General features: G+C 71.8%; 113 protein-coding genes, 1 tRNA gene and 4 pseudogenes (2 of these 118 only partly in view). 42 read left to right on the top strand and 76 right to left on the bottom strand.

Annotated features, from left to right (window positions below; genetic code table 11):
• From MTR79_RS00845 to MTR79_RS00825, 5 genes are all read right to left on the bottom strand, one after another.
• Positions 1-96, bottom strand: partial view of a helix-turn-helix domain-containing protein gene (locus MTR79_RS00845; RefSeq protein ID WP_006134641.1) — the 5' portion only. Its footprint begins 357 nt before the window's first position; 96 of the gene's 453 nt are visible here — the first part of the coding sequence; the start codon lies at positions 94-96; its stop codon lies beyond the left edge, outside the window.
• A 4-nt stretch (positions 97-100) separates the two neighbouring features.
• On the bottom strand, positions 101-1273 hold the full coding sequence (gene dnaJ, locus MTR79_RS00840; RefSeq protein ID WP_086701252.1) for a molecular chaperone DnaJ: 1173 nt from the start codon (positions 1271-1273) through the stop codon (positions 101-103).
• A gap of 36 nt (positions 1274-1309) precedes the next feature.
• Positions 1310-1981, bottom strand: coding sequence for a nucleotide exchange factor GrpE (grpE, locus tag MTR79_RS00835; RefSeq protein WP_048457066.1), 672 nt, complete (start codon positions 1979-1981; stop codon positions 1310-1312).
• Positions 1978-3822: a molecular chaperone DnaK gene (gene dnaK / locus MTR79_RS00830; protein WP_048457067.1), complete on the bottom strand. Its 1845-nt coding sequence runs from the start codon at positions 3820-3822 to the stop codon at positions 1978-1980. The genes grpE and dnaK overlap by 4 nt, the downstream gene beginning before the upstream one ends.
• 93 nt (positions 3823-3915) lie before the next feature.
• Positions 3916-4953, bottom strand: a complete 1038-nt coding sequence (locus MTR79_RS00825; protein ID WP_189363827.1) for an undecaprenyl/decaprenyl-phosphate alpha-N-acetylglucosaminyl 1-phosphate transferase — start codon at positions 4951-4953, stop codon at positions 3916-3918.
• Positions 4954-5218: 265 nt separating this feature from the next.
• Here MTR79_RS00825 and MTR79_RS00820 point away from each other — a divergent pair, with 265 nt between their 5' ends.
• Positions 5219-7501 carry a (Fe-S)-binding protein gene (locus MTR79_RS00820; protein WP_086702912.1) on the top strand — a complete coding sequence of 761 codons (2283 nt, stop codon included), beginning with the start codon at positions 5219-5221 and terminating at the stop codon, positions 7499-7501.
• A gap of 230 nt (positions 7502-7731) precedes the next feature.
• A complete protein-coding gene (locus tag MTR79_RS00815) occupies positions 7732-8748 on the top strand; it encodes a Yip1 family protein (RefSeq protein WP_244788747.1) in 1017 nt (338 codons plus the stop codon).
• Between the two features lie 70 nt (positions 8749-8818).
• Here MTR79_RS00815 and MTR79_RS00810 read toward each other — a convergent pair whose 3' ends face one another.
• On the bottom strand, positions 8819-9316 hold the full coding sequence (locus MTR79_RS00810) for a phosphoribosyltransferase (protein WP_086702909.1): 498 nt from the start codon (positions 9314-9316) through the stop codon (positions 8819-8821).
• Positions 9313-9888, bottom strand: coding sequence for a dCTP deaminase (gene dcd, locus MTR79_RS00805; protein WP_086702907.1), 576 nt, complete (start codon positions 9886-9888; stop codon positions 9313-9315). Before dcd ends, MTR79_RS00810 begins: the two co-directional genes overlap by 4 nt.
• A 523-nt stretch (positions 9889-10411) precedes the next feature.
• Here dcd and MTR79_RS00800 point away from each other — a divergent pair.
• A tRNA-Gly gene (locus tag MTR79_RS00800) sits at positions 10412-10485 on the top strand.
• Positions 10486-10534: 49 nt separating this feature from the next.
• On the opposite strand, the gene MTR79_RS00795 is transcribed toward MTR79_RS00800, so the two are convergent.
• From MTR79_RS00795 to MTR79_RS00735, 13 genes and pseudogenes are all read right to left on the bottom strand, one after another.
• Positions 10535-11704, bottom strand: a complete 1170-nt coding sequence (locus MTR79_RS00795; protein ID WP_244788745.1) for a tyrosine-type recombinase/integrase — start codon at positions 11702-11704, stop codon at positions 10535-10537.
• The gene (locus tag MTR79_RS00790; protein WP_058916388.1) at positions 11704-11916 is read right to left on the bottom strand and encodes an excisionase family DNA-binding protein; all 213 of its coding nucleotides are present in this window, start codon (positions 11914-11916) and stop codon (positions 11704-11706) included. Before MTR79_RS00790 ends, MTR79_RS00795 begins: the two co-directional genes overlap by 1 nt.
• Complete coding sequence (locus tag MTR79_RS00785) at positions 11913-13214, bottom strand: replication initiator (protein ID WP_244788743.1); 1302 nt, start codon at positions 13212-13214, stop codon at positions 11913-11915. The genes MTR79_RS00790 and MTR79_RS00785 overlap by 4 nt, the downstream gene beginning before the upstream one ends.
• A 132-nt stretch (positions 13215-13346) precedes the next feature.
• The gene (locus MTR79_RS00780; protein ID WP_244788741.1) at positions 13347-13604 is read right to left on the bottom strand and encodes a SpdD protein; all 258 of its coding nucleotides are present in this window, start codon (positions 13602-13604) and stop codon (positions 13347-13349) included.
• A 14-nt stretch (positions 13605-13618) separates the two neighbouring features.
• Positions 13619-13813: a hypothetical protein gene (locus MTR79_RS00775; RefSeq protein WP_023588145.1), complete on the bottom strand. Its 195-nt coding sequence runs from the start codon at positions 13811-13813 to the stop codon at positions 13619-13621.
• A 10-nt stretch (positions 13814-13823) separates the two neighbouring features.
• Positions 13824-14015 carry a mobile element transfer protein gene (locus tag MTR79_RS00770; protein WP_024884496.1) on the bottom strand — a complete coding sequence of 64 codons (192 nt, stop codon included), beginning with the start codon at positions 14013-14015 and terminating at the stop codon, positions 13824-13826.
• Positions 14015-14206: a hypothetical protein gene (locus MTR79_RS00765; RefSeq protein ID WP_121715499.1), complete on the bottom strand. Its 192-nt coding sequence runs from the start codon at positions 14204-14206 to the stop codon at positions 14015-14017. Before MTR79_RS00765 ends, MTR79_RS00770 begins: the two co-directional genes overlap by 1 nt.
• A gap of 19 nt (positions 14207-14225) precedes the next feature.
• A complete protein-coding gene (locus tag MTR79_RS00760; RefSeq protein WP_244788739.1) occupies positions 14226-14855 on the bottom strand; it encodes a DUF2637 domain-containing protein in 630 nt (209 codons plus the stop codon).
• Positions 14856-14936: 81 nt separating this feature from the next.
• Positions 14937-16310 (bottom strand): annotated as a pseudogene (locus MTR79_RS00755) (FtsK/SpoIIIE domain-containing protein).
• Between the two features lie 5 nt (positions 16311-16315).
• A complete protein-coding gene (locus MTR79_RS00750; RefSeq protein WP_024884492.1) occupies positions 16316-16666 on the bottom strand; it encodes a hypothetical protein in 351 nt (116 codons plus the stop codon).
• A gap of 126 nt (positions 16667-16792) precedes the next feature.
• Entirely contained in the window at positions 16793-17521 is a 729-nt protein-coding gene (locus MTR79_RS00745) for a GntR family transcriptional regulator (RefSeq protein ID WP_244788737.1), read from the bottom strand.
• Between the two features lie 89 nt (positions 17522-17610).
• Positions 17611-18048 (bottom strand): ATP-binding protein, encoded by a 438-nt coding sequence (locus MTR79_RS00740; protein WP_019527048.1) that lies wholly within the window; start codon positions 18046-18048, stop codon positions 17611-17613.
• Positions 18049-18328: 280 nt separating this feature from the next.
• Entirely contained in the window at positions 18329-19069 is a 741-nt protein-coding gene (locus MTR79_RS00735) for a GntR family transcriptional regulator (protein WP_244788735.1), read from the bottom strand.
• A gap of 85 nt (positions 19070-19154) precedes the next feature.
• Here MTR79_RS00735 and MTR79_RS00730 point away from each other — a divergent pair, with 85 nt between their 5' ends.
• Positions 19155-20249 carry a DUF1152 domain-containing protein gene (locus MTR79_RS00730; RefSeq protein WP_244788733.1) on the top strand — a complete coding sequence of 365 codons (1095 nt, stop codon included), beginning with the start codon at positions 19155-19157 and terminating at the stop codon, positions 20247-20249.
• A 359-nt stretch (positions 20250-20608) separates the two neighbouring features.
• Here the strand turns inward: MTR79_RS00730 and MTR79_RS00725 are convergent, their stop codons facing one another.
• Both MTR79_RS00725 and MTR79_RS00720 read right to left on the bottom strand, forming a co-directional pair.
• Positions 20609-21409, bottom strand: coding sequence for a hypothetical protein (locus MTR79_RS00725; protein ID WP_244788731.1), 801 nt, complete (start codon positions 21407-21409; stop codon positions 20609-20611).
• A 157-nt stretch (positions 21410-21566) separates the two neighbouring features.
• Positions 21567-22673, bottom strand: coding sequence for a DUF262 domain-containing protein (locus MTR79_RS00720; RefSeq protein ID WP_244788729.1), 1107 nt, complete (start codon positions 22671-22673; stop codon positions 21567-21569).
• A 143-nt stretch (positions 22674-22816) separates the two neighbouring features.
• Between MTR79_RS00720 and MTR79_RS00715 the strand changes: the two genes are divergently transcribed.
• Both MTR79_RS00715 and MTR79_RS00710 read left to right on the top strand, forming a co-directional pair.
• Complete coding sequence (locus MTR79_RS00715) at positions 22817-23956, top strand: IS701 family transposase (protein ID WP_244788727.1); 1140 nt, start codon at positions 22817-22819, stop codon at positions 23954-23956.
• A 211-nt stretch (positions 23957-24167) separates the two neighbouring features.
• Positions 24168-24602 carry a DUF5959 family protein gene (locus tag MTR79_RS00710; protein ID WP_137211221.1) on the top strand — a complete coding sequence of 145 codons (435 nt, stop codon included), beginning with the start codon at positions 24168-24170 and terminating at the stop codon, positions 24600-24602.
• 588 nt (positions 24603-25190) lie between these two features.
• Here the strand turns inward: MTR79_RS00710 and MTR79_RS00705 are convergent.
• A complete protein-coding gene (locus MTR79_RS00705) occupies positions 25191-25505 on the bottom strand; it encodes a hypothetical protein (protein ID WP_244788725.1) in 315 nt (104 codons plus the stop codon).
• Between the two features lie 189 nt (positions 25506-25694).
• Positions 25695-26828 (bottom strand): TIGR02391 family protein, encoded by a 1134-nt coding sequence (locus MTR79_RS00700; protein WP_244788723.1) that lies wholly within the window; start codon positions 26826-26828, stop codon positions 25695-25697.
• Positions 26829-27421: 593 nt separating this feature from the next.
• On the opposite strand from MTR79_RS00700, the gene MTR79_RS00695 reads away from it, so the two are divergent.
• A complete protein-coding gene (locus tag MTR79_RS00695) occupies positions 27422-27802 on the top strand; it encodes a hypothetical protein (RefSeq protein ID WP_244788721.1) in 381 nt (126 codons plus the stop codon).
• Between the two features lie 619 nt (positions 27803-28421).
• Here the strand turns inward: MTR79_RS00695 and MTR79_RS00685 are convergent.
• From MTR79_RS00685 to MTR79_RS00675, 3 genes are read right to left on the bottom strand one after another with little or no spacing between them, the layout of a single operon-like run.
• Positions 28422-28730: a hypothetical protein gene (locus MTR79_RS00685; RefSeq protein ID WP_244788717.1), complete on the bottom strand. Its 309-nt coding sequence runs from the start codon at positions 28728-28730 to the stop codon at positions 28422-28424.
• Entirely contained in the window at positions 28727-29458 is a 732-nt protein-coding gene (locus MTR79_RS00680; protein WP_244793017.1) for a GntR family transcriptional regulator, read from the bottom strand. The genes MTR79_RS00685 and MTR79_RS00680 overlap by 4 nt, the downstream gene beginning before the upstream one ends.
• Positions 29459-29480: 22 nt before the next feature.
• Complete coding sequence (locus tag MTR79_RS00675; RefSeq protein ID WP_244788715.1) at positions 29481-29675, bottom strand: hypothetical protein; 195 nt, start codon at positions 29673-29675, stop codon at positions 29481-29483.
• Here MTR79_RS00675 and MTR79_RS00670 point away from each other — a divergent pair.
• Positions 29659-29730 (top strand): annotated as a pseudogene (locus MTR79_RS00670) (GntR family transcriptional regulator); the annotation flags it as partial. The gene MTR79_RS00675 and the pseudogene MTR79_RS00670 sit on opposite strands and share 17 nt — an antisense overlap.
• 47 nt (positions 29731-29777) lie before the next feature.
• Here MTR79_RS00670 and MTR79_RS00665 read toward each other — a convergent pair.
• Complete coding sequence (locus MTR79_RS00665; RefSeq protein ID WP_244788713.1) at positions 29778-30263, bottom strand: DUF4262 domain-containing protein; 486 nt, start codon at positions 30261-30263, stop codon at positions 29778-29780.
• Positions 30264-30562: 299 nt separating this feature from the next.
• Between MTR79_RS00665 and MTR79_RS00660 the strand changes: the two genes are divergently transcribed.
• The 5 genes and pseudogenes from MTR79_RS00660 to MTR79_RS00640 all read left to right on the top strand — a co-directional run bounded on the left by MTR79_RS00660 (position 30563) and on the right by MTR79_RS00640 (position 36144).
• Positions 30563-30853: a hypothetical protein gene (locus MTR79_RS00660; RefSeq protein ID WP_244788711.1), complete on the top strand. Its 291-nt coding sequence runs from the start codon at positions 30563-30565 to the stop codon at positions 30851-30853.
• Positions 30854-31952: 1099 nt separating this feature from the next.
• Positions 31953-32171: pseudogene (locus MTR79_RS00655) on the top strand (hypothetical protein); the annotation flags it as partial.
• Between the two features lie 224 nt (positions 32172-32395).
• The gene (locus MTR79_RS00650) at positions 32396-34099 is read left to right on the top strand and encodes a SpoIIE family protein phosphatase (RefSeq protein ID WP_244788709.1); all 1704 of its coding nucleotides are present in this window, start codon (positions 32396-32398) and stop codon (positions 34097-34099) included.
• A gap of 395 nt (positions 34100-34494) precedes the next feature.
• Positions 34495-35004 (top strand): DUF5994 family protein, encoded by a 510-nt coding sequence (locus MTR79_RS00645; protein WP_244788707.1) that lies wholly within the window; start codon positions 34495-34497, stop codon positions 35002-35004.
• A 99-nt stretch (positions 35005-35103) separates the two neighbouring features.
• Positions 35104-36144 carry an acyl-CoA desaturase gene (locus MTR79_RS00640; RefSeq protein WP_244788705.1) on the top strand — a complete coding sequence of 347 codons (1041 nt, stop codon included), beginning with the start codon at positions 35104-35106 and terminating at the stop codon, positions 36142-36144.
• Here MTR79_RS00640 and MTR79_RS00635 read toward each other — a convergent pair.
• Entirely contained in the window at positions 36089-36409 is a 321-nt protein-coding gene (locus MTR79_RS00635) for a hypothetical protein (protein ID WP_244793015.1), read from the bottom strand. The two genes, MTR79_RS00640 and MTR79_RS00635, sit on opposite strands and share 56 nt — an antisense overlap.
• A gap of 5 nt (positions 36410-36414) precedes the next feature.
• Positions 36415-37005, bottom strand: a complete 591-nt coding sequence (locus MTR79_RS00630) for a DUF5994 family protein (RefSeq protein ID WP_244788703.1) — start codon at positions 37003-37005, stop codon at positions 36415-36417.
• Positions 37006-37319: 314 nt separating this feature from the next.
• Between MTR79_RS00630 and MTR79_RS00625 the strand changes: the two genes are divergently transcribed.
• On the top strand, positions 37320-37715 hold the full coding sequence (locus MTR79_RS00625; protein ID WP_244788701.1) for a DUF5994 family protein: 396 nt from the start codon (positions 37320-37322) through the stop codon (positions 37713-37715).
• On the opposite strand, the pseudogene MTR79_RS00620 reads toward MTR79_RS00625, so the two are convergent.
• The 3 genes and pseudogenes from MTR79_RS00620 to MTR79_RS00610 form a co-directional block, all read right to left on the bottom strand.
• Positions 37683-38108 (bottom strand): annotated as a pseudogene (locus tag MTR79_RS00620) (DUF5994 family protein); the annotation flags it as partial. The gene MTR79_RS00625 and the pseudogene MTR79_RS00620 overlap by 33 nt on opposite strands.
• A gap of 670 nt (positions 38109-38778) precedes the next feature.
• On the bottom strand, positions 38779-39177 hold the full coding sequence (locus MTR79_RS00615; protein ID WP_244788699.1) for a PIN domain-containing protein: 399 nt from the start codon (positions 39175-39177) through the stop codon (positions 38779-38781).
• On the bottom strand, positions 39174-39455 hold the full coding sequence (locus tag MTR79_RS00610) for a hypothetical protein (RefSeq protein WP_164251275.1): 282 nt from the start codon (positions 39453-39455) through the stop codon (positions 39174-39176). The genes MTR79_RS00615 and MTR79_RS00610 overlap by 4 nt, the downstream gene beginning before the upstream one ends.
• A gap of 398 nt (positions 39456-39853) precedes the next feature.
• On the opposite strand from MTR79_RS00610, the gene MTR79_RS00605 reads away from it, so the two are divergent.
• Positions 39854-40231 carry a DUF1330 domain-containing protein gene (locus tag MTR79_RS00605; protein ID WP_048457259.1) on the top strand — a complete coding sequence of 126 codons (378 nt, stop codon included), beginning with the start codon at positions 39854-39856 and terminating at the stop codon, positions 40229-40231.
• Between the two features lie 195 nt (positions 40232-40426).
• Here MTR79_RS00605 and MTR79_RS00600 read toward each other — a convergent pair whose 3' ends face one another.
• The 3 genes from MTR79_RS00600 to MTR79_RS00590 all read right to left on the bottom strand — a co-directional run bounded on the left by MTR79_RS00600 (position 40427) and on the right by MTR79_RS00590 (position 44175).
• The gene (locus tag MTR79_RS00600) at positions 40427-41458 is read right to left on the bottom strand and encodes a cation transporter (protein ID WP_086704410.1); all 1032 of its coding nucleotides are present in this window, start codon (positions 41456-41458) and stop codon (positions 40427-40429) included.
• 363 nt (positions 41459-41821) lie between these two features.
• Positions 41822-42841 (bottom strand): hemolysin family protein, encoded by a 1020-nt coding sequence (locus tag MTR79_RS00595; protein ID WP_086704408.1) that lies wholly within the window; start codon positions 42839-42841, stop codon positions 41822-41824.
• Positions 42838-44175, bottom strand: coding sequence for a hemolysin family protein (locus MTR79_RS00590; RefSeq protein ID WP_086704407.1), 1338 nt, complete (start codon positions 44173-44175; stop codon positions 42838-42840). The genes MTR79_RS00595 and MTR79_RS00590 overlap by 4 nt, the downstream gene beginning before the upstream one ends.
• A gap of 369 nt (positions 44176-44544) precedes the next feature.
• On the opposite strand from MTR79_RS00590, the gene MTR79_RS00585 reads away from it, so the two are divergent.
• Positions 44545-44763, top strand: a complete 219-nt coding sequence (locus MTR79_RS00585) for a hypothetical protein (RefSeq protein ID WP_086704405.1) — start codon at positions 44545-44547, stop codon at positions 44761-44763.
• Between the two features lie 234 nt (positions 44764-44997).
• On the opposite strand, the gene MTR79_RS00580 is transcribed toward MTR79_RS00585, so the two are convergent.
• The 5 genes from MTR79_RS00580 to MTR79_RS00560 all read right to left on the bottom strand — a co-directional run bounded on the left by MTR79_RS00580 (position 44998) and on the right by MTR79_RS00560 (position 48686).
• Positions 44998-45921 carry an NADP-dependent oxidoreductase gene (locus tag MTR79_RS00580; protein ID WP_244788697.1) on the bottom strand — a complete coding sequence of 308 codons (924 nt, stop codon included), beginning with the start codon at positions 45919-45921 and terminating at the stop codon, positions 44998-45000.
• A gap of 106 nt (positions 45922-46027) precedes the next feature.
• Positions 46028-46423, bottom strand: a complete 396-nt coding sequence (locus MTR79_RS00575) for a MerR family transcriptional regulator (protein ID WP_244788695.1) — start codon at positions 46421-46423, stop codon at positions 46028-46030.
• Positions 46424-46632: 209 nt separating this feature from the next.
• Positions 46633-47085, bottom strand: coding sequence for an ArsI/CadI family heavy metal resistance metalloenzyme (locus MTR79_RS00570; RefSeq protein WP_086704400.1), 453 nt, complete (start codon positions 47083-47085; stop codon positions 46633-46635).
• 27 nt (positions 47086-47112) lie between these two features.
• Entirely contained in the window at positions 47113-48468 is a 1356-nt protein-coding gene (locus MTR79_RS00565; RefSeq protein ID WP_086704399.1) for an NAD(P)-binding domain-containing protein, read from the bottom strand.
• Positions 48469-48518: 50 nt separating this feature from the next.
• Positions 48519-48686: a hypothetical protein gene (locus tag MTR79_RS00560; RefSeq protein WP_244788693.1), complete on the bottom strand. Its 168-nt coding sequence runs from the start codon at positions 48684-48686 to the stop codon at positions 48519-48521.
• Positions 48687-48913: 227 nt separating this feature from the next.
• Between MTR79_RS00560 and MTR79_RS00555 the strand changes: the two genes are divergently transcribed.
• Positions 48914-49279, top strand: a complete 366-nt coding sequence (locus tag MTR79_RS00555) for a metalloregulator ArsR/SmtB family transcription factor (protein WP_048457262.1) — start codon at positions 48914-48916, stop codon at positions 49277-49279.
• A gap of 244 nt (positions 49280-49523) precedes the next feature.
• On the opposite strand, the gene arsB is transcribed toward MTR79_RS00555, so the two are convergent.
• Together arsB and MTR79_RS00545 are read right to left on the bottom strand one after the other, a co-directional pair.
• Positions 49524-50633, bottom strand: coding sequence for an ACR3 family arsenite efflux transporter (gene arsB / locus MTR79_RS00550; protein ID WP_280518286.1), 1110 nt, complete (start codon positions 50631-50633; stop codon positions 49524-49526).
• Positions 50630-50938 (bottom strand): metalloregulator ArsR/SmtB family transcription factor, encoded by a 309-nt coding sequence (locus tag MTR79_RS00545; RefSeq protein ID WP_086704396.1) that lies wholly within the window; start codon positions 50936-50938, stop codon positions 50630-50632. The genes arsB and MTR79_RS00545 overlap by 4 nt, the downstream gene beginning before the upstream one ends.
• A gap of 101 nt (positions 50939-51039) precedes the next feature.
• On the opposite strand from MTR79_RS00545, the gene MTR79_RS00540 reads away from it, so the two are divergent.
• Positions 51040-51453, top strand: coding sequence for an arsenate reductase ArsC (locus MTR79_RS00540; protein ID WP_086704394.1), 414 nt, complete (start codon positions 51040-51042; stop codon positions 51451-51453).
• 552 nt (positions 51454-52005) lie between these two features.
• Here MTR79_RS00540 and MTR79_RS00535 read toward each other — a convergent pair.
• From MTR79_RS00535 to MTR79_RS00515, 5 genes are all read right to left on the bottom strand, one after another.
• Complete coding sequence (locus MTR79_RS00535) at positions 52006-52509, bottom strand: lamin tail domain-containing protein (protein WP_122214404.1); 504 nt, start codon at positions 52507-52509, stop codon at positions 52006-52008.
• A gap of 198 nt (positions 52510-52707) precedes the next feature.
• On the bottom strand, positions 52708-53475 hold the full coding sequence (locus tag MTR79_RS00530; RefSeq protein WP_244788691.1) for an SUMF1/EgtB/PvdO family nonheme iron enzyme: 768 nt from the start codon (positions 53473-53475) through the stop codon (positions 52708-52710).
• Positions 53476-53524: 49 nt separating this feature from the next.
• On the bottom strand, positions 53525-54097 hold the full coding sequence (locus tag MTR79_RS00525; RefSeq protein ID WP_244788689.1) for a hypothetical protein: 573 nt from the start codon (positions 54095-54097) through the stop codon (positions 53525-53527).
• Between the two features lie 53 nt (positions 54098-54150).
• Positions 54151-55554, bottom strand: a complete 1404-nt coding sequence (locus MTR79_RS00520; RefSeq protein WP_244793011.1) for a HAMP domain-containing sensor histidine kinase — start codon at positions 55552-55554, stop codon at positions 54151-54153.
• A 227-nt stretch (positions 55555-55781) separates the two neighbouring features.
• Positions 55782-56474, bottom strand: coding sequence for a response regulator transcription factor (locus MTR79_RS00515; protein ID WP_102639107.1), 693 nt, complete (start codon positions 56472-56474; stop codon positions 55782-55784).
• Positions 56475-56737: 263 nt separating this feature from the next.
• On the opposite strand from MTR79_RS00515, the gene MTR79_RS00510 reads away from it, so the two are divergent.
• Both MTR79_RS00510 and MTR79_RS00505 read left to right on the top strand, forming a co-directional pair.
• Entirely contained in the window at positions 56738-57511 is a 774-nt protein-coding gene (locus MTR79_RS00510) for a DUF3152 domain-containing protein (protein ID WP_244788687.1), read from the top strand.
• Between the two features lie 103 nt (positions 57512-57614).
• On the top strand, positions 57615-58349 hold the full coding sequence (locus MTR79_RS00505; RefSeq protein ID WP_244788685.1) for a translation initiation factor IF-2: 735 nt from the start codon (positions 57615-57617) through the stop codon (positions 58347-58349).
• Between the two features lie 262 nt (positions 58350-58611).
• Here MTR79_RS00505 and MTR79_RS00500 read toward each other — a convergent pair whose 3' ends face one another.
• Positions 58612-58785 carry a CsbD family protein gene (locus MTR79_RS00500; protein WP_086705152.1) on the bottom strand — a complete coding sequence of 58 codons (174 nt, stop codon included), beginning with the start codon at positions 58783-58785 and terminating at the stop codon, positions 58612-58614.
• A 137-nt stretch (positions 58786-58922) separates the two neighbouring features.
• Between MTR79_RS00500 and MTR79_RS00495 the strand changes: the two genes are divergently transcribed.
• From MTR79_RS00495 to MTR79_RS00485, 3 genes are all read left to right on the top strand, one after another.
• Positions 58923-59093 (top strand): hypothetical protein, encoded by a 171-nt coding sequence (locus MTR79_RS00495; protein ID WP_033276627.1) that lies wholly within the window; start codon positions 58923-58925, stop codon positions 59091-59093.
• A 222-nt stretch (positions 59094-59315) separates the two neighbouring features.
• Positions 59316-60083 carry a polysaccharide deacetylase family protein gene (locus MTR79_RS00490; protein ID WP_086705149.1) on the top strand — a complete coding sequence of 256 codons (768 nt, stop codon included), beginning with the start codon at positions 59316-59318 and terminating at the stop codon, positions 60081-60083.
• 103 nt (positions 60084-60186) lie between these two features.
• Positions 60187-60771 carry a TerD family protein gene (locus MTR79_RS00485; protein WP_048457094.1) on the top strand — a complete coding sequence of 195 codons (585 nt, stop codon included), beginning with the start codon at positions 60187-60189 and terminating at the stop codon, positions 60769-60771.
• A 133-nt stretch (positions 60772-60904) separates the two neighbouring features.
• On the opposite strand, the gene MTR79_RS00480 is transcribed toward MTR79_RS00485, so the two are convergent.
• From MTR79_RS00480 to MTR79_RS00470, 3 genes are all read right to left on the bottom strand, one after another.
• Positions 60905-61615 (bottom strand): hypothetical protein, encoded by a 711-nt coding sequence (locus MTR79_RS00480; RefSeq protein WP_189363809.1) that lies wholly within the window; start codon positions 61613-61615, stop codon positions 60905-60907.
• Complete coding sequence (locus MTR79_RS00475) at positions 61612-62163, bottom strand: SigE family RNA polymerase sigma factor (protein WP_244788683.1); 552 nt, start codon at positions 62161-62163, stop codon at positions 61612-61614. Before MTR79_RS00475 ends, MTR79_RS00480 begins: the two co-directional genes overlap by 4 nt.
• A 73-nt stretch (positions 62164-62236) precedes the next feature.
• On the bottom strand, positions 62237-62833 hold the full coding sequence (locus tag MTR79_RS00470) for a hypothetical protein (protein ID WP_244788681.1): 597 nt from the start codon (positions 62831-62833) through the stop codon (positions 62237-62239).
• Positions 62834-63032: 199 nt separating this feature from the next.
• On the opposite strand from MTR79_RS00470, the gene MTR79_RS00465 reads away from it, so the two are divergent.
• Together MTR79_RS00465 and MTR79_RS00460 are read left to right on the top strand one after the other, a co-directional pair.
• A complete protein-coding gene (locus MTR79_RS00465; protein WP_346089396.1) occupies positions 63033-63227 on the top strand; it encodes a hypothetical protein in 195 nt (64 codons plus the stop codon).
• A gap of 83 nt (positions 63228-63310) precedes the next feature.
• Positions 63311-65392 carry a SpoIIE family protein phosphatase gene (locus tag MTR79_RS00460; protein WP_244788677.1) on the top strand — a complete coding sequence of 694 codons (2082 nt, stop codon included), beginning with the start codon at positions 63311-63313 and terminating at the stop codon, positions 65390-65392.
• Positions 65393-66345: 953 nt separating this feature from the next.
• Here the strand turns inward: MTR79_RS00460 and MTR79_RS00455 are convergent.
• From MTR79_RS00455 to MTR79_RS00435, 5 genes are all read right to left on the bottom strand, one after another.
• The gene (locus tag MTR79_RS00455; protein WP_086705518.1) at positions 66346-66645 is read right to left on the bottom strand and encodes a hypothetical protein; all 300 of its coding nucleotides are present in this window, start codon (positions 66643-66645) and stop codon (positions 66346-66348) included.
• Positions 66646-66764: 119 nt separating this feature from the next.
• The gene (locus MTR79_RS00450) at positions 66765-67979 is read right to left on the bottom strand and encodes an FAD-dependent oxidoreductase (protein WP_244788675.1); all 1215 of its coding nucleotides are present in this window, start codon (positions 67977-67979) and stop codon (positions 66765-66767) included.
• A 97-nt stretch (positions 67980-68076) separates the two neighbouring features.
• Complete coding sequence (locus MTR79_RS00445; protein WP_244788673.1) at positions 68077-69024, bottom strand: RNA polymerase sigma-70 factor; 948 nt, start codon at positions 69022-69024, stop codon at positions 68077-68079.
• Between the two features lie 252 nt (positions 69025-69276).
• Entirely contained in the window at positions 69277-69483 is a 207-nt protein-coding gene (locus tag MTR79_RS00440; protein ID WP_086705264.1) for a DUF4287 domain-containing protein, read from the bottom strand.
• 97 nt (positions 69484-69580) lie between these two features.
• Positions 69581-70714, bottom strand: coding sequence for a substrate-binding domain-containing protein (locus MTR79_RS00435; protein ID WP_086705265.1), 1134 nt, complete (start codon positions 70712-70714; stop codon positions 69581-69583).
• A 247-nt stretch (positions 70715-70961) separates the two neighbouring features.
• On the opposite strand from MTR79_RS00435, the gene MTR79_RS00430 reads away from it, so the two are divergent.
• Together MTR79_RS00430 and MTR79_RS00425 are read left to right on the top strand one after the other, a co-directional pair.
• Positions 70962-72242: a hypothetical protein gene (locus MTR79_RS00430; RefSeq protein ID WP_244788671.1), complete on the top strand. Its 1281-nt coding sequence runs from the start codon at positions 70962-70964 to the stop codon at positions 72240-72242.
• 51 nt (positions 72243-72293) lie between these two features.
• The gene (locus tag MTR79_RS00425) at positions 72294-72614 is read left to right on the top strand and encodes an antibiotic biosynthesis monooxygenase (protein WP_048457106.1); all 321 of its coding nucleotides are present in this window, start codon (positions 72294-72296) and stop codon (positions 72612-72614) included.
• 10 nt (positions 72615-72624) lie between these two features.
• On the opposite strand, the gene bla is transcribed toward MTR79_RS00425, so the two are convergent.
• Complete coding sequence (gene bla / locus MTR79_RS00420; RefSeq protein WP_086703839.1) at positions 72625-73545, bottom strand: class A beta-lactamase; 921 nt, start codon at positions 73543-73545, stop codon at positions 72625-72627.
• A 32-nt stretch (positions 73546-73577) separates the two neighbouring features.
• The gene (locus MTR79_RS00415) at positions 73578-75206 is read right to left on the bottom strand and encodes a penicillin-binding transpeptidase domain-containing protein (RefSeq protein ID WP_086703841.1); all 1629 of its coding nucleotides are present in this window, start codon (positions 75204-75206) and stop codon (positions 73578-73580) included.
• 85 nt (positions 75207-75291) lie between these two features.
• Here MTR79_RS00415 and MTR79_RS00410 point away from each other — a divergent pair, with 85 nt between their 5' ends.
• Together MTR79_RS00410 and MTR79_RS00405 are read left to right on the top strand one after the other, a co-directional pair.
• A complete protein-coding gene (locus MTR79_RS00410) occupies positions 75292-76260 on the top strand; it encodes a LysR substrate-binding domain-containing protein (RefSeq protein WP_086703842.1) in 969 nt (322 codons plus the stop codon).
• Complete coding sequence (locus tag MTR79_RS00405) at positions 76257-77147, top strand: serine hydrolase (protein WP_086703843.1); 891 nt, start codon at positions 76257-76259, stop codon at positions 77145-77147. Before MTR79_RS00410 ends, MTR79_RS00405 begins: the two co-directional genes overlap by 4 nt.
• Before the next feature lie 121 nt (positions 77148-77268).
• On the opposite strand, the gene MTR79_RS00400 is transcribed toward MTR79_RS00405, so the two are convergent.
• The 3 genes from MTR79_RS00400 to MTR79_RS00390 all read right to left on the bottom strand — a co-directional run bounded on the left by MTR79_RS00400 (position 77269) and on the right by MTR79_RS00390 (position 78933).
• Entirely contained in the window at positions 77269-77472 is a 204-nt protein-coding gene (locus MTR79_RS00400) for a cold-shock protein (RefSeq protein WP_006134583.1), read from the bottom strand.
• Between the two features lie 237 nt (positions 77473-77709).
• Positions 77710-78090, bottom strand: a complete 381-nt coding sequence (locus MTR79_RS00395) for a MerR family transcriptional regulator (RefSeq protein ID WP_086703844.1) — start codon at positions 78088-78090, stop codon at positions 77710-77712.
• A gap of 114 nt (positions 78091-78204) precedes the next feature.
• Complete coding sequence (locus MTR79_RS00390; protein ID WP_244788669.1) at positions 78205-78933, bottom strand: TetR/AcrR family transcriptional regulator; 729 nt, start codon at positions 78931-78933, stop codon at positions 78205-78207.
• A 111-nt stretch (positions 78934-79044) separates the two neighbouring features.
• Between MTR79_RS00390 and MTR79_RS00385 the strand changes: the two genes are divergently transcribed.
• From MTR79_RS00385 to MTR79_RS00365, 5 genes are all read left to right on the top strand, one after another.
• The gene (locus tag MTR79_RS00385; protein WP_244788667.1) at positions 79045-80220 is read left to right on the top strand and encodes a cytochrome P450; all 1176 of its coding nucleotides are present in this window, start codon (positions 79045-79047) and stop codon (positions 80218-80220) included.
• 136 nt (positions 80221-80356) lie between these two features.
• Positions 80357-80743: a winged helix-turn-helix domain-containing protein gene (locus MTR79_RS00380; RefSeq protein ID WP_086703845.1), complete on the top strand. Its 387-nt coding sequence runs from the start codon at positions 80357-80359 to the stop codon at positions 80741-80743.
• Positions 80740-81054 (top strand): hypothetical protein, encoded by a 315-nt coding sequence (locus MTR79_RS00375; RefSeq protein WP_048457113.1) that lies wholly within the window; start codon positions 80740-80742, stop codon positions 81052-81054. The genes MTR79_RS00380 and MTR79_RS00375 overlap by 4 nt, the downstream gene beginning before the upstream one ends.
• A 197-nt stretch (positions 81055-81251) precedes the next feature.
• Entirely contained in the window at positions 81252-83375 is a 2124-nt protein-coding gene (locus tag MTR79_RS00370; RefSeq protein ID WP_244788665.1) for an MMPL family transporter, read from the top strand.
• Between the two features lie 200 nt (positions 83376-83575).
• Positions 83576-83947, top strand: a complete 372-nt coding sequence (locus MTR79_RS00365) for a DUF6479 family protein (RefSeq protein ID WP_048457115.1) — start codon at positions 83576-83578, stop codon at positions 83945-83947.
• A 99-nt stretch (positions 83948-84046) separates the two neighbouring features.
• Here MTR79_RS00365 and MTR79_RS00360 read toward each other — a convergent pair whose 3' ends face one another.
• The 4 genes from MTR79_RS00360 to thrS all read right to left on the bottom strand — a co-directional run bounded on the left by MTR79_RS00360 (position 84047) and on the right by thrS (position 89196).
• Positions 84047-84832, bottom strand: a complete 786-nt coding sequence (locus tag MTR79_RS00360; protein ID WP_189363799.1) for a carboxypeptidase regulatory-like domain-containing protein — start codon at positions 84830-84832, stop codon at positions 84047-84049.
• 262 nt (positions 84833-85094) lie between these two features.
• Complete coding sequence (locus MTR79_RS00355; RefSeq protein WP_189363798.1) at positions 85095-86798, bottom strand: glycoside hydrolase family 13 protein; 1704 nt, start codon at positions 86796-86798, stop codon at positions 85095-85097.
• 146 nt (positions 86799-86944) lie between these two features.
• Positions 86945-87931, bottom strand: a complete 987-nt coding sequence (locus MTR79_RS00350) for a nucleoside hydrolase (protein ID WP_244788663.1) — start codon at positions 87929-87931, stop codon at positions 86945-86947.
• Positions 87932-87969: 38 nt separating this feature from the next.
• Entirely contained in the window at positions 87970-89196 is a 1227-nt protein-coding gene (gene thrS / locus MTR79_RS00345) for a threonine--tRNA ligase (protein ID WP_122214376.1), read from the bottom strand.
• A gap of 333 nt (positions 89197-89529) precedes the next feature.
• Here thrS and MTR79_RS00340 point away from each other — a divergent pair, with 333 nt between their 5' ends.
• Positions 89530-90348, top strand: coding sequence for a hypothetical protein (locus MTR79_RS00340; protein ID WP_244788661.1), 819 nt, complete (start codon positions 89530-89532; stop codon positions 90346-90348).
• 328 nt (positions 90349-90676) lie between these two features.
• Here MTR79_RS00340 and MTR79_RS00335 read toward each other — a convergent pair whose 3' ends face one another.
• From MTR79_RS00335 to MTR79_RS00325, 3 genes are all read right to left on the bottom strand, one after another.
• Positions 90677-90952, bottom strand: coding sequence for a ribosomal protein L7/L12 (locus MTR79_RS00335; protein WP_086705456.1), 276 nt, complete (start codon positions 90950-90952; stop codon positions 90677-90679).
• Positions 90953-91002: 50 nt separating this feature from the next.
• A complete protein-coding gene (locus MTR79_RS00330; protein WP_189363794.1) occupies positions 91003-91749 on the bottom strand; it encodes a GAF and ANTAR domain-containing protein in 747 nt (248 codons plus the stop codon).
• A gap of 860 nt (positions 91750-92609) precedes the next feature.
• The gene (locus tag MTR79_RS00325) at positions 92610-93953 is read right to left on the bottom strand and encodes a helix-turn-helix transcriptional regulator (RefSeq protein ID WP_086704794.1); all 1344 of its coding nucleotides are present in this window, start codon (positions 93951-93953) and stop codon (positions 92610-92612) included.
• Positions 93954-94050: 97 nt separating this feature from the next.
• On the opposite strand from MTR79_RS00325, the gene MTR79_RS00320 reads away from it, so the two are divergent.
• Positions 94051-94218 (top strand): hypothetical protein, encoded by a 168-nt coding sequence (locus tag MTR79_RS00320; RefSeq protein ID WP_244788659.1) that lies wholly within the window; start codon positions 94051-94053, stop codon positions 94216-94218.
• Positions 94219-94237: 19 nt separating this feature from the next.
• Here the strand turns inward: MTR79_RS00320 and MTR79_RS00315 are convergent, their stop codons facing one another.
• The 5 genes from MTR79_RS00315 to MTR79_RS00295 all read right to left on the bottom strand — a co-directional run bounded on the left by MTR79_RS00315 (position 94238) and on the right by MTR79_RS00295 (position 101039).
• Positions 94238-95605, bottom strand: a complete 1368-nt coding sequence (locus MTR79_RS00315) for an extracellular solute-binding protein (protein WP_086704793.1) — start codon at positions 95603-95605, stop codon at positions 94238-94240.
• Complete coding sequence (locus MTR79_RS00310; protein ID WP_348538669.1) at positions 95605-98247, bottom strand: substrate-binding domain-containing protein; 2643 nt, start codon at positions 98245-98247, stop codon at positions 95605-95607. Before MTR79_RS00310 ends, MTR79_RS00315 begins: the two co-directional genes overlap by 1 nt.
• Before the next feature lie 4 nt (positions 98248-98251).
• Complete coding sequence (locus MTR79_RS00305; RefSeq protein ID WP_156700722.1) at positions 98252-98614, bottom strand: hypothetical protein; 363 nt, start codon at positions 98612-98614, stop codon at positions 98252-98254.
• Between the two features lie 9 nt (positions 98615-98623).
• Positions 98624-99763, bottom strand: a complete 1140-nt coding sequence (locus tag MTR79_RS00300; RefSeq protein ID WP_086704791.1) for a hypothetical protein — start codon at positions 99761-99763, stop codon at positions 98624-98626.
• A 64-nt stretch (positions 99764-99827) separates the two neighbouring features.
• Positions 99828-101039 (bottom strand): PP2C family protein-serine/threonine phosphatase, encoded by a 1212-nt coding sequence (locus MTR79_RS00295; protein WP_086704790.1) that lies wholly within the window; start codon positions 101037-101039, stop codon positions 99828-99830.
• Positions 101040-101158: 119 nt separating this feature from the next.
• Between MTR79_RS00295 and MTR79_RS00290 the strand changes: the two genes are divergently transcribed.
• The 3 genes from MTR79_RS00290 to MTR79_RS00280 all read left to right on the top strand — a co-directional run bounded on the left by MTR79_RS00290 (position 101159) and on the right by MTR79_RS00280 (position 104739).
• Complete coding sequence (locus MTR79_RS00290; protein ID WP_175447509.1) at positions 101159-101599, top strand: hypothetical protein; 441 nt, start codon at positions 101159-101161, stop codon at positions 101597-101599.
• A gap of 776 nt (positions 101600-102375) precedes the next feature.
• Positions 102376-103308 carry a hypothetical protein gene (locus tag MTR79_RS00285; RefSeq protein ID WP_189363790.1) on the top strand — a complete coding sequence of 311 codons (933 nt, stop codon included), beginning with the start codon at positions 102376-102378 and terminating at the stop codon, positions 103306-103308.
• A gap of 459 nt (positions 103309-103767) precedes the next feature.
• Positions 103768-104739, top strand: a complete 972-nt coding sequence (locus MTR79_RS00280; protein WP_244788657.1) for an endonuclease/exonuclease/phosphatase family protein — start codon at positions 103768-103770, stop codon at positions 104737-104739.
• A 62-nt stretch (positions 104740-104801) separates the two neighbouring features.
• Here MTR79_RS00280 and snpA read toward each other — a convergent pair whose 3' ends face one another.
• Positions 104802-105488 carry a snapalysin gene (gene snpA / locus MTR79_RS00275; protein WP_048457131.1) on the bottom strand — a complete coding sequence of 229 codons (687 nt, stop codon included), beginning with the start codon at positions 105486-105488 and terminating at the stop codon, positions 104802-104804.
• Positions 105489-105690: 202 nt separating this feature from the next.
• Here snpA and MTR79_RS00270 point away from each other — a divergent pair, with 202 nt between their 5' ends.
• Complete coding sequence (locus tag MTR79_RS00270) at positions 105691-106614, top strand: LysR family transcriptional regulator (RefSeq protein WP_244788655.1); 924 nt, start codon at positions 105691-105693, stop codon at positions 106612-106614.
• A 26-nt stretch (positions 106615-106640) separates the two neighbouring features.
• Here the strand turns inward: MTR79_RS00270 and MTR79_RS00265 are convergent, their stop codons facing one another.
• Positions 106641-108710: a PhoX family protein gene (locus MTR79_RS00265; RefSeq protein ID WP_244788652.1), complete on the bottom strand. Its 2070-nt coding sequence runs from the start codon at positions 108708-108710 to the stop codon at positions 106641-106643.
• A gap of 276 nt (positions 108711-108986) precedes the next feature.
• Between MTR79_RS00265 and MTR79_RS00260 the strand changes: the two genes are divergently transcribed.
• Together MTR79_RS00260 and metG are read left to right on the top strand one after the other, a co-directional pair.
• On the top strand, positions 108987-110738 hold the full coding sequence (locus tag MTR79_RS00260) for a VWA domain-containing protein (RefSeq protein ID WP_244788650.1): 1752 nt from the start codon (positions 108987-108989) through the stop codon (positions 110736-110738).
• A gap of 124 nt (positions 110739-110862) precedes the next feature.
• A protein-coding gene (gene metG / locus MTR79_RS00255; RefSeq protein WP_244788648.1) for a methionine--tRNA ligase crosses the window boundary here: on the top strand, positions 110863-111822 show its 5' portion. It continues 657 nt past the right edge of the window; 960 of the gene's 1617 nt are visible here — the first part of the coding sequence; it begins with the start codon at positions 110863-110865; its stop codon lies beyond the right edge, outside the window.

The raw sequence follows: 111822 nt of genomic DNA, 5'->3' as shown, positions 1-111822 counted from the left end.
CTGCGGGTGCAGACCGGAGAGCTGGGCCGCCACCGAAATGACGTAGACCGGGGTGTCCTGGGTCAGTTCGTACGGGTTGCGTCGACGGCCGTCCATCGCATCAAGCTCCCTTCGCGGCCTGGAACAGCTCCGCCCGCGGATCCTGGTCCGCGGTCGCCTCGCGATACGCCTCCAGGGCGTCACGAGCCTTCCCCGACAGGTCCTTGGGAACACTCACCTCTACGGTGACCAGCAGATCACCGCGGGTGCCGTCCTTGCGGACCGCTCCCTTGCCGCGGGCGCGCATGGTGCGCCCGTTGGGTGTGCCCGGCGGCAGCTTCAGCGTGACCGGTGGACCGCCCAGCGTCGGGACCCGGATCTCGCCCCCGAGGGCCGCCTCGGGGTACGTCACCGGCACCGTGACCGTCAGGTTGTCGCCCTTGCGGCCGAACACCGGGTGGGCGCCGACGTGCACGACGACGTACAGGTCGCCCGCGGGACCGCCGCGCTCGCCCGGCGCGCCCTTGCCGCGCAACCGGATCCGCTGGCCGTCGCTGACCCCCGCGGGGATGCGCACCTGCATCGTCCGCGAGGACTTGGCCCGCCCGCTGCCCTTGCAGACCTCGCAGGGCTCCTCCGCGATCAGGCCGCGGCCCTTGCAGTCCGGGCAGGGGTCGGTCAGCGAGAAGCCGCCGCCGGAGCCCCGCGCCACCTGTCCGGTGCCGACACAGGTCGGGCACACGCGCGGCGTGCCGTTCTTGTCGCCGGTGCCCGAACAGGCCTTGCAGGGCGACTGCGACGACATCCGCAGCGGGACGGTCGCGCCCTCGATGGCCTCGGTGAAGCTGAGCGTCACCTCGGACTCGATGTCCTGGCCCCGGCGCGGCTGGGTCCGGGTGGTCCCCGGGCCGCCCCGGTTGAACAGGCCCCCGAAGACGTCACCGAGGCCGCCGCCGAAGCCGCCCGCCTGGCCGCCGGCCTGACCCCCGAAGAGGTCGCCCAGGTCGAAGTTGAAGGAGCCGCCGCCCGCGCCCGGCCCCGGTCGGAACCCGCCGTTGCCGAAGAGGGCGCGCGCCTCGTCGTACTCCTTGCGCTTCTTGGGGTCGCCGAGGACGTCGTTCGCCTCGGAGATCTCCTTGAACCGCTCCTCCGCCTTGGTGTTCCCCTTGTTGGCGTCCGGGTGGTACTCGCGGGCGAGCTTCCGGTACGCCTTCTTGATCTCGGCCTCGGTGGCGTCCTTGGGGACGCCGAGGACCTTGTAGTAGTCCTTCTCGATGAAGTCCTTGGTGCTCATCCCCGACGTCCCTCCTTCCCTGCGTCAGCTATAACGTCAGCCCTCCTCCGGGCCACCGCTCTCCTTGTTCTCCCCGTCGGCCTGCGCCTCGGAGCCCTCCTCGGCCGGCAGGGCCGTCTGCGCGCCGGGCTGCGGCTCGGCGACGGCCACCCGCGCGGGGCGGATGGTGCGCTCGCCGATGCGGTACCCCGGCTGCAGAATCGCCACGCACGTCGTCTCGGTGACGTCCGGCGCGTAGGAGTGCATCAGGGCCTCGTGGATCGTCGGGTCGAAGGGCTCGCCCTCCTTGCCGAACTGCTGGAGGCCCAGCTTGGCCACCGTGGTCTCCAGCGACTCGGCGACCGACTTGAAGCCGCCCACCAGCTCGCCGTGCTCACGGGCCCGGCCGATGTCGTCGAGTACCGGGAGCACTTCGGTCAGGAGATTCGCCACGGCGGTCTCCTTCACGGCCGCCCGGTCCCGCTCGACACGGCGGCGGTAGTTCTGGAACTCGGCCTGGAGGCGCTGGAGGTCCGCGGTGCGCTCGTTCAGCGCGCTGCGGGTCTGGTCCAGCTGGGCCACCAGAGCGGCGTTCTGCTCGGTGTCCCCGGCCGGGGCCGCCTCTTCCTCGGGAGAGGGAGCGGCGGCCTGCGGCTCGGCGTCGTCGGACGGTGCGCCGGAAGGGACATCGGGCTGCTGCTCGTCGAAGCCCGGGGTCTCTTCCGTCACGCCGCACCGTCCTTCCGGTCCTCGTCGACGATCTCGGCGTCGACGACGTCGTCGTCGGCCTTGGCCTCACCGGCACCGGCGGAGGCGCCGCCCGCGGCCTGCGCGCCCTGGGCGTCGGCGTACATCGCCTGGCCCAGCTTCTGCGAGACGGCGGCGACCTTCTCGGTGGCCGTGCGGATCTCGGCGGTGTCCTCGCCCTTGAGCTTCTCCTTCAGCTCGGCGACGGCGGCCTCGACCTCGGTCTTGATCTCGCCGGGCACCTTGTCCGCGTTGTCCGTGAGGAACTTCTCGGTCTGGTAGACGAGCTGCTCGCCCTGGTTGCGGGACTCGGCGGCCTCGCGGCGGGCGTGGTCCTCCTCCGCGTACTTCTCGGCCTCCTGGCGCATGCGCTCGACCTCGTCCTTCGGGAGCGACGAACCGCCGGTGACGGTCATCTTCTGCTCCTTGCCGGTGCCGAGGTCCTTCGCCGTGACGTGCATGATGCCGTTGGCGTCGATGTCGAAGGAGACCTCGATCTGCGGGACGCCACGCGGCGCCGGCGGCAGACCGGTCAGCTCGAACATGCCGAGCTTCTTGTTGTACGCCGCGATCTCGCGCTCGCCCTGGTAGACCTGGATCTGCACCGACGGCTGGTTGTCCTCGGCCGTCGTGAAGATCTCGGAGCGCTTGGTCGGGATCGTGGTGTTGCGCTCGATCAGCTTGGTCATGATGCCGCCCTTGGTCTCGATGCCGAGGGACAGCGGGGTGACGTCCAGCAGGAGGACGTCCTTGACCTCGCCCTTGAGGACACCGGCCTGGAGCGCGGCGCCGATGGAGACGACCTCGTCCGGGTTGACGCCCTTGTTGGCCTCCTTGCCGCCGGTCAGGTCCCTGACCAGTTCGGCGACGGCGGGCATACGGGTCGAGCCGCCGACCAGGACGACGTGGTCGATCTCGCTGACGGAGATGCCGGCGTCCTTGATCACGTTGTTGAACGGGGTCTTGCAGCGCTCGAGCAGGTCCGCGGTCAGCTGCTGGAACTGGGCGCGGGTCAGCTTCTCGTCGAGGTGCAGGGGGCCCTCGGCGGAGGCGGTGATGTAGGGGAGGTTGATCGACGTCTCGGTGGACGAGGACAGCTCGATCTTCGCCTTCTCGGCGGCCTCACGCAGACGCTGCAGCGCCATCTTGTCCTTGGCCAGGTCCACGCCGTGACCGGCCTGGAACTGCTTGACCAGGTAGTCGACGACGCGCTGGTCCCAGTCGTCACCACCGAGGTTGTTGTCACCGTTGGTGGCCTTCACCTCGACGACACCGTCGCCGATCTCCAGGAGGGAGACGTCGAAGGTACCGCCACCGAGGTCGAAGACGAGGATCGTCTGGTCGTCCTTGTCGAGGCCGTACGCCAGGGCGGCGGCCGTCGGCTCGTTGACGATGCGCAGCACGTTCAGACCGGCGATCTCGCCGGCCTCCTTGGTCGCCTGGCGCTCGGCGTCGTTGAAGTACGCCGGGACGGTGATGACCGCGTCGGTCACCTTCTCGCCCAGGTACGCCTCGGCGTCCCGCTTCAGCTTCTGCAGCACGAACGCGCTGATCTGCTGCGGGTTGAAGTCCTTGCCGTCCAGGTTGATCTTCCAGTCGGTGCCCATGTGGCGCTTGACCGACCGGATGGTCCTGTCGACGTTGGTCACGGCCTGACGCTTGGCCACCTCACCGACCAGCACCTCACCGTTCTTGGCGAAGGCGACGACGGAAGGCGTGGTCCTGGCGCCCTCGGCGTTGGTGATGACGGTGGGCTCGCCGCCCTCCAGAACGCTGACGACGGAGTTAGTCGTGCCCAGGTCGATGCCGACCGCACGTGCCATTTCGATTCCTCCAGCTGACTTGAGTGGAACAGACTCAAGCATGCATGACGGCCGCCATCGGGTCAACAGAGCTGAGTCGAGCGGACTCAACTCTTATCCGCTCCTTACACGCAACCGCTCGCTGACCTGCGGCGACGCGCTGGCGACACGTTGACGCGGACGGAAAACAGGGGTGACGGGACGCCTCACGAGCACCAGGACGGGCACCGCGGCGGCCGCCGCGACCCACCACGCCGCCCCGGGGGACAGCCTGCCGGTGTGCACGCACACCGCGACGAGCACCCCGCCCGCCGACCCGGCGCCCAGCAGCACCGGCACCGCTCGGGGCGCGAGGCCCAGCCGTCGCATCCGGTGCCCGAGATGGTCGGGGCGTCCACGGGTGACCGCCCGGCGGTCGAGCCGCCGCCCGAGTACCACCAGGGCCGCGTCCGCACACGCGATCGCCGTCAGCGCGTACAGCACGGCCGTCCCGGCTCCGATGCCCTGCCCGGCCCGCACGAAAACCGCCGACGAGGCCAGCAGGAATCCGGTGAACAGCGCGCCGGCCGACCCCAGGCCCGCCCGCGCGGGGAACCAGTTGTGCAGCAGGAACCCGGCGAGCGCGGCCGCCAGCACGCCCATCAGCGCGGCGAGACCGTCCATCAGCTCGGCCGTGGCGCACGCGGCGACCCCGAACGCGCCCACCGCGCCGACCGCTCCGGCCAGCCCGTCGGCGTGGTCCAGCCCCCGGAAGACGGTGGTCGCGACCGCGATCCACGCCACGGCCGCCGCTCCGGCGGCCGCACCGGTCTCCTCGTACGGCACGACGAAGCCCGCAGCGACCGCCGTCCCGGCCGGGGTGACCCACCAGCGCAGCCGCCGGAGGTCGGCGGCCAGTCCGAGCAGAGCGACGCAGCCGGCGGCCGCGACCACCCGGCCCACCCCGGCGCCGAGGGGCAGCAGACCGGCGGCGTCGGCGCCGGCCGCGACCAGGACGGTGGCCAGTGCGACGGCCGTTCCCCCGGACAGCGGCAGGGGCCGGCGCCGCCTGCGGTCGGTGATCCCGAGACGCAGGGCGGGGGTCCGCAGCACCCCGGCGAGGAGGGCGGAGAGCAGCAGGGCGGTGGCGGCGGCGGTGATCCCGTAGAGCACGGATATAAGTTAGGGGCGTATGGACTGATTTAGCGTGAATAACACGATCGACTCCGGGACGCCATCACGGGCCGCCCGCATAGGTGACCCTCAGCGACTCAGATCACCCTGTGCCCGGCTACAGTGCGGCCGGAGATGGGGGTAGTCTCAGACGGACTGCATAAGTTACCGCTTAGTAATCTCGGGGAAGCCGAACGGCACCCCTGGCGAAGCCCCCGACAACCCACTCCACACCCTGAACCCCTCGCAGGCCCGAGGAGCCCCCATGCAACTCGCCGCGATCATCGTGTCGCTGGTCCTGACCGTGGTCGGCGTTGCGCTGCTCGCACGCGCGATCGGCCAGTTCGTCCGGTACTTCAAGCTGGGCCAGCCGGTCCCGGCCGGCACCCGGACCGACAATCCCTACCAGCGCAGTGTGACCCTGGTGCGGGAGTTCCTCGGCCACACCCGCATGAACAGGTGGGGCATCGTCGGCATCGCCCACTGGTTCGTCGCCGTCGGCTTCCTGACCCTGCCGCCGACCCTCGCCCAGGCCTTCGGCCAGCTCTTCCAGGCCGACTGGGTGCTGCCGGTCATCGGCGACTTCCTGCCGTTCGAGATGTACATCGAGTTCATCGGTGTCATGACGGTCCTGGGCATCGCGGTGCTCATCGTGATCCGTCTGCTCAGCCTGCCGTCCCGTCCCGGCCGCAAGTCCCGCTTCACCGGCTCCAAGGCCGGCCAGGCGTACTTCGTCGAGTACGTGATCCTCACCATCGGCCTCGCCATCTACGTGCTGCGCGGCCTCGAGGGCGCCCTGCACCACGTCGACGGCTACTCGGCGTCGTACTTCGCGTCGTACCCGCTGGTGCAGGCCTTCGACGGGCTGTCCACCGGGACGCTGCAGAACCTCGTCTACCTGACCGCGATGATCAAGATCGGGACGTCGTTCGTCTGGATGATCGTCGTCTCGCTCAACACCAACATGGGTGTGGCCTGGCACCGCTTCCTCGCCTTCCCCAACATCTGGTTCAAGCGCGAGGCCACCGGCGGCACCGCGCTGGGCGGCCTGCAGCCGATGACCTCCGGCGGCAAGCCGATCGACTTCACCGACCCCGGTGACGACGACGTCTTCGGCGTCTCCCAGGTCGAGCAGTTCTCCTGGAAGGGCCTGCTGGACTTCTCCACCTGCACCGAGTGCGGCCGCTGCCAGTCGCAGTGCCCCGCGTGGAACACCGGCAAGCCGCTCTCCCCGAAGCTGCTGATCATGTCGCTGCGCGACCACGCGCACGCCAAGGCGCCGTACCTGCTGGCCGGCGGCGGCAAGACCATGGAGGGCGAGGAGAAGGCGTCCGAGGAGCAGCTGGCGGGCGTGCCCGCCGCCGCCCTCGCCGAGGCCGAGCGCCCGCTGGTCGGCACCGCCGAGGAGAACGGCGTCATCGACCCGGACGTCCTGTGGTCCTGCACGACCTGCGGCGCCTGCGTCGAGCAGTGCCCCGTGGACATCGAGCACGTCGACCACATCGTCGACATGCGCCGCTACCAGGTGATGATCGAGAGCGCCTTCCCGTCCGAGGCGGGCACGATGCTCAAGAACCTGGAGAAGAAGGGCAACCCCTGGGGCCTGGCGAAGAAGCAGCGCCTGGAGTGGCTCAAGGAGGTCGACTTCGAGGTCCCGGTCGTCGGCAAGGACATCGAGGACCTGTCCGAGGTCGAGTACCTCTACTGGGTCGGCTGCGCCGGCGCCCTGGAGGACCGTGCCAAGAAGACCACCAAGGCCTTCGCGGAGCTGCTCCACATCGCCGGCGTCAAGTTCGCGATCATGGGCGGCGACGAGAAGTGCACCGGCGACTCCGCCCGCCGCCTCGGCAACGAGCCCCTGTTCCAGGAGCTCGGCATGGAGAACGTCATGTCCCTCAACGCCGCCTTCGGCGAGGAGATGGACGACGACGGCAAGGTGACCGAGGAGTCGCGCAAGCCCAGGTCGGCGAAGAAGATCGTCGCCACCTGCCCGCACTGCCTCAACACCCTCGGCAACGAGTACCCGCAGCTCGGCGGCGACTACGAGGTCATCCACCACACGCAGCTGCTCCAGCACCTGGTGGACGAGGGCAAGCTGATCCCGGTCACCCCGGTCGAGGGCCTCATCACCTACCACGACCCGTGCTACCTGGGCCGCCACAACAAGATCTACACGCCTCCGCGCGAGATCATCGGCAAGGTCCCGGGCCTGCGCAACGAGGAGATGCACCGCCACAAGGAGCGGGGCTTCTGCTGCGGCGCCGGCGGCGCGCGGATGTGGATGGAAGAGCGGATCGGCAAGCGCATCAACAACGAGCGCGTCGACGAGGCCCTGTCCCTGAACCCGGACATCATCTCCACCGCCTGCCCGTTCTGCCTGGTCATGCTGACCGACTCGGTCAACGGCAAGAAGAACGAAGGCAAGGCCAAGGAGTCGACCCAGGTCGTCGACGTGGCCCAGCTCCTGCTGGAGTCGGTCAAGACCCCGATCGACCCCGCCGGCGAGGAGGAGTCGGAGCCGGCTCCTGAGCCGGAGCCGGTGAAGTGACACACGCCGCGCAGTGAAGGGGCCGCCCGCGAGGGCGGCCCCTTCACCGTTTCCGTACTCCGTCGGCCGGCGCGGACCGCGGGGCCGTACGGGTCCGGGGGAGGGCCGCCGGAGTTCCGTGCGGCGGGTGACGCGATCGCCGAGACCGAGTTCTCCGGTCCGTCCCGCGACAACCCCTGACCACCCGCCCGGACCTGCCCCGGGGCGGGTCCGGGTACTCCCCTTAGGGGATGTCACAGCTCGGCAGCAAAGCCCGTCCGCGTGGCCGGGGCCCGGCACACGGCCGCCCGGGAACAGGTACGTTCGAGGACGTGGCTGGATTCAGGATCGGACGCGGACGGAACAACGACGGTGCGCCTCAGGGGCGCCCGCCTCACCCCCCGCACGGGCGGCAGACACCGCAGGCGCCGTCGTACGGCTACCCGCAGGCACCGCAGCCGCCCGCCTACGGGCAGGGTACGGGCGGCGGAAGCCCCTGGCCGCAGCCGCACGCCGGTCACGGCGGCCCGGGCGGCTACGGCGCGCGCGGGGGACACGGCGGTCACGGCGAGCCCGAGTACTTCGGTGACGGCGGCTACCCCGCCGGACCGCAGGGCGCCCCCCACGACCCCTACGCGGCCAACAACCCCGGTCACACGCAGGCGTTCTCCATCGACGACCCGTACCACCAGGACGACGCCTACCAGCCGCCCGCCGGCCCCGTCGGCCCGCGGCTGCACTGGAAGGCCCTGCTGAAGGGCATCGTCCTCGCGCCGCCGCAGACGTTCCTGCAGATGCGCGACTACACGATGTGGGGCCCCGCCCTCGTCGTGACGTTCCTCTACGGCCTGCTCGCCGTCTTCGGCTTCGACGGCGCCCGCGAGGACGCCATCAACGCGACGCTGTCCAACGCGATCCCCATCGTGCTGACGACGGCCGTGGCGATGGTGATCAGCGCGTTCGTCCTCGGTGTGGTCACCCACACGCTGGCCCGCCAGCTCGGCGGCAACGGCGCCTGGCAGCCCACGGTCGGCCTGTCCATGCTGATCATGTCCATCAGTGACGCCCCGCGTCTGGTGTTCGCCACGTTCGCGGGCGGCGACGCCACGTTCGTGCAGCTCCTCGGCTGGGCCACCTGGGTGGCGGGCGGCGTGCTGCTCACCCTGATGGTGAGCCGCTCGCACGACCTGCCCTGGCCGAAGGCCCTGGGCGCGTCGTCCATCCAGCTGATCGCGCTGCTGTCGATCGTGAAGCTCGGCACGTTCTAGAACCTGCCTGGTCGGGCCCCCGGTGTGCGTGTCACGCCGGGGGCCGTCCCGGTTCCTGCCGCCTCACACCTCAGGCGTCGAGCACCTGCCCGTCCCGGCGTACGACCGGAGGCAGGACACTCCACGGGAAGTTGATCCACTCGTCGGTGCGCTTCCACACGTACTCGCACTTCACGAGCGACTGCGGCTTCTCGTAGATGACGGCGCTGCGCACCTCGGCGACGGCGTCGAGGCAGAAGTCGCGGACCAGCTTGAGGGTCTTGCCGGTGTCGGCGACGTCGTCGGCGATCAGCACCTTCTTGTCGGTGAAGTCGATCGCGTTGGGGACGGGCGCGAGCATGACGGGCATCTCGAGGGTCGTCCCGACGCCGGTGTAGAACTCGACGTTGACCAGGTGGATGTTCTTGCAGTCGAGCGCGTAGGCGAGACCGCCGGCGACGAAGACGCCGCCGCGGGCGATGCTGAGCACCACGTCCGGCTGGTAGCCGTCGTCGGCGATGGTCTGGGCGAGGTCGCGGACGGCGACGCCGAACTGTTCGTAGCTGAGGTTCTCGCGCATGCCGCTCACACCTGCGTCCGGTGGAAGTTGAGGTAGGACCGCGAGGCCGTGGGCCCGCGCTGCCCCTGGTAGCGGGAGCCGTACCGCTCACTGCCGTACGGGTGCTCGGCCGGCGAGCTGAGCCGGAACATGCAGAGCTGCCCGATCTTCATTCCGGGCCACAGCTTGATGGGCAGCGTGGCGAGGTTGCTCAGCTCCAGGGTCACGTGCCCGGAGAACCCGGGGTCGATGAACCCGGCGGTGGAGTGGGTCACCAGCCCGAGGCGGCCCAGCGAGCTCTTGCCCTCGAGGCGCGAGGCGAGGTCGTCGGGCAGGGTGATGACCTCGTACGTGCTGGCCAGCACGAACTCGCCCGGGTGCAGGATGAACGGCTCGTCGCCCTCCGGCTCCACGAGCCGGGTGAGGTCCGCCTGCTCGACCGAGGGGTCGATGTGGGGGTAGCGGTGGTTCTCGAACACCCGGAAGTAGCGGTCGAGACGTACGTCGATGCTGGACGGCTGCACCATGGATGCGTCGTAGGGATCGATACGCACCCGCCCGGCGTCGATCTCGGCCCGGATGTCCTTGTCTGAGAGAAGCACGCCCCGAGAATACGCAAGGCGCGCGTGGCGACCGAACCCGGCCGCCCCGCGCGCCTGCGCCCTCTGTCTGCGGGTTTCCCTGCCGACCTTGCCCGGCTACCTCTTCTGCAAGGACACCGGCACGACGCTGCGGAGCCGCGCACAGCGCGGACACCGCAGCAGCCGGCCGGGGCCGAGGCGCTCGGCCTGCTGCATCGGGAACGAGGCGGCGGTGAACACGTGCCCATCGGCACAGCGGACGACGGTGCGCTCCATCAAGTCCAAGAGTCCCTTCCCCAAGAGCCGCGTCTGGCTTGCTGCCCTGACGACAAAAGCCACGTTACGGGATGAAAGGAACGGTCCTCCAGGCGGCACCCCGGACGCACGCCACGGCCTCACGGTACGCCCCGCCGTGTGCCCGCCGCAGCCGCTTCCACACCCTGAAACACCGTCAGGCCCCCGGGTCTTGGACACCGGGGGCCTGCGATGAGGTACAGTGAGCGAGCGTCCGGACCACTCCCGGTGGAGCGGTTCTGGATCTTACGCGGGTGTAGTTTAATGGTAGAACATCAGCTTCCCAAGCTGAGAGCGCGAGTTCGATTCTCGTCACCCGCTCCACGGAGAAGGCCCAGGTCGGAGACCCGGGCCTTTTTGCTGTCTGCGGTGATCACTCGCCGCGTGCCAGATCCGTGCCAGAACGCTCCTCGGCAGCCTTCCGGGCAGCGGCGGCCCGAGCCCTCCGGACGGTCGCGTCAAGGCCGGCGGCAACCTCTTCCTGACGCTCGTCATCGGAGTGCTGGTAGATCAGCGCGGCCTTCTCGGAGGACTGCCCGGCACGGACCATCGTGTCCTTGAGGGTGGCGCCCGACCGGGTGGAGAGCGTGTGCCCGGTGTGCCGGAGGTCGTAGAACCGGAAGCCCTCGGGCATGCCGACGACCTCCCGCGCTCGCCGCCCCTTCCGCCCGAAGGTGCTGCGCCGGAAGGGTGCCCCCTTCTCCCCCACGAAGACCAACCCGTCCGGCCCCGGCTCGGCGTACGACTCCAGGTGCCACCGGAGCTCCCGGCGGAGGAACGCGGGAAGAATCACAGTCCGGGTCCCGGCCTCCGACTTGGTCCTGCCTTGGACGCGCCGCCCGTTCATCCGCTCCGGCTCGGCGAGGCGGATCCGGACGCGGAGGGTGTCGACGTCGACGTCCCGGCGACGGAGGCCGGCCAGCTCTTCCGGTCGCATCGGCCCGTAGGCGCCGAGGTACACCATGAGTCGCCACCGCATCCCCACGGCATTGGCGAGGGCGTCGACCTGGGCGACGGTGGCGATGCGCCGCTCGGCCGCCTTCTCCTTGCCGGCGCCCTTGATCCGGCACGGGTTGCGCTGGATCAACTCGTCGTCGACGGCCGTCTCCATGATGGCTTTCAGGAGCCGGTACGCCTTCGCGGTGATCGTCTTGGCACCCGTGATCCGCAACCGCTCGGCCCGCCACTCACGGACACGGGGCGCGGTGATCTCGTCCAGGTCCGAGTCCGCGAAGGCAGTCAGGTGCTTGTCGAGGAGGTAGCGGTAGAGATCCCGAGTCAGTGGAGCCAACTCGCGCTCCTCCACCCACTTGTCGGCGTAGGCCCGGAAGCCCACCGCGCCGGCCTCCGGGTCCCTCCACTCACCCCGGCGGATCTCCGTCTGCTTCTCGGCGAGCCAGTCATCCGCATCAGCTGTCGTCTCGAAGGTGAAGGGAGCCGGGCGCATCACGCCATCCGGGCCGGGATAGCGCGCCTGGTACCGACCGGAAGGCAGCCGTCTGATCGCACCGAAACGGCGGCGCCTGCCCCTGCTGTTGGCCATCAGGCAGCCCTCCCGTACCTAGCACGTGGCCGCCGACGCGGCTCCACCGTGTGGGACGTGATGAACTCCTCCACCGCACTCGCCGGGATACGGACGTGCCGGCCGACCTTCACGTACCGGATGCGTCGTTCCTCAATGAGCCGCCGCGGAAAGCGGGCGGTCGTCCCCAGCAGCTCGGCGACCTGGTCCACAGACAGGTAGCGGTCGTTCATGCGGTCGGCTCTCCCTCCGTTCCGGGAGCGGGTTCGAGGGTGGCGGCGAGCCAGCTTTCGGCACTGGAGAGGACGGTTCCGGCGAAGACCCAGTGCGCGAGGACGAGAGTCGTTTCCTGGCCGGTGTCGACGGCCGGAGCGGCTTGGGCGCGGCGCCATTCGGCGCGGGCGTCGCGAAGGGCGCCGAGGGTGGTGGAGTAGCGACGGGACTTGGTGGAGAAGTGGCCGCGGAAGCCGAGCATGTGGGCCCAAGCCCGCAGGCGGAGGTCTGCCAGCTCGGGGCGTGCGCCCAGGCTCCAGGCGGTTCGGATCATGCGTCGGGCGTGGTCGGTGATCCTCGCTTGGGCCAGTTCGGCGAGGAAGCGGATCGGCCGGTCGAGGGTGCCGGTCGCCGTCTCGGCGCCTTTGGTGGCGTACTTGGCGACGTACGCCGCTACGGCCCGCTCGGTCAGGTCCTGGTCGTCGTCGAAGTCGGCAGAGCGAATCGGGCGGACGTCGAGCTGTCGGCCGAAGACGAAGGTGTGCGGCCGGCCGTCGACCTCCAGGCCGTCGACGCGGACGGCAGTGGCGGCGGCGCGGATGGCGTCGGTCAGCAGCTCGGCCGTTGCCCAGGCCGGGGGCGCGGTCTCGCCGCCGTCGGGGCCATCGAGGCGGACGACCGCGTGGAAGTGGACGGCGCCCCGCTTCTGGTACTCGGCCACCTTGGCGAAGGAGACGCGCGCATGGTCGCGAAAGGCGCGTTGGGTGAGGCCGGCTCGCTTGGCGACCTCCCGGCGGAGGTAGATCGAGAAGCGTTGCAAGAGGGCCCCGGCATGCGCGTTCCACAGCACGGCCGCTTCGTAGTCGTACGTGTCCGGGTCGAGGGGCGTGCCCAGGGCCTGGTCCTGGTCGTCGTGGCGGAGGCCGCAACGGCAGGGGCGCCCAACCGAGGGGCGGTTGTGGACCGGGCCGAAGCCGGGGGCGGTGAAGGTGGCGAAGACGCGCGGGTGGGTGGCGACCCGTTCGGGGGTGCCCTTGCCGCCGCGGAGTCCGGCGGTGATCAGGTGGTAGGTGTCGCGGCGGTAGGTCTCGGCGCAGGCCGCGCACCGGGTGGCGCGGCGGTTGTTGCAGCGGACGAGGAGCTGGCCGGCCGGGAGGGCGGAGGAGTCCAGGTGGTGCAGGACGCGGCCGATCTCCCCGGTCGTCCGGTCCACCGCGTATTCGGTGCGGTGGCCGTCGAGGCGTACCGGGCGGGTGCAGCCGCCCAGGCCGGACAGTTGGCGGCCCAGCTCGGGCAGGGTGCCGAGGGAGGCCAGCATGGAGAGTTCCGCCAGCGGAGGCGGAGTCTGCCGGGTGATGATGGGAGTTCCTTTCGGCTGTCGTGACGGTTCGGAAGGGACGGCCCCGGGGCGGCGGGATGCTTGGCGGCTTGTTGCCGCCCCGGCGGCCGGTCAGCGCTTGTGTGCTCCGTTGACGAGCGAGCGCAGGACCACGGCGGCGATGGCCACGGAAACGGCCGAGACGGCGACCGCCGCCAGGAGCGCGGTGAGCACGATCCCGACGACGACCACGGCGGCGACCGCGCCGGCACCGATGCCCACGTACGGGGCGATCGGACGACCGGCCGAGGCAACCGGAGCTTGCGTCTGCTGATGCGTAACGGTCGGCGTCAGCAGAGTCGGGACGTCGGGCAGCTTGGGACGGAACACGACGGATCTCCTTGTCACTCGTGGGTGCCGTTGACGACGTCGACCCCGGAGCGGGTGCCGGACTCGATGGCGGGGGCGAGGAAGGTGTGCGAGAGCCAGAAGCCGAAGAGCGCGATCACGACGGCGACCCAGAGCCGGACGCCGAGGAACTTGATCGCGGCCCAGGCGATGACGCCCAGGACGAAGACGAGCGGCAGCGAGACGGTCACGGGAGCTCCCTCAGCGGATGGCGCAGCGGTGGGTACGGGCAGCCAACTCGGCGGCGGCGCGGCTGTCGTAGTCCGTGGCGAAGCCACAGCGCGGAGCCGTGCAGGCGGCGGTGTGCTTCTCACGGCCGCGGCCGTCGTAGTAGGTGGCAACCTGCACGGGGCCGATGCGGACGACGCGGCGGAAGCGCCGGTTGGTGGTCATCAGAGGGTCTCCTTCGGGTCTTCGCCGGTGAAGTCGGTGACGTGTTCGGCCAGCCAGCGCAAGATCTCGTCGCCCTCGTACTCGTCGGCGGCGAGGATCACGGGCTCGGCGATGAGCACGGCTTCGGTGAGGCGGTTCTGTCGGGTCAGCTCGGCGGCGCGTTTCAGCGCGCGGAGCGTGGACGGGCGCACGGTGGAAAGTCCTCCGGGGTCAGGTGAGTTGGGCGGCGATGGCTTCGGCCAGCGGCAGCGGGACGCCGAGCCGGGCGCGAAGGGTCGAGGTGTCGATGGGCGTTCCGGTGCGGGCGCGGTGTTCGTCGGCGACCTTGCGTGCGAGCGTGACGAGCGCCGGCGGGACCGGGGGCGTGGAGGGCGGAGCCGGTTCCGGCTTCGCAGCGGGCAACTCAGGTGCAGAGGCGGGCGCTTCGGGCGCGCTGGGCTCCGGGGCCGACTCGCGTTCCCCCGTCGAGGCGTCCGCGGTTGCTCCCTGGGCGAGCAGCGTTCCGCCTAGGAAGGCGATTGCGGGCCATCCGGCAACGAGGATGCGCAGCCAGTCCGGCACGTCGTCGAGGTCGAGGAGTCCAGCCGTGGCAACGTTGGCGCCGAGCGAGGCGGTCAGGGCGACGAGGAACCAGCACCACCCGGCCGTTTTCGCCTCACCGGAGCGCAGCCGCCGCCAGGCTGCGACCAACAGCAGGTCGACGGAGACCGGGTAGGCCCAGGCCTTCCAACCGTCCTGTCCGGCGGCCAGCGCCAGGTCGTGCAGGTGGGCGAAGGACAGCGCGGCAGCGATCAGCGCTTGGACGAGTACGGCGTCGATGCGGACGGACAGGGCACGCACAGCGCAGCTCCTTCCGATTCCAGGCATGGAGGGGGTAGGGACGTGGCACGGAACGGCCGTGCCAGCCATGGGTGGGTGCGCTTACTCGGTGACCGGGCGGGCCGTGGCTACGGGCCCGGACGCCTCCACCGGCATCGGCGGGACGTACGGCCGGAAGGGGTGGAGTGCCGGTACGTCGGGGGCGAGGTTCGCCGTGGCGCGGCAGGTGGCCGCGGCGTCGGCGAGGGAGAGGTAGGGGGTGCGGATGCGGGACCAGCCGCCGGAGGTGTCGCCGACGACGGCCAGGCCGGGCAGCTCGGCGGCGATGGCGCAGGCCGCGAGGACCGCCTCAGGGGCGATGTCGCCGAGCGCCATTTTGGCCGAGGCTTCATCGTTCACACGGTGGCAGACGCGGCCGGTGAGCTGAGCGCGGAGCATGGTCGCGCCCTTGCCCAGTTCGGAGCCGAAGCGCTGTCCGCAGACTTCGAGGTAGATGCCGGCGGCCCGGCCGAGTTGGGCGAGCCGGATGAGCTGGGTGACCATCTCGTCCCGCCGCTCCTCCTCCTTCCGCGTGGCGACGAGGAAGAGTTCAGCCACCTCGTCGATGAACAGCACGATCGGGGCCGGGCGTTCGTCCTCCGGCAGTCCCCAGACGTCCGAGGTGATCAACTCTTCCGGAGTGCCGGGCGCGATGCCCTGCCGGGCCTTGATCAGGTCGTACCGGTCCTTCATTTCCTTCACGAGCGCGGGAAGCAGCTCGGCCGCCTGGTCCGGGTCGGTCGCCAGGGCGGAGAGCCGAGGTGCGAAAGGCGCCAGCTCGACCCCGCGCTTGCAGTCGATCCCGACCAGGGCCACCGGCTAAACAGCGAGCCCGGTCAGCAGGTTCCGCAGGTACATGGACTTGCCCGAGAGCGTCGCGCCGAGCACCAGTTCATGCGGCACGGCCTGGTAGTCCCGTACGAACGCGGTCGCGTCCTCTCGTAACGCCACCGGGATCCGAAGCGGGCCGCCGTCGAGACGACGGGGCATCCGCACCTTCCGCAGCACGTCGAAGCCGACGAGCCGCAGTTCGACGACGCCCGGCTTGACGTCCCGCACGTGGACGGCGTGGACGCCCCAGGCGTGCCGGAGGCGTTCGGCGGAGGCCGCCACGTCCGCTGGCTCCTGTCCCGGAGCCAGCCGCAGCCGCATGCGCAGGCCGGTCGTGGTGGGACGAATGACACCCCGGCGAGGAGGCACCGGCCGGACCTCACGGCGGGTGGCCGCCCGGACAGCCAGCGCCCGCCACCGGGACGGCTCGACGGTCAGGCCGCAGGCGTCCATGGTCGAGGAGTAGGAGGCCAGCAGCCGGACCACCGAGAGCGGCAACCCGACCGTGGACCAGTACGCCGCCGGGTGGGCGTGCCGGGCGTAGGCGGCGCCGCCTATCGCAGCGAGCGAACCGCCCAGCTCGGCCCACGTCACCAGATCCGTCACGGCGGTCAGCCCGCCTGAGCCATCGAGAAGGCCCCCGGAGCGACGGCGGTCGCCCGGTAGGCGATGCCGTGCCGCTCCCGGCCGTTGAAGACGCTCTGCCAAGGCCGTGCCACCAGTCCCGGGAGCGAGACCGGAGCACCGACCGTCAGGCCCTCGGTCACTCCGCTCTCCGGGACGGTGACCTGGATCAGCGACGACTCGCCCTCGTCGATGTAGACGACGCCGACGGTCATCAGCGCCTCACCGGTCATCGCGTCCTTGGCGATCTCACCGGTCTGCCGGTCGCGCACCTTCGGCGCCGGAGCTTCGGTGAGCAGGATCGTGGCGGCCGAGGCGTCAACGCGGATCACACGCACAGGGATTGCTCCTTCTGAGAGTTGATCAACTCGGCGACCTGACAAGTTGACTTGCCAAGTTCGAAGCTAAGGATGCCAGGTTGACTTGTCAAGCTGCTATCGCGGGGTTTCACTCCCGGACGGGGCTCAGCTCAGGCGGTAGGTGTCTTCGAGTTCCTGCCGGTCAGCGGGCAGGAGCACGTCAGCGACCTGCAAGGACCGGCCGGAGGCGTCACAGGCGACGACCAGGACACTCAGCACGGGCATGCCGTCCGGCAGATTCAGCAGTTCGGCTTCACTCGCTTCGGGCAGCCGGGCCGACACACGCTCGACCACGTGGTCGAAGCGGACCTTCTTCCGCGTTTCGAGGTGTTCGCGAACACTCCCGCTCAGAGGCTCGTCGGCACCCAGCTCTGTGCCCTCGACCATGCCGGCGGGGAAGTACGACGAGACCAGCTCGACAGCTTCACCGTCCTCCTCGACCAGGAAGCGACGCATGAGGACTTCGGCCTTCTTCGGCAGGCCGAGCGCCGAGGCGACCCGAGCCGGGACAGGTACACGTCCGACTTCGATCAGCCGCCCCGCACCCTGCGTCTCATCGCGCTCCAGCGCCTCACGCCCACGCCGGTCCTTCTGTTCGACGACTTCCGGCCGACCGCGGACGATCGTGCCGTACCCCTGCCGGGACTCGAGCCAGCCGTCCCGCTTCAGCAGCTCCAGCGCCCGGACGACGGTCGGGCGGGACATCCCGAAGGCCTGCACCAGCTGGTTCTCACTCGGTACGCGGGTGCCAGGCGCGTACGTGCCGTCCTCGATGCGCTGCTGAAGCGTCTGCGCGAGGCGCACGTACTTCGGTGGCTCCACTTCATACGCCATGAACGCCGCCTGTCGGGATTGGCCAAGTCAACTGGTCAACCAGCCTAGCGACACTTTCACAGTGACAGTAGGAGAGGTGAGCTATCCCGTCACACCGGCCAGGCATCAGCGACCACGAAGGAGACGACCGTTCCGCCGAGGTGGCTGGGCCCGGAGCGCCAGGAATCCGCGATGGAGTCGACCAGGAGCAGCCCCCGTCCGTGAGCGTCGTTCGCCTCCGGATGCCTCAGCCGCACGTTCGCCGGGAAGCCCGGGTTGTGCACGTCGACGCGGAGCGAGGTTCCCTCGCGGTACCACTCGACCCGCACCAACCACGGGTCATCCGACTTCCCATAGCAGATGGCGTTGGTCACCAGTTCCGAGATCATCAGCGTGCAGTCGTCGATCGAGCAGGCCGGGTTGTACGGGGCGATGAACTTCCGGAACCAGCGCCGCGCACGAGACACGGACTCAGGCTCCGGATGCAAGGTCATCGCGCCGAGCCGCGGCGAGTCCTCACAGGGGTGGCGGTCGATCGTGTAGGCCATGCGTGCTCACTCCTTGCCGCTGCCGTCGCAGTCGAGGCAGCGCCGCTTCGACGTGGCACGGTCGCGGTCGTTGGCCGTGGAGAGCGCCAGCGCCGTTCGGGAGCCGACGCGCTTCCATCCACGCCTCCGACACCCCCGGCAAGCTAACCGCGCGCCCTGTACCGGCCGCCGACTCGTCACGTCGTGCCCCCTTCTCCTCAAGTGGCCTTAGCCACTTTCTGGACAGTGGCATTGGCCACTTGAGAGCTGCAAGCGGTTCGCCGGAATTGGCGAGTCGTCGTCAGGTGAGCGGGTAGCCCTGCTCGAACGCCCAGCGGTGCGGCGGGGAGGTGGCTTCGGCGAACTCCAGGGGACGGTCCTGGAGGTCAAAGACGACGTGATGGACGATGAGGACCGCGGACCCCGGCTCCAACCGCAGGTCGTTCGCCTCCTCATCCGTGGCAGCACGAGCGCACATCCGGTCTTCCGCGTAACTGCCTTGACGCCCCGTCATCCGCTCGACGTACATGAGCGTGCCTTCCTGGATCCGCTCGGGATCCAAGAGCTTGGGTGCCCGCTGGCCGACATCCGCAGCGAACCACGAAGTGGACAGGTTGATCGGGCCGTCCTGGTTGTTCGTCACCCGCCGGCGGTGCACGGCTCGGCGATCCTTCACCAGTCCCAGCGCCTCGACGACGTAGTCCGGAGCCTCCAGCCACCCGGTCGAGGTGATCACCGCGTACTCTCCGGGCGTGTAGATCTTCCCGGTCTGCCGTGCGCGTCCGTACAACTCGCGTGCGCGCCGGTTCACTTCGAGGCTGCGCACGTACGTCCCCGAGCCCTGACGCTTCTCGACCAGGCCCTGATGACTCAGCGCTTCCAGTGACCGCGCGGCCGTGGGCCGGGACACCTTCCAGTCCGCGGCGAGCTGCCGTTCCGAGGGAACCTCGTCCCCCGGTCGCAGGTCACCCCGAAGGATCTGGTCACGGATGTAGTGGGCGATCTGGAGATACTTCGGCTGGGCCTCTTCGATCTGCGGCATCTCCCCTCCCTTTCTCGTCCAAGTGGCCATGGCCTTTGGCCACTATAGGGTGAGTGGCCAACCCGTGAACCCGTACTCTGAGCGCATGACGCGGTTGATCGTCGCAGCAGGAGGAGGGGGCGACGCAGTCGCCGCCGCCATGCTTCACGCCGCCCTCTACGGCGACGAGGACCGGGCGGTGATCCTCACCTATGCGTGGGACCGCCTCCTGATCGACCCCCTCCCGGGACCACGGGGAGCCGACAGCTTCACGGGACTCGAACCCGTCACTCAGTCCGTCTGGTCGGTGCCGGCCGAGGCCCAGCCGATCGCCCCGGCGGGCTCAACACTCCCCCGACTCGCGACGGAGCTCCCGCACACACTGGCTCTGCTCGACCCGCACCACGGCGCCGAGGGCATCACTCGCCAGCTCGAAGAGCTGGTGTCCCACCTGGCGCCAGCAACGATCGATCTGCTCGATGTCGGCGGCGACATCCTCGCCCAGGGCGACGAATCCACCCTCAAGAGCCCACTCGCCGACGCCCTCACTCTCGCCGCCTGCTGCCAGGTCAACGCGCCGATCCGGCTCCTGGTCGCAGGCCCCGGACTGGACGGTGAGATCTCCCCCGACGACCTGTGCCCTCTGTTCGGCACTCCCGTCCACACCTTCACGGCCGAGGACGTGGAGGCGATCGGCAGCATCCTGGAGTGGCACCCCTCAGAGGCCACCGCCATGCTGGCCGCAACAGCCCGAGGAGCCCGCGGCATCTGCGAGGTGCGCGACGCCGGCCTTCCCGTCCCCCTCACCGACGAAGGACCCACGGTCCACGAAGTCGACCTGGACGACGCGGTCAGCCGCAACAGCCTGGCCCGCGCCATCATGACGACCGCCACCCTGGACGAGGCCGAGGCATACAGCCGCGAGATCTGCGGCTTCTCGGAGATCGACTACGAACGCAACAAGGCAGCATGGCTCACTGAACGGCCACCGACGAAGCCGGACCCCGACGCCGCACTGTCTCGGCTCGACCAGTTCCAGAGCGAGGCCCGAACCCGCGGAGCCACCCACACGACGTTCCGCCACCTCACCGAAGCCCTGAACCTCAGCGGCTCTCACAGGGACGCCCTACGCCAACTGCTCATCAGCAGCCGTCCGGAGCAGTACACAGCCCCCTTGTGGCGCATCCCCTCCGACGACTGAGTTACAACCTTCTTCACGGGTTCAAGGCGGCTCGCTCCGCTCACCGCGCGCGGCCCGGCCCCCGGCCGGGCCTGCGCTCCTGTCTCCGCCCCGCTCCAGCCCGGCCGGCGCCCGTGCCGCGCACAGCGCAATCATCCGTCTGAGGTCAGAAAGAGGTACGTCGCGGCTGGGGCGGTCGGCTCCGCGATTTTAGGCAGCCACTTTGGCGCGAGCCTCGAAGATCATGGCCCCAACGTCGTGCCTTACCGGGCAGGTCCACAGACTGCCCGACGCGCCGGAAGCTTACGGGGCCATGATCACTCGCGCCAAAGCAGCTCCAGCCCAAAATCGCTCCGCCGACCTAAAGAGTGGCGTGACCACTACATAACGTCCGTTACCACCCACGAGGCCGGCAAACCTTGAGAATCTCGCAACACGACCGGCTCGCATTTTTTCGATGCACTCTGTATTGCGACCTTAAGCGCGTCATCTAGATTCCTAGTCACGTTGGTGGCGCGAGTTGCATGCTCTCCTATTTCGCGATATCCCCTGGGGCCCGGCTCCAAAAATCGCAGACTCAGCCCCGTCGAGACTTTGATTTTTCCGGCAAGAATTTTAGCGTCACCCTGTTTCAGTAGCCGAGCAGCCCTGCTCAGGATGATGTCAAACCCGAGAGCGATTGACACGGCTTGCGTGCAGAAAGTCTCCAGGTCTCGCGGCTGAGTGTCGGCATCAGCATTGTGGGCCGCCTCGTGACGCCACCGCATTGCCTGGTCGTAAGCAGATTTCAGCGGCAAGCTGCCCGCACCGCATCTGCTTGCGATAAGAGATATTTCGTTCCAGGCGTCAGCAGCATTAAAGGAGGTCACGATCTGTGCTATCTCGCCACTGCTTACATTCGAACCAGAATACCCAAGACTGAACCGGCTCATTTGAAGAGCGCCGCCGGCCGTGCTCGCAACATGCGTGGCAGCCTCCTGGAGCAGCGCTATTGGATCCTGACCGGCGTTCTTGACTATATCCGCTCGGGCTCTAGCCGCCTTCATAGCTCCCAGTGTGGCGGCATTTCGCAGGATCTCCGGCAGATCCGTGAAATGAACGACCGTTCTGCTCACCGCATCCAGCAAGTCCCCCGTCCTGGCACGGATGAAATCCTCCAGGGACGTGAAAGCCACAACCATGAGCCCATTCCGCAACAGGCGGGCGCGGCTATTATGAGCTACATCGGTCAGCATGCGATCGATAAGGAACGATTCGCTAGCGGCTTGCTCGATTGTGCGGATCCGCTGAATAAACGCTTCGCGCGATGACAGAGACATACATACCCCCAGCAAGCCGCTAGAACTCCGTCACCAATTCCAAAACCCTACTGATGCGATAAACTACACGCGAAGGCGTGTTAGTAGACAGGCGGACGGCTTCATTGAAGGCCCGGTCTTCAAACAGGGAGCGCGTCTTTTCCACAACGTCGCTGCTCCTTGACGTCAACGAAGCTAGCCGCTTGTCGTCTACTGAACTTACGGCTACCATTTGAGCGTCGTACATGCCAGCCAACATCTGGTCACGCCAGCCGTTTCCCTCGGGACGCTTGAAGGCGTGAGGTCCCCAAATTTGCTCGCATGCATTGAGTGCCCGCATAAACGATTGGCGAAGTCGATCGATTTCCCGAGCAGCCATGTTCATGTTTGCCTCCATGTAGCTATCCATAGAGGCTCGATAGTCACCAGAGAAATCCCGCCACTGCTCCAGAAGGACCAGGTAACGCAGCACTGACTCTGCATCTTGCATTAGGTTGTAGGCAGAAGACCTATTGTCCCTAATCTTAAGTTGCCGCCGCAAGAATGGCGCCTCAGAAAGCTCCATAAGGAGATCATTCAGTGGGCCGCGGTAGATTACGTTGCGGATCTCCTGTGCATTGAGTGGCTCACCGCCGGAGTTCAGGCGATGGAACACCTCATATTTCGTTGACCGGTCCGACTGTCGCAGGATGGTGATTGCCCTAATATAGGGCCTAACTTTGAGAGCATTTTGAAGCTCGCCTGGCAAGTCCGAGAATCGCAAGCCATTGATCTCTTCAAAGCGAGTTAGCTGCGCTAGCTGAAACTTGTCTGCCATGAAGTCGCGAATCGCGGTGATGCGCTGCTTGCCGTCGATTACGGAATACTTCCCGTAATCATCCTCAGACAGGTATACCGGCGGAACGGGGACGTTCATTAGGAAGGATTCGATGAGAGCAGACTGGCGACGCTGATCCCACCTCTCTCGGCGTTGAAATAGTGGCGCAACGTCGATCGCGCCAGTTTGCGCCATCTGGAAGATGGTTTCCAAAGAAAGGTCAGACGCTTGGATTACTAGAGCATCTTGAGACTGCTTGAACTTCTTGACAATGCCAGATTCCGACATTCCCGCCCCGATCTCAACCCCAGAAGACTTCATTAACTCCATGATGAGTATGCCTCAGGCGGCGCGACACGGGAACGGGTTCACTGCTTCCAGCGGCATGAGTACATGCGGGGGCAGCGTAATAGGCGGGCCTAGTACTGCAGCCGCAGTTGTGACGGGTGGGTCGGACACTCGTTGAGTCGGACATGGGTGGGGACGTCACGGTTGACGATGTGCGGGGCTGGGCGGCGGGGCTGGAGGTGCTACAGGACCGGATCGGTCAGCATTTTCGCAGGTCAGAGCCTCGCCATCGGGCGGGCGAGTATCTGCGGGGGCTGCTGGCGCCGCTGGAGCGCAAAAACGGCTGGACGCTGGCCGAGCAGGCCGGCGAGCGGTGCCCGGACGGCATGCAGCGCCTGTTGAACCAGGCAGACTGGGACGCGGACGCAGTCCGCGACGAGGTCCGCTCGTTCGTACTGGAGCATCTCGCGGCGGATGACGGCGTGTTGATCCTGGATGAGACCGGGTTCATCAAGAAGGGCGTCCGGTCCGCCGGGGTGCAACGCCAATACACCGGCACCACCGGAAAGATCGACAACTGTCAGCTCGGGGTGTTCCTCGCCTACGCCTCTACTACAGGCCGTGCGTTGATCGACCGCGAGCTGTACCTGCCCACTTCCTGGACGGAAGACGCCGAGCGCCGGGCGGACGCGCGGATCGGCGAGAACGTCGCGTTCGCCACCAAGCCCGCCCTGGCCAAGGCGCTGCTTGAGCGGGCGGTGGCGGCCTGCGTGCCGTTTCGCTGGGTGGCCGGGGACGAGGTCTACGGTGACAACCCCGCTTTGCGGGCCTGGCTGACCGGCCAACGCCTGGCCTACGTACTGGCCATCGGCTACAAACACCGACTCGGGCCGCGCGGGCAGAACGCCCGCACCCTGGCGGCGATTCTGCCCGAGCACGTCTGGGAGATCCGCTCGGCGGGCGACGGCGCCCATGGGCTGCGCGAGTACGCCTGGACCCTCCTGCCAGTGCCGGACCGCGAGGCCGCCGACGGCTTCACCATCTCGCTGTTGATCCGCCGCCACCCAACGACCGGCGAGCGGGCGTATTACCTGGTGCACGCGCCGCTCGACACGCCGCTGGCGGAGATCGTGCGGGCCGCCGGGGCCCGCTGGGCGATCGAGGAGTGCTTCCAGGCCGCCAAGAACGAGGCCGGCCTGGATCATTACCAGGTCCGCCACTACCGCGCCTGGTACCGGCACATCACCCTGGCCATGGCAGCCGCCGCCCACCTGACCGCACTCCGCGTCACCACCGGTGAAAAGGGGGAGGTAATCGCGACCTGATACGACTGAGCGTGAACGAAATCCGCCGCCTGCTTGCCAAGGTCGTCCACACCGTCCGACACGAAGCCGGACACATCCTGCACTGGTCCCGCTGGCGCCGCCGCCACCAGTACCGAGCCCGCCTCAGCCACTACCGCTGCCGTGGCCACCGGCCGCCATAGCCGCCGTGCAGTCTATGAGTACGCATCACACAGAAGGGGTCAGTACCGACGTGCCCGATTCCAGCCCACTTAAGCTGATCTGCCTTTCGGACGAGGAGCAGAGCGTCTCCCTGTGCGTCATCGGAGGAATGAGCTTCTCCGGCACCGACCAGTACGACGCCCTCCACGCTGAGATTGTGGTCAGCACCGGATTCGTCAGTGGTCGCGTCGAGCTGTATCTCAACGCGTATGACCTCGACAGTTGGGCCGAGGTTCTGGAGTCTCTCGCGGCCGGAAGGAAGGCTACTTGGCTGGAGAGCGGACGCTCCCCGCGGATCATGATCGACCCCACAGAGGAGAACGAGAGCGGGTGCACGGACGTGAGCGTTTGCGACGTCACTGGCTCACAGGTCTTCGTCACCGTGCCCATCGTGACTCAGCCTGATTGGGGCGCACACCGCCAGATGCTTGCGGCGGTCAGAAGCCGATTCCAGCTGGAGCGGTGAGAAGGCCGGGGAGGGCCCACCGTGCCGCCCCACCCGTGATCAGCTCAACGACCAGCCGGACCGCCAGCCACAGCAAGTGCGGCTGCAGTACTAGGCCCGGTTCGCGCACGACTCGAACGACAACTCAGGGTTAGGGCGGAGGAGCGTGCCATAGGCGTGCCAGATCGTGCGGGAAATCACGGGGAACACCGGGTACCAGGCCAGTGCCAAGCCGGCGCCCGGGACCGCATCACCGCAAGTCAGCCCAACAACCGGGCGTAGATCACCCTAGCTTCCCAAGCTGAGGGCACGGGCACCGTCACTACGTGCCGGTCGTCGTGGCTTGGTCTGGTCGACGGCACAGGAAGCGTGGTTGAGGATGGGGGAGTGCAGCGAGGCATGCGCGCGCCTAGTCGCTCGGCGCACCCGCCGTCGCGGCTGACTGCCGTCGGCTGGCGTTCGTGCCACAACCGTGCCAGATGCAGGGGTCAGCCACGGTCAACACCGTTGCTCTGCGGTCGAGTAGCCGTCCGCTTACTCGACCGAACGAAGCCGCAGATCAGCCCGCAGATCACCCAGCCTCTCTCCTAAAGTGGTTGTCCAGCCCGCTCACCGCATCCACACCCGCAGGAACTCTTCGGCCGGGATGGCCTCCAGCGAATCCTCTTCAGGATCGACCGCTTGGTCTGTGAGGAAGCCGTGCTCGTCCTCCAGGTGCTCCCAGCTGTACCGGTGGAGTTGGCCGGCCGAAGTCAGCTCGGCTTGCTTGATGACGATCAACTCGCCGCGGTCGGGTACGGCCTCGATGTACCACAAGCCGCCCTCCTCATCAGCGTGATGGAAGTGGTGCCGCTGGGTGGCAGCTTCATCGAGTGCTCGGAAGTACGCCACGGTGTCTGCTTTGATGCGCTCCAGGTCAACCACGGGACCATCGTGTCAGCGAGCGCACGTGGTGGCCCCGTTCTGACATCCACAAGTGACATCAACGGCGCCGGACGCCAGCACTCCCAGACGGCCTGGCACGGCCAGCGTGGCCAGGCGACTCCGCGGCAGTGCCACGCAGTGATCGAACTCCTAAATCGGTGGTCGCGCTTCTAACGAGTTGGTGCGTGATCACTGCGCCGACTCGGCCTCCACCTCGGCGGCCTTCTGGCGTTCCGCCTCCTCGATGTCGAGGCGCCGCATGAGGAAGCTGGCGAACGCCAACATCTCGTCGGCCTCGTCGCGGTCGTCCGCCTCGTCCGGACCATGAGCCCGAGGGTTGCGCAGTGCGCCCACAGCGCCCATGAACAAGAAGTGCATGCCCTTCCGCTCGCTGTCCAGCGAGCCCGGGCTTGTAGACCGGGTCACCTTGATCCTCGGTGGATTGCCCGCCAGCGCATCGCTCATCAGCGGCATGCCGACCGCATGGCTGCCGAGCAGCGTCTGTATGCGGTACTCCACTGCCCTGTATGCACTCATCACCGCGTCGTTGTAGGAGCCTCGGGCGTACCGCTCGGCAGCGACCTCCGCAATCAGGGGGTGTAGGACGCACTCGACCGTCAGCGGCTTCGGTGACTCCTCGGCAGGGCCCGGGATGGCTGGCGTTCCTGGCGACCAAGCCGCCAGGTTGTGCGACGCGGGCTGAATCGAGAAGGGCCGATTGTCGGCCTCGGTCCGCTCGGGCCCCAACACCTGCTCGCGAATGCGCCAGTAGTCCTCCAGCCGCTGCACGTCAGCGAACGGCCGGATGCCCCGGTCGAAGTTGAGCGACCAATCCAACTGCTCCCGGTTGATGCTTCCACCACGGAAGCAGGTTTCACGCATCCCGATCGCGGCGGCGGTAAACGCGGCCTCCGCGAGGAGTATCTCGGCCGTCAGGCTCGTCGGGAGGCGGCACCCAATGTCTCCGGGCTGCATCCATGGCAGATCACCGCGGTCCGCGGGAAGCCAGGCAGGCTCCATGTCGGCCGCTGTCTGCACCATCTTGATGAATTGGTCGATGGCCAGTCCGGTGCCGGTGGAGTTCGCAGCGCCAGCGATGGTCAGAGCCAGATCCTGTGAGCCCTGCGGCAACTGCGAGAGGTCGGAGGCAACTCCGAGCAGCAGTGCAGGACACAGCTGCTGTACGACCTCCTCGAACTGCAGGCCTTGCGCGTACAACGTGCGGTCGATGTCGTCGAAAACCGGCCAGCGACGGTGCTCGCTGAAGTACGCCCAGATCGCGTCGAGGAGGGCGTGGCCCTCATCTCCCGTCGGGCGCGGCATACCCTCTGGCGCGATAGTCCGAACGATCATGTGCTGCCCCCGGCGTCCTAGTTTGAGCGATTCCCGCAGGCTACTACCGTGCCTTGCCTCGTCGGTTGGGGTTTTGACGCAGCTGATCACGAGCATCGTGCACTGCGGGCCGTGCTGCTACGGGGTGGCGGCGTCGGCGCACCCGTGCATTCCCTCGCGTACAGCAGACCCCCCTGCTCTGTGCACGGCTTGCGGTCTCCCACCGCCTGGCACAGAGCCAGACCGGGGGCGCATCGAGGGTGCCGCCCCTCAGGCAAGCGCGGCAAGGCTGGGCCGTCTCTGGGCCGTCCGAGGGCGCTCAACAGCAGCCAATGACGACCAACGACGACCACCAGGCGCATGAGCCCACCGTCCCTGACCAGCAAAAACTCAGTTCACCAAGATCTCCGACAAGACCCAGGGCAAGAAGAAGCCCACGCCCACCAGGTAGCCTTCGACCGGTCGCCACAAGTGAGGGACAGCAAGTGACACAGGGCAGTACCCCGGACTATCAGGTGGGCGACATACTCCGGGTGTCGTGTGCTCCGACCCCGACCCGGGTTACTGAGGTATCGAGGTTCTATGTGTCGATCGAGTGGCCATGGGGAGAAGTCGATCCCAACTCGCAGTACGGCTGGAACGGCCGATTCGCCCTTCCTGTCGAACCCGACGGCCGGGAATGGTCACTCTTCCGAACGGAACAGGACCCGCGGACCCTGGAACCGGACGACACATGCCTCGTCGGCATCCCGGAGACACTGGTGCGCGTCATCGATGTCGGGCACTACGACCCGCCTATGGACACCGGTCGGCTGCCCCGACCACACACCTTGCTGATCGTCCTTCCCATCGGTCGCCCCAATGTCGAAGGCAACAGCGAAGACGAAGGGGACACGATCGAGCTGGACTCCGCTGCGCCCATCACTCTCGAGAGAGTCCCCCACTCTCCTGACATTCACGGCTGACATCAACGACACCGGACGGACGCGTACACCAGCGTCTTTGTCCTGCCGTCGTACCAAGCGCCGGCAGCAGCCAGAGCGGACACGGATCGAACTCCTTAAGGCGGTGCTCACTCGCCAGCCAGCTCAGGGCAAGGGGGAGAAGCCGGCGGACAGGTCGAGGTGAAACGGTGAGCCCGCGTGAGTGGGCATCCAACCCTGTCGTAGAGCGGATGCAATGGCATGGGCGACATCGGAGGGCAGTACCGGGTTACCCAGGCCCCCGAGCCAGTTGCTGAGGTGAGGCTGATTCGTGGTGACGACGAGAGTCGTCCCAGGAGCATCCGCATGCTCCACGGCGTAAGTGCACGGCGACCAGCACAGTGCCTGGCTGTAGGTGGGTTTGCGTCGCAGCCGCCAGCGGTAGGCCGTGCCGTCGACGACTACGCGCCGTGCTCCCTTGCGTCCCAGTGCCATGCCTGTCCCTTCGATCCCAGGATGCTAGCGAACCCAACTCCTCCAAGGACCATTGCGAGTTCGGGCCGCCTCCGGATCATCCAGGATCACCCGACTCCGGCCGCCAACGACAGAAGCCCACGGCATCCGAACTGGTCGGAGTCGTGGGCTTCTTCCAGCCCGCCTGTCAGCGGCGGCGTTGATCGGTAGACCGGCTGTCCAGACGGTGACCGCGGCTGGTCGCAACGCGGAGCGTGTCCCGTAGAGCTCCGGTCAGGTCCTTCGTCAGGAGTCGTAGGTCTTTGGGGTCCGTTTCCGCCTGGGCGAGGATGTCCAACGCTTGGCCCAGGAGGGCGGTTGCCATGCCGAGTTGCGCTGACTCGATGTTGTCTGCCAGGCGGGACATGTGGCCGCCGTTGTCGTCGGTGCTGAGGAAGCACGGCTTGCCGTCGGGGCCCGTCCAGGGGAGGAGCCGCAGGTCGATTGACGTCGTCATGCTTCCACGGACCTCTCGTCGATCATGTGGTGAGTGGTGAACACCGCGTCGGCGCGGTTTCCCGGTAGCACGAGGAGGGCCGCCTCGACCACGCGTCCAGCGACGTCGGCCGTCTGGCGGGTGATGGCGAGGACTGCCAGGGCGGAGCTGATCCGGAGCGTGGATGCCTCCTCCGGTGTCGGGAGGCGGACGCTGATCTCCTCCCGGACTTCAGCCGGCGGCGGGCGAAGTTCCATCAGGCCCGTCATGATCTCCTCGTACGGGAGTGACTCGCGGAGTGCGGCGGCCGGCGCCAGGTCACAAGGGACGTAGATGCGAGCCAGGCTGTGAGGCTCCTCGCCCTCATGGCCGAGACAGAGGATCTCCGTCAGAGCACTGCCGGTCGGCATCTTCAACAGGGCCGCGAGATGCCCGCGGGCCCGGACTTTGGTGGTGCGGACGCTGACGCTCAGGGGCGCTAGATCCACGATGCGCGTGTCCGGTGTCCGGCCCCCTCCCACGTACGTGATCCTGCGGACCGGACGGCGGATGAAGTTCCCCTTGCCGTGGACCTTCTCGACGAGCCCTTCCGCCTGAAGCACGGCGAGGGCGTTCCGCAGTGTCGGTGTGCTCACCGTGTACTGCGCGGCCAAGTGCGCCTCAGAGGGCAGGCGGTCGCCGGGCTTGAGCCGACCGGTGACGATCCGGTCCCGGAGGTCATCGGCGATGGTGTCGCGTCGCGAGGGCATGGGCTGGATCACCGCCTCTTACTCACACGAGCCGCAGGGCCACGAGCCGGGTCATCGTATGGATGGTCAGCAACTCACCCGAGTCGAAGACGAGTCGCTTCGCTCCGCCGGACAGCTGGAAGAGGTCGCTCACCCGGCACTGCTGGCCTCCGACCTGGATGATGTCGCCGCGCTGCACGGTGGCCGAGGTGATCTCGACAGTAAAGACCGCGGACATCGTGGTGCCCGCCGCGCTCTGCGAGATCGTCTACGAGATTCCGATCAGTCGCTAGCCGCGTAGTGGAGTAGCGGGCTCAGGGCAGGAGTCGAGACGGGGATCTCAGTCGAGGGTGGTCCAGGGTCCACTGGTTCCGTCCTTCGAGCTCCACAGCTGGGGCTGACTTGCGCGGCAGTACTCCTGCGCCCGGTCGTCCCAGGGGAACCGGCCCTCCTTGTCTGGCCAGAACAGTTGCATGATCGGGAACGGAGGCGCCTGGTGGAAGTCGATCCCGGCACCGAAGAAGCTTCGGTACCAGCTCGGGTGCACCGGCCGGACAGCCACCGAGTAGCCGTTCAGGATGTCGTCACGACGCTGGTCGGATTCCAGAGGGTGACCGTTGCGGATCTCCCGCCCCGCGACGTTGAGGACGGACATCATCGTCTCGACCCGCAGGCCGAAGATGCAGACCTCTGGGCTGCGCAAGGTATGCCACAGGCCGATCGAGTAGGCCCAGTCCGCCGGTGCCTCGTCCCCGGCTCCGACACCCATCACGTGCCAGCCGTGGTCGGTCACATTCGCGGCTATGTGACCGTCGCGTTCGTCCAAGGCCGAGGCGTCCGTAAGGGGCGCGCACAGGAGGCAGAAGCAGGGGGAGTCGCTCACCCGAGGAAGGTTACGGCGTCCTGATCATGGCTGTGCCGGGCCGTCCCTGGGCCGTGCGAGGGTGCCCGAGGCCGACCGGTGGTGACCGACAGTGACAGGCGAGGCTCAGGCGTCATCCGGGAAAGGCCAGGTCAGAGCCCTGCCGCGATACGGGTTTCCCCCCAGGGGTAGCGGTCGGGCAAGATGGGGCGCTTCTTCCCACCGGACAGCGGCGCTGTCTGGCATGTCCTGGGGGGACTCCCGTGATCACCGCTGTTTCGGACGGGCACGAACCGGCCTACCAGCTCCAGACGAGCCTGCTCACACTGGTCTTTGGCATAGCGCTCATCAGCGTCGGGCAGATGCTGCGGCGGACCGGACGGCTACCTGCGTATCTCGACTTCAGGCAAAAGACGTTGGGTTCCCTGGTTCCGCAAGAGGGCAAGAGTGCCGGCGTCGGGAAGCTCGGCGCTGCCATGATCGCCGCGGGCGGGTTCTTCCTCTTCGGTACCGTCTGCCTCATACTCGGCGCGCTGGGGATGCTCGGTTCCTGAGGGCCGGCCGTGCGGGGACCGTGCCAGCCTCAGGTGAGTGTCTAACTGCGTGACAATGCCGACGGACAGCAGCGGACGAGCACGGACGCGTGCGGACTCCCGCAGCAGGTGAGAGGCACCCCAACCCAAGGTTGAGCGCTTCGCCAAGTTGCTTCGGGACGAAGAGGTCCAACCGTCTACGTGAGCACGCCGACGTGCGAGACTTCTGGGCCGGGAGCAAGGCCAGCAGTCTACTGGGGGATTGACCATGTCGACATCGTTTGCGGGCGTCCTTCTGCCGCTGCTGCTCCTAGCCGGGACACTCTGGCTCGCGTGTGCTGTTCTCGGCCTACATGGCTTGCTCCTCGGGCGTATGCCGGGCCGATGGCTGCAAGTCCATGTTCGGCAGCCGAGACTCTGGGGAGCGGGTGCGTTGCTCGTTGCATGCGGCGGGTTTGAGCATCCATCGTTGATTGTGGTCGGAATCGGCCTTGTCGCCTTGGGGCATGTCGTGAAGCCGACTCCGTGATCGACTGAAGCCCATTAACTCGTGCCAGAACCGTGCCAGATCGTGCGGGGAACCACGGGAAACACCGGGGAACCAGCCGACCGGCTGCCAAGCGTCGACACTGGTCCCCCGCAGGCCAACCCCGGAGCAACCACCAGAAGCCACGAGCTTCCCAAGCTGAGAGCGCGAGTTCGATTCTCGTCACCCGCTCCATGCGAAACCCCCGGGTCATTGACCTGGGGGTTGTTTGTTGCCTAGTCCAATTCGGGAGTGCCGCGCCCTCCGCGTGCCCTAACCCGCCATAACGGGTTCATCCAGGCGACCCGGAGCTCAACTTCGAAGGCAGCTGCGCCGAAGCTTCTCAAATAGCGAGACGCATTCTATGTGACCCGCACTACTCAGTGAGTGGGTGGGGGCGAAGTCGCTCTCGCAATCGGGGAGTTTGCAGCGAGCCAGCCAGAGATGCCGCGTCCACGTTGCCTTCCACGACCGCGGCGAGGCGGGCAGTGGTAGATAGCCAGGCGCATTTACGCAGGGTCGGTGACGTGACTATCGCGGACGGTGAGCCATGGGTGCCCGCCCATCGGCCACCTAGTGAGGAACACTCCGCTCTTGGCACGGATCCGCACCATCAAGCCCGAAGCCTTCGTCTCCGTATCCCTCGCCGTCGTCACCCTGACCGCCGAGCGCACCTTCTTCGGCCTGCTCACCCAGGCCGACGACCAGGGCCGCTACCGCGACCACGCGGCGATCATCGCCGGTCTGCTGTGGGTTCTGCGGCCGGAGCACACTCCCGCCGAGGTCGAGAAGGATCTCGCCCAGCTCGCCGAACGGCTCGCCGGAGACAAGCCGACCGACCGCCCGGAAGACGCGGCGTCCGGACAGACGGGCGGGATGACGGCTGCCCCTGGTCCGGACACTCCGGGCCGGCCCGTGGGCCGTGCCGCGCGGTATGCGCCGACCGCCCCGATGCCGTGCGAGCAGGACCGCGTCGGAGCACCATCGACGGGAAGGCAGCCTCTGGAGGGTCCGTGCGAGATGCGGTGGGTGATGACGTGGGGCGGTGGCCGGCGGGTGAGCCGGGTTTCTGGCGGCAGGTCGTCGAGCAGCTGGGCACGGCGCTGCTGGTGCTGGACACAGCCGGACGCGTGATCGCCGCGAACCCGGCGGCCGAGCGGCTTCTGGGCCGCACGACCGCGGCGATGCGGGGCGCCGACGCACACGATCTGCTGCACCGGGACGCGGACGGCAACAAGGTGCCGCGGGACCGGTGCCCCCTGCTCCACGCGCTGGCCGAGGGGAAGGACGCGCAAGGGGAGGGTGGCACATATCTGCGGGATGACGGTCGCCTGCTGGCTGTCTCCTGGTCCGCGTCCCCCTTGACGGCTGACGGCTCCGTCACGGGCATGGCACTGCTGTTCACGGACGCCACCGGGGACCGCCGCATCTACCGGGAGCGAACGGCACGCACACGCGCCCTGGAGGACCTCAACGAGCGGCTGTCCCTGGTCGCGGAGATCACGGACGTCCTGGGGCAGACCCTGGAGACCGACGAGGCGCTGGCCCGCCTGGTGCGCCTGCTCGTGCCCCGTCTGGCCGACTGGGCGGCGGTGGACCTGCGGACCGGTTCCGGCGAGGTCCACCGGGTGGCGGTGACCGGCCCAGAGGGGCGGGACGCCGGATTCCAGGGCCGGCGCGCGCCTGCCCCCGAGGAGGCCGGTGCGGGGGAGGACTCGCCGCTGGAGCGGGTGCTGACCGGGGGCGGATCCGTACTCCAGGAGCGGGTGGCTGCCGTCACCCCGACCGCCGGGCATCCTCTTCTTGCGGCTCTCCACAGTGGCTTCCTGGCTGCGGTGGGCGCAAGCTCCGCCGTCACGGTGCCGCTCGGCGCCCGGGACCGGGTCACCGGGGCGCTGACGGTGGTGCGCACCGACCCGGCGCATCCCTTCGACCAAGGAGACCTGGAGGTGGTGGGTGACGTCGGCCGCCGGGTCGGCATGGTCATCGACAACACCCGCCGCTACGGCCGTCAGCGTGCCGTCGCCGAGGCCATGCAGCGCAACCTGCTCGCCCCGCTGCCCCGGTCCGGGCACCTCAAGCTGGCCGCCCGCTACCAGCCCGCACCTGCGGGCTCGCAGGTCGGCGGGGACTGGTACGACGCCTTCATGCTGAAGGACGGTGCGCTCGCCCTGGTCATCGGTGACGTCGTGGGCCACGACCTGACCGCGGCGGCCGGCATGGCCCAACTGCACGGCATCCTGCGTTCACTGGCCTGGGACCACACGGGACCGCCCGGCGCCGTCGTCGACCGCCTCGACGACGCCATGCCAAGCATCACCACCGTCCCGCTGGCCACCCTGATCCTCGCCCGCGTCGAGGGCGACCCGGACACGGGACCCTGGACGCTCCGCTGGGCCAGCGCGGGGCACCCGCCTCCGCTGCTCCTCTCCCCGGACGGCACCGCGTGCTATCTGGAAGCCGGCCAGGGATTGCTCCTCGGCACCGGACCCGTCGGCGGCACGGGCCGACCGGACGCCACGCATCCCCTGAAGCCCGGCTCCACCCTGCTGCTGTACACGGACGGGCTCGTCGAGACACCGGGCAGTGATCTCGGCACGGGCCTGGACCGGCTGCGCCGGCACGCCCTCGCGCTCGCCCACGAACCGCTGGACACGTTGTGCGGAGACATACTCGCCCACCTGCCGCCCGGCAGCACCGACGACGTGGCCCTGCTCGCCCTGCGCGTGCCGCCGCCCTGAGACGTGGTGGCCGTCGGTCCGAGCCAGTGCCGCAGAGGCGCCCGCCGCTCCCACGGAACCGATGACCTGCTGTCACACCGCCCATACACACCGAGGAGTAGTCTGAGGAGACCGAGGGCATCAGGCACGCCGGTGGCGGACCGGCTCCACCCCGGTATCCACCGGCGTTCGTCACGCGGGAGGGTCTCCCCCTCCGCCCCGCACACGCCCGCCGACTCCCTTCCCACGAACTCGCGGCGGTCGTCGGCGAATTCTTCCGACAGGAGCGGCCAGGCGCGACCTCGAGCACCTGGTTCCCACTGGCCACGTCCGGCGCTGCCCCGGCGGGGCAGGCGGGCCGCCGGCCGCCTGCCCCGCCGAACCGGCCAGCACCCAACTCGTCAGAAAGATCCCACGTGATCACCACAGTCCCCACCGCGCCGTCCGCCCTGCCCCCGCCCCTCGTACGCCTGCGTCTCGCGCCACACGGCGCGCTGCCGCGCCGGATCGACGGGGTGTGGTGGCCCTACTCCCGCGATCTTCTGACACAGCTCCCGAAGATGCTCGCCGCGCTGCCGAGAGCGTGGGGCGACATCACCGGCGTCACCGTGGACGCTGCGGCCTGGTCGGCGGCGCCGGGGCGCTTGTTCGTCGCCAACCAGGTCGTACGTCTGCACAAGGCCCCCGCCTCTCCGCACGCCCCGGACCGGGTCGTCCTGCTCTCCCCCGGGCTCGGCCGCTGGGACCTGCAGGTGATCCCGCCGGAGGCGACGAAGGAAGCGGCCGCTCTCCTCACGGCCACCGCCCTGGACGACGGACGGCCCGGCGCCGGTGGAGAAGCCCGACTCCCGGCTCCGACGGCGGCGGCAGGGCCGCGCGGCCGGGTGGGACCCGCCGGGCGGGGAACCCACGCCCCTCGGTGGTAGGGCCACCGCAGACACCTGCGTGTACGCGCCCGCTCCCCGCGCCCAACCCGCCCTGGGGCCGACCCGAGTCATCCGTCCGCTTCTCAGAGAGACGTCCTCATGACCATGTCCACCACCACCGCCACGCGCTCCGACACTCCCGGCAGCGACTTCGCCCGACTGTCGAAGAAGATCACGGATGCCGGACTGCTGGAGCGCCGCCCCGGCTACTACACGTTACGGATCACCGCGGTGACCGGGCTCTACGCCGCCGGATGGGCCGCGTTCGTCCTCGTCGGCGCCTCCTGGTGGACACTGGCGATCGCCGCGTTCTTGGCCGTCATGTACGGTCAAGTCGCCCTGGTCGCCCATGACATGGCCCACCGGCAGGTGTTCCGCCGCCGCCGAGCCAGCGAGCTGTCCGGACGGATCGCCGGCGCGTCGATCGGCATGAGTTACGGCTGGTGGCAGGACAAGCACACCCGTCACCATGCCAATCCCAACACCGCGGACCTCGACCCCGACATCGGACCCGACCTGCTCGTCTGGTCCCCGGACCAGGCCCGCGCCGCCACCGGACTGCCCCGCCTGCTCGGCCGCTGGCAGGCGTTCATCTTCTTTCCCCTTCTCACGCTGGAGGGCTTCAACCTGCATGTGGCGAGCGGCAGGGCCGTCGCCAACCGTCGGCTCAAGCGCCGCGCGCTCGACGGAACGCTGCTGCTCGCGCACTGCGCCGTCTACCTGACCGCTCTGTTCTGGGTGTTGCCGCCCGGTATGGCGTTCGCCTTCCTCGCCGTCCACCAGTGCCTGTTCGGCGTCTACCTCGGTTCGGCCTTCGCACCCAACCACAAGGGGATGCCGATCCTGTCGGCCGACGACCGCCCCGACTTCCTCCGCCGCCAGGTGCTCACCTCGCGCAACGTCAACGGGGGCCGGTTCACCGACCTGGCGCTCGGTGGCCTGAACCACCAGATCGAGCACCACCTGTTCCCGAGCATGCCCAGCCCCAACCTGCGCAAGGCCCGCGCCATCGTCCGGCGGTACTGCCGGGACCTGGGCGTGGACTACGCGGAGACGGGCCTGGTCGCCTCCTACCGGCTGGCGCTCACCAGCCTCCACGACGCTGGCGCCCCTCTCCGACGGACCCGCGTCCGCGCCTAGGGGTGTCGTGGGTACGGCGTCCAGGGCGCAGCCGTCCGCGTGCGCCGTACCGGGGGCCCCGGCGCTCGTCGGCGTCGTTCGCGACGGGGGACCGGCTGCGTGCGACCGGCCCGTCGTTGGTCTTCTGATCCGGTGCGACCACACCGCCGCGGTCGTAGTGGAAGGCGGCGCTCCTGTCCCCGTGCTGAGCGTTCAGCCGGCGGATGAGGAACGCGCCTGCCGCGATCACCGCCAGCAGCACGATCACCGTCACCAGGATGTCCATGGTCCTCACGCCCTTTCCGGCCGGTCCTCCGGCGCGGCGACGGCGACGCGAAGCCATGGAGAAGTGACGAAAGCATCGGCTCCATGTCCTCCTTCGGACTCCCACACCGCTTCCCTGGTGCGGTCGGCCTCGGCGGTCACCGTCAGACGCGCGGCATCCGCCAGCAGGCTGCTCGCGGTCACCGCCCGGCGCGGGTCGCTCGCGGCGGCCATCAGCCAGGCGGCCGCGGCCGGAGGCATCTGCGGGGGAACGACCAGCAGGTTCCAGCGGCCCACGTGGTAGGAGAGCAGCAGCAACTCGTGCTCGTCCTGCTCGAAGCGGAACCAGCCCACCTTCACCACATGACCGGCGACAGGCACCTTGCGCGGGACGGCCGGCCACTGGTCGGGATTCACCGTGACCCGGGTGATCCGCCCCCACAGCGGATCGAGAACGGCCGCCAGGGCCGGCAGTTCGGCGGCGAGATCACGCGAGCGCGGCCACCAGGCTCCGTCCAGCAGGAGCGGTGCCGAACCGGCGGGAGCGAGCGACAGACGTACGGCGGACGTGGGACGCCGGTCTTCAGAGGTCGTCGGAGGAGAGACGGTCGCAGTCATGACGCGAACCCTGCCCCGGGCGGGCCTGAGCCGACCCGGCGTATTGGATCACCGAGGGACGGCACAGGCGCGAATGTCCGTGCGCGGAGTGTCCCCGGTTCCTCCAGCCTACTCTTCACGGCGCCCGAGCAGGCCGTACGCCGGGGGCAGTCCGGCCGATGAGGCCGAAGCCTCTTGTCGGGGCTCGTCGAGGAGTAGCCTGAGGACGTCGAGGGTTTTCGTGCACCGGCGCCGCCGGTCCCGTCCTCGCTCACCCACCACCGGGCGTTCCGTCAGTCGACGCAGGCCCGCAGTCAGGCTTTTTCCTCATGATCATGGACACCACCCAGCTCCGTCCGCACGCAGCACCGTTCCGACCACGTGCCGCGCGCCTCGTCCTCGGATCCGCCAGCCGCTTCGGCCGTCCGGACGGCGCCTGGTGGCCACGGACCCGCGACCTGGCACGAGAACTCGGCGAACTGGCCGACGTGATCGATCCGCTGTGGGGCCGGCTCACCCACGTGGCCGTCAATCCCCGGCACTGGCAGCCTGTCCCGCACGGCGTGGTAGTCGTCAACGGTCACGACGTGGCGGTCGACCGTTTCACCGAGGTGCTCAACCCGCACAGGATCCTGCTGCAGTCCTACACCGCGGGCCGTTGGGATCTCCTCGTGGTGCCGCCCCCTACGAGCGCGTCGTCAGCGGCCCGGCTCATGGCGGCCGTGGCGTAGAGCTGACTGGGGGGCATGCCCCAGGCTCACACGCTCCGTGCGGGTGTCGATGAGGATCTGCTCCGCCGACGTCTGACTGCCGGCGCGCACGGCCGCGGCCATGGCCGCGCGCGCCGCGTCGGCCGCGGTGTGCGGCGGAACCACCAGCAGCGAGAAGAGATCATTGCCGCCCCGCGTGATGAGGACGGTGTCGTCTCCGATCGGGAAGGAGTCGATCTGGACGACACGGCCGTCGATCGTCATCCGCGTCGGCAGTTCGTCTCAGGCGTCAGTGTCGAGACCGACACGTGTGATCGGCCCGAGGTACTCGGACAACGCGGAGACAATATCGGGCAGTTCACCGGCGATGTCGCGGGAGCGGGGCCACCATGCCCCGTCTAGCGCGCCCTTCCGCACTGCGGGGCATGTCTCACCGGACACCGCGCGCGTGCTCTACCGATTGGACAGGGATCGGGGTGACGCGATCCTGCACGTCCAGACCGCTGGGACCGTCTTTCTCCGCGCCTTGCCTGCCAACTGCGCCCGCGCACTCGCAGTTGAGCGAGTCTCTTGGTGGGAGACGGGCTTCGAGGGGCAGCGGGTGAGGTGCCTCCTGGATGCGAATACCACTAAGGCGACGGTGAGGACAGGGCAACGCGGCAAGCGCCTGGGCTTGCAGACTGCTGAAGTGACCGACTGGTGGGAACGTCAAACCTCCCGAGCAGGACTGGCTGTCGAAGTCCGCAGCCGTCCGTTGGGGGCCGTCATTGCGAGGCGCTTGGCGAGAAACCCGACCTGTCTTCAGGCGACCCCTCTCGAAGGACTGGCTCTGATCGCTGACCCCATCGCATTGCAGGAAGCGGTCCTGTCCGGCATCGGCCGAGGACGCGCCTATGGATTGGGTCTGCTCTGCCTCAGGCCGGCCGACACTGACGCATTCCCAGCACTGCACTCATGACAGGTGAGTGCGTCCTGATCAGGTCCGAGGGGCTCCGGGACCGCGGGGCGTCCTACCCCCGCGCGCCGTCTCCGCGACAGAGAAGGGAGACGTGGGAGAGCACGTCTTGCCAGGGGTTGCCTCGGCTCAGACCTTTTCGGCGCTCACGCGTGGATGCCCGGCAGTGAGCATCCCGACGTCTTCTACGTCGGAAGTCAGGATCGTCACCCTGCCGGGGTGCTGCAGGGCGGTCGCGCACAGCATGGCGTCGATGGCGTATTTGTGGCCGTGCAGCCCCGCTGCCCGCAGCAAGGCGGCAGCGGATTGCGCGACGGCTTGGGTCACCGGCTCGACGCTCAGACGGGACAGGGTCCACCTCAGTGCGGCGTCGTTGATCTTCGGATGGATCACCTCGACCAACACGGCCGCGGAGGTGATCACGGACAGATCCGCGTCGCGAGCCGCCGTCAGCCACTCGTGGATTTCCCGATCCCGGTCTACGGCCTTCGCCAGGCCCTCGCTGTCCAGGACCAGGACACCGCTCACGCGGCCGCCCCGGCGTTCGTGGCGCCTCCGGTCAGCCGGGCACGCTTGGCCGCCACGGCCTCGGAATCGGCCGGACCGTGCACCTTGTCGAAGTCTGCGATCAGCTCGTCCAGATTGTCGCGCTCGATCTGCCGCTGGGCCGCCTTCTCCAGGTAAGCCGAGACACCTCGCTTGCCGACCCGCTCACGGATGGCCTGCAGGGTTCCGGCGGTCAAGGTGACGGAGATACCGCTGGTGGGGCCGTCGCCGGGCGGGAAGTCAACGTCGTCGTCAGTCACACTCCGAGTATGCCATTCGAAATAGCACAGCGGGTGGAAAGTGGCACCGCGCGGCTCTGATGCCGGATCCCGGCGTGTGCAGTCGCGACAGACACTCCAGCCGAGCCGGAGAGGCGATGCGGTCCGCTCGGCGCAGGCGCCGTGCGCACACTCAGGACCCGGAGCTAACAGTCCAGGTGGTGAGCGAGAAGAGCAAGACGAGTGGGCGGTACACGGCCGAGTACAACCGCGCGCTCTGCACGCCCCGAGTCGCCGACAGGAGCAACAGGGACGACCGTCGTACCGACTGGATGGTATGCAGCGGGAGCTCTTTCCTCTAGCCTTCTGTCGTCCACCGGCGCGTTGCGGGACCGAGCCATCCGCTGCCCGTGCCGGCCCTCGAAGACCGGGAGGCCTCCATGGCTGTCGACCCCTCGGGAGCCGCGCTCGCGGCACTGCGCGCACACGCCCCGGACGAGCCCGTCGTCATGCTCAACCTGCTGCGTTTCGCACCCGGCGGCCGTGACTCGTACCAGGAGTACTCCCGCCGAGCCGCGCCCTTCCTGCAGCGGTACGGCGGCGAGCTGCTCTACGCCGGTGACGGCGGCACACCGCTGGTCGCCGAAGACGGGCAGGCGTGGGACGCCGTGCTGCTTGTCCGTTATCCCAGCCGGGAGGCGTTCAGCCGCATGGTGTCCGACCCCGAGTACCAAAGGATCACGGCGCTTCGGAGCCAAGCCCTGGCCGAGGCCGTGCTCCAGCCGACCGCACCCTGGACGCGACCCGGCAGGGACTGACCCCCCTCCCGACCGGCCCGCCCGCCTCGCCCCCACGACGTTGCATCGGCGACCGGGCATCCTGCGCAGTCGCGGAGGATGAGGGCGAAGGCGGCGCCTCACGGCCACGCTCATCGACATGGCTTGCCTCGTCGTGGCGGCCGCGGCGCAGTGGCCCGCCCGGAAGCGCCGCCCACGCCTGCGCCAGGCGGCTGCTCATACAGCGAGCACGGCGACGATGCTCGCGTAGAGGGCGACGAGGAGGATGCCGTCGAAGCCGATCTTGAGCCAGCCGCGCCTCTGGCGGACGAGAAGGCCACCGAGCAGCACCGCAGTCATCACCATCGCTCCGCTGGTGAGGAAAAGTTCGTCCGGGTTGGCGGCGTGGAACAGGGACCCGCCTCGGTAGGCGGCGTCGCCGACGACCAGGTTGAGCGCGTCCAGGCAGTTGCCGCCGATGATGGCGGCGACGGCCAGGGTGACGGCTCCGCGCCGGACGGCGGCGATGGACGTGACGGTCTCCGGCAGGGCGTTGACAAGGCCCATGAACACGGCGCCCACAAGGCCGGCGTTCAGGCCCGTGTGCTCCACGATGCCCTCGGCCGCGCGGGCCACCGCCCAGCCTCCGACCATGACGAGGACCGCGACGGCCGCGAACTCGGTCCACAGCCGCGAGGTCGTGTGCCGGGCCAGTCCCTGGGTGTCTTCCTCCGGCACGTCGGGAAGTGTGTCCTCCGTTCGCACCGCTCGCCACATGGGTGCGCCGTAGTTGTTGATGAGGCGCAGGCCGCCGATGTAGAGGGCCACCATCACCGCGGAGGCGGGGTGCAGCCCCAGGAAGGTGACGGACGGGCTGAACGCTGCCATCAGAGCGAGTCCCAACAGGCCGATGAGCAGGCACCCGAAGAGCATGTTGGACACCGATGCGGCGGCGTGTTCGAGGTTGACCTTCCGCAGGAAGGCATCGGCGACCACGAGCGCGACCGTCTGCGCCGCGATACCGCCCACGGCGTTGCTGTACGCGAGGTCGGGCTGATCCGCGGCGGCACTGACGGCGGTCATCACGATGCCCGAGAGGGACGTCACGAGCCCGAACAGAACGGCCCCGAACAGGGCCTCGCCCCATCCGGTGCGGTCGGCGAGGGTGTCACCCACACCGGCGAGCCGGATACTGCACACCACGGTGACCGCCGTGGCCAGGAGGAAGACGCCGATACTCCAGCTCAGAGGCCATAGGTCGGTCAGCACGATGTGCATCATCCTTCATCGGTGTCAGGCGGTGGCGGAAGTCGACTGTCATGTACCACCGAGGAGCAGCCGGACACGACACGCCTTGCCCTGGTGGCGAGGGCCGCTTTCGTCACGATCGAGCCGCGTGCCGTCACGGCCCTCTCCGTCCGCTCATGCCTGCCTCCGGGCGACGGTGGCCGTCGACCGGTCGGTCGGCGTCGGTGGGTGGGGCACGGATCGGGTGAGTTCCTGCTCCAGTGCGTCCAGGGCCCGGCGGGCGTCATCGATACGTCGGCGCAGGGGTGAGCCGTCGGCCGCGCCCGAAGGGATACGTGCGAGCGCCCCAGGACGGCCTCGGGCGCTCGGGCATCAGGTGGCTGTTCAGGCCGGGCGGGGCTGGAGGTAGCGGGCCAGCAGGTCGTCCAGGCTCACCATGCCGACGAGCTCGCCTGAGCCGTCGCGGACCACCGCCAGGGTGGCCCGGCGGCGGCGCAGCAGCTCGATCGCTTCGGCCACCGTGGTCTCGCCGTGCAGCTCGGGCACCGGGCGCGCCAGGGCACGTGCGGTGGTGGGCCGGCCTTGGGAGCGGGCGACCAGGACATCGCGGACGTGCACCGAGCCGAGCACGACGTCGCCCTCGCGGACCAGAAGCCGTGTGCGGTCGCTGGCGGTGGCCAGGGCCAGGATCTGTTCGGCGTCGGCGTCGGCGCCGGCCGCGGTGATGGCGGCGGCCGGGATCTGGAGCTCGCGCACCGGGGTTTCCGGCTCGGTGAGCGAGCGGGTGAGCAGTTCGGAGTCGGTCTCGTTGATGAGGCCGAGCCGTTCGGACTCTTCGACCAGGTGAGTGAGCTGCTCACGGTTGTGGACGGAGGCCAGCTCGTCGCGCGGGGTGACCCGGCAGAGCCGGACGAGCGCGTTGCTGACGCGGTTGAGGATCCGGATGAGCGGGCGTACGGCGGTGGCGACGGCCCGGAAGGCCGGGGAGAGCAGCATCGCGGCACGCTCGGGATGGGCGATGGCCCACGACTTGGGCGCCATCTCGCCGAGCACCATGTGCAGGAAGACGACCACGATCATGGCCACGGCGAAGGCGATGCCGTAGCTGAGCGCGGTGGGCAGACCGAGCTTGTGCAGCAGCGGGTCGAGTTCGTGGGAGATCGCGGGCTTGGAGACAGAGCCGAGGCCCAGCGTGCACACGGTGATGCCGAGCTGGGCACCGGCCAGCATCAGGGACAGCTCACGCATCCCCGCCAGTGCTGCCTTGGCGCCGCGCCGCCCCTCAGCGACCGCCTGTTCCATGCGGTGCCGTTTGGCGGCCACCAGGGCGAACTCGGCGGCGACGAAGAATCCGCTGCCGATGAGCAGCAGCACGGTGACGAAGAGCGCCATCGGGAAACTCATGCCTGTTCCTCCGCCTTGTCGGCCAGCCGCTCGATCCGGACCCGTTCCGGGACGTGCCGGTCCAGCGTGCGTACGTCGATCAGGACGCTGCCGCCGGCGTGAAGCTCCACGGTGAGCCGGTCACCGATGGTGGGGAAGCGGCCGAGCCGGTCGACGACCAGGCCGGCCACGGTTTCGTAGTCGTCCTCCTCGGGCAGCTCCACGCCGGTGACACCGGCCACCTCGTCCAGCCGGCGCCCGGCGTCCACCAGCCAGCCGGCCCCGTCCGGCACCGCGACGGCGATGACGGTGTCCGACTCGTCGGCGATATCACCCACCAGCTCCTCGGCGACGTCCTCGTAGGTGACGACGCCCGCCACCCCGCCGTGTTCGTCGAGGACGACGGCGAACTCGTCGTCCCGCTCCCGCATCCGTTCCACGGCGGCTGGCAGGGGCAGGGTGTCCGGCAGGAGCAGGGGCCCCCGGGCCAGCGAGCCGGCCCTGCTGGAGGTCAACCGCTCGGCGGCCACGCCCATCAGCTCCCGTACCCCGAGCACGCCCGCGACGTCGTCCGGATGGTCTCCGAGCACGGGGTAGTTGGAGTGGCCGTACCTTCCGACGAGCTCGATGGCCTCGGCAGCCGTGGCGTCCTTGCGGACGAACACCGCGTCGACGCGCGGCACCATCACTTCGCGCAGCGTCCGCTCGGAGAACTCCAGTACGTGGTCGACCAGCTCGGCCGTCTGGCGGGGCAACTGTCCCTGGTCGTGGGACTCGCCGATCAGATGGCCCAGCTCCTCCAGTGTGGCGCCGTGGTGCAGCTCCTCGACCGGCTCGATACCGATCTTGCGCAGCAGCCTGTTCGCCGAGCCGTCGAAGACGCGCACCACCGGGCCGACCACCTTCAGGTAGGCCAGCGTGGAGCCCGCCAGTGCCTTGGCCAGCTGTTCCGGCACGGCGATGGCGAGGTTCTTCGGCGCCAACTCCCCCAGCACCATCTGCACGACCGTGGCGAGGACGAACGCCAGCACCACCGAGATGCCGGTGACGGCGCCGTCGGGAACACCGAGACCGGACAGCACCGGCCTCAGCAGCGCGGAGACGGCCGGCTCGGCGATGAAGCCGACGACCAGGCCGGTCACCGTGATGCCGAGCTGGGCGCCCGAGAGCATGAACGACAGCCGCTCGAGCACCTTCAGCGCACGGCCGGCCTTCCTGTCGCCCTCGTCGGCCTCCCGCGCGAGGGCGAGCCGGTCGGCCGAGACGTAGGCGAACTCCTGCGCGACGAAGTAGCCGGTTCCCGCGGTCAGTACGAACACGGCCAGCACACCCAGCCACGCTTCCACAGCACTCATCCCTCACCACCCCGCCGCGGGCCCTGCTCGACAAACCGTGCGCGGAACGGCTGAGGACCGAGCCCCGAAGGGCCCGTCGATCTGGCGGACAAGCGCCGGCTCCTTACCTGTACGTGCAGACAGCAGAACGTTTCTGGCTGGACCAGGTTCCCACCCCCGGCATGTGTCCCCTCATTCCCGGCACACCACCACCAGCGAACGGCCGTCGCGCCGAGCAGCCTCTGGTCGACCCGGGGGCGGATTTCGGCCTTTCCCGGCGAGGCAACCCGCAGGGCGCTCCTGATCCGCCGAGGCAACTCTATGCTTCTACTCGTTTGTAGAAACAGGCCCTGGGGCGACCCGGGCCCGCGCACTATGGAGACGACACACATGGCCTCGATCGACCTGGACAAGGTGCTGGACAAGACATGGGCGGACAAGAGCCTGCAGGAGATACTCGCCGCCCCCGTGGCGGCGCTGAAGGGTGTCTCCGACCGCGACGGCGAGCTGCTCCAGGAGGCGTTCGGCGTCAAGACCGTCGCGGACCTGGCCGACTTGAAGTACGTCCGCTGGGCGCAGGCCCTCGCCGCGCTCGAAGCGGCCAAGTAGCCGGCCGGGGCAAGGGACGTAGTGCCGTCTGTCTCCGGGCGGACGGCACCTTCCTGCTGAATCACACGCCCGTATGCGGAGCCTTGTCCTTGCCGGCACCCGTGGTCCGGCACGGGTTGCGCCGGACCGGCTCAGCTCGTCGTACAGGTGGACGTGCTCAGTTGATGACGCGCTGACCACCGGTCCTCGCCAGTCCGCAGGGGCGGCCGACGGCGTCGGACGGCCGGGCGCTTCTCATGCCACCTTGATGACGACCTTGCCCGAGGTGTGACCGTTCTCGACGGCGGCGAGGGCGGCCGGGGCGTCGGAGAGCGGATGGACCGCGGTGATGACGGGTGCGAGGAGTCCGTCGAGGGCCAGCCGGGCCGAACGCTCCAGGTTCTCGCGGTCGACGCGACGCTCGACGAAACGCCCACCGAGATCGGTCACCGACATATCACCCACGGCGATGACGGTGCGGGGATCCTGGGCCAGCGGAGCGACCGTCCGCAGCGAGGCGCCTCCGGCCAGGTCGACGATCCCGTCGAAGCCGTCCGGAACCAGCTCGCGTGCCGCGGCGGCGACGTCCTCGGCGGTGTAGTCGATGAACCGCACCCCGATGGCCTCGGCGTGCTCGCGCTTGCCGGCACTCCCGGTGCCGATCACACGCAGCTCGCGCCCGACGGCCAGCCGGGCGACGGCGAGACCGACCCCGCCCCCGACCCCGTTGACCAGGACCGTGGCACCTGCCGGAAGGCCGAGCTGGTCGAGCGCGTCCACCGCGGTCGTCCCGGCCACTGGCAGCGTTGCCGCCACGGCCGCGGACAGACCCTCCGGGATGCGCGCGGTGTTCGGCGCGGACAGCACCGTCGTCTCGGCGTAGGTGCCGCCACCGGTGAGCGCGAAGCCGAAGACCGCGTCACCCAGCTTCAGTCCGTTGACGTCCTCGCCCAGGGCGAGCACGGTTCCGGCTGCCTCCATGCCCAGCACGCGGGGAAACGGACGTCCGCCGTCGAGCCCGTCGACCAGACCCGAGCGCAGAAGGTGGTCGAGGGGGTTCACGCCGGCGACGCCGACCCGGATCAGCACCTCGCCGCGACCGGGGACAGGGTCGGGACGATCGAAGAACTCCTGCACCTCGGGCCCGCCATACCTGCCGAAACCCCACGCCTGCCCCATCTTCCGCCGCCTCTCGTACGACCGGCCCGGTGATTCCGGGTCTTGTCGCCATCCTCACCTCTGACATTGATGTGAGGGGCAACCGGCTGAGACGCAGATCACAGCATCAGGTCGCCTGTGCCACCGCTTCCGGGGCCGTGGACAGCTCCGCCCGGTGTCGGCTGTTGGCCCTGATCAGCACGTCGAGTGCCTCCCGGGTCCCGACCAGGTGCGCGATGTCGGCGTCGATCCGGTCGCGCTCGCGCATCATCGCCGTGAACGTCTCCTCGGCGACACCCAGGTCACCCGGAACGTCCACACACGGCAGCACAGTCGCGATCACCCTGCTGGACATACCCGCGTCGAACAGCTGCCGGATCAGAAAGACGCGCTGGACCGCGGTACCGGAGAAGTGACGCTGCCCCGCGTCGGAGCGTGAGCTGGTCAGGAGGCCCTGCTCCTCGTAGTACCGAAGTGAGCGCGGACTCACGCCCGTGCGCTTGGACAACTCGCCTATCCGCATCCCGAAGAGCCTACGCCCGCGTGTTCCAGCTTCAGGCCGCCGTCGAGTCAGGGACGCTCGCGTGCCGACGCGCATGCCTGCGACCGCCGACACGACAGGGCTGTGGAGAAGACGCCGGTACGCACAGGGCGGGCGGGGCGGCGCGAGGCCGTGACCGGTCCCCTGTTCCGGTCACGGCCTCACTGGTGTGCGGGTCGGCCGTCGGCGGGTCAGCAGCAGCCGGCGGCGGCCGGTTCCCCGTCACCGGCATCGGCGTCGGCGTCGGCAGGGCCGGCGCTCCGCTTGGTCAGGGTGCCGGCGTCGGCCTTGACCACGTAGACCTCCCAGGGTTCCTGGCCGGGGCCGTGGACCCAGACCTTGTCCTGGAGGGCGTAGCAACAGGCCGTGTCGTTCTCCTCGGCCGTCGCCAGTCCCGCTTCGCTCAGCCGGGTGGTGGCCGCGTGGACGGCTTCCGTGCTGTCGACCTCGACCCCGAGGTGATCCATACGCGTCGGCGTGCCCGGCTCTCCCTCGATCAGAACGAGCTTGAGCGGGGGTTCGGCGATGGCGAAGTTGGCGTAGCCGTCGCGCAGTTTGGCGGGCTCGACTCCGAAGAGCTTGGTGTAGAAGGCGAGGGAAGCGGAGAGATCCGGGACCCGTAGGGCGAGTTGCACGCGGGACATGGTGAACCTCCTTGAGGGAGTGGTGTGTCAGCAGCCGCCGGAGGCGGCCGGGGCGCCGGTGCCGATCCGCAGCGTGGCCGGGGCAGCGCAGCAGCCGCCGCCCTCGTCGCCCTGCGCGGTGCCGGGCTCGTCGAACAGGCCGGCGCCGCCGCACACACCGGTCTCCGGCAGGGTCAGCTCGACGCGCTCGGCGGCCTCGTGGTCGCCGGCCAGGGCGGCGGTGACGGAGCGGACCTGCTCGTATCCGGTCAGGGCGAGGAAGGTGGGGGCGCGGCCGTAGGACTTCATGCCGACCAGGTACACGCCCTGCTCCGGGTGGGACAGCTCCTTCACGCCGTGCGGGTAGACCGTGCCGCAGGAGTGGACGTTCGGGTCGATCAGCGGGGCCAGCGCGGTCGGGGCCTCAAGGCGCTCGTCGAGCGCCAGGCGGAGCTCGGAGAGGAAGGAGAGGTCGGGGCGGAAGCCGGTCAGGACGATGACCTCGTCGACCGGCTCCAGGCGCCGGCCGTCCTCGGCGACCAGGACCAGCCGCTCGTCGTCCCGTTCGACCGCCTCGGTGCGAAAACCGGTGACGGCACTCGCGTGTCCGTCCTCGACGGCGGCCTTGGCCCGCAGGCCGAGTGCCCCCCGGGCCGGGAGCTGGTCGGCCTCACCACCGCCGTACGTGGCCTCGCCGATGCCCCGGCGCAGGACCCAGAGCGCGTGCGTGCCCGGCTCCTCCTTCGCCAGGTCGGCCAGCAGGGCGAGCGCGGTGAAGGCGGAGGCGCCGGAGCCGACGACCGCCGTGCGCCTGCCGGCGTGGCGGGCCCGGACCGCCGGGTCCCTGAGGTCCGGGACGCGGTAGGAGATGCGGTCGGCCGCCGTCCTCTCCCCCAGGGCGGGCAGGCCGTTCGCGCCCATCGGGCCGGGGGTGGACCAGGTGCCGGAGGCGTCGATGACGGCGCGGGCGGTGATCCGCTCCTCGCCGCCGTCCGCGGTCCGGATGTGCACGGTGAAGGGCTGCTCCTCGCGGCCGGAGTCGACGATCCGGTCGCGGCCGGCCCGGGCCACGCCGGTGACGGTGGCCCCGTAGCGGACCTTGTCGCCGAGGGCGTCGGCGAGCGGCTGGAGGTACTGCCCGGTCCAGTCGCCGCCGGTCGGGTACGTCGTCCCGTCGGGGCGCGTCCAGCCGGTCGGGGCCAGCAGCTTCTCGGCGGCGGGGTCGGTGACCTCGGCCCAGGGGGAGAACAGGCGGACGTGCGCCCAGTCCCGTACGGCCGTCGCGGCCGACGCGCCGGCCTCCAGCACCAGCGGCTCGATACCGCGCTCCACGAGGTGCGCGGCGGCGGCCAGCCCGACCGGGCCGGCTCCGACCACCACGACGGGCAGGTTCTGCTTCTCCATGACGGTGCTTCCTTCGGTTCGTCGCTCGGGGGAGTCGGAACGGGGGCGGCTCAGCGGAGGGGGGCGTGCGGTGCCGACGCACGCTGTGCGCTGCGGCGCTGAGTCCGGGCCCGGCGGGCGCTGTCGCACACCTGGGCGCAGCTGTGGCAGAAGTGGACGCCGGCCATGCGGCGGGCGGCGGAGCGGGTGAAGACGCTCCGGTTCGAGGCGGCCGCCATCTCCCGGCTCCTTACTTCGATGTTCGTCGATAGCTTGTGCCGCCAGCATGACACTTGCTTCGATGAGCGTCAAGATAGACATGCATCGAAATCGGGAGGGTGCGGCCATGGAGGACGCGGACGCCGCAGCGATCGGAGGCGCCAGCCGCATCGTCGGCCGTCTCGCCTACCGATTCCACACCCGCCGACCCTGGGCACCCTGGTTCGACGTGTGTCAACATAGACGTATGTCGAACGTCAAGGCGCTACCGCTTCTGGAACCTGAGGGCCCCGACGCCGTGGCGCCGTGCTGCCCGCCGTTGAGTGAGCGCCCCTTCACCGCCGAGGAGGCCGAGCGGACGGCGCGCATGTTCAAGGCGCTCGGGGACCCGGTACGGCTGCGCCTCTTCTCGGCCGTCGCATCCCACGAGGGCGGTGAGGCCTGCGTGTGCGACATCTCCGACGTCGGCGTCTCCCAGCCGACCGTCTCCCACCACCTCAAGAAGCTCAAGGAGGCCGGCCTGCTCACCTCCGAGCGCCGCGGCACCTGGGTCTACTACCGGGTCGAACCGTCGGTGGTGGCCGCGATGGGACAACTGCTCGCCGTCCGGTAGCCCGCTCGGTCACGCCCCTCATCGCCGCGCCCGCGCCCTCGCGCCTGTTCGCACGCGGATCACTGTGCCGCGCCGGGGAGTTCGGCGGCAGCGCGGGCCCCGTCATGGGCCGGTCGTCCGACGCCGACGAGAGTCGCGGAGGCGGCGCCGGTCCAGTCGCCGTGGCCGCGGGGGCGCGCAGACGTGGCTCGTCCACGCTCCCCGGACGCGGCAGTCCAGGCAGGGCGCTCAGCGGTCAGGGCGCTCAGTGGTCAGGGCGCTCAGTGGTCAGGGCGGGCGAATTGAACTTCTTGCGCCAGGCCAGGGACACGTGGACCAGGCCGATCAGGACGGGCACTTCGATGAGCGGTCCCACGACGCCGGAGAGGGCCTGGCCGGAGCTGACGCCGAAGGTGGCGATGGCGACGGCGATGGCCAGCTCGAAGTTGTTGCCGGCGGCCGTGAAGGCGAGGGTGGCCGTCCGGTCGTAGGCGAGGCCGATCGCCTTGCCCAGCAGGAAGGTCCCGGCCCACATCACGGCGAAGTACACCAGCAGCGGCAGCGCGATGCGGGCGACGTCGAGGGGCTGGGAGGTGATGGTCCCGCCCTGCAGGGCGAAGAGGACGACGATCGTGAAGAGGAGGCCGTAGAGCGCCCAGGGGCCGATTTTCGGCAGGAAGCCGGACTCGTACGTCTCGCGGCCCAGCTTCCTCTCGCCGATGCGGCGGGTGAGGAAGCCGGCCAGCAACGGGACGCCGAGGAAGATGACGACGTTCAGGGCGATCTTCCACATGGAGATGTCCAGGTGTTCGCCGTCGCCCAGGCCGAGCCAGCCGGGCAGCAGGTCGAGGTAGAACCAGCCGAGCAGGCCGAAAGCCAGCACCTGGAAGACCGAGTTCAGCGCGACCAGGACGGCCGCCGCCTCACGGTCGCCGCAGGCGAGGTCGTTCCAGATGATGACCATGGCGATGCAGCGGGCCAGTCCGACGATGATCAGACCGGTGCGGTACTCGGGCAGGTCGGGCAGGAAGATCCACGCGAGCGCGAACATCACCGCGGGGCCGACGATCCAGTTGGTCACCAGCGACGAGGCCATGAGCCTGCGGTCGCCGGTGACGGCGTCGAGCCTGTCGTAACGGACCTTGGCCAGCACCGGATACATCATGATCAGCAGGCCGACGGCGATCGGCAGGGAGATGCCGCCGATCTCGACCTTGGCGAGGGCGTCGTCCAGCGCGGGGACGGCTCGGCCCAGGCCGAGGCCCACCGCCATGGCGATGAGGATCCAGACGGCGAGGAAGCGGTCGAGCGTCGACAGCTTCGCGACGACGGAGGACTCCCCGGCGGTCGTCGCGGGTGCGTCGGTGCGGGTCACGGACAGGCCCTCTTGTTCTCGGCGGCGGTGCGGGCGGACTCGGCCAGCTCGGCGAACTGGCCGGCGAGCGAGGCGATGACGTCCGGACGGAGCCTGTAGTACGTGTAGCGGCCGCACGGCTCCGTCTCGACGACACCGACCTCGCGCAGCACCCTGAGGTGGTTGGAGAGGTTGGTCTGCCGGGCTCCCGTCTCCTCCACGAGGTGGGTGGTGCACAGCGTCTCTTGGGCGAGCAGGGTCACGATGCGCAGCCTGAGCGGGTCCGCCAGAACCCGGATCAGGTCAGTGTCGACTGACATCATCATGCGCTGATACTGTCACATCAGTGGTGACTGACATCACCGGGCGTCGGCCTCATCGGTGTTTGATGCCGTCGCGAGACAAGCGAGACGAGAGAGACCTCCTGATGTCCGACAAGCCCTCCGTGCTGTTCGTCTGTGTCCACAACGCCGGCCGCTCGCAGATGGCCGCCGCGTGGCTGACCCACCTGGCCGGGGACCGCGTCGAGGTCCGTTCCGCCGGCTCGGACCCGGGCGCCAACGTCAACCCGGCCGCCGTGGAGGCGATGCGCGAGGTCGGCGTCGACATCTCCGCCGAGGTGCCGAAGGTGCTGACCGTGGACGCGGTCAGGGAGTCCGACGTCTGCATCACCATGGGCTGCGGCGACACCTGCCCGGTCTTCCCGGGCAAGCGGTATCTGGACTGGCAGCTGGACGACCCGGCCGGCCAGGGCGTCGAGGCCGTCCGCCCGATCCGCGACGAGATCAGGGTGCTGGTCGAGGACCTGATCAAGGAGATCGCGCCGCAGCCGCAATCATGAACACGGCGACGGACGTTCGCGAGGTACTCGTCATCGGCCCCCGGCACCGCGCTGCCGACCGCCGCCTCCAGGATCGCGCGGACCTCGTTCAGTCCGTCGTGGTCCACCGTGAACCAGGCTCGGGTACCGCGGCGCCCAAGGCTCGGCAGGCCGGCCTCCGTCAATCCTCAGGCGTTGACTGACGGCCAGTTGCCGGGAACCCCGGCCCTCGGCGCGACCGCGGACACACGCTTCGCCAGCCGGCTCGCGCGCGGTGCGGCTGCTGCCGCCGGCGCTGCCGGTCCTCGTCTTCACCCAGCTCGGCTCGCCGGCCGGTCTGCTGATGTCCGTCCCGGGCGGGGACGCTGACGCAGACGGCATACGCCTGGCCGGCGTTGGTGGTGCTCGTGGGGGGGAGGGGCGCTGGCGGCGGGGGCGGTCGCGTCGCGCGGGGGTCGCGTCGGTCCGGCGCGGGCGGAGGGAGGGCGGGGCGCTCGGGCGCGCCTGGGCCGGCACAGCGGAAGGGCCCGGGGCGACGACCCCGGACCCTTCCGTGCCGAGGCGGACGCGCCGTCAGCCGTGGTACTTGATGTAGCCGTTGCCGTCCTTGTCGTGCGCCTTCTTGGTGTAGGCGTGGATGTCGGCCGGCGTGCCGCCCGGCTTGTAGAAGTAGATCGTGTCCTTGTCGTTGTTCCACATGAAGTTGCAGTTCTGGCGGTACACGACGTTCTTGCCGTCCGAGTCGGTGCCCCGGCCCCCGCGCAGGTGGACGTAGTCGCCAGGCTCCAGGATGTGGTTCGACTTGAAGACGAAGGTGTTGCCGGCCTTGTCCCTGACCTTGTAGCCCTTCAGGTTCACCTTCGACTTCTTCGAGTAGTTCTTGATCGTCAGGTACTCGTTCTTCGTGTTCCCGCCGGAGCACTTGTTGGAGTCCCGCCCGGGGGCGTCGTACTGCACACCCTTGATCTTGAGCGCCGAGGAGTACTCGGCCGCGTGCGCCGGTATCGCCGCGGTGAGGGCGAGCGCGGCCACGGCGGCGGTGGTGGCGGCAGCGGAAACGGTGCGCCGGATGATCATGAGGTTCCCCCCTCAGTGGTGCGAATGGAGCATCCGGAGCCTACATAAGGTGTTCATGCGATGATGTCAACGTGAAGAATTTGTGACAGTCGGCCACTGAGGAAGTCCTCAGGCGCTCCTGACTGCCCTGCAACTGCCGTCCCGGAACGAGCAGTCGGCTGAGCGCCGCCGCGCCACGGGCCGGCGACGCCGGGCGGCCTAGCGGCCGCCCACGACCGGCAAGGGCGCCACCGGGCGGACCGCGGTGAACATGTCGCACGCGGAGCGGAACGCCGAGAGCAGGAGCAGCCACTCGTCGCAGCCCTGCCAGGGGGAAACGTCGGCGCCGCCTCCGCGGACCACTCGGAGGCCGTCGCCCGTCCGGGGGCGTGCGTCCGACGGCGCGTTCTCGTAGTGCGGTGTCCACACGTCGGCGCACACCTCGTTCGCGCATCCCGTCGCTGCCAGCCCGAAGGCGTTCTCGGACGCGGCCACACGCTTTTCGTCGGCGAAGACGTCGAGGATCTCGTCCTCGTCCGGTATCTCGTTGCCGCGGAAGGTGAGTGTGGTCGTGCCCGCTCGGGCCGCGTACTCCCACTCCGCCTCGCTCGGGAGCCGGAAGGGCAACGCCTCGAGCAGGGCGTCCAGATCGTCGTCCGTCACACGGGCCACGGTGCCCTCGGACTCGGCGTAGTCGTCCTCGTACTCGGGCAGCCAGTTCCGCATCTGCGCCACCGTCAGCGGGTGGCGGGCGATCAGGAAGGGCTCGACCCGCACCTCCCGCACCGGGCGCATCCGGGCGGCGCCGGCGAGGAAGTACTCGAGGGAGTTGCCCGAGGCGTCGGCCTCGCCGAGGGCGCGCAGCGCGTTCAGTTCCTCGTCGGACAGGCCCATGCGGAACGTCCCGCCGGGCACCTCCCGGAACACCACTCCCGAGGGAACGTGCCGCCACGCCGGTCTTCCGGCCACCGTCTCTTTCGACCACATGGCGCCGGACGGTAGCAACGGGGACTGACACACGGGTTCGAGTCGCCGGTCAGCCGCCCCCGTGGAACGGCCCACCGCCTCCGGTCTCGGCCGACGGTTCCGTCCGGCAGGCCGAGGTCGGGGACGTCATCGTCCAGGACGTGCCGGTGACCTGGAGGGTGGGGACGGGGCGGGCCGCTTCCTCGGGGGTGTCCGGCGGATGGGGGACCACCGTGGGGGACCGTGGGGAGGCGTAGCGGACCGTGCAGGTCAGCTGGAGGAGGGCCTCGCGGGTCACCGGCGTGGGAGTGTCCGGGAGGGTCACCGCGATCGTGAAGCCGTCGGTCACCGTCACCGACGGGGCGCCCGACAGGCGCGGGAGGTCCGTCGTCGCCGACATCGCCTCCTCCTTCTCGTTCGGGCCTTCGAGGAGGAGGCGGACCACCGAGGTCAGGTCGGCCGCGTCCGTCGCCGGGCGGGGGTACGCCGTCAGCTCGCCGTCCGTGAGGAAGAAGAGCGGGACGGTGGCCGGCGCCGCCGGTTCCTCCGTCGGGGCCGGCCCCGGCATCCCGGTCGCCGGGGCGCCCGCCTCGATGACGTCGGACGTCGGTACTCCGCACCCAGTCAGCGCCGTGAGCCCCATGAGGGCCACGAACAGCCTCGCCCCGCGTCCCTCTCCCCGCCCCACTCCCCGTCTCACTCCGCGCCTCTCTCGTCGTCCAGGTCCAGCGGCAGCTCCACCGTGAAGACCGCCCCGCCGCCCGGGTGGTTCACCGCGTGGATACGGCCGCCGTGGAGGCGGACGTTCTCCGCTGTGATGGCCAGGCCGAGGCCGCTGCTGTCCCCGTCCCCGCTGCCGTTCCCGCTCCTCGTCCGTGAGGTGCTCGCCTTGTAGAACCGCTCGAAGATGTGCGGCAGCACCTCCTCCGCGATGCCCGGGCCGTTGTCGGTCACCTCGAGGACGGCCCTGTCCTCCCGCCCTCGCAGGGTCACCCGGACCGGCGGTTCGCCGTGGCGCAGGGCGTTGCCGACCAGGTTGGCGGTCACCACGTCGAGCCGGCGCGGGTCGACGCGGGCGCGGAGCTCGCCCGGGGCGGGCAGCCGCAGTTCGACCTCCTCCGGGCGCCAGCGGGAGGCGACCGTGCGCCGGACGGACTCGGCGAGGTCGATGTCGTCGCGGTTGAGCCGCGCCGCGCCCGCGTCGAAGCGGGAGATCTCCATCAGGTCCTCGACCAGCACGCTCAGCCGCTGCGTGCCCTCGCTGACGAGCCGCAGCGCCTCACCCGTCTCGCCCTCCACCCGCTGGTCCAGCACGTCGGTGACGGCCGTCATCGCCGCCAGCGGGGTACGCAGTTCGTGGGAGACGTCCGCCACGAAACGGCGGCCGCGCGCCTCCAGGCGCCGCAGCTCCGCCACCGTCCGCTCCAGTTCGGCGGCCGTCTCGTTGAACGAGCGGGAGAGGTCGGCCAGTTCGTCGGAGCCGGTCACCTCGAGCCGTACGTCGAGCCGGCCCGCGGCCATCTTGCGCGTCGCCCCGCGCAGGGCCCGTACGGGGCGCAGTACGCCGCTCGCGGCCAGCAGCGCCAGGACGACGGCGAGACACAGCGCCACCAGGGTGGCCCGTTCGATGCCGCTGACCATCGCCTCGACGTACCCCTCCTCCGCGGTCTGCGGCACCTCCAGGTACATCACCACCCCGGAGAGCCGCTGCACCTGGTCTTCGTCCGCCGTGTACGTCATGGGCATACCGACGAGGAGACGCGGGCTGCCGTCGACGTTCACCCGCTGGAACACCGCCGCGCGCCGCGTCCGCACGGAGCGCAGCATCTCGGGGCTGGGCTGGGTGAAGCGGGGCGTGGGGGCGTACGCGCGGCGGTCGCCGTAGGTGGCCATGACCCGCCAGCCCGACAGCCGGTTGTCGTGGATGATCTGGTTGACCGTCCACTGCAGGTCCGAGGCGGCGGGGGCGTGCGGGACGGCGGGCGCGACGGCCTCGACGCTCGCGCGGAAGCGGTTGATGACGGAGTCCTGGCTCTGCTGGAGGACTCCCGTGCGCGCCTCGCGGAAGGCGAGGGCGCCGGTGCCGAGGGAGCTGGCCATGGCGACCAGGACGAAGGAGATCAGGAGGCGGGAGCGCAGGCCGCGCAGGGGGAGCGGGATGCGGGACACCACCGCGCGGAGGAGGCGGCGGGGGCCGGCGAGCGGCGCCAGGCCCGGGTCCGGGTCCGGGTCCGGGTCTGAAGTGTTCCGCGCATGCGGGGTGTTCCGCGGCTCCGGGGTGTTCCCCTGCTCCAGGGCGTTCCGCGGCTCCGCGGACGGGTCGACCCTCACGCGCGGCCGGCGCCGAAGCGGTAGCCGAAGCCGCGGACGGTCTGCACGTAGCGCGGGTCCTTGCCCTCGCCGAGCTTGTTGCGCAGGCGCTTCACGCAGGCGTCCACGAGGCGTATGTCGCCGTGGTAGCCGTGCTCCCAGACCGCTTCCAGCAGTTGCTGGCGGCTGAACACCTGGCCCGGGGACGCGGACAGGGTGAGCAGCAGGCGCAGTTCGGAGGGGGCGAGGGTGACGGGCTCGCCCCGGTGGGTCACCTCCAGCCCGGCGCGGTCGACGACGAGGTCGCCGTGCGTCTCCGGCCGGGGCCGGGCGCCGTCCGGCGGGGAGGCGTCCTGTCTGCGCAGGACGGCGCGTATGCGCGCGTCGAGGACCCGCGCCTGCACGGGCTTCACCACGTAGTCGTCCGCCCCCGTCTCCAGGCCGAGGACGACATCGATGTCGTCGCCCCGTGCCGTGACCATGATGACCGGCACCTGGTCGCGCTCCCTGATCCGGCGGCACACGTCCAGGCCGGACATGCCGGGCAGCATCAGGTCGAGCACGACGACGTCGGGACGGACGGCGCGGAGCTGCTCCAGCCCCTCCTCGCCCGTCTCCACCGCGACGACCTCGTGCCCCTGGTGCCGCAGGCCCAGACGCACGGCCTGTCGCACGATGGAGTCGTCCTCGACGATCAGGATCCGTGGCATTGCGGCAGTGTAAGCAGGGCAGGGTGAGCAGGAGACGCGGACGCCCTGGATCCCGGACAACGGACCGCCGTTACCGTTCCGTGATCTCGTGGGCTCAGGGCGATCAACTGGGACGACCAGATTGACCTGCCATGCGTTCAGCACGAGATTCGGTGCGTGAGGGGCCATCCGCACCCCCCACCGGCAGAAGCGCGGCCGCTCGCCGCACCGGCGGGCGACGGCCGTCCTCCCGCCGCCGCGTACGCCCCCGCAGACGGGGGCGTGTGCTGCTGACCGTGCTGCTCGCGGTGGCGCTGTTGGGCGCGGGTGCCTTCCTGCGGGACGGGCTGTGGGACGGGGGCGACGCACGGCAGGGTGCTCCGGACGCACGACCCTCGCGGGCCACCCCCACGCCTGCCTCTCCTCCGTCACCGCCCCCCGCCCGCACTACGGCCTCCCCCTCCCCGACCCGGACCACGACCGAGGTGCCGGAGCGGGGCAGCGGGACGTTCGTCACCGCGCGGTCGGGCGGGGAGACGGTGGGCGAGGGGTCCCGGCCGCTGCGGTACGTCGTGGAGGTCGAGGAGGGGCTGGACGTCTCGCCGTCGGAGGCGGCCGACGAGATCGCCGGGATCCTTGCCGCCCCGCGCGGCTGGACCCACGACCCGGACAACGCGTTCCGGCTGGTGGGCGCGGGCGCCCCGCACGACCTCTCGATCAAGATCGCCACCCCCGCCACGGCGGACGCCCTGTGCTGGGAGGGCATCGGGCAGGACACCGGGGGCGAGTACAACTGCGAGGTGCCGGACGGGGTGGTGGTGAACCTCCGGCGCTGGGTCGAGGGCTCCCCCACCTTCGACGGGCCGATCCACGACTACCGCGCGCTGATCATCAACCACGAGATGGGCCACTTCCTCGGCCACTCCCACATGACCTGCGGCGGAGAGGGGCGGCTCGCGCCCGTGATGATGCAGCAGATCAAGGGCCTCCACGGCTGCGTGGCCAACGCCTGGCCGTACGACGAGGACGGCCGCCTCGTCACCGGACCGGCCGCGTGACGCCCTGCCCTCGTCGGGGCGGCCCCGACCGGCCCACCTCCGCCGTGGAATCTGAGTACCCGTACGGATGCGCGCCGCGCCGGGTGCGGCGCAGGGTGGGCGTATGCGTCGACTCCTGCTGCTCACACCGGTGTTGCTGGCTCTCACGGCGTGCGGACTGATCGAGTCGGGCGACGAGAAGGCGGCCGGCGTCGCACGCGCGGAGGCCACGGACGTCGGCAAGCGCCTGGACAGCCAACGGCCGCGCACGGCCGACGAAGTGGGGTACGCGGCGTCGGCCATGGACGGGGTGGAGGTGCTGCGGGTCACGGGCGCCGAAACGCACGAAGGGGAGGGTGTCGAGCTGATCGTCCGCACCACCGGTTCGGCGCTCGAGTCGGGCCTCGACGCGCAGACGATCACCGTGCGGCGGTGCTTCTCCCTACGGGTGTCGCCGAGCGTGGAGTGGGGCGAGGAGGCCCGGGAGGCCGACTGCCCCGACGGCCCGCCCCTCCGCTTCGCCCCGCCGCCGGAACCGCCCCAGGTGCCGTTCGACGCGGTCGGCTCGCACCTGCCGCGCGTCCCGGAGGGCGGCCGCGTGGACGAGGCCGAGGTGCGCCGCGTCCTCGCCTCACTGGACATGGACCCGGCGATCACGACAGAGGTGCGGACGGAGGACGGCCGCGTCGGCATCCTGCTGTCCCCGCCGTCCGACGGCTACTCCCCCACGGACTGCGTCCTGGCCGTCGTCGGCCCCGGCGAGACGGACGTCTGGATGCCTCCCCGCGTCCAACGCATGCCCGGCGAAGGCGGCTGCTCGGCCCGCAACGCCCTGCACCCACTGCCGCCGCCGCACTGAGCCGTCCCGGGGGCACCCCGAGCAGTGCCGCGGGCGCGCTGGTCACGACCTGGACCTCCGCGACTCCGCGAGCGACGCGGCGACCGGCGTCGGCGTCGGGCTCGTCATCGCCCTCCGGGCCGCCGCCGACGTCGTCCTCGGCACCACCTACGGCCTCCACCGCCCAGCCTCGCCACCCGGGGTACCTGAAACAACGCGCGCCCGTGTGGGGCCGCCCCGGTTGTGCAGCGGGGCGGCCCCGCACGGGCGCGCGCCAAGCGGGTCAGTGCTTGAACGCGTCCTTCGTCTTCTCCTTGGCCTCGCGGGCGTCACCCTTGCTCTTCGTGGCCTGGCCCTCCGACTCCATGCGCTCGTCCCCGGCGGCGCGTCCCAGGGCCTCCTGGGCCTTGCCCTTCGCCTGCTCGGTCTTCGCCTTGGCCTTCTCACCGGCACTCACGGGACATGCCTCCTCGTAGCATTCGGGCACTGTGTCGTGAGCTGACGGGTGCCCCCACTTCTCCTTCACAAACAAGGCGACGGAGAGGTGTGTGGCTGCGGGTCGAGGGCAAACGGAGCGGCAGGAGGTCGATAACTATGGTTCCCTTGCTGCTCGTTCTGCTTCTCGCCCTGATCCTTTTCGGCGCCGGCTTCGCCGTGAAGGTCCTGTGGTGGATCGCCATCGCGGTCCTCGTGATCTGGCTGCTCGGCTTCGTCATGCGCTCCACGAACGCGGGCGGTGGTCGCGGCCGCTGGTACCGCTGGTGACGCGCCGCACCGCGCCACCGCACCACCCCCCGGGGGCCCGGTCACCACGGTGACCGGGCCCCCGGTCCGTGCGAGGCCCCCCTTCTGTCCGCGAACGTCCCCGGATGTGTCCGTGATCCGTAACGGACGCATCCGGGGACGTCCGTGTCCCGTCCTGCCCAGTGGTTCCCGGAGAAGTCCGGGACGCGGGCGACGAGCGACAGCAGGAAAGCGGGGCGGGACATGGCGCGGCACGGCGGTGGACGGAGCTGGTACGGCAAGGTGGTCGGGGCCGCGCTCGGGGTGACGATGCTCGCCGTCGGCGCCTCGGTGTACACCGCCCAGGCCGACGTCGTGAACGGCACCCCGGAGGCCGGCGCGTCCGCGAAGCCCGCCGCCGTGAAGCGGGTCTCCTCCACGATCGCGCACGCCTCCGACGCGGGCCCGCGCGGCGTCAACATCACCATCGACGACGGCCCCGACCCGCGCTGGACGCCCCAGGTGCTGGAGCTGCTGCGCGAGGAGGGCGTGAAGGCCACCTTCTGCCTCACCGGCATCCAGGCGCAGGCCCATCCCGACCTGGTCAAGGAGATCGTCGCGGACGGGCACGTGCTGTGCGACCACTCCGTCTCCCACGACACCGCCATGGACCGGAAGTCCGAGGCGTACCAGTCGAAGGAGATCCTCGACGCCGAGCGCATGATCACCGAGGCGTCCGGCGGCGTCCGTCCCCTCTACTACCGCGCGCCCGGCGGTGCGTTCACCCCGCACAGCCGCGCCGTCGCCGCCTCCCGCGGCATGCGCCCGCTGGGCTGGAACGTCGACACCAAGGACTTCGAGCAGCCGGGCGCGGACTCCATCGTCGAGACCGTGCGGCGGGAGCTGCCCAACGGCCCGACGATCCTCTTCCACGACGCCGGAGGCGACCGCGCGCAGACCGTCGAGGCGCTGCGCCGCGTGCTGCCCTGGCTGAAGGAGGAGGGCCGCTCCTTCGGCTTCCCGGTGCGTTGACCGTCCGCAACAATCGCGTTTCAGGGCAGACCCGCCTGTTCAGGATGGAGCGGCGCCAGGCAGACTCAGGGCCGTACACCCGTCGACGAAGGATGGCTCGTTCATGATCACGCTGACCAAGGAAGACGGCCCCGCGGACCTGGACGGGGTCACGCACCTCTCCATCGGCGTCTCCTGGGACCCGACCGCCGGAGCCAGCGGCGGAGTGCTCGGCAAGCTGCGCCGCAAGACCGGTACGGACCTCGACCTGATCGCCATCGCCATGTCCGGCAGCGACCCGGTGCGGCTGGCCGGCCTGGACTCGCTCGACCCGATGGGCAACGGCTCCCTCCTGCACAGCGGCGACAACCAGACCGGTCACGGTGACGGCGACGACGAGACGGTGACCGTCGAGTTCTCCCGCCTGCCCGGCGCGATCACCGCGATCGTGTTCGTCGCGGCCGCCTACAAGAAGGGCAGCTCCTTCCAGAAGGCCCGCAACATCAGCTTCAAGGTCTACGACTCCACCGGCGGCAGCAGCCAGCAGGTCGCCGACATCTGGCCGAGCATGCTCAGCCAGGACAACGGCTGCGCCGTCGCCAAGGCCGTGAAGGTCGGCAACAGCTGGAAGCTCCAGGTGATCAACGAGACCGGCAAGATCAAGCAGGGTGACGAGCACGCCCTGATGCGGTTCGCCGTCAGCAAGTAGGCGCGTGGGCAAGCAGGGAAACGGGCGGCCACGACACCGGCTGGGGGGTGTCGTGGCCGCCCTCCCCCGTTCCCCCGTTCCCCCGTTCCCCCGTTCCCCCGTTCCCCCGTTCCCCCGTTCCCCCGTTCCCCCGTCAGGGAAGCGTGGCGTAGACGCGGCCTTCCGTGTCGCGGACGGTGACCGGCGCCTCGACACCCGAGTGGGTGACGGCGTACCAGACGCCCCACCCCGGCCGGCCGGGCAACTCCAGCAGCTTGCCGCGCACCGGGCCGTCCTCCGACGCGACCTCGACGACCGACGCCGTCCCCTCACCGCCGTAGTAGACGCCCGAGGCCAGCACCCTGCCGTCCGTCCCCTCGATCTGCAACGAGACTCCGGGCCTCGTCCTGTCGATGTTGCCGTCCACCACGCTTCGGAACTGGTCCTCCTCCGGGACGTCCGGCGTCGTCCAGTGCTTCCCCTCCTCCGTCAGCCACAGCACGAACCCCGGCGCCGCCGTCACCCGCTCGCCCGGTTCGACGATGCGCGGCGTCGGCGCGGACACGGTCGGTGAGGCGGACGGCGCGGGCGAGGCGGACACCGTGGCGGCCGGGCGCGTCACCCGGTCGCCGTCGTCCGGGCCGTGCAGCGTGACGAAGGCAAGCGGCGCCAGGAGCACGGCGCAGCCCGCGCCGAGCACGGTCGTACGGCGCCTGCGGCGGATCATCCGGCCGCGGCGTTCCACTGCGGCCAGCGGCACCCGGGACGGGGTGACGTCGTACGCGGCGGCGGCCAGGGCCTCGCGCAGGCGTCCGGTCTCGGCGGGCTCGGCGTCCCGTTCCGCTCCGGGGTCGAGGTGATTCATGGGCGGGCTCCGGGAAGGGGGTGCGGGCGCTCGGCGGCGGCGAACGCGGGATGGGAGCGCAGGGCCTCGAGACCGCGCCGCGCGTGCGTCTTGACCGTGCCGGGCGAGCAGTTGAGCACCTCGGCGATGGCGGTCTCCGGCAGGTCCTCCCAGTACCGCAGCACCAGCACCGTCCGCTGCCGGGTGGACAGCGAGCCGAGCGCCTCGGTGATCGCGGCGCGGGACTCGACGGACTCGGCGTGACCCTGGTCGGACTGGTGCACCCGCTCCGGCAGGAACGGCATCAGCAGATGCGTGACCCGGCGTCTGCGGGTCCGGCTGATGTTGTTGTTGACCAGGGAGCGCCGGACGTAGAAGTCGACTTCGTCCGGCGGGAGGCGTCCCCAGCGGGCGTACACCTTGGCCAGCGTGGTCTGCACGAGATCCTCGGCCTCGTGGAAGTCCCCGGTGAGCAGGAGGGCGGTCCGCACCAGACGGGCCCAGGCCGCGCCCGCGTAGGCGGCGAAGTCGGGGTGTTCCGGCAAGGCGGCGGACGTCTCGTGCGGCACGGACAGGTTCCTCTGCGTCGGGTATGGGGGAGTCGGCCGGGGCGGGGGACCGGCCGGTCCCCCGCCCGCGGGGTCAGCGCAGCGAGATCGAGGCGTAGACCTTGCCCTTGGTGTTGCGGACCGTCACCTTCGAGACGAAACTCCAGGAGCCGTCGTTCGGTACGGGCTCGGCGACGGCGTACCAGACGCCCCACCCGGGACGGCCGGGCAGCTCGATGAGCTCGCCCTGAAGGGTTCCGGCGGCCGTACGGAGCTCGACGCTGGACGCCGTGCCCTTGCCGCCGTAGTACAGGCCGGAGAGGTAGACGCGCTCCGGGGTGCCCTCGGACTGGACGGAGACGCCGGGGCTGCTCAGGTCGACGTTGCCGTCGACGACGCTGCGGAACTGGCCCTCCGGCATGTCCGGCGTGGTCCAGTGCTTGCCCTCGGGCGTCAGCCACAGCTCGAAGCCCGGCGCGCCGGTGACGCGCTCGCCCGGCTGGACGATGCGAGGCGTGGGGGCGTGCTTCGCCGCGGCCGCGGGGGCGGCGGCCGGGGCGGCCGCCGTCACCGTCGCGGAGTGCGGTGCCCGGCCGGCCGTGTCGTGGGGCGCCGCGTACGACACCGTGGCCATGCCGGCCACCGCGGCCGTGACGGCCGCACCGGCCAGGTACTTCAGGGTCCGCTTCATGCGGGCAACTCCTCGTGGAACACGGGGCCCTTGCGGGCCCAGGCGGTCTGTCGGACGGAGGGCGCCTCTCCATCCGTACAAACCCCGGACCCCCGCCCGCCGGATGACACCCGCCGGGGAGTTTTCCACCGGGCCGCCGTGTTCGGCCGCCGGCCCACGTCGTTCACCGTGCACCCGCGTCGACCCGCCGCCCGGCTCCGTGCCGGTCCTCTCCACCGACGGGGTCGAGGCGCCCGGCACCGGCCTCCTGGACCCCGTCGACGCGCTCGCCGCGCGGCCTGCCGGCGCCGGTGACCTGGAGGCGGAGGGTCTCGCCGACGTGCTCGTCGACGACGTACGGCGCGGCGCGCACCGCGGTGACGACGTGGCGGTGCCGGTGCTGCGGGCGCGGTGACCCGACCGGCCGAGTTGCCGCGCGCGGGTGATGCGAGAAGGTGAGAAGGCCGGAAGGGGAATGGCCCGCGAAGGGAGTGTGCCGTGCCGGACGGTCCCGTCGACGACGCCGCGGTGCTGGACGCGCTGTTCGCCGGCTCACCCCAGGGGTTGTTCGTGCTCGACGCCGACCGCAAGGTCACCCGGTACAACCCGTCCGCGCGCGGCGTGCGCGCCCTGCCGTCCGAAGACGTCGTCGGCCACGACGTGCGGGACTTCGCGCCCGACACGGAACCGGTGCTGGGGCTGCTGATCGACGAGGTGCTCACGACCGGTGAGCCGGTACGCGGACGGCTGCTGCGGGGCCGTTCCCCGTCCGACCCGGGCCGGACGCTCGCCGTGGAGGTGTCCCTGTTCCCGCTGCGCGGCGGGCCCGGTCTGGTGGGGGTGGTGGAGGACGTGACCGAGCGGCAGGCCTCGGCGGACCGCCTCGCCGTGCTCAGCGCGGTGCACCGGACCGTCGGCGCCACGCTCGACGTGCGGGCCACGGCGGACGCCCTGGTCGACGCGCTGGTGCCGGATTTCGCCGACGCGGCCTCCGTGGACCTGCTGGACGACGACCTCTCCGGGGCGGCGCCCCCGTCCGGTCCCCTGCCGACGTCCGTGCCGCTGCGCCGCATCGCGTTCGCCGCCCCCGACTCCGTCGAGCCGTCCCGGCGCACCGGCGACAGCCGTCCCTTCCCGTACCCCACGCCGTACACGCAGGCCCTCAGCGACGCGCAGGCGCGGCTGGTGCAGGTCACTCCGGACGACCCGTGGCTGGCGACGGACCCGGACGGCTTCGCCGCCCTGCTCGGGCGGAAGGTCCACTCCATGATCGTCGCGCCGCTCACCGCGCGGGACACCGTGCTGGGGCTGCTGACGCTGTACCGCGGCCGCGTCGACGCCTTCGAGGACGCCGACCTGGACGTGGCCCGGCAGGCCGCCGCCACCGCGGCCGTGCACCTGGACAACGCGCGCAGCTACCGTCGTGAGCACGCCGTGGCGTCCACCCTCCAGCGACGGCTCCAGCCGGGCGTGACCCCGCGGCTGTCGGCGGTGGAGACAGCGCACGTGTATCTGCCGGAGAGCGCGGGCGGGGCCTGGTTCGACGTCATCCCCCTGTCCGGGACCCGGGTGGCGCTGGTCGTCGGGGACGTCGCCGGTCACGGCATCGAGGCCGCGGCCGCCATGGGGCAGCTGCGGGTCGCGCTGCGCACCCTGGCGCTGCAGGACCTGGAGACCGACGAGGTGCTGACCCATCTGGACGAGGTCGCCGGGCAGCTCACGGCCGTCGACTCCAGCGGGGCACACCCCTACCTGGCGACCTGCGCGGTCACCGTCTACGACCCGGTCTCCCGGCAGTGCACCATGACGCGGGCCGGACACCCCGCCCCCGTCCTGGTCGATCCGGACGGCTCGCCGATCCACGTGGAGGTGCCGCTCGGCCCGCCACTGGGCTCGGAGGGCGGCGCCGCGTACGTCCCGGCGGTCACCCAGCTCCCGCCGGGCTGCCTCATCGCGCACGTCACCAACGGGCTGCTGGGAGCGGAGGAGGACGGCGACGGCGACGCGGACGCCGTGCACCGCCTGCAGCACGTGCTGGCCACCCCGTCGCGGCCGCTCCAAGAGCTGTGCGACACCGCCGTCTACCGCATGGCACCCTCGCGCCACGACGACGCCGTCCTGCTGCTCGCCCGCACCGAGTGCCTGCCGCCCGACCGGATCGGCGACTGGACGCTGCCCGCGGACGCCTCCGTCGTCGGCACGGCCCGCCGGCTCGTCGGCCAGCAGCTCGCCGCCTGGGGTCTCGACGACTGCGCCTTCACCACCGAGATCATCGTCAGCGAACTCGTCACCAACGCGATCCTGCACGGCGAGGGCCCGGTCCGGCTGCGCCTCATCCACGACGAGGGACGCCTGCTCGCCGAGGTGACGGACGCGAGCAGCGCGGGCCCTCACCTCCGCCACGCCCGCGCCGGCGACGAGGGCGGACGCGGCCTGTACATCGTGATGCGCCTCAGCGCCCACTGGGGCGTACGCCACGGCCGCCAGGACAAGACGATCTGGTCCGAACAGCGCCTGGGCGAGAAGACGCCGGACGACCTCTTCGCGGCGGTGGACGTGTTCGACACGGCGGGGATGTGAGGGGCGCTTCCGAGTCACCTAGTCCGCGCGATCACCCGGGGCGCGGGGTGGGGGCGCCGGGGCGCGGAGTACAGCGAGCCGTCCGGACGGGGCCCCTCCGCCCGGGCTCCGCGTGCCCGAGCGCCCGGGTGCGGGTGCGGTGCGCGCAGACCGTGCGCGCGGCTCCGGTCCACACGCGCACCATGTGGTGCGGACAGGACCCCTCCGCCTGCGCTCCGCGTGCCCGAGCCCGGGTGCGGGTGCGGTACGCGAAGACCGTGCGCGCGGCTCCGATCCACACGCACACCATGTGGTGCGGACAGGACCCCTCCGCCTGCGCTCCGCGTGCCCGAGCCCGGGTGCGGGTGCGGTACGCGAAGACCGTGCGCGCGGCTCCGATCCACACGCGCACCATGTGGTGCGGACAGGACCCCTCCGCCTGCGCTCCGTGCGCCCGGGTGCGGATGCGGTACGCGCAGACCGTGCGCGCGGCTCCGATCCACACGCACACCATGTGGTGCGGACAGGACCCCTCCGCCTGCGCTCCGCATGCCCGAGCGCCCGGGTGCGGATGCGGTGCGCCGCGATGCGCGCAGGCCCTGCGCGCGGCTCCGGTCCACACGCGCGCCATGTGCAGCGGCGTCTCCCGCACGCCTGGGGTGCCGTGTCGCTCCCAGGTGTCCGGCGGGCCGTCGGGACCGGCGCCGGTCGGCGGGTCCCTCGCGCGCGGCAGCTGCCGCCCCCGGGTGCGCGCGCTGTGCCGCCACGGCGCCCAGCCCCTCGTCGGGCAGGCATCGGCAACGGCCCTCCTTCCCGTGGACGCCCGTGCGTGCGCCGAGGTGGGCGCAGGCGGGCCGACGCCGGGCCCGACATGCACCCCGTGCCGCGGCGGCTCCCGCGTCCCGGTGCCTGTCGACAGCGGCGGGGCGAGCGCGGCGCCGTCCTCGGCAGGTGCGCCCTCGCCTCCTCCCGCGTCAGCGCTTCCCGCCGCGCAGGCGGCGGGAGCACCAGGCGATGAGCGCCGCGTTGACGAGTGCTCCCGCCGCCACGGCGAGGACGAAGGCGGGCGGGCCACCCGGGAGGGCCAGGGCGGCGATGCTGACCGGGGCCGTGGCGAGGACCGGGATGACGCCCGCCAGGGACGCGTCCTCGTTCTCACCCGCGCTCGCTGCGAACGCCCACACCGTGAGGGCGGCGCAGATGCCCAGGTAGGCGAGGGCGAAGGCGTCGCCGTAGAGGCGGCGGAGGAGCGGGCGGTCCGGGTGTCCGGTCATGGGGAAGGACTCCTCGTCGGCGCCTGGGTCGGCATGTTCATGTTCCCCGGTCGGATGCCCGCACACCTCACGGCCCGCCGGAGCGGCGGGCGCGTGAGGTGCGGACCGTGAGGGGGCAGTCAGGCCGCCGACTCCGGTGCCGGGGCCGGTGCCGGGGCCGCGGATCCCGCCGGGGCGGGGTGGGTGACCCGGCGACGGCGGCCGGGGAGGCCCAGGGTCGGGTGGGCGACACCCCAGGCCGCGCCCTTGCAGACCAGCTCCTTGTAGAGGGCCGCGACGCGGCCGGTCAGCGCGGCGCTCTTCGCACGGTCGTCGGCGGTGACGTACTGGATGAGTCCGTCCTTGCGGCCGAGCGAGATGCACTGGTTGAAGTACCGCAGCGGCACGTGCGGCAGCTTGCCGCCGGTCAGGCGGGCCGCGATCGCGTCGGCGGCCTGCCACGCGGTGGGTGTTCCGGTCGCGCACGACATCCGCAGCGGCTTGTCGCCGGGCCCCTGCACCAGCGCCGCGTCGCCGACGGCGTACACGTCCGGGTGCGAGACCGAGCGCATGGTGTCGTCGACCACGATCTGACCGGTGTCACCGACCTTCAGGGTCGTCGCGCGGGCGATGGGGTGGACGGCGAAGCCGGCGGTCCACACGGTGAGCGCGGACGGCAGGACCGTCCCGTCCGCGGTGACCACGCGGCCGTCCTCCACGGCCGTGACCTCGGCGTCCTCCCGCGCGGTGATGCCGAGCCGGTCGAACACCGCCCGCAGATGGCCCTGCCCCTTGGGCGACAGCCAGTCGCCGAGGCCGGTGCGGGCGGCGAGGGTGACCTCCAGGTCCGGTCGCGACTCGGCGATCTCGGTGGCCGCCTCCAGGCCGGTGAGGCCGCCGCCCACCACGACCACGGGCTGCCCGGCGGCGAGAGCCGCCAGCCGCTCACGCACCCGCAGCGCGCCGGCCCGTCCGGCGATCTCGTGGGCGTGCTCGGCGGCGCCGGGGACGCCGTGGTCGTCCCAGCGGCTGCCGAGGGCGTAGACGAGCGTGTCGTACGCCAGTTCCTCGGCGCCGCCGTCGGCGGTGACGGCGACGACCTTGCGGTCGACGTCGACGGCGGTGACCCGGGCGACCTTCAGGTCGACGCCGGTCCCGGCGAGCACGTCGGCCAGCGGCCGGTGCGGGAGCTCACGTCCGGTGGCCAGCTCGTGGTTGCGGACCCGCTCGACGAAGTCGGGCTCGGCGTTGACGAGGGTGAGGGAGACGTCGTCACGGTGCAGCCGCCTGGCCAGGCGTCCGGCGGCGGAGGCTCCGGCGTATCCGGCTCCGAGGACGATGATGCGGTGCTGCATGGCAGGCTCCTGTCGTCGACTGGTTCGCCCCTTGAACCGGGCAGCCCGCCGATCCCTGACACCTCCCCTATGTGACCTACGTCACATGACGCTGGGGTCAGTAGACGGCCCTCACCAGCGGCTCTCCGTGGTCGGCGGCGGCCCACCGCTCCGCCACACGCTCCAGCTTGTCGGGGTTGACCTGGCTGCGGACCGCCGCGATGCCGTCCTCCGCGACCTCCAGGCACATCACGCCGATCACCCGGCCGTCGACGACCGCCACGACGGCCGGATCGCCGTTCGCGGTCGCCGCGTACAGCTCGGGCGACCCGCCCGCCACGGCGCGCTTCCCGGCTCCCGGCGTGAACAGGCCCCGCAGGAACGTGGCCACCGCCTTGACTCCCTCGAACGCCTTCGCGCGCGCCGGCACCTTCCCGCCGCCGTCGCCGACCGCGACGGCGTCCCGCGTGAGCAGCGCGACCAGCGGCTCGGTCCGTCCGCTGGTCGCGGCCGCGAGGAACTCCTCGACGACCCGCCGCGCCTCGGCCTCGTCGATCTCCCGGCGCGCCCTGCCCCGCGCCACATGCTTCCTCGCCCGGTGCAGGATCTGCTGACTGGCGGCCTCGCTGACGTCGAGGATCCCGGCGATCTCCTTGTGTGCGTAGCCGAACGCCTCCCGGAGCACGTACACCGCGCGCTCGTCCGGGGACAGCCGCTCCAGCAGCACGAGCATCGCGTACGACACCGACTCCCGCTGCTCGGCGGTGTCGGCGGGCCCCAGCATGGGGTCCCCGGCGACCAGCGGCTCGGGCAGCCACTGACCCACGTACGTCTCGCGCCGGGCGCGCGCCGAGGTGAGCTGGTTGAGGCAGATGTTGGTGAGCACCTTGGTCAGCCACGCCTCGGGCACCTCGATCCGCCCGGTGTCCGCGCCCTGCCAGCGCAGATACGTCTCCTGCACGGCGTCCTCGGCCTCGCTCGCGGAGCCGAGGAGACGGTAGGCGATGGCCTCGAGACGGGGCTTGGCGGCCAGGAACCGGTTCACGTCGCTCGTGGGCGCAGACATGCCGTGATCCTAAGCACGACCCCGGCGCCCGCGCCCGCCCTCACGCCCGGCCGCCGGGCCCGCCCTCACATCCGGCGCCCGCGCCCACGGCCGCACCCGGCCGCCGCGCCCGCCCTCACGCCCAGCCGCCGCGCCCACCTTCACGCCCGGTCGCCGCGCCCACCTTCACGTCCGGTTGCCGGGCCCGCCTTCACGCCCGCCCTCACGCCCGGCGCCCGCGCCCACGGCCGCTCCCGCCGCGGCGCCGCGCGGTCAGCCCTTCTCCGCGAGGGTGTGGGCGACCAGGGCGTTGGCGTGCCCGTGGCCCAGGCCGTGCTCGGTCTTGAGCCAGGCGACCAGCTCCATGTGCCGGGTCAGCGGCGAGGAGCGGACGAGCTCCTTCCACTCGGCCACGGGACGGCCGTACTTCTTCTCGATGGACGGGAAATAGCCGGCGGGGCCCTTCACCTGTGCGCTCATGACGACCGGTCCTCTCTCCGCTCGCGGACACCTACGCCCATGAAGACCGGAGGGAGGACCTGAACCGATCGGCGGGCGGACGTGACCCGCGTCACTCTCAGCCGGTGAGCCCGATCTCCGCGCAGTCGTCCGCGTGCGCCGGGGTGCAGATGTCCTTGACGGTGTAGACGCCGTCCGCGATCACGGTGTCCTCGATGTTCTCCCGGGTGAGGGCGACCACCGGCACCAGCATCGCCGGGATGTCCTTCTGCGACCGGCTGTCGACGTCGTCCTGGGCGAGCGCGTCGAACTGGATCGCCCGGTCCTGCACCTTCGCCACCGCCATGTCCGCGGCCCCGGTCGCCTCCAGCAGGAACGACTTGTACACCGTCATGTACTGGGTGCCGGAGACGACCCGCCGCACCGCCTCCAGGTCCGCGTCCTGCCCGGTCACCGGCGGCAGTTCGCTGAGCCCCGCCTGCTGGAGCTCCTCGATGACGGCGCCGGCCATGCCGTCGTTCGCGGAGTAGACGGCGGCGACGTTCCCCGCGCCGACCTTCTTGATCGCCTTGCGCATGTTCTCCGCCGCGACCTCCGGCAGCCACTTCTCGGTGTCGTACGACGCGGCGATGTCCACCGCGCCGTCCAGCTCGCCCAGCGCGCCCCTCTTGAACAGCGCGGTGTTCGGGTCGGCGGGCTCGCCGTTCATCATGACGACCTTCTTGTTCTCGGCCTTCTCACCGAGCGCGTTGACCAGGGCGCGGCCCTGCACCTCGCCGACGAGTTCGTTGTCGTGCGAGACGTACGCGTCGATCGGGCCCTCGGCGAGCCGGTCGTAGGCGATGACGGGTATGCCCGCCCGCTTGGCCACGCGCACGTCGGGCGCGACGGCGGACGCGTCCACCGCGTCCACGAGGATGACGTCGACCTTCCGGCCGATCATCTGCCGGAACTGCTCGCTCTGCTTCTCCTTGCTGCCGTCGGCGTTGGCGTAGAGGACCTCGCCCTGCTGGTTGGTCTGCGAGGCGATGCGCTCCTTGATGAGCGGGTAGTCGAACTGCTCGAACCGCGCCGTGTCCCGGTCGGGCAGGAGCAGGCCCACGGTGATGTCGTGGTCGACGCGCGCGTCCGGGCTGTCGTCGGCGTCACCCGATCCGAGCGCACCGCAGGCGGTGAGGGAGAGGGCCGTGAGGGAAGCGGTCAGCAGCAGGGCACAACGGCGTGCGGCGGCAGCGGTGGTACGGGGCTTCAAGGTGGGGGTGCCTTCCGGGCGGGGCGTGCGGCATGGGCGTGCGGCATGGGGGTGGGGCTGGACGGCCGACGCGGTACTCCGTGCGGCGTCGGGGCCGGCGTCCGGCCGGGCCCAGAACGTTGCTCAGCAGTGTGTCCGGTGTGCGGTGGTGCGGCACGCGTGCTCACGACCTTCACCCCGGGCACGCCGAGAATGTGCGCAGGAGCGGCACACGGGCTGCACACAGCGGGCCGTGGGCCTGGCTAGCGTGGCTGTTCCCTGCCCGGACCCGGCCGGCCGCGCCTGCGTGGACGCCCGGTACGACACCTCAGGAAGACAGCGGATGGACTACTGCTCCACGTGTCGCCGGCACCTGAACGGCGCCCTGGTCTGCCCGGGTTGTGGCGCCTACGCCCCCGACATCGCCCCCGACACGGTGGGCGGCCACCGCGTCCCCGGACGGGCGGCGACGGCGGGGCCGGCCTACCGCGCCGCCGAAGAACCCGCGGAGGGCGGGTGGTTCACCGCTCCCGCCCGGTCCACGGAGACGCCGTGGCCCCACGACGGTCTGCGGCCCGTCGGTTCCGCACGGCCCACCGGCTCCACGGGGCCCGACGAGGTCGCGCCACCCGTCGGGTCCGCAGGCGCCACGCGACCCCTCGACGGCGCACGGGCGGGCGATGCCCCGCGCCCCGTCGGCGCCGGCCGGGCGGGTGGGACGTCCCCGCGCTCCAGCGGCGCCGCACGGTCCGCCGAGACCGCGCCCCCCGCCGAAGGCATACGTTCCGTCGTCCCCGCCCGCCGTGCCGAGGCCGCGGTGTTCGCCGCCCCGGCGCGGCCCGCCGAGACCGCGCGGCACGAGGAGACCGTCGGCCCCGCCGCCGACACCCCGCGTGCCCTGCCGGCAGGCGCCGGCACCGGACGTGCCGCGCGGCGGCGGCAGTCGGCGCGCTGGAAGAAGACGCAGCGACGCGCCCTGGTCACCACGGCCGTGGCGCTCGTCGGCGGCGGCATCACCCTCGCCTCGACGGACCGGGGCGGCAGCGACCGTACCCAGGCCGCCCCCGCGCCCGACCTGCACGGCATGGGCGGCACCGGCGGCACCACGGACGAGGCGGCCGACGCCCCGTCCGCCTCCCCGGACCGTACGACCGCCCCGCCGCGGACCGAGGACCGCCGCGGCACCGCGCGCCCCGAGGCCGCGCCCACCACCACACCCCCGTCCGGCACCCGCACCGACGGCGCCGCCGCCACCGAGGTGCCCGCCGGGGGACGTTCGGACGCGTCCGAGTCGGTGTCCCGTTCCGGTGACCGCTCCGGGGCGAGCCAGGGCACCGGCGGCACGGCCCCGAGCTCCGGCGGCTCGACGGCCCCCACACGCCCCTCCTCGCCCCCGCCCTCCGCCGACGACGGCAGCGGCGACACGGACGGCGACGGCGGTTCGGGCCAGGGCGACGGTTCGGCCGCCCAGCCGGCGCCCGGCACCCCGCCGCCCGCCGACGAGCCGCGCGATCCCCGTCTCTGCCTGCTGGTGATCTGCCTCGGCTGACCGCACCGCCCCGACCGGCGGTCCGGGCGGGGACTGCGGGACAATCGCGACATGAGCGTCGTCAAGATCAACGTACTCACGGTTCCCGAGGACCAGCGCGAGACCCTGGAGAAGCGGTTCGCCGCGCGGGCCGGGGCGGTGGAGAGCTCGGACGGCTTCGAGTGGTTCGAGCTGCTCCGCCCGGTCGAGGGCACCGACACCTACCTCGTCTACACCCGCTGGCGCAGCGAGGAGGACTTCGAGCGCTGGAGGGACGGTCGCGGCCAGGCCGCCCACGCCGGCCCGCAGGGCGACAAGCCGCGTCCGGCGGCCACCGACGCGACCCTGTGGTCCTTCGAGGTGGTCCAGCAGGCGGCGCCCCGCCAGGGCTGACCGGCGGACGTCACCGCAGCACGTCCAGCACCCGCCGCGCCGCCTCCGCCACCAGCTCGTCGCTGGGGGACGCGGCGCGGTCGGGGCGTTCCGTCAGCACCGACAGCATCAGCGGCGGACGTCCGCCGCCGGGCCACAGCACGGCCACGTCGTTGCACCGGCCCCAATCGCCGCTGCCGGTCTTGTCGCCCACCTTCCAGCCGCGGGGCGCGCCCGCCCGGATGCGGCGGTCGCCGGTCTTGTTGCGCACCAGCCAGTCGGTGAGCAGGGCGCGCCCGGCAGCGGGCAGGGCGTCGCCGAGGATCAAGGCCCGGTAGTCGGCGGCGATCGCGCGGGGCGTGGTGGTGTCGCGCGGGTCGCCGGGCGGGTTGCTGTTCAGCTCGGGTTCGGTGTGGTCCAGCCGTGTCACCCGGTCGCCCAGCCGGCGCGCGTACGCGGTGACGCCGCGCGGGCCGCCGATGTCCCGCAGCAGCAGATTGGCGGCCGTGTTGTCGCTGTACCGGACGGCCGCGTCGCACAGCTGCCGCAGTGTCATGCCCTCCCCGGTGTGCTTCTCGGTGACGGGCGAGTACGGCACCAGGTCGGCCGTGCCGTAGGTGATCCGTCCGTCCAGGCGGGCGCCGGGGCGGCGGTCCAGGACCGCGGCGGCGGCGAGGGTCTTGAACGTGGAGCAGAGCGCGAAGCGCTCGTCGGCGCGGTGGACGACGGTGGCGCCGGTGCCGGTGTCGACGGCGAACACCCCGAGCCGGGCGCCGTACTCGCGTTCCAGCGCGGCGAGGTTCCGGGGGCTGACCGGGGACGGTGTGCCGCGGCCGGCGGTCGCGGAGGAGCCGGAAGCCGGGGCGCGGTCGGGGGCGTCGGTGGCGCAGCCCGCCACGGGGACGAGGGCGGCGGTCAGCAGAAGCGAGCGGCGGGAGAGGCGTGCGGTCATGACGGGACGTCCTTCGACGGTGGGAGCATGGCTCAGGAGCTGGGGGCGGCGGACAGCAGGGCGTGCAGCACGGGTCCGGCCGAGCCGCCGCCGGTGACGCCCTCCTCGACGACGCAGGCAACGGCGACTCCGTCGCGGTGGGCCACCATCCAGCCGTTGTTCTCCTGCTCGTCGGAGACCTCGGCGGTGCCGGTCTTCCCGCCGACCTCCCCGGCCAGCGGGGCCAGGGCGCGCGCGGTGCCCTCGGTGACCGTGGCCCGCAGCAGTGTGCGGAGCTGGGTGACGACGCGGGGCGGCAGCGGCTCGGTGTCAGTGGTGTCCTCGGTGCCCTCGACGAGCGCGGGCTGGTGGAAGCGGCCGGTGACGGCCGTCGCGGTGACCGACGCCATGATCAGCGGGTTGGCCTGCACCCTGCCCTGGCCGATCATCGACGCGGCCTTCTCCGTCGCGTCCCGCGGCTCCGGCACGGACCCGTCGTACGAGGGGATGCCCACGTGCCAGGTCTGGCCGACCCCGAAGTACGTGCGCGCCACGTCCCCGAGCTCGCCGTCGCCGAGCCGGCCGCGCAGGCCGATGAAGGCGGTGTTGCAGGACTCGGTGAACGCCTTGCGGAAGGTGGCGCCCGGGTGGGCGGAGGTCTCGACGTTCTGGAACCGCTTGCCGACGGTGAGGTAGCGGGGGCAGTCCACGACGTCGTCCGGGGCGACCGCGTCCTTCAGCAGCAGGGCGCCGCTGGTGACGATCTTCCAGGTGGAGCCGGGGGCGTAGGTGCCGGAGACGGCGCGGTTGAAGCCGTCGGCCGGGGAGTTCGCCACGGCGAGGATCTGTCCGTCGTCCACGCGCAGGGCGACCAGCGCGGCGTTCTTCCCGCCGGCCTTCTTCAGCGCCTGCTCGGCGGCCGACTGCCAGCGTGCGTCGAGGGTCGTGCGCACGGGTCCCTCGTCCTCGGGCATCCGGGAGCCGAAGGACGCCTCGGTGCGGCGGACCTCCCCGGTGACGCGGTCGACGAGCAGCACCGCCCCGCGCGGCCCGCCGCCGTCCGTGGAGCGGTCGAGCTGGGCGAGGACCGGGCCCAGGGAGGGGTGGGCGGCGGCCGACAGGGTGCGGCCGTCACGGTCGTTCGCGCGGACCGGCTCGGCCTCCTCCCGCTCCAGGCGGAACTTCTCCGTGCCGCTGAGCCGCGGATGCACCAGCGACAGCCGCCAGTCCACCTTCCACTCGCCACCCCGCTTCCGCAGCGGCAGTTCGGCGGTGTACGTCCACGTGCCGAGGCCGGTGACGGGCATCCGCGCGGTGTACGGCACGGTGACGGCGCGTCCGTCGGACTCCTCGTCCTCCACGGGCTTCCCCGCGGTGAGCACCGGCTTCTCGATGTCGAGCCCGGCGGTGAAGCTGCTCAGCACCTCCTGGGCGCGGTCGGGTCCGGTGGTGCGGGCGGCGGCGTCCGGAAGGCGTCCGGCGGCCCAGTCGGCGAGGAACGCGCGCGCCTCGGCCACCGCCTCCGGGTCGGGTCCGGACTCGCCCGCGAAGGGGCCGAGCCCGGCGCCCCAGGCGCCGCCGACGGCGACCGCGGCGACCGTCGTGACGGCGACGAGCGCCTTGACCGCCGTGCGGGGACGGCGGCGGGGGCCGGTACGGGGAAGGTCGGGAAACGTGTGCATGCCCCGACCACAGCAGCGTCGAGGGCCGTCCGTCCAAGTCCGCTATCAATCATGGACCGATTAACACTCGATATGATTACTGGTCGTGGACCTGGTGCGGCACCTGGAGTGCTTCGTGGCTGTTGCAGAAGAGTCACACTTCGGCCGTGCCGCCGCCCGTCTCGGCATGGCCCAGCCTCCTCTCTCGCAGCGCGTCCAGCGGCTCGAACGAGAGCTGGGGGTGCGGCTGTTCGAGCGCACCAGCCGTCAGGTGCGGATCACGGAGGCCGGGAGGCTGCTGCTGGCCGAGGCGCGGGAGGTTCTGTCCCGCACGGAGTCGTTCCTCGCCGCCGCCCGCCGGGTGCGCGACGGCGAGACGGGGCTGCTGCGCGCCGCGCTGCCCCCGGACCTCTCCGGCGAGACCGTGGCCGCCCTGCTCGCCGACTTCGGGGAACGGCACGCCGGACTGGAACTGGAGCTGCACGAGCTGTCCACTGCGCAGCAGCTCGACCGGCTCGCCGTGCACGACCTGGACGTGGGCGTCGTCCACCACCCGTGCGACGTGACGGGTCTGGAGCTGGGCCCGGTGCTGCGCAGGGAGATGGGCGTGCTGTTGTCCGCCGGCGCCGCGGCGGCCGCCCTCGACGAGGTCCCGCTGCCCGCGCTGTCCGGCCGCGACCTGATCCTCTTCCCCCGTACGGCGGCCCCTGCCCTCTACGACGAGCTGCTGACCACCTGTGCCCGCGGCGGCTTCACCCCCGCCGCCGTACGCCACGGCCAGGGCACCAGCTTCGTCAAGGGCCTCGTGCTGTCCTCGGGGGCGGTGGCGCTGTGCCCGCGTGACGCGGCCCCGTCGGGGCAGGGGGACGGGGAGGCGGACGTCGTGTGGCGACCGCTGACCGGCGGGGCGCCCGCGCTGCGGCACTCCGCGGCCTGGCCGAAGGGGCGCGGCGACGCCGCCGTGCAGGCGTTCGCGGAGGCGGCCACGCACGCCCTGCGCACCGCCGCCGGCGCGGTCCCCGACGGGCCGGCCCGTCCCCTGCATCTGCGACCGGCATCGGAGTACTGGCTGTGACGGACGCCGTCGCCCGCATCCGCGCGGCCCTCACCGACGCCGGGGTCACCGGCTGGCTGCACGCCCTGGACATCGACTCCGGTGAGCAGCTCGACGCCGGGGCCGACCAGCCGGTGTGCACGGCGAGCGTCCACAAGCTGTGCCTGCTGGTCGCGCTGCACGAGCAGGCCGCGCGGGGCGCGCTGGACCTGGCCGAGCAGGTGGAGAGCGTGCCGGAGGGGCGGACGGCGGGGCCGACGGGGGTGGCGGCGATGCTGGACACCGCCCGGATGTCCCTGCGCGACCTCGCCTATCTGATGATGGCGGTCAGCGACAACGCGGCCGCCGACCTGCTGCTGCGCCGGGTGGGTCTGGACGCCGTGAACGCGACGACGGACCGGCTGGGCCTCACCCGGACGCGGGCCGTGCACTCCTTCGGCGAGATGCTGGCCACCGTCAAGGAGGACGCCGGGCCGGAGGGGGCGCGGGCGCTGGCCGATCCGCGGGTGGTGAGCCGGCTGCGGGCGCTGGACCCGGCGCGCACCAACCGCAGCACCCCACGGGACATGACCCGGCTGCTGGGTGCGGTGTGGCGGGACGAGGCGTGCACCCCGGAGCACGGCGCCGCCATGCGACGGATCATGGGACTTCAGGTGTGGCCGCACCGCCTGGCCTCGGGTTTTCCCTTCGACGACGTCCATGTCGCCGGAAAGACCGGCAGCCTGCCGACCCTGCGCAACGAGGTGGGCGTGGTCGAGTATCCGGACGGTGGCCGTTACGCGGTCGCCGTCTTCACCCGTACGGCGCACACGGCGGCCACGCTGCCGGCGGCCGACGCGGTGATCGGCACGGCGGCGCGGATCGCGGTGGACGCGCTGCGCGCGAGGGCGTTCCGCTCGTCGCGCTGACCGTCACGCCGGGAACAGCGGAGAACGTACCGGAGAAATGTCCGTGAACAAACGAGAAGCGGGTGCCCGCACATAACGTGCGAGCACCCGCTCATCCAAACCTGCGTGCAGGTCAGGAAGGTCAGGCGGGAACGATGTTCTCCGCCTGCGGGCCCTTCTGGCCCTGGGTGACGTCGAAGGTCACCTTCTGGCCTTCCTGGAGCTCGCGGTAGCCCGAGGTGGCGATGTTCGAGTAGTGGGCGAACACGTCAGCGCCGCCGCCGTCCTGCTCGATGAAGCCGAAGCCCTTTTCCGAGTTGAACCACTTGACCGTACCGGTGGCCATAATTTTCTCCTGAGACAGTGCGGGAATCGCACTTTACGAATCCCTACATCGTCGCGATGATCACCTGCCCGGAGAACCGGTTCAAACTGGCAACCACAACTGCAACTGACGTCAGCCTAGCACGGAGAAGCCTTTCGGCAAGCAAGGAAAATCACTGGAATAAACCCGGACGGCAGGTTTAGCGAAAGGAATTTCTCGCGGTCGGGGCGGAAATCCTGCGCCGGCCGGGACAGGTTTTCACCGGTGTCCCTGAACCGAGTCGGCACCCTGCCGACGGAGCTCCTCGTTCGTCCGTTCGGCCCGCTCGAGCTGATCCTCCAGGCTCACGATGCGGCACGCGGCGTCGACCGGGGTGCCCTGGTCGACCAGCTCCCGCGCGCGGGCGGCGAGGCGCAGCTGGTGGCGGGAGTAGCGGCGGTGGCCGCCGTCCGAGCGGGTCGGGGTGACCAGCCGCGCCTCACCGAGGGCGCGGAGGAACGCGGGTGTGGCTCCGACCAGTTCGGCGGCCCTGCCCATGGTGTAGGCCGGGAAGTGGTCGTCGTCGAGCCGGTCGGCGACGGGCGGCCGGTCCTGGTCCGGCTGCCGGCCGTCGGCGTACGGCTGACTTTCCGAGGGCATACGCACCTTTCCGCGGACCACAGCGTCACGGTCCGCCACGGGGACAGGTTCCCCACCGACAAACTCTAGTCGCCTCGGCGGAGAATCTGTCGTGGCGCGTACAGATGTCCTCGGCTACGTCTCGCCGTCCGCCACGGCCCCGCCGGTTGACCCGTCCGTGGGTCCGGCCCGGTGGGGTCCCATCTCCCCGAGCACCTGACCCAGTTCCTCCTCGTCGAGCGGCCGCCCGGGCAGCGGGCGGGGCTCATGCGCGGGGCCGCGCAGTCCTTCGAGGAACAGGGCGAGGGGGCGTCGCCAGGCGTCGGGGCCGGCGGCGACGGCCAGCGGCGGCACGGCGCGGCCCAGTGCCGCCAGGGTGAAGAGAAGGTCCTCGGTGGTGACGTCGGCGCGCACGCTGCCCTGCGCGCGGGCGCGCTCCAGCAGCACGTCGACGGTCTCGCGGTGGTGCGCGTGCACCGCGCCGAGCGTCTCGACGTCCGGCAGACGGGTGGTCATCAGGTCGTTGGTGCCGCGATCGGCCGCAAGGGTGGCGAACACGGCGTCGAGATAACCCGCAAGACCGGCCCACGCGTCGGGCGCGCGGCGCGCGCGCTCACCGGCCTCCATGGTCCCCGTGAGCTGGTCGCGGAACACGGCGTCCACGAGCGTGGCCCGGGTGGGGAAATGGCGGTAGAGCGTCGCGTTGCCCACCCCGGCGCGCCGCGCGATCACGTCCAGCGGCGCCTCGAGCCCTTGCTCGGCGAACACGGCGTGCGCCGCCTCCACCAGCCGCTCCCGATTCCGCCGCGCGTCCCGCCGCAGCCGGGGCGGTGCGGGCATCTCGGGTCCTTCACCGACGGTCATGGGTCCCTCCGTACGAACCGGGGAGCGCTCCCCGGGCGGATGCTATCGTCCCGAATGAAAACGGGGAGCACTCCCCGCTTAAGGCCTCGCCGCTCACCGAGAGGACACACCGTGTGCGCCGAAGGACCCGCGCCCCTGGAGTGGGCGCCGACGCCCTTCCCCTTCGACCGGCTCGCGGCCCTGCGCGCCGAGGGCCCGGTGCACCGGGTGCGCGTCCCCGGCAGCGGGGACGCCTGGCTGGTGGTGACCCGGGACGCCGTGCGCGCCGCGCTCGCCGACCCCCGGCTGCGCAACGACATCCGGCACTCGGCCGGCTGGGAGACCGACGGCGGGCACGCGGTGGGCCGCAACATGCTGCAGAGCGACCCGCCGAACCACGCCCGGCTGCGACGGCTGGTCGCGGGCCACTTCGCCCCGGGCCGGGTGGCAGCGCTGCGCCCACATGTCGAGGCCGTGGCCCGCGACCTGCTGGACCGGATGCCGGAGGCGGGCCGCGCCGATCTGGTGGGCGGGTACGCGCTGCCGCTGCCGGTCACCGTGATCTGCGACCTGCTCGGCGTGCCCGCGGACGACCGCGAGGACTTCCACACCTGGTCGAACGAACTGGTCGTGCCCACCGGAGCGGAGGCCGCCGCCTCCTCGGCCGCCGCGCTCACCGGCTACCTGACCGACCTGATCGCCCGGAAGGCCCGCACCCCCGACGGCACCCTGCTCGCCGACCTGGCCGCCGCGGACGCGTCCGGCGGACTCTCGCCCGAGGAGCTGCTCGGCATGGCGTTCCTGCTGCTGGTCGCCGGGCACGAGACGACCGTCAACCTGATCTCCGCGACCGTCCTCAGCCTGCTCACCCACCCGGACCAGCTCGCCCTGCTGCGCGCCCGCCCGGAGCTGGCCGGCGCGGCGGTCGAGGAGTCGCTGCGGCTCGACTCGCCGGTGCACGCGGGCGCGTTCCGGTTCGCGGCGGAGCCGCTGGAGCTGGCCGGCACCCGCGTGGCCGCCGGGGACGCCGTGCTGGTCTCCCTGGCCGCGGCCTCCCGTGACCCGCTCGCCTTCCCCGACCCGGACCGCTTCGACGTCACCCGGCGCCCCCGGGGACACCTGGGTTTCGGACACGGCGTCCACCACTGCCTCGGCGCCCCGCTCGCCCGTGCGGAGGCCACCGTCGCCTTGCGCCTCTTGCTTGAACGGCACCCCGCTCTCGCCCTCGACGCCGCCCCCGAGGCTCTCACCTGGCGCGCCGGCACGCTGCTGCGCGGGCTCACCGAACTCCCGGTGCGCCTCGGCTGACCCGGTGCCCTTCGGGGCCTCCCGGAGCCGACCCTGAGGGATCCCCCATCCGACCCTGAGATGTGTCAGAAATCTTTGACAGGTGTCTCCGGCCCCTGTCAGCCTTTTCTGACAGGTACGAGGGAAAGGGGGCCTGATGCCCGAGGTCCCGCCGCCGGCGCCCACAGGTGACGCACTGCTGAAGATCCTGACCGCGCTCGGCAACCCGCACCGGATGCGGATCGTGGCGGCGCTCGTGGAGAACCGCACGTACGTCAGCGCGCTGGCGCGCGAGATCGGCATCAGCCGGCCGCTGCTGCACATGCACCTGCAGCGGCTGGAGGCCGCGGGCCTCGTCACCGGCACGCTCGAAGCCGCGGACGACGGCAAGACGGTGAAGTACTACGACGTCACGCCGTTCGTCTGTGAACTCACCCCGCACACCGTCGCCCGCGCGGCCGCGACGCTCACCGACGACGGCGCGGGCACCGCCGACCGCGGCGCGGGCCGCTCGGACCGAGGCGCGAAAGAGGAAGCGAAGTGAACGACGAACTGGTGACGCAGGCCGCCGGCGCCGAGGAGCTCGGCGTGCTGGTCGGGGCCGTCGGCGCGGCCGGGTTCTTCAGCCTGATGATCGTGATCGTCTGGCAGGTGGCGGCCACCTGGCGCGCCCGCATGCTGGCCGCGCGCGAGGAGCAGTACAAGGAACTCGCCACGCGGTACGCGCAACTCCTCGAGGACACCGTGGAGTTGCAGCACCGCACCGCCGAGGACCAGCGCCGGCTGCTGGAGGACCTGGCACAGACCCGGCTCGCCGTCGGGTCGATGGAGAAGATGATGCGCGAGATCGAATGACCCGGTCCGCGGGTGCGCGCAGGTGTACGGCCGGGAGCGGCAACTCCCGGCCGTACGGAGGAAGCACACGCCCCGGACACACCCCGACCCGAGCACCACGGCAGGTCGTCACACCCTGAGCGCCGTGGTGCGGGATCCGTGCGCCCCGCGCCGGCCGTCACCGGCCGGCGGTGCGCCTCACCCCTAGGAGAGTACTCATGCGCGCCCTGTTGCAGCGCATCGCGCGTGCGCCCGGCGGGCGCCGCGGGAAGTGGGCCGTGCTCGCGGCCTGGCTGATCGTCGCCGTCGCCCTCGGCCCGCTGGCCGGGAAGCTCGGCGACGTGGAGGACACCAGCCCCAACGCCTTTCTTCCGCACGGCGCCGAGTCCGCCCGCGTCAACACGGAACTGGAGAAGTTCCGTACGGACACGGTCATGCCCGTGGTCGTGGTGTACACCGGCGCGGGCGCCCGGGAGGCGGCGGACGCCGACCGCTCCGCCCTCGACCGGTTCACCGCCGAGGGGCAGCGGATCACCGGCCCGGCGCCGTCGGACGACGGCGAGGCGCTGATGACCGTGGTCCCGCTGGACGCGGAGGAGGAGGTCACCGACACCGTCGACGCCCTGCGCGACATCGCGGGGGCCGACGCCCCGCCCGGCACGGACGTCGAGGTCGGCGGCCCCGCCGCCTCCCTCACCGACAGCGTCGCGGTGTTCGACAGCCTCGACGCGACCCTGATGATCGCCACCGGACTCGTCGTGACCGCCCTGCTGCTGATCACGTACCGCAGCCCGGTGCTGTGGCTGTTCCCGCTGCTGTCGGTCGGCTTCGCCGCCCTGCTCACCCAGGCGTCCACCTATCTGCTCGCCAGGCACGCCTCGCTGCCCGTGGACCCGCAGAGCGCGGGTGTGCTGATGGTGCTGGTCTTCGGCGTCGGCACCGACTACGCGCTGCTGCTCATCGCCCGCTACCGCGAGGAGCTGCACCGGCACGAGGACCGGCACCGGGCGATGCGTATCGCCCTCACCCGCTCAGGACCGGCCGTGCTCGCCTCGGCCGGAACCATCGCCGTGGGCCTCGCCTGCCTCGCGCTGGCCGACATCAGCTCCTCGCGTTCGCTGGGCCTGGTCGGCGCGGTCGGCGTGGTCTGCGCGTTCCTCGCCATGGTCACGGTGCTGCCCGCGCTGCTGGTGCTCGCCGGGCGCTGGGTGTTCTGGCCGTTCGTCCCCCGCTTCGGCACGCCCGCGCGCAAGGAGCACACGGTGTGGTCCCGGATCGGCGCCCTGGTGGCGCGGCGTCCGCGCTGGTCGTGGCTGATGTCGGTGGCGGTCACCGGGGCGCTCGCGCTGTCCGCGGCCGGGATCTCCCTGGGACTCACCCAGTCGGAGATGTTCCAGGACAAGCCCGAGTCCGTCGTCGCGCAGGAGCGGCTGTCGGAGCACTTCCCCTCCGGTGCCTCCGACCCCGCGCAGATCGTCACCCGCACCGCCGACGCGGGCGAGGTGCGGACCGCCGCGGACGGCGTCGACGGGGTGGCCCGGGTCGAGCCGGGCGGCGACCGCACGCCCGACGGCTCCCTCACCCTGCTGTCGGTGGTGCTGGAGGACGCCCCGGACAGCGACGCCGCCAAGGACACCGTCGACGCGCTGCGCACCGCCGTGCACGCGGTGGCCGGCGCGGACGCCCTGGTCGGCGGGACCACCGCGGAGAGCCTGGACACCGCGCGCGCCGCGGACCGGGACCTGACCACCGTGGTGCCCGTGGTGCTGCTGGTCGTCCTCGCCGTGCTGATCGGACTGCTGCGGGCGCTGGTCGCTCCGGTGCTGCTGCTGGCCACCGTGGTGGTGTCGTACCTGGCGGCGCTCGGCGCGTCCAACCTGCTCTTCGAGCACGTCCTCGGCCACGCGGGCGTGGACTGGTCGATCCCGCTGATGGGCTTCGTGTTCCTGGTGGCCCTGGGCATCGACTACAACATTTTCCTCATGCACCGGGTGCGGGAGGAGACCGCGCGGCTCGGCGTCGTCCGCGGTGTCCTGGAGGGCCTGACCAGCACGGGAGGGGTGATCACCTCGGCCGGTGTGGTGCTGGCGGCCACCTTCGCGGTGTTCGCCGGGCTGCCGCTGGTGACGATGGCGCAGATGGGGGTGCTGGTGGGGATCGGCGTCCTGCTGGACACGTTCCTCGTGCGCACGGTCATGGTGCCGGCGCTGGCGCTGGACCTCGGCCGGCGGTTCTGGTGGCCGGGGAGGCTGTTCCGGGACGCGCCGCGGCTTGACGGTGACGCCGGTTCCGGCCGGGCGGCGGAGGCGCGGGAGCAGGTCGCCGGGAGGACGTCGGTGTAGCGGCGAGACGGAGACGGGAAGGCCGGGGCCGGGCCCCGAGCTGCACACGTGGGGACGCGACGGCCCGTCCCGGCCTTCCCTCTGGCCGCAGCCTGCCACCCGGTGCGGGGCGCCGCCTTCCGGCAGAGCCGAATGGGGGCTGCACCCCAATTCAGACATCTAGGGCGCTTTATCACATTTCCTGGTCCATACTCGGAAACATGAACACGGCAACGCTTGTACAGCTGGCCGCCAGCGACCACCAGTGGGCCGTGGCAGCGGCCTTCATCGGCGGCATCTTCGTGGCAGGTGCCCTGGTCTGGGCCGTCCGCGCGGGAATGCGGTACATGGACCAGGAGTCACCGCGTCCCCAGCCCGACGAACAGCCGAGGCTGCCGGACGGCGGCGCGGTGCGCGAGATGCGGGAGATGCGTGAGCCCGACGAGATACCCCTCACGCCCCGCACCGGCTCCCGGCTCATGCCGTACGAGCTGCACCATGCCAGTACCAGGACGGGGAAGGACCAGCAGAGGAAGCGGTGGCTGCCGGGGTCCAGCGGGGCGTTCGGCAGTGGTGGGCCCGGGCACGTCTGACCTCCCGGTCGGGCGGGTGGGATCAACGGCGGTTCCCCAAGGCGCCTCCGGAAGGGGCGCGGGGAACTGCGCGACATGAGAGTCGGACGCGGCACGCTGTCAGCGGGCCGGGACCGGAGACGCCTCCGCGGAAGACGGCCCGACGCTGATCTGGATCTGCTCACTCGACGCGGACACGCCGTTCATCGTCGCCGTGGCCTGGAGCCGGTTGGCCCCGGCGGGCAGATCGCGGCCGGGAGCGCAGCTCCACGCCCCGTCGGCCCCCGCCGTGTCCACGCACACCTCGTTCCCGTCCTGGTCGGACACCGTCACCTGCGCCCCCGGGTACGCCGTGCCCGACGTCGTCGGGCGGTACCCCAACGGCACCCCCGACTCGGGCCGGGACAGCACCGGCGACGGCAGCCCCACGGTCACCTGGCACCCGCCGCTCGCCCGCTCGACGCCCTCCGCGTCCGCGAGCCGCAGCACGCATCCGTCGAGCCGGGCCCCCGGCACGGCGTCGGCGGGCACCGCCAGCACGAAGGGGAAGGTCCCGGTCTGCCACGGGCTCTCCACCGACGTGGCCGTGTACGCGGCGGTACGGCCGTCGGCGGCCACCTCACCCCGGTAGCCGGCGGCGGCGAGCGGGACGCCGGTGGCCTTGGCCCCGCTCGGGGCGGTCAGCGTCAGGCTGGAGCCGAATCCGAGGGCGGGCCCGGACAGCCCCGACGCCTCGACGATGCCGTCCCGTCCGGGCGGAATCGTCACGGAACCCCAGAGCACCCGCTCGCGCGGCGGCGGGGCGGCCCCGTCGACTGCGGACGCGGGCCCGGCCGCCGCCCACCCGCCCGCGAGAATCCCGGCCGCCGTCAACGCGGCGGCCGCTGCCTTGCTGGACCTGTTCATCGTGGACGGGCTCCCTGTACGCCGGACGTCGGACACACCTGCGACCGACTGTGGCGGCCCCCCTCACCGCCCGCCCGCCCACGACCCCCGTCCGGGTGGCGACCGCCCCCGCCACGACGGCGAGTCCTCGGGGCCACGGTCCCCGGCGCACGAGTCGTCCGACCGCCACCGGACGTGAGACCCGAGAGGGTGGCGGCACCGGCAAAGGGGCCGCCATCCGTCACCGCGCCGGAGACGCACCGGCACCGCCGGCGCCGTCGCCTCAGCGCGTCAGCCAAGCCGTCGTGTCCGGGGGGAGGTGGCCGCCGGAGAGCGGGGCGCTGGTGAGGGCGACCTCGCCCGCCGGGAGGGGGACCGGCTCGGTGGACAGGTTCGTCACGCAGCGCCAGCCGTCCCCGCGGTCGAACAGGAGGACACCCTCCGGCGTCCCCTCCACCCAGCCCAGCGTCTCGCCGTCGATCAGCTTGCGACGCAGACGCAGGGCCGTGCGGTACAGCTCCAGGGTGGAGCCCTCCACCCCGTCCTGCGCCTCCACGGCGTACGCGGCGAAGGACGGCGGCTGCGGCAGCCACGCGCCGTTCGCGCCGAAGCCGTACGACGGGCCGGTCGTGGTCCACGGCAGCGGGACGCGGCAGCCGTCACGGCCCTTGCGGACGTGGCCGGTCTGCTCCCAGATGGGGTCCTGGAGGACCTCCGCGGGCAGATCGGCGACCTCGGGAAGGCCCAGCTCCTCGCCCTGGTAGACGTACGCCGAGCCGGGCAGCGCCAGCATCAGCAGGGTGGCGGCGCGGGCCCGCCGCAGTCCGGCCTCCGGGTCGACGGCGGGGGCGTTGCCGCCGGACAGCAGCCAGGCGTTGGTGTCCGTGCCCGGCGGCAGCATCAGCCGGGAGGCGTGCCGGACCACGTCGTGGTTGGACAGCACCCAGGTCGCGGAGGCGCCGGCCGCCTGCGCGGTCGCCAGCGAGTCGGTGATGACCTGGCGCAGTTCGTCCGCGTCCCACGCGGCTTCGAGGTACTCGAAGTTGAAGGCCTGGCCCAGCTCGTCCGGGCGGGCGTACAGGGCGCGCCGCGCGCCGGGCACCCACGCCTCCGCCACGGCCGTACGCGGCGGGGTGTACGTGTCGAAGATCTTCCGCCAGTCGCGGTAGATCTCGTGCACCTCGTCGCGGTCGTAGAACGGGTGCGTGCCGGGTGCGAAGTCGACGAGGGCCGCCTCGCCGCCCGCCGCGTGGTCGCCGAGGTCGCGCAGCGGCTCCTCGAGGTCCTTGGTGAGGGCGTGGGCCACGTCGACGCGGAAGCCGTCCACACCCCGGTCGGACCAGAAGCGCAGGGTGGTGCGGAAGTCCTCGCGGACGTCCGGGTGGTCCCAGTTCAGGTCGGGCTGTTCGGCGGCGAACAGATGCAGGTACCACTGCCCGTCCGGCACCCGCTGCCACGCGCTGCCGCCGAACACGGACTGCCAGTCGGTGGGCGGCAGCTCGCCGCTCCCGCCGCGGCCGTCGCGGAAGACGTAGCGGTCGCGGGCCGGGGAGCCGGGCCCGGCGCGCAGCGCCTCCTGGAACCAGACGTGCTGGTGGGAGGTGTGGTTGGGGACGATGTCGACGATCACCTTCAGACCGAGCCGGTGCGCCTCGCGGACCAGCGCGTCGAAGTCGTCGAGGGTGCCCAGGCGCGGGTCGACGCCGCGCGGATCGGCGACGTCGTAGCCGCCGTCGGCCAGCTCGGACGGGTAGAACGGGCTGAGCCACAGGGCGTCGACGCCCAGCGCGGACAGATGCGTGAGGCGTCGCGTGATGCCGCGCAGGTCGCCCAGGCCGTCGCCGTCGGCGTCGGCGAAGCTGCGGGGGTAGATCTGGTAGACGACGGCCTGCCGCCACCAGTCGGGGTCGCGGGAGGAGAGGTCGGGCGTGGCGTCGGGGGCGGGGTGCGGCGGCCGGGGGTCTGGCGAGGTGGGGCGGTCGGTCACGCGGGGTCTCCTCTGGGTGTGCGGGTACCGGCGGAGAAACTGACCAGAACACCGTAAAAGCGAACGCACCGGTAACCGGGTGCCATTCCCCCCGGTGTGGCGGACCGCACGCCCGCCGGGCCCGCTCGGATCGAACTGACGTGCAACTAGGGAGTGAGGTGTTCGACCGTCGTCAGGTAGAGCTTCACGTAGCGCTGCACGTCCACGTCCAGGCCGACGTCGACCAGGGTCTGCTCGCGGGTGCCCTCGTGCAGCTCCGACTCCCCGGCACGGGGGCGGCGGTCGACGATCGTCTGGCCGCGCGCCGGGCCGGGCGCCAGGGACACCTCGACCGGGAGGCGGTGCGTGGTCAGCCCCTCCGGGTCGGCGACCGCGCACAGCGCGCCCGCGTCACCGAGGCCGCCGGAGTCCTCGCCGGGGTCGTCGGGACGGCTGTCCGGGTGGGCCGGGCGGTGGGCGAGCAGGTCGCCGGCCAGCCGGGCGCCCGGTTCGTCGCTCGCGCGCAGCCGCCGCACGTCGTCGCCGGGGACGACGACCCGGGTGAACACGTCCAGCCCGTACATGGTGATCGGCACACCCGCGGTGAGCGTGATCGCGGCGGCCTCCGGGTCGTGCCACACGTTGAACTCGGCCACCGGCGTGGCGTTCCCGGCGCCCGCCGCGCCGCCCATGAACACGATCCGCTCGATGTTGCGGGTCACCTCGGGGTGGGTCCGCAGCAGCAGGGCGATGTTGGTGAGCGGCGCGGTCGGCACGAGGGTGACCGGGCGGGGCGAGGCGAGGATCTCGCGGCGCAGCAGCGTCACCGCGTCCGCGTCCACCGGGGTGCGGCGCGGGGCGGGCAGCGCCAGGTCGCCCATGCCGTCGTGGCCGTGGACATGACGGGCGGAGCGCGGCGCCTCGATCAGCGGACGCTCGGCGCCCCGCGCCACCGGCACGTCCGCCGCGCCCGCCCGCTCCAGCACGGTCAGCGTGTTGCGTACGACGCCGTCCACGTCCGTGTTCCCGGCGACGCAGGTGACGGCCCGCAGGTCGATCCCGGGGTGCCGTACGGCGAACAGCAGGGCCAGGGCGTCGTCCACGCCGGTGTCGCAGTCGATGATCACCGGGACCTGCTGCCGGCCGTTGGGCACGACGGACTCCTTCTTCGGGCGAGGTCTGCCCGTCGACCTTACGCGGGCTCCCAGAGCGCGGTCCCGCGAGCGCGCACCCGCCCCTCCACGCGTCGCAGGAATTCCGCCACCGGCAGCACGCCGGGCCGCCGTCCGTCCCGCAGCCGCACGGCGAGCAGGCCGTCCGCGGCCTCCCGCGCGCCCAGCACCGCCTGGTACGGCACCAGCCGCGCCCGGCGGATCCGGGCGCCGAGACTGCCCTCGGCCAGGCCGCTCACCTCGGCCCGCAGCCCGAGCGCGGCCGCCTCCCGCACGACGGCGTGAGCGTGTTCCTCCTGCTCCTCGCCCACCGGCAGCACCACCAACTGCAGCGGGGCGAGCCACGGCGGGAAGGCGCCGCCGTGCTCCTCCAGCAGATGCGCGACGGCCCGCTCCACGCTGCCGATGACACTGCGGTGCACCATGACCGGCCGGTGCCGGGCGCCGTCCGGGCCGATGTAGCGCAGGCCGAAGCGCTCCGGCTGGTGGAAGTCGATCTGCACGGTGGACAGGGTGGACTCACGGCCCGCCGGGTCGGTGATCTGCACGTCGATCTTCGGTCCGTAGAAGGCGGCCTCGCCCTCGACGGCCTCGTACGCCGCACCGGACGCGTCCAGCACCTCACGCAGCAGCGCGGTGGCCCGCCGCCACAGGGCCGGGTCGGCGACGTACTTCCCGCCGCCGCCCGGCAGCGACAGCCGGTGCCGTGAGGCGCGGATGCCCAGGTCGGCGTAGGCACGGGAGATGAGAGCGAGCGCCCCGGCGGCCTCCTCGACGGCCTGGTCCGGGGTGCAGAAGATGTGCGCGTCGTTCAGCTGGATGGCCCGCACCCGGGTCAGACCGCCGAGCACGCCCGACCGCTCCGAGCGGTACATGCCGCCCAGCTCGGCCATCCGGTACGGCAGGTCGCGGTGGCTGCGGGTGCGGGAGCGGAAGATCAGGGCGTGGTGCGGGCACAGGCTGGGACGCAGCAGCATCTGCTCCCCGCCCACGTCCATCGGCGGGTACATGTCGTCGCGGTAGTGGTCCCAGTGCCCGGAGAGCTCGTACAGCTCGCGTTTGCCGAGCACGGGCGAGTACACGTGCCGGTAGCCGGCAGCTCGTTCCGCCTCACGGACGTACTCCTCCAGGGTGTGCCGTACGACGGCGCCGTCGGGGAGCCAGTAGGGAAGGCCCGCGCCCATCAGCGGGTCGGTGTCGAACAGGCCGAGTTCACGGCCGAGGCGTCGGTGGTCGAGGTCGCGCACGGCGTCCTCCTCGGGATCGGGAGGCGAGCACCACGCGCGGCGAAGCCCCGGGGCACTCGCCCCGGGGCTTCGCCAGTGGTCAGCTGTCAGCGCGCCGGGACGGTCTCCGGCGTCGTCGTGCGGGACACATGGGCGCGCTGCATGACGCGGAGGGTAGCAACGGGCGACGGGCGGGCGCACGCGGTTTTCGCGGCGGCGGCGACAGGCGTGCGGACCGCTCACCCGGACGGCTCGCCGCGCTGGTGGGAGGCCCCTGCCGGTGGTGCCGTAGGAGCACGTCCACCACGACCGCCACATCCGCCCGTGGACGGCCGGCCCCCAGGAGGCATCCCGATGACCCGTGCCCCGGCCCGCGCCCGCACCTTCGTCGCCTCCGCCCTGTCGGTCACCGTCCTGCTGATCACGGCAGCCTGCGTGGCCTACGAGCGGGAGGTGCCGCGGGCTCTGCCCCAGGGGGTGTCCGAACCGCCCGCCGCGACGACACCCTCCCCGTCGGCCACGGCGTCGCCCTCCGCGGTGACCGGGCGGTCCACGCCCGTGCTGAACGACGAACAGCTGGAAGCGGCGCTGATCACCGAGGCGGACCTGGGCCCGCCGTGGGCCGCCGCCCAGGGGCCCGCGCTGTGGCGGGACGGCACGCTGAAGGCGACCGCGGACGACGGTGACTGCCGGCGGCTGCTGGAGGTCCTCTACACGGAGGAGCCGTTCGGCGTGCCGGCCGGGCCGCGTGCCTCGGTCACCCTCGACGACACCGCCGAGGGCACCCAGCTGCGCGAGCAGATCGGCGCGCACGGGCCGGAGGACGTGGAGCGCGCGCTGGAGTGGCTGCGCACGCTGCCCGAGAGGTGCGAGCGGTTCCGGGCGAAGACGGCCCGCTCCGGCGCGCAGGACGTCGAGGTGACGGAGCTGCCGCTGCCGGACACCGCCGGCGACGCCCGCGCCGCGCTGCGGGTGACACTGACCGGCGGCGGGCCGGACGGCGCACCGGCCCGGCTCACCGTGGACCTCGCGGCGATCCGTGTCGGCGAGGACGCGATCGTCCTCACCAACGGCGGGTTCGGCGAGGTGCGGGCGGAGGTCACCCAGGCGATGGCCCAGCTCGGCGCGGACCGGCTCGCGGAGGTCGCGCGACAGGGGCGGCTGCGGGTCTGAGCGCCGGTGCGGGGGCGGCACCGTCGGGCCGACGGTGCCGCCATGGCCGGGGACGTCGCCCCAGCCACCCCGACTCACGCGCGGCACGCGTGCCGGCCGTGGGGTGGGCCCGTGGGGCCGTCCCCCTCCGCCCCGGCACGCGCCCTCCGCCCGGCCTACGGCACGGCGAAGGCAACGACGACCGCCGTCCGCCACCGCCGGGGGCCATGGGACGGGCCCGTGCAACCCGTGCACCCGCCCCCACCACCCGCAGCACGCGCCCTCCGCCCGGCCTACGGCACGGCGAACGCGGCGGCAGATGGTCCCGGCGCCGCCGGACCCGCCGCGCTCAGCTCATCGCGTCGACGGCCTGCTTGGCCTCCACCAGGCCCGCGCCGGTGGCCTCGCGGTACAGCTTGATCGCCTGCACCTGCTTGCCGTCCCGCACCAGGGTGAGGATCTCGTCCTTCCTCGGCACCTCCTCCTCCAGGCCCAGGTGCCGCATGACCGCGTCGAGTTTGCGCTCCACCCGGGCGACGCGGCGGTCGGAGCGGGTCAGCTGGGTCTGGATCGAGGCGACACCGAGGACCACGACACACGTGCAGAAGAGGATGGCTATGTCCATGGCCCCAAAGCCTAGGCCGCCCACGGCACTTGATCACCGGGCCGGGCGGGTCAAGGCGTGTCGAAACGGCGCCGGCGGGCGACCACGTCGAGGGCCGCCTCCAGCACGGTCAGGCCGTGCGCGAAGGCGTCGCCGCGCAGCCGGGCCAGGGCCTCGTCGGCGCCCACGCCCAGCTGGGCCATGATCATGCCGACCGCCTGGTGCACCCGGTCGTGGTCGGCGGCCAGCCCGCTGAGCCAGCCGTCGCCGGCGTCCCGCGCGTCGTACGGCAGGTCGGTCAGCGCGACCGTCATCACGCCGGCCACCAGCAGGGCCACGTGCAGCTGGTGCGCGGTGAGGCTGCCGGGGGAGGCGCGGTAGAGGTCGAGGGTGCCGACGCAGACGGCCGTGGAGCCGAGGGGCAGCGCGTACACGGCGCGCACGCCGGAGCCCAGGGCCTGTTGCGTGAACACAGGCCAGCGGTCGGCGCAGGAGCCGTCCTCCAGGTCGCGGGCGAGGACGGGCGCGCCGGTGCGCAGCACATGGTGGCAGGGGCCGTCTCCGAGGGTGGCCTGGAGCTGCGCGAGCCGCGCGGCGCGACCGCCGGACGCGGCGATCTGGAGGGGCATGCTGTCCCCGCGCAGCGACGCGGAGGCGCCGTCCACGGGCAGCAGGTCCACGGCCACCGCGCACAGCCGTCCGGGCGCCTCGGCGGGCCCGGCCCCGCGCAGCCCCGCCGCGATGGCCCCGACCGCCCGCTCGTACTCCGCGCCACCCCGTCCACCCCCCGGGCCGTCCCCGGGCCGCACGCCAACCACATCCCCTCACCAGCAGAAACGCGGACCGACTACCCGAGGTGGGGCACCCGAAACCGGCGGCACGCCGGGCCGGGACCGCTGTCCGGGGACGCGGGGCGTGCGCGAGGCGTGCGCGAGGCGTGGGGATACGGGCGGGGCTCCCGGGACGCCCCGCACGGGCGCGCGAGCACGCCGGGGTTGCGGCCGGGCAGGCCGCGAGCACACCGGGGTTGCGGCCGGGCAGGCCGCGAGCACACCGGGGTTGCGGCCGGGCAGGCCGCGAGCACACCGGGGTTGCGGCCGGGCAGGCCGCGAGCACACCGGGGTTGCGGCCGGGCAGGCCGCGAGCCGCGCACCGGGGCGAGCACGGGTGAAGACGTGCGGGTTACCGGCCGGAAGCGCCCACGCGGCCGCCGGCATGACGGCCGGGGCCGACCGCGAGCCCCGCGCCGGAGCGGGTGCGGTGCGGGTACGGGTGCGGTGCGGGCGCGGGCACGGGTGCGGTGCGGGCGCGGTGCGGGTGCGGGCGCGGTGCGGGTGCGGGCGCGGTGCTGGTGAGGGCGCGGGTGCGGGCGCAAGCACTGGTGCGGGCGCGGGCTGAAACGCCCGGGACGCCGGCCGGGGGCTCCGACGCCCCGGTGCGCGAGCCGCACGCCGTCAGTCGTCCCGAGCCGCGAGGGCGGGACGCCGGCCGGGGCGGCCCTCGCGGGCGGCCGCGGACGACGGACCGGGGCATGTTCCGTGTCCCTCGCCGGGGCCGGGCACCCCGGCCCCGGCGAGGGACACGAGCGGCGCGACGTCGGTCGTCCCGAGCGGCGAGGGCGGTACGCCGGGCCGGGGCGACCCACGCGGCGGCCGGCCCCCGTCGCGCGCCCCTCCCCTCACACCGGAGGCTGTGCCGGTGCGGGGCCCAGGGTCGTCGTGCCCGGGGCCGTGCGGTGGCCCAGGCCTGTGCGGTAGGCGTCCAGGGCCGCCTCCACGCGGCCCGTCCGGCGCAGCAGGTCGCCCAGGAGGCGGCAGAGGTCGGCCAGGTCGCCCGCCGCGCCCGCGCGTTCCAGCAGGCTGAGCGCGCGCACGTAGTGCTCCTCCGCCTGGTCCGTGTCGCGGGCGTCCTCCGCGATGATGCCGAGCAGCCGGTGCGCGGCCGCCGCGTGCACCGCGCCCCGCTCGGGGGAGAGCCCGCCCAGCACGTCCCGCAGCAGCTCGGCGGCCTCCTCGGAGCGCCCGCGCCGGTGCAGTACGTCGGCCAGTTCCACGGTGAGCTGGCTGCTGTACAGGGTCGCGCGGGCCGCGGACAGCATGTCCAGCGCCTCCCGCATCTCCGCCTCGGCCCGCTCCAGTTCGCCGTTCTGCGCGTACACGTAGCCGCGCATCCAGTGGCAGTTGGCCAGCTCGGTGCGCAGCTGAAGGCCCCGGTACAGCTCGGCCGCCTTGGCCAGTGACGCGTCCGCCTCCGCGAGGCGGCCCTCGGCGAGCAGGGTGCGGGCCACCGACCGGTGCATGCGCGCCACCAGCGCCGGGTCGCCGGACTGCGGGGCAAGAGCGAGCGCGAACTCCGCCGCCTGCGCGGCCCGCGCGTGCGCGCCCATGTCCATGTAGGGCCCGATGACGCTGGCGTACAGCAGGAGCAGCGCGTCCGGGTCGTGCAGCCCGCCACGGTTCAGCTCGTCGATCGTGCTCTCCAGCAGGTACACCGCGTACCGCAGCTCCCCCGCGAGGTAGTGCGCCACGGCCCGGCCGCGCAGCGCCGGCACCCGCGCCGGCAGTGGGGCGTCCGCGAGCCGCTCCTCGGCCTCCTCGAAGTACCGCCGTCCGTCCACGAGTTCGCCGGTGTCCAGTGCGCACTCCCCGAGTCCGAGCAGCGCGGCGGCCTGCTCCTCCGGCAGCTCCTGCGCCTCCGCCTCGGCCAGCAGCGCCGTGTACTGCTCCACCGCCGACTCCGCCTCCCCGACGGCGAGGACCCGCTGCGCCTCGGTCAGCCGCAGTCGCATCTCGGTCACCTGGCGCGCCGAACGCCCGGTCGCCAGTTCGTCGAACTCGACTCCGAGCCGTTCGGCGAGGTGCCGCAGCGCGTCGTCGGAGGGGCGCACCCGGCCGGCCTCCAGGGTGGAGATGTAGGCGGGGGTGTACACCGGCTCCGCCAGCTGTTTCTGTGTCAGTCCGCGCGCCACGCGCAGCTGCTGCACCCGCCGCCCGATCGTGCCCGGCTCGTCCCGCTCCCCCATGCCAACTCCCCCAGTGCCCCTTGCCGTTCGCGTCGGACAGCCCCTAGGTTAAACCGCGAATTAAACCTGCTTAACCCGTCGCTGTTGCGAGGTCGCCGTGCTGCAACGCACCCGCTCCACCGAGCATTACGCCCGAGGCTTCATCGCGGCTCTCGCCGCGGTCGCGGCGCTCGTCCTGGCGGCGAACGCCGGCCCGAAGGCCGTCGGCCCGGACGCCGGCTCCGGGACCACCGCACCGGCGGGAGTGGAAGCCGCCGAGCGGTAGGCCCCCCGCCAGGTCCCGCTCATCCGGGCAGGGCTCTGCGCAGCGCCTCGTCGAGGCTCCGCGCCAGCGCGTCCTGGTTGGCCGAGCCGCTCTCGACGAGCGGGCCGAGCTGCGTGATGAGAGTCTGCGTGAAGGCGCCGTAGAGCGGAGTCCTCGGGCGGTGCACGGCCCGCTCCAGCGCCCTCCTGAGCATCGCGTCCGTGAGCCCGGGGCGTCCCTCGTCCCCGCGCGGCACCTCGTCGGCCTCCCCCGTCGGGGAGGGGGCGGGCGCGGCGGAGATCTCCGCGGGGCACCGCAGCGAACGTCCGTAGGCCGAGGCGCGGGTCGCCGCGAACCCGGCCTCCAGCAGGCAGCGTTCGCTCTGCCGGCCGGTGAGGAACCGGATCAGCTCGGTCGCCTTCCGTGCCCGCTCCGACGAGGTGGTCACCGCCAGGTTCTGTCCGCCGAGCACCGCCCGCCCGGGCAGCGGCGCCACCCCGAGCCGTGCCCCGAACACCCGGTACAGCGTGGGGTAGGCGGAGGGCCAGGCGCGCAGGAAGGCCGTACCCCCCTCGGTGAACTCGCTCGTCGAGCCGGTCTCGTCGTGCTCCTTCGCCTTCGAGGAGACGGAGAGCGGGACGACGCGGTGGGCGAGTTCCTGCACGCCCCGTCTCAGCTGGTCCACGTTCCCCGTGTAGCGGCCGTGCTCGTCCACCAGTCTCAGGCCGGGCACGGCCGTGGCGAACGCCTCCATCGCGTTGACCGTGCGGCCCTCGTACGGGGCGAGCTGGGTGGTCCAGCCGTTCCGGTAGTCGGGGGTGTTGAGCTTCTCGCCCAGGGTGAGGATGTGCCCGCGCAGCTTCTCCCAGGTGAAGCCCTCGGGGACGTACGGCTCCTCGACACCGGCCTTCCGCAGGAGGTCGGCCCGGTAGTAGAGCAGGCCGACGTCGCTGTTGAACGGCACCGCGTAGACCTTCTCGTCCCACCGGGCGGTCTCCGCGACCGGACCGATGACGTCCGCGTCCACGAGGTCGTCCGGCAGCGCCCGCACCAGCCCCGCCTCGGCGAACTCGGGCACCCAGGTCACGTCCAGGTTCACCACGTCGTACCGGGCGCTGCCGGACTGCAGGGCGCCCAGCAACTGGCTGCGCTGCTCGTCGGCGCTGCCCGGCAGCTCCACCAGCCGCGCCTGGTAGAAGTCCGAGCCCGTCGCCTTCTGTCTCTGTTCCCGGTTCCAGGCGTCGATGAGCCGCTGCCGCACACCGTTGCTGCCGGTGACGTCCCGGCCGCTGGCCACGACGATCGTGCCGGGTTTCTCCTCGGCGGCCGGTTCGGGCGTCCCGCCCCCGCCGCCCGTGCAGGCGGCGAGCAGCAGCAGTGCGAACAGCGCGGTGAGCCGTCGCGGCATCAGTCGTCCCCCGTTCCGATACGGGCGATCTCGTCGTGCAGGGCCGCGCCGACGTCGTCCCCCGCGTCCAGGCAGCGCCCGCCGCTCACTTCGGCGATCCGCTGGTCCGGGCGGCCCTCGTCACAGCCTCCGCTTCCCAGGACGGCGACGGTCACCGGCACCTCGCTCGCCCCGGCCCGGTCCAGCACCTCCCGCAGCCGTCCGCCCGTCAGGTACTCCCCGTGCTGGCCGTCGGTGATGTGCACGACCATCTGGGGCCGGCCGTCGTCCCCCCGGTCCTCCATCTCGTCGAACGCCGCGAGCAGAGCCGCGTGCGGGTCGGCCGAGGCGTCCCGCACCCGGGCCCGCTCGTCGACGGCCTCCTCGGCGTCCTTCCGCCCGTGCCTGCCGAATCCCAGCAGCGTCTCGTACGGGCCGTCACCGGTGTCCGCGACCGCCCAGACGCCGTACTCGTCCTCGGCGCCCAGCCCGCCCAGCGTCTGCCGCAGCAGCCCGGGGCCGCCGCTCGGCCCCTGCCACAGATCGGCCATGGAACCGGAACTGTCCAGCAGGAACAGCACCCGGCCGGGACCGCCGTACGCCTGGTAGGCGCTCAGGGCCTGCTCCATCTCGTCCCTGCCCGCCGACTCGTCGAGCGGGCTGGGCGCGAACTTCACACCGTCGGGCTTCCGTCCGGGGGCGAACAGCTCCCCGTCGCCGGGGTCGCGGAAGCCCTGCCGGGCCAGCACCTCGCGGCCTCCGGCACCGGCCAGCCAGTCGCGGAAGGCGGCCGCCGCCGCGTCCCGGTCCGTCTCGTCGTCGCCTGAGTCGTCGTCGCCGTCGGCATCGTCCCAGCGCACCCGCACGAACACCGGGTCCATCCCGGGCACGTCGGCGGGGTACAGGGCCCAGCGCGGGGTGCGGGTGTTGTCCTCGCAGTCGACCCCGCTGACGAGGAGGAACTCCGGGACGAGGGCGGCGGTGCGGTCGTCCACGGCGTCGTCGTCGGGCAGGTCGCACAGCAGGTCGCCGGCCGTGGGGGAGGGTGGTCCCTGCTGCCGGACCATGCGCTCCCCTTGGGCCACGGAGGCCGGGTCGCCGTACAGGCCGACGGTGGCGAGCAGTCCGGAGTCGGTGAACTCGGGGTCGGGGCGGCGCACGGCCGCGTCGTCGGCGTGCCCGGTCAGAGCGTCGATCATCTCGGTCAGGGGCCGTCCGGTGATGTCGTTCAGCGCCTCGGGGGCGAGGCGCTCGGGCACGGCGAGCACGACGGGGGAGTGGGCGAGGGGCGACTCCTCCGGCTCCAGCTCCGCCACGGCGTCCGTGTCCTGCTCCTCCAGCACCCGGTCGGCCTCGGCCCGGGAGGCGGGGATCCACACGTCGGGCTGCGGGCCGATGTCCCGCTGCGGGTTGACCTCGGCGCCCTCGGGCTCCTGCCAGGCGTCCGTGCGCCGGCGCAGCGCGTCGACCACATCGGAGGAGCCCGCGCTGTAGACGGTGATGCCGGTGCGCCGGCAGCCCGCGTCGGTGGTGTTCGCGTCCGAGGTCAGATAGGCGGCGGCGGCCGTGCGGAAGGTCTTCTCCAGGTCCGGGTCGGTCAGCACGCGCAGTTCGAGCGGCGGGGCGCAGTGGGTGTCGTCCCTGCTGAACGGACCCAGCAGCAGGTACAGGCCCACGCCGAGCAGGCCGAGGGCGAGCAGCACGGGCAAGGCGGGCCGGAGCAGGATCCGGCGGGACGACCGCTTCCCCCCGCCCCGGTCGGTCCGGGAGAGCTTGCGACGCCACGCGCGGGACCACTTCGCCGCCAGGGCGCGCGGGCGCCGCCACGACGCCGCCACCCACACCGGCAGCCGAGGGCGCGGGCCGGGACCCGGGTCCGCACCGGACGGGCCGGGTCCGTCCGGCGCCAGGACCGGAAGCTGCGGGCCCTCCCCCAGCTGTACGTCGGCGCCCGCGTCGGCGCGCAGCTGCGGCTCCCAGGCTTCTTTGCGCATCGTTCGGCGCTTCTGCTCCGCCATGCGCTCCCGCAGCCGGGTGGCGAGCCGGGAGACGGTCGTGCCGTCCTCCTCGCCGAGCAGCTCCGCCAGGTTCTCCGTGAACGGGGTGGGCGTCCCCGGGTCGCCCGCGTCGATGCGGTGGTTGGCCTGCACGCTCATCAGGAGTCCGACGCGCCGCTTGTCCTCGAAGTGCTCCCACACCCGGGCCGCGTTGCCCGCGAAGCAGCAGTCGAGGATCACCACGATGCGGTCCGCACGGCTCGTGACCAGCACCGTCCCCATCAGGTCGCTGAACGACACGGCGCCGTTGAACACCGTGTGCTCCCCGGCCAGCACGTGGGCGTCGCGCAGCTGCAGATACAGTTCGTCGCCGCCGCTGGGGATCGCCCCGTGCCCCGCGAAGTAGACCAGCAGCAGCCCACGGGCCTCCCTGGCGACCCGCTGCAGCTCCTGTGCCGCCTCGGCGAAGTCCGGCGACGGCAACGAGGTGATCTCCTCGTCGGTGAACACCCCCGCACGCACCAGCGCCTCGCGCAGCACGGGCAGGTTCTTCTCCACGGCCGGCAGCTTGCCCGGCACCGCGTGCGGGCCCTTCGTGAAGCGGTAGTCGGACACCCCGATCAGCAGCGCCCGGTCCATCGGCTCCCCCGCGTCCTGAGACCGCACCGGCCTACCTGTCGTCGCGGTTCACCGGTTCGACTCTGCCCTGCGGCGGCTCGCCGTCCTCGACCTGGCGGCGGTTGTCCCGCCAGGCCGTCACACCCCGCTTGACCTGCTCCAACAACTCCTGGAACACCACGGTCGCGCCCGCCGACGTAACGGCGATGACGATCTCCTGACTCGTCCCCATCGGCGCGCCGCCGCGGTCGGCGGCGGGCCTCTCGAAGAGCCGCAGCCTCCCGTCCCGCAACAGGTCGTCCAGCGGTTTCTCCCGCTCCAGCCAGTTGCGCAGGGCGGTGACGTCACCCTCCGTCGCGCTCCCGTCCAGCCGTATGCAGATGTCCTGGTCGGCCACTCCGCCCCCCTCAGCCATAACTCCCCATCATGGCACCGTGGTTGCTCCCTGGGGAGGGTCCGTACGCAGGCGCCCTGCCGGCATCGCCCCGCGCCCCTGCACCACACGCAACCGGCGCCGCACGTGCTCCACGGCCCCCTCCCTGCGACCCGGCACCCGGCTCCTCAACTCCACCAGCTGCACACCCAGTTCACGCACCCGCACCGGATCGTCGACCCGGCCCCACTGGTGGTGGGCACGGTCCACGGCCGCCTCCACGGCGGGCGCGTCGGCCGGCTGCCCTGCGGCCAGCCGGGTGCCCGCCAGCGCCATCCACGCACGGCAGCTGCGCGCCGCGTCGCCCGCCAGCATCGCCAGGTCCGCGCGGACCTCGCTCCAGTGCAGCGCCTCCTCCGACACCGTGCCGTGCGCGAGCCCCGCCGCCTGCTCCAGGCGCGCGGCCAGCGCGTCCGCCTCCGCGTGCCGCCCCGCGCGCACGGCCGCCGTGACCGCCGCGTGCGGGTCGCCCGGCAGCGGCCCGCGCTGCGCCAGCACCAGGTCGGCGCCCACGCCCTCCGGCGCGATCCGTGCCAGCGTCCGCTGGTGCAGCTCCTCGTCCGGCAGCCGCCGCCCGCTGCGCAACAGCGTCGCCAGCGCCTTCATGTACGCCGGCGCCGCCACCCCGCGCCGCGACGGCGGAGGGGCGACGCGACCGTAAACGGCGGCGTCACGGCCGCAGTCCAGCGGGAACGGCCGGCCCGGCACGGGCGGCTCGCACAACGCCCGCCAGGTGTCCGCGTCGGCGTGCAGATCGAGGAACAGCGTCGTGGCGCCCGCCGGGCGCAGCCGCAGCTCGTCCCGGAACCAGTGCCAGGGCAGCGCCGTGTACCGCACGGTCGCCGGGGTGGTGCGGGCGAGCGCCAGGTGCGGCAGCCGCTGCCTGCGGTCCAGGCGCAGCTCCCCCGCCACGTACACGGTCAGCGGGCCGGGCGCCGCTGCCGCCGCGCGCAGCCGGGTCAGCACCGCCTGCGGCTCCAGGGGGTCGGCCAGCTCCACGACGTTCGCGGTGTCCGCGCCGGACAGCACCGACGGGGGCACCGCCGCGAGCACGGGGAGCACGGACGCCGCGTCCACCAGCCGTCCACGGCCCAGTGGCGACGCCGCGAGCAGCAGCACGGTCCCGGGCATGGTCCCCTCCCCCTGTCGATCACCCACGGCAGCACCGTAACCGCTGCGGTCGCAAACGGGGGCGTCACAGCGGTGAACGTCCCCCTTCGCGGCGTTCGACCCCCCTGTCCCTGGCGCGCCGCACCGCGAACACCGTGGTGTCGTCCGCCAGATGCCCCCGGCAGTGCCGCAGCGTCCCGTCCCGTACGACCAGCACCAGCCAGCCGGGAGCCATCAGCCGCGGGTCGGCGGCCACCGCCCGCCGCACCTCCTCCGCGACCTGGAAGAAGCGGCCCTCCCGGTCCCGGGCCTCCGTCACCCCGTCCGTCACCACCAGCAGCGTCTCGTCGAGGCCCAGACGCACCCGGCGCACGGGGAGGCCGCCGGGCGCCAGGTCGCGGTAGCCGAGCGGCAGCCCCCCGCCCACCGGCAGGCGCCGCACCCCCGACGGGCCCACCGCCAGCGGCGGCTCGTGCCCGAAGACGACGGTGTCGACGGCGTCGTCCTCGTCCGCGGGGAACGAGAGCAGCACGGCCGTGGCGAACCGGTCGCCGTCCGCGCGGCCGAGCGCGGTCGTGTACGCACGGTGCCGCACCATCCCCGCCTCCAGCCGGTCGGCGACCGACGCCAGGTCCGCCTCGTGGAAACCCGCCTCACGGAACGTGCCGAGCAGCACCGCCGCCGTCTCCACCGCGCCCAGCCCCTTGCCCTGCACGTCCCCGACGAAGACACGGGTGCCGTGCGGTCCCGGCTGGATGTCGTAGAAGTCGCCGCCGACCCGGGCCTGGGCGTCGGCGGTGAGATACACGCCCGCGTGCTCAAGGCCGCCCCAGCCGGGCGGCAGCGGCCGCAGCACGGTACGCCGCACCGTGTCCGTCACGTCCCGCATGTGCAGCGCCCGCCGCTCGCCGCGCACCCGCACCGCGCACGCCAGCGTGGCGAGGACGCCGCCGAGGGCGACCAGGATGAAGTCGGGCAGGCCCGCCTGGAACTGGTGCGGCCAGGCGTTGTCGACGACGGTGTACGTGCTCATGGACAGCACCGCGAACACCGCCGTGGCCCACACCCCGCACAGCGCGGCCGCGATGCCCGGCACCAGCACGATCCAGGAGATGATCCGGAACTCACCGGTGGTGTTGTAGTCGGTCACCGCGATCGCGACGAGCAGCAGCAGGGGCGGCACCCAGGCGACGCTGCGGCCCCGTGCCCGCAGCAGCATCTGCCGCTGCACGACGTCGCCCCGGCCGGCCGCCGGGTACGGCTCGGGCAGGGCGTGTCCTGTGGTGGCCGGACTCACGGCCCCAGCGAAACACGCGCCCGTGACGGCCGCATCCCCTCCCACCGGGCGATCGAGTTGCCGCCCCGGCGCGGCAGGTGTGCCCTGGAGGGACGGGGGACGGAGGAAGGAGTGCTCCCATGGCGCACGCTGCGCCCCGGAACCGGGGCATGCTCGAACAGGGCCGCACCACCGACGTCTTCGACGCCCGCACCCATCGCATGGCCCGGATCGTCCTGCCCGTTCTCGCGGCGCTGGTCTACGGCTTCTGGGCCGCGGCGAACCGGCGCTACGGCGGCCCCATCACCGGCTGGAACCTGCTGTTCGGCTTCCTCACGGCGCTCGTCTTCGCCGTCGTCCTCATCACGCTGCTCACGGTCGCCCCGAAACTCCACCGCGGACTCCACGCCGTGGCCTGGGCCGCCTTCGCCGGCTGCGCGGTCGGCTTCCTCTTCAGCCAGTCCAACGGCAGCATCTACCGTTCGGTCGCCCTGGGCGTGGGCGTGATGATCGGCACGTTCCTCGTGCTGTTCTATCGCTACTACACGAAGGAGGACGCGGAGGGGCACCGCCTGGAGTGAGGCGGTCTCCCTCTTCGGCGGGGGGCGGCTGGGGGCGCCTGCCCCCGATGCCGGTGCGCGTAACGCGGGGGGGGCGTAACGCGGGGGGGGGCGTGGTGCGGGGCCGCCGTGGTGCGGGGCGGCCGTGGTGCGGGGCGGCCGTGGTGCGGGGGCGCGGGCGGCACCTCCGCAGCGCGCCTCGCTCGGACCCGCGCACCCTGAGCCTGACGGCTGCCCGTCTGCCGGGGCCCGCCGTCCGCCGACTGCGGCCCGTCGCGGACTGATCGCGCAGTTCCCCGCGCCCCCGGGGGCGCCTGGTCTGCGGGCAGTCATGCCGCTGGGGCGCGGGCGGCACCTCTGCGGTGGGCCTCGCTTGAACCCGCACCCCCTGAGCCTGACGGCTACCCGTCTGCCGGGGCCCGCCGTCCGCCGACTGCGGCCCGTCGCGGACTGATCGCGCAGTTCCCCGCGCCCCCGGGGGCGCCTGGTCTGCGGGCAGTCATGCCGCTGGGCGCACGCGGCACCTCTGCGGTGGGCCTCGCTTGAACCCGCACCCCCTGAGCCTGACGGCTACCCGTCTGCCGGGGCCCGCCGTCCGCCGACTGCGGCCCGTCGCGGACTGATCGCGCAGTTCCCCGCGCCCCCGGGGGCGCCTGGTCTGCGGGCAGTCATGCCGCTGGGCGCACGCGGCACCTCTGCGGTGGGCCTCGCCCCCACACGCGCCGGGCTCCGGACACCCCGACCCGTTCGGGGGCGCCCCGCTCGCGGCCGTAAGGGCAGGCGGGTTGCCTGGAAGGGTGGGTTCGTGGAGCGGCACCCGGCGGGTGCGGGACAGGATCGGGGCGGCGTGCGTCGCCGTCGCCTGCCTGCTCGTACCCCTCTGCGTCCTCGCCGCCTGGGCCGCCTTCGGCCTCGCCGACACCGGACGCTACGTCCGCACCATGGCCCCGCTCGCCACCGACCCCGCCGTACGCGAGGCCGTCGCGGACGCCGTCGGCGACGAGGTCGTAAGGGAACTGGAGACGCGGACCGCAGGCGACGCCGCCGTCGGCCCGTTCGTACGGGACGCCATCGAGTCGTTCACCCGTACGGACGCATTCCGCACCGCGTGGGAGGCGGGGAACCGCGCCCTCCATGACGCGGTGCTGCACGCCCTGCGTGACGACGCGCCCTCCGCCGGACCCGTCACCGTCGACCTCGCCCCCGTCACCGCACAGGTCAAGCAGCGGCTCGAGGCCGACCACATGCCCTACGCGCACCGCATCCCCGTCGCGCACACCGACGTCCCCGTGGTCCCCGCCGAGGAGGTGGCCGGGCTGCGCCAGGGTTACCGGCTGCTGGACGCCGCGGCTCTGTGGCTGCCCCTCACCGCCGTCGCCCTCGCCGTGACCGGCGTTGCGGCCGCCGCGTCCCGGCGCCGCACCCTCACCGCCGCCGGTCTGGGCACCGCGCTGGGCGGCGCCCTCCTCGCGCTGGCGGTCGCGGCCGGCCGCCGGCTGACCCTGGCCGACCTCCCGGACGACGTCCACCGCCCGGCGGCCGGCGCGGTCTACGACGCCCTCACGGCCACTCTGCGGACGGCGTCCTGGTCGCTCCTCGCCGTGGGCGCGGCGGTGGCCCTGACCTGCTGGCTGACCGGTCGTCCTGTCCTCCGCCGCAGGCGCGGCCCTTCGCCCGCACCGCCCACGGCAACACCGGCCCCGGCCACTCCAACCAACGCCCGCACCTGACAGGCGGCCGACCCGATACGGCGAGGCGCGCCGCAAAGGGCCACCCGCGCCCCAGCGGCACCACTGCCCGCAGACCAGACACCCCAGGGGCGCGGGGAACTGCGCGACCAGCCCGCGACGAACCGCAGTCGGCGAACGGCCGGCCCCAGCAGACGGGCAGCCATCAGGCACAGGGAGTCCGAGCCCAAGCGAAGCGCGCTGCAAAGGTGCCGCCCGCGCCCCAGCGACTGCCCGCAGACCAGACACCCCAGGGCGCGGGGAACTGCGCGACCAGCCCGCGACGAACCGCAGTCGGCGAACGGCCGGCCCCAGCAGACGGACAGCCGTCAGGCACAGGGAGTCCGAGCCCAAGCGAAGCGCCCTGCAAAGGTGCCGCCCGCGCCCCAACGGCACGACCGCACGCTGCTCGTCCCTGAGGGAAGATGCGGGTTCGAGCCCGTTCGACAGGAGGCGGCCACGTTGGAAACTGCGGGGGACGGGGCGGAACAGCCGCGGCGACCCGGCGCCTGGCTCGCGGCGCTGCTGTTCGCCGCGGTGAGCGTGGTCGTCGGCTGCCGCGCGGCCGACACCGACGCCGTCACCCCCGTACCCCAGCTCCTCGCCCTCCTGCCCTGGCTGCTGCTCCCCACCGCCGCCGGCCTCCTCCTCACCCTGCGGGCCCGCTGGTGGACCGGCGCCGTGTGGGGCGTGGCCCTGCTCGGCCTGCTGGCCTGGTACATCGAGCCGTACGGAAAGACGGACGACCCGGCCGGCCCGCCCGTCGCCCGGCTGCGGGTGCTGACCGCGAACGTCGAGTACGGCAGGGCGACCGGCCCCCTCGTCGACGCCGTACGCCGTGAGAAGCCCGACCTCGTCTTCGTCCAGGAGTGCGACCGACGCTGCGGCGCCGTCCTGGAGCGCGACCTGTCCGCCACCCACCCGCACCGCAGCGCCGTCGAGGGCGACGGCTCCAAGGGCTCCGTCATCCTCAGCCGTCTCCCGCTCACACCCACCCCGCCGGTCCCCGGCACGATGGGGATGCCCGGCGCCACCGCCGACGTCGGCGGCCGCACCGTACGCCTGCAACTGGCGCACCCCATGCCGCCGCTGCCCGACCAGGTGCCGGTGTGGCAGCGGGAGCTGGCCGGGATCCGGGACGCGGCGAAAGCCGCACCCGGCCTCCCGGCCGTCCTCGCCGGCGACTTCAACGCCACCCAGGACCACGCCGCGTTCCGCCGCATCCTCGACACCGGACTGCGCGACGCGGCCCGGCTCGACGGCGCCGACCGCACGCCGACCTGGCCCGCCCGCACCGCCCCGGCGTTCGGCGCCCAGATCGACCACGTCCTGGTCTCCGAGGAGTTCACCGCGGACCGCGCCCGCTTCCTCGACCTCGGTGACACCGACCATCGCGCGGTCCTGGTCGACCTCACCCTCCACACCGGCCGGTGACACGGCGGTGCGGGCCGCCCCCCGCGGAAGGGACGGCCCGCACCGGACGGGACACGCGCGGATCAGCGGCCGGACTTCTCCAGCGCCTTCTCCGCCTGGTCGAGCGCGGCGGCGAAGCCGTTGGCCCACAGCTGGTTCACCCGCGACCGCTCGGCCGAGTTCGGGTAGGCGTTGGTGCAGGACGGGCCGGGGCCGCCACCGGACATCAGCTCGCTGCACGGACCGGAGTAGTGGTCCGGCAGACCCAGCACGTGACCGGTCTCGTGCGCGGTCACGCGCGTGGAGTCGTAGATCTGGTTCTGCCGGTAGTCGAGGAAGATGTACCCCCGGCCGTGACCGTCGGTGGACGCGTACGAGCCGCGCGAGTCGTTGCCCTCGTAGTACGAGAAGTCCGCGCCCGACGTGCCGGCCTGGAGTCTCACGTTCGAGACCGAGCTGTTCCAGATCTGCGTGCTGCGGGCTATCTGTGTGGCGAACGAAGGCGCCCGGGAGGCGTTGTAGACGACGGTGACGGCCGCCGCGCTCGACGGGTTCGCCGCCCGCTTCTCGGCCGCCGACTTCAGCACGGCCTCGAAGAACGCGCGGTTCGCCGCCGCTTCCTCCGAGGAACCGTCGTACGCGGCGATCGAGGCGAGCGACCCGGTGTCGAGCGGGGCGGGGGCCGCCGTGGCCGGGGCGGTGCCGAAGCCGAGGGCGGTGAGGCTCAGGCCCGCGGCGGTGACAACGGACATGGGCATGCGCATGCGCATCGATGACTCCTTGTGGTGGGGGTGAGTCACACGTCATCGGTGAGTGTCCGCGCCCTCACGGCGGCTGTGATGATGGCAACCGGTGATAGGACCGCGTTATCGCCGGACTCCGGCCATGCCGTCGCGCCCGCCCGACTCCGCCTGAACGGACGGGATTTGTATGTCTGGTGAAACCTGAACTTCCCGCTTACCCTCCCTGGACATGGAGCTTGAGGTCCGGCACCTCAGGGCGCTGTGCGCGATTGCCGACACCGGCAGTCTCCACCGCGCCGCACGCCAGCTCGGCGTGGCCCAGCCCTCGCTGAGCACGCAACTGCGGCGCATCGAACAGGAGCTGGGCGGTGCCCTGTTCGTCCGCGCGCGCACGGGCTGCCGTCCCACCCCGCTGGGCCGGCTGGTGCTCAGCCGCGCCCGCCCGCTCGTCACCGAGCTGCGCTCCCTGGTCACCGAGGCCCGCGCCGCCGCCCTCGGCGGCCGCCAGCTGCGCCTCGGCTCGACCGCGAGCCGCGCGCTGGCCGGCTGGCTGCGCCGCCTGCGCCGGCACTGGCAGGAACCCACCCTGCACATGGACGTCTCCGCCAACGCCCTGCTGCGCATGGTCTCCGACGGCCAGCTCGACGTGGCGTTCGTGCACGAGGTGGAGGGCTGCCCGCTGCGCGTCCCGGACGGGCTGCGCTCCCGCGTCCTCATCGCCCGCGAACCGCAGTTCGTGTCCCTGCCCGCCGACCACCCGGCCGCCGCCCGCCCGGTCGTCGACCTCTCCGACCTGGCCCACGACCGCTGGATGATCGACCCGGCGGTCGACGGCGAGTGGGACGCGGTGCGGCGCATGCTGCGCGAGGCGGGGATCGACCCGCCCGTGCTGCACGGCGACTACCACACGGCCGCGTCCCTGGTCGCGATCGGCGAGGTCGTCACCGTCTGCCAGCCGACCTCCCCCTCCCGCCCCGACACGGCCGTCCGCCGCATCGCCGGCGACCCGCTGGGCGTACGGCTGCTGCTGGCGGCGCGCACGGACACCGAACTGGAGGGCGTCTACCCGCACCTGGCCGACGCCTACCAGGAGGTGGCCCGGCAGGCGCCCGCGTACCGGGAGTGGCTGGAGGAGCTGGTGCCGGGGGCCTGAGGCCGCCCGGCACCCTCCGTGCGGCGTCAGACGCCGATGTCCCGCCCGTCCGCGCGCCACACCGCGACGACGGCCGGGCGGACGTACGAGCCGGGGCCGTCGGGCCAGGTGCTGGCGGGCCGCTCCACGGTCGCCCCGTCCACCTCGCCCGGGTGCTGCACGGCCACCAGCACCCGTCGGTCCTGCACGACGGGACCGCAGGTCTCGGCGCCCGTCGGCACGGTCAGGAACTGCTTCAGCTCACCGCGCCGCTCACCGCGCGTGGCGACGCCGAACAGGCCGTCGTGGGAGCCGAGGGCGCTGCCGTCGGTGGAGATCCACAGGTTGCCGTGCGCGTCGAAGGCGACGTTGTCCGGGCAGGAGATCGGGCTGACGGCGTCCTTCGGGAACCCGGCGAAGTAGGTCGACGGGTCCTCCGGGTCGCCCGCGACGAGGAACAGCGACCAGGCGAACCGGGTGCTCTCCGGCCGGTTCCACCGCTCGGTGAGCTCCAGGACGTGGCCGTGCTTGTTGGCGTGGCGCGGGTTGGCCTCGTCCGCCTTGGGGTTGGCGCCGGTGCCGCGGTTGGAGTTGTTGGTGAGCGCGACGTACACCTTGCCGGTGACGGGGTTCGGCTCGATGTCCTCGGGACGGTCCATCTTCGTGGCGCCCACCTTGTCGCCGGCGAGCCGCGTGAAGACGAAGACCTCCTCGGCGGTCATGCCCTCCACGTGCGAGACGGCGCCGTGCGCGGTGGCGGTGGCCAGCGGTATCCACTCGCCGCTGCCGTCGAACTCGCCGTCCTTCGGCAGCTTGCCCGTGCCGTCGATCTCGATCGCGGGCGAGTCGCCGGTCAGTTTCGCGACGTAGAGGGTGCCCTCGTCGAGCAGCGACAGGTTGTGCTCCCGGGCGGCGCGGCTGTTGTCGTGCCGCATCCGCTTGCTGCCGACGAACTTGTAGAAGTAGTCGAACCGCTCGTCGTCGCCCGAGTAGACGACAGGCCGCCCGTCGTGCGTGAGCCGCACGGTCGCCGCCTCGTGCTTGAACCGGCCGAGCGCGGTGCGCTTACGGGGCGCGGAGTGCGGGTCGTACGGGTCGAGTTCGACGACCCAGCCGAAGCGGTGGGCCTCGTTCGGCTCCTGGGCGAGGTCGAACCGCTTGTCGAACCGCTCCCACTTGCGCTCGGTCGCGCCGGTGCCGATGCCGTACCGCTTGTCGGTGGCGCTGCCGCCGTTCGCGAAGTACTGGTTGAAGTTCTCCTCGCCGTGCAGGGTGGTGCCCCACGGGGTGGTGCCGCCGGAGCAGTTGTTGAGGGTGCCGAGCACCCGGGTGCCGGTCGGGTCGGCGGAGGTCTTCACCAGGTCGGACCCGGCGACGGGACCGGTGAGCCGGAACTCGGAGGTGGCGGTGAGCCGCCGGTTGAGGTGGTGCCGGCTCACGGCGGTGAGCCGGCCGTTCCCGCGGTCCTCCTCCACGGCGACGACGGCGAGACCGTGCGCGGCCCAGGCGATCTCCACCTGCTCGCGGGTCGGGTTCTCCGGGTCGTAGTCCCGGAACATCAGGATTTCGTCGGTGTACTCGTGGTTGGCGACCAGCAGCTGCCGGTTCCGCTCACCCTTCAGGGGCAGCAGCGCCAGGAAGTCGCAGTTGTACCCGAACTGTCCGGCCTGCGCGCGGGCGCTCTGCCGCTCGGGGTCGAAGGCGGGCGCGCCGCGCAGGATGGGCTCGCCCCAGCGGATGACGACGTTCTGCCGGTAGCCGTCCGGCACGGTGACGGCGTCACGGGTGTTGGGCGGGACGGGGGTGAAGCGCAGGCCTCGGGCGCCCTTCTGCGGCCGGGGCCGTCCCTTCGCGGCCGGGGCCGCTTCCGCCTGGGGCGCGGCGGCGACACCGGCGGCACCGGCGCCCGCCGCGGCGACGGTCACGACGGCGGCGGCCCGCATCACCGAACGGCGGCTGAGGGCGCCGGCGACGACATCACCGACGTACTCGTTGTCACTGGTGTTGGGCACCTCGTGGAAGCAGGCGTCACCACACCGGAAACGACAGGTCAGGGCGGACCGCCCGGCGGGGTGTGAACCGGACGGCGTTCCGATCAACGGCAGCAGCTTGCGCACGTGTTCTCTCCTTGGCGTGCCCGTGGTGTCAGCGCGACCGTAGGAGCCCACGGGTGCGACGACCGGGCGCGGGAGTGAACGGCGGGTGAACCCGGAACGGCATCACGGGCGTGCGCCGGAGCGGAACATCGACCCCGCACAGGCCGGATCACGCCCTTGACAGATACGATCCCGCACATCCCACCCTGCCCAAGATCGCCCCCAAGGGCCGCTAACCTTACGTGTCCGTCCTGGCCAGGGTTTGACGGGCATCAACTCACGCGAAGGGTTGCGCACATGGGCATTCTCACTCTCCTGCGGAACGCGTTCGGCCGGTCACGGAAAGCGAGGTCGGCCGAAGCGGAGGGTGCGGCGCCGGCCGCCGAGGTGACGGAGACGGCCTCCCTGACGACGCCCGACCCGTCCGCCACCGCGACGGTCCCGGAACAACGCGACAGCGACGAACACGACCTGGTGAGGTCGGCCTTCGACAAGGTGGAGGTCCCCCGGCCCTCGCGCCCGTCGACGACGGAGGAGGCCGAGGCGGAGAAGCCGGGGAGGCCGGGGAGGCCGGAGAAGCCGGCCGCCGAGGCGGAGAAGCTGCAGCAGGCTTCCGGCGTCGAGCCCCAGACGGCCCCGGCGCCGGAGGAGTCGCCCGAGGCGACGGCAGCAGCGGAGACCGAGCCGAAGCCGGCGGAGCCCGTCGCCGAGCCCGAGGAGCCGACCAAGCCGGAGGCGGCGGCGCAGCCGAAGGCCGGCGAACCGGAAGCCAAGAAGCCCGAGGCCGAGGCAACCCCTGACCCGGAGCCGACACCCGCAGCGGCTCCGGAACCGACGGCGGAGGCCGAACCGGAACCGACCCCTGAGCCGGAGTCCGAGGCCGAGGCCCAGCCGGAGGCCGAGGCCCAGCCGGAGGCCGAGGCCCAGCCGGAGGCCGAGGCCCAGCCGGAGGCCGATTCTGAGGCCAAGGCCGAGCCGGAGTCTGAGACCAAGCCGGAGGCCGAGAGCACAGCCGAGCCGAAGCCCGAGGCGAAGGCCGAAGCGGATGCCGAGCCGAAGGCAACCGCCGAGCCTGAGGCGAAGCCGGAAGCGGCCCCGGAACCGAAGGCAGCCGCCGAGCCGCGGCCGGAAGCGAAGCCCGAGCCGAAGGCAACCGCCGAGCCCGAAGCGACCGTCGAGCCGGAGGCGAAGGCGGAACCGGCGCCGGCGCCGGAGCCGGAGCCCGCCGCTCAGGCACCAGAGCCCGAACCCGCGGCGGAGGCGACCCCCGCGGCCGCCGACGGCGAGCAGGCCCCCCAGGGGCCACCCGCACCCGACAACGAGACCCGCACGGGTGGTGCGGGCGGGAACGAGAACCCGGCCGAAGGCGAAGCCGAGGCCGGACCCAAGGCGACCCCCGCCACCCCCGCCTCCGCCCTCCGCAACACCACCCTCACCACCGCCTACAAAGCAGCCGGCACCGTCCTCGAGAAGAACGGCCTCACCGGCGCCCGCGCCAAGATCCACCTCGTCCTCGACCGCTCCGCGTCCATGCGCCCGTACTACAAGGACGGCTCCGCCCAGGCCCTCGCCGAGCAGACCCTCGCCCTGGCCGCGCACCTGGACCCCGAGGCCACGCTCCACGTGACCTTCTTCTCCACCGAGCTGGACGGCACCGGCGAGCTGACCCTCACCGACCACGAGGACAAGATCGACGAGCTGCACGCGGGCCTCGGCCGGATGGGCCGTACCAGCTACCACGCGGCCGTGGAGGCCGTCCTCGAGCAGCACGCGAAGGAGCCCGCCGGCACCCCCGCCCTGGTGATCTTCCAGACGGACGGCGCCCCCGACGCGAAGACCCCGGCCACGAAGGCCCTCACCGAGGCCGCGAAGAACCACCCCAACGTGTTCTTCTCCTTCGTCGCCTTCGGCGAGCACGACAACAAGGCGTTCGACTACCTCCGCAAGCTCAAGACGGAGAACACGTCGTTCTTCCACGCCGGCCCCACCCCTCGCGAGCTCACGGACAAGGAGCTGTACGAGGGCGTCCTGGCGTCCTGGCGCCCGTAGGGACCCCTGCCCTCACGCACCCCTCGGGGGGTGGACGGAGGAACGGACGGGAACCCCGTCCACCCCCGTCCACCCCCCGAAACGCGTGTGAGTCGATCTCCGCGGGACCAGTAGGATTTCGACCATGGCGGCCACTGGATCAGAGAAGCAGGGGGCGAAGGCGTACTACGTCACGACCCCCATCTACTACGTCAACGACGCTCCTCACCTGGGCCACGCCTACACGACCGTCGCAGGCGACGTGCTCACCCGCTGGCACCGCCAGCGCGGCGAGAAGGTGTGGTACCTCACCGGCACGGACGAGCACGGTCAGAAGATCATGCGCACGGCCGAGGCGAACGGGGTCACCCCGCAGGCCTGGGCCGACAAGCTCGTCACGGAGGCCTGGCAGCCCCTGTGGGAGCACCTCGACATCGCGAACGACGACTTCATCCGCACCACGCAGAAGCGGCACACCGACCGCGTCCAGGAGTTCGTGCAGGACCTGTACGACAAGGGCGAGATCTACAAGGGCGGCTACGAGGGCCCGTACTGCGTGGGCTGCGAGGAGTACAAGCTCCCCGGCGAGCTGCTCGACGGCGAGGGCGAGTACGCGGGCCAGAAGCTGTGCTCGATCCACAAGAAGCCGGTGGAGATCCTCAGCGAGGAGAACTACTTCTTCAAGCTCAGCGAGTACAGCGAGAAGCTCCTCGCGCACTACGAGGCCAACCCGGGCTTCATCCAGCCCGAGTCCGCGCGCAACGAGGTCGTGAACTTCGTGCGCCAGGGCCTGCAGGACCTCTCCATCTCGCGCTCGACGTTCGACTGGGGCGTCCAGGTCCCGTGGGACGACAAGCACGTGATCTACGTGTGGGTCGACGCGCTGCTGAACTACGCGACGGCGGTCGGCTACAACGAGAACCCGGAGAAGTTCGAGTCGACCTTCCCCGCCGACGTGCACCTGGTCGGCAAGGACATCCTCCGCTTCCACGCGATCATCTGGCCGGCCATGCTGATGGCGCAGGGCCTCCCGCTGCCCGGGAAGGTCGCCGCGAACGGCTGGCTGATGGTCGGCGGCGAGAAGATGAGCAAGTCGAACCTGACC

Source organism: Streptomyces sp. BJ20 (genome assembly GCF_022869105.1).
Classification (GTDB): domain Bacteria; phylum Actinomycetota; class Actinomycetes; order Streptomycetales; family Streptomycetaceae; genus Streptomyces; species Streptomyces griseoincarnatus.
The sequence above is the reverse complement of the archived record's forward strand: the minus strand, read 5'-3'. Positions and strand labels throughout refer to the sequence as shown.

Bases quoted from the DNA above. Each gene is read 5' to 3' on its own strand.
- MTR79_RS00270 (WP_244788655.1), top strand. From the start codon at position 105,691: ATGGAGCTTGAGGTCCGGCACCTCAGGGCGCTGTGCGCGATTGCCGAC.
- MTR79_RS00605 (WP_048457259.1), top strand. From the start codon at position 39,854: ATGGCTGTCGACCCCTCGGGAGCCGCGCTCGCGGCACTGCGCGCACAC.
- MTR79_RS00740 (WP_019527048.1), bottom strand. From the start codon at position 18,048: ATGGCCTACACGATCGACCGCCACCCCTGTGAGGACTCGCCGCGGCTC.
- MTR79_RS00305 (WP_156700722.1), bottom strand. From the start codon at position 98,614: ATGGCTGAGGGGGGCGGAGTGGCCGACCAGGACATCTGCATACGGCTG.
- snpA (WP_048457131.1), bottom strand. From the start codon at position 105,488: ATGCGCATGCGCATGCCCATGTCCGTTGTCACCGCCGCGGGCCTGAGC.
- MTR79_RS00415 (WP_086703841.1), bottom strand. From the start codon at position 75,206: ATGCACACGTTTCCCGACCTTCCCCGTACCGGCCCCCGCCGCCGTCCC.
- MTR79_RS00585 (WP_086704405.1), top strand. From the start codon at position 44,545: ATGGCCTCGATCGACCTGGACAAGGTGCTGGACAAGACATGGGCGGAC.
- MTR79_RS00545 (WP_086704396.1), bottom strand. From the start codon at position 50,938: ATGATGATGTCAGTCGACACTGACCTGATCCGGGTTCTGGCGGACCCG.
- MTR79_RS00745 (WP_244788737.1), bottom strand. From the start codon at position 17,521: ATGGCGTATGAAGTGGAGCCACCGAAGTACGTGCGCCTCGCGCAGACG.
- MTR79_RS00785 (WP_244788743.1), bottom strand. From the start codon at position 13,214: ATGCTGGCCTCCCTCGGCACCCTGCCCGAGCTGGGCCGCCAACTGTCC.
- MTR79_RS00570 (WP_086704400.1), bottom strand. From the start codon at position 47,085: ATGTCCCGCGTGCAACTCGCCCTACGGGTCCCGGATCTCTCCGCTTCC.
- MTR79_RS00335 (WP_086705456.1), bottom strand. From the start codon at position 90,952: ATGGACATAGCCATCCTCTTCTGCACGTGTGTCGTGGTCCTCGGTGTC.
- MTR79_RS00390 (WP_244788669.1), bottom strand. From the start codon at position 78,933: ATGACCGTCGGTGAAGGACCCGAGATGCCCGCACCGCCCCGGCTGCGG.
- MTR79_RS00725 (WP_244788731.1), bottom strand. From the start codon at position 21,409: ATGGTTGTGGCTTTCACGTCCCTGGAGGATTTCATCCGTGCCAGGACG.
- dnaK (WP_048457067.1), bottom strand. From the start codon at position 3,822: ATGGCACGTGCGGTCGGCATCGACCTGGGCACGACTAACTCCGTCGTC.
- MTR79_RS00505 (WP_244788685.1), top strand. From the start codon at position 57,615: ATGCGTCGACTCCTGCTGCTCACACCGGTGTTGCTGGCTCTCACGGCG.
- MTR79_RS00300 (WP_086704791.1), bottom strand. From the start codon at position 99,763: ATGCCCGGGACCGTGCTGCTGCTCGCGGCGTCGCCACTGGGCCGTGGA.
- MTR79_RS00370 (WP_244788665.1), top strand. From the start codon at position 81,252: ATGCGCGCCCTGTTGCAGCGCATCGCGCGTGCGCCCGGCGGGCGCCGC.
- MTR79_RS00565 (WP_086704399.1), bottom strand. From the start codon at position 48,468: ATGGAGAAGCAGAACCTGCCCGTCGTGGTGGTCGGAGCCGGCCCGGTC.
- MTR79_RS00340 (WP_244788661.1), top strand. From the start codon at position 89,530: ATGACCCGTGCCCCGGCCCGCGCCCGCACCTTCGTCGCCTCCGCCCTG.
- MTR79_RS00520 (WP_244793011.1), bottom strand. From the start codon at position 55,554: ATGGCCAGCTCCCTCGGCACCGGCGCCCTCGCCTTCCGCGAGGCGCGC.
- MTR79_RS00290 (WP_175447509.1), top strand. From the start codon at position 101,159: ATGGCGCACGCTGCGCCCCGGAACCGGGGCATGCTCGAACAGGGCCGC.
- MTR79_RS00795 (WP_244788745.1), bottom strand. From the start codon at position 11,704: ATGGCCAACAGCAGGGGCAGGCGCCGCCGTTTCGGTGCGATCAGACGG.
- MTR79_RS00395 (WP_086703844.1), bottom strand. From the start codon at position 78,090: ATGCCCTCGGAAAGTCAGCCGTACGCCGACGGCCGGCAGCCGGACCAG.
- MTR79_RS00495 (WP_033276627.1), top strand. From the start codon at position 58,923: ATGGTTCCCTTGCTGCTCGTTCTGCTTCTCGCCCTGATCCTTTTCGGC.
- MTR79_RS00450 (WP_244788675.1), bottom strand. From the start codon at position 67,979: ATGCAGCACCGCATCATCGTCCTCGGAGCCGGATACGCCGGAGCCTCC.
- MTR79_RS00715 (WP_244788727.1), top strand. From the start codon at position 22,817: ATGGGTGGGGACGTCACGGTTGACGATGTGCGGGGCTGGGCGGCGGGG.
- MTR79_RS00470 (WP_244788681.1), bottom strand. From the start codon at position 62,833: ATGAAGCGGACCCTGAAGTACCTGGCCGGTGCGGCCGTCACGGCCGCG.
- MTR79_RS00365 (WP_048457115.1), top strand. From the start codon at position 83,576: ATGAACACGGCAACGCTTGTACAGCTGGCCGCCAGCGACCACCAGTGG.
- MTR79_RS00625 (WP_244788701.1), top strand. From the start codon at position 37,320: ATGGACACCACCCAGCTCCGTCCGCACGCAGCACCGTTCCGACCACGT.
- MTR79_RS00790 (WP_058916388.1), bottom strand. From the start codon at position 11,916: ATGAACGACCGCTACCTGTCTGTGGACCAGGTCGCCGAGCTGCTGGGG.
- dnaJ (WP_086701252.1), bottom strand. From the start codon at position 1,273: ATGAGCACCAAGGACTTCATCGAGAAGGACTACTACAAGGTCCTCGGC.
- MTR79_RS00425 (WP_048457106.1), top strand. From the start codon at position 72,294: ATGAGCGTCGTCAAGATCAACGTACTCACGGTTCCCGAGGACCAGCGC.
- bla (WP_086703839.1), bottom strand. From the start codon at position 73,545: ATGACCGCACGCCTCTCCCGCCGCTCGCTTCTGCTGACCGCCGCCCTC.
- MTR79_RS00675 (WP_244788715.1), bottom strand. From the start codon at position 29,675: ATGTCCGCGGTCTTTACTGTCGAGATCACCTCGGCCACCGTGCAGCGC.
- MTR79_RS00315 (WP_086704793.1), bottom strand. From the start codon at position 95,605: ATGCCGCGACGGCTCACCGCGCTGTTCGCACTGCTGCTGCTCGCCGCC.
- MTR79_RS00440 (WP_086705264.1), bottom strand. From the start codon at position 69,483: ATGAGCGCACAGGTGAAGGGCCCCGCCGGCTATTTCCCGTCCATCGAG.
- MTR79_RS00770 (WP_024884496.1), bottom strand. From the start codon at position 14,015: ATGACCACCAACCGGCGCTTCCGCCGCGTCGTCCGCATCGGCCCCGTG.
- MTR79_RS00575 (WP_244788695.1), bottom strand. From the start codon at position 46,423: ATGCGGATAGGCGAGTTGTCCAAGCGCACGGGCGTGAGTCCGCGCTCA.
- MTR79_RS00490 (WP_086705149.1), top strand. From the start codon at position 59,316: ATGGCGCGGCACGGCGGTGGACGGAGCTGGTACGGCAAGGTGGTCGGG.
- MTR79_RS00515 (WP_102639107.1), bottom strand. From the start codon at position 56,474: ATGCCACGGATCCTGATCGTCGAGGACGACTCCATCGTGCGACAGGCC.
- MTR79_RS00730 (WP_244788733.1), top strand. From the start codon at position 19,155: ATGACGCGGTTGATCGTCGCAGCAGGAGGAGGGGGCGACGCAGTCGCC.
- MTR79_RS00820 (WP_086702912.1), top strand. From the start codon at position 5,219: ATGCAACTCGCCGCGATCATCGTGTCGCTGGTCCTGACCGTGGTCGGC.
- MTR79_RS00680 (WP_244793017.1), bottom strand. From the start codon at position 29,458: ATGCCCTCGCGACGCGACACCATCGCCGATGACCTCCGGGACCGGATC.
- MTR79_RS00700 (WP_244788723.1), bottom strand. From the start codon at position 26,828: ATGCCGCGCCCGACGGGAGATGAGGGCCACGCCCTCCTCGACGCGATC.
- MTR79_RS00580 (WP_244788697.1), bottom strand. From the start codon at position 45,921: ATGGGGCAGGCGTGGGGTTTCGGCAGGTATGGCGGGCCCGAGGTGCAG.
- MTR79_RS00685 (WP_244788717.1), bottom strand. From the start codon at position 28,730: ATGACGACGTCAATCGACCTGCGGCTCCTCCCCTGGACGGGCCCCGAC.
- MTR79_RS00260 (WP_244788650.1), top strand. From the start codon at position 108,987: ATGGGCATTCTCACTCTCCTGCGGAACGCGTTCGGCCGGTCACGGAAA.
- MTR79_RS00325 (WP_086704794.1), bottom strand. From the start codon at position 93,953: ATGGGGGAGCGGGACGAGCCGGGCACGATCGGGCGGCGGGTGCAGCAG.
- MTR79_RS00525 (WP_244788689.1), bottom strand. From the start codon at position 54,097: ATGGGGCTCACGGCGCTGACTGGGTGCGGAGTACCGACGTCCGACGTC.
- MTR79_RS00480 (WP_189363809.1), bottom strand. From the start codon at position 61,615: ATGAATCACCTCGACCCCGGAGCGGAACGGGACGCCGAGCCCGCCGAG.
- MTR79_RS00400 (WP_006134583.1), bottom strand. From the start codon at position 77,472: ATGGCCACCGGTACGGTCAAGTGGTTCAACTCGGAAAAGGGCTTCGGC.
- MTR79_RS00815 (WP_244788747.1), top strand. From the start codon at position 7,732: ATGTCACAGCTCGGCAGCAAAGCCCGTCCGCGTGGCCGGGGCCCGGCA.
- MTR79_RS00555 (WP_048457262.1), top strand. From the start codon at position 48,914: ATGTCGAACGTCAAGGCGCTACCGCTTCTGGAACCTGAGGGCCCCGAC.
- MTR79_RS00560 (WP_244788693.1), bottom strand. From the start codon at position 48,686: ATGGCGGCCGCCTCGAACCGGAGCGTCTTCACCCGCTCCGCCGCCCGC.
- MTR79_RS00540 (WP_086704394.1), top strand. From the start codon at position 51,040: ATGTCCGACAAGCCCTCCGTGCTGTTCGTCTGTGTCCACAACGCCGGC.
- MTR79_RS00485 (WP_048457094.1), top strand. From the start codon at position 60,187: ATGATCACGCTGACCAAGGAAGACGGCCCCGCGGACCTGGACGGGGTC.
- MTR79_RS00735 (WP_244788735.1), bottom strand. From the start codon at position 19,069: ATGCCGCAGATCGAAGAGGCCCAGCCGAAGTATCTCCAGATCGCCCAC.
- MTR79_RS00530 (WP_244788691.1), bottom strand. From the start codon at position 53,475: ATGTGGTCGAAAGAGACGGTGGCCGGAAGACCGGCGTGGCGGCACGTT.
- MTR79_RS00535 (WP_122214404.1), bottom strand. From the start codon at position 52,509: ATGATCATCCGGCGCACCGTTTCCGCTGCCGCCACCACCGCCGCCGTG.
- MTR79_RS00360 (WP_189363799.1), bottom strand. From the start codon at position 84,832: ATGAACAGGTCCAGCAAGGCAGCGGCCGCCGCGTTGACGGCGGCCGGG.
- MTR79_RS00640 (WP_244788705.1), top strand. From the start codon at position 35,104: ATGACCATGTCCACCACCACCGCCACGCGCTCCGACACTCCCGGCAGC.
- MTR79_RS00380 (WP_086703845.1), top strand. From the start codon at position 80,357: ATGCCCGAGGTCCCGCCGCCGGCGCCCACAGGTGACGCACTGCTGAAG.
- MTR79_RS00630 (WP_244788703.1), bottom strand. From the start codon at position 37,005: ATGACTGCGACCGTCTCTCCTCCGACGACCTCTGAAGACCGGCGTCCC.
- MTR79_RS00445 (WP_244788673.1), bottom strand. From the start codon at position 69,024: ATGTCTGCGCCCACGAGCGACGTGAACCGGTTCCTGGCCGCCAAGCCC.
- MTR79_RS00635 (WP_244793015.1), bottom strand. From the start codon at position 36,409: ATGGACATCCTGGTGACGGTGATCGTGCTGCTGGCGGTGATCGCGGCA.
- MTR79_RS00590 (WP_086704407.1), bottom strand. From the start codon at position 44,175: ATGAGTGCTGTGGAAGCGTGGCTGGGTGTGCTGGCCGTGTTCGTACTG.
- MTR79_RS00720 (WP_244788729.1), bottom strand. From the start codon at position 22,673: ATGGAGTTAATGAAGTCTTCTGGGGTTGAGATCGGGGCGGGAATGTCG.
- MTR79_RS00595 (WP_086704408.1), bottom strand. From the start codon at position 42,841: ATGAGTTTCCCGATGGCGCTCTTCGTCACCGTGCTGCTGCTCATCGGC.
- MTR79_RS00455 (WP_086705518.1), bottom strand. From the start codon at position 66,645: ATGACCGGACACCCGGACCGCCCGCTCCTCCGCCGCCTCTACGGCGAC.